The organism is Soonwooa buanensis (genome assembly GCF_900167905.1).
Lineage (GTDB): Bacteria > Bacteroidota > Bacteroidia > Flavobacteriales > Weeksellaceae > Soonwooa > Soonwooa buanensis.
In genome coordinates this window covers 1-115343 of record NZ_FUYZ01000007.1, presented here as the reverse complement: position 1 = coordinate 115343, position 115343 = coordinate 1, and the positions used below count along the sequence as shown (strand labels likewise).

Genomic DNA, 115343 nt, shown 5'->3' with positions numbered 1-115343 from the left:
AAACTTATAAGTATCGAAAAAGACAAAAAAATTATCGAGATTGAACTTGAAAACAAACGTCTTAAAGAAATAATTCTCCAAGAAAAAGACACGCTTAATCAACAATATTTATCATCTTTTGTAAAACAGTCAGAAAGCCTGAACAACTTTTTGGAAGATCTTTCTATAAGGTTAAAAAAGACAGAAACTCTTACTCAAAGCGATGTTAATCAAATTAAATTAGAGTTTGCAAATCTCACCAATCAAAGCTCGGAAATTAAGAATATTTCTAATATTTCTAAATCTAATCTTCAAGAACTTATTGTTAAATTAAAACAGCAATTTCCAGAAATAACTACAGCTGATATTAATTTGATTTCGTTATTGTATGAAGGTTTTAACTCAAAAGAAATCGCTTCGGCACTCAACATCTCCGCAAATAGTGTCAATACCAAACGTTATCGTCTTCGTAAAAAATTAAAACTTGAAAATGATGACTCTTTTGACGTCTTTTTTAAACAAACCATTTCCCAAAACTGACAATATGTCATTGTTCATAACAAATTATGTCAGCATTTCTCAATGGCACAAAGATTGAGAAATGCATAACAACAATTTAAAATTAAAAAAATAAAAATATGAGCAAAATAATCGGAATTGACTTAGGGACAACCAACTCTTGCGTTGCAGTAATGGAAGGTAAAGATCCTGTAGTTATCCCTAACGCAGAAGGGAAAAGAACAACTCCATCTATCGTAGCATTTACAGAAGATGGTGAAAGAAAAGTAGGTGATCCTGCAAAAAGACAAGCGGTAACTAACCCTACAAAAACAGTTTACTCAATCAAAAGATTTATCGGAACGCACTTCAAAGATGACGCTTCAGAAATCACAAGAGTACCTTACAAAGTAGTTGCTGGACCAAACGATACGGTTAAAGTAAAAATTGACGACAGAGAATATACACCTCAAGAAATCTCTGCTATGATTCTTCAAAAAATGAAGAAAACGGCTGAAGATTATTTAGGTCAAGAAGTTACTAGAGCGGTAATTACGGTTCCTGCATACTTTAACGATGCACAAAGACAAGCTACTAAAGAAGCTGGAGAAATCGCAGGTCTTAAAGTAGAAAGAATTATCAACGAGCCAACAGCTGCAGCGTTAGCTTACGGTCTTGATAAAGCACATAAAGATCAAAAAATCGCAGTTTATGACCTTGGTGGTGGTACTTTCGATATCTCAATCCTTGATTTAGGTGATGGTGTATTCGAAGTATTATCAACAAACGGAGATACGCACCTTGGTGGTGATGATTTTGATGATGTAATTATCAACTGGTTGGCTGACGAATTTAAAGCTGAGGAAGGTGTTGATCTTAAAGCAGATCCAATCGCATTACAAAGATTAAAAGAAGCTGCTGAAAAAGCAAAAGTAGAATTATCTTCTTCAACTCAAACAGAAATTAACTTACCATACATTACAGCAACTGCTTCTGGACCAAAACACTTAGTTAAAACTTTAACAAGAGCAAAGTTCGAGCAATTATCTGCTGATTTGGTAAGAAGATCAATGGAGCCTTGTAAAAAAGCTTTATCTGATGCTGGTTTATCAACATCTGATATCGATGAGGTTATCTTGGTAGGTGGTTCTACAAGAATCCCAATTATCCAAGAAGAAGTTGAAAAATTCTTCGGTAAAAAGCCTTCAAAAGGAGTTAACCCAGACGAAGTTGTAGCAATTGGTGCTGCAATCCAAGGTGGAGTTTTAACTGGTGATGTTAAAGACGTTCTTTTATTAGACGTTACGCCACTTTCTTTAGGTATCGAAACTATGGGTTCAGTGTTCACTAAATTAATTGACGCGAATACAACCATCCCAACTAAAAAATCTGAAGTTTTCTCTACAGCGTCTGACAATCAGCCTGCAGTAAGCATCAGAGTTGGACAAGGTGAAAGACCAATGTTCAACGATAACAAAGAAATCGGGAAATTCGATTTACAAGATATTCCACCAGCGCCAAGAGGAGTTCCTCAAATCGAAGTAACTTTCGATATCGACGCGAACGGTATCTTAAGTGTTTCGGCAAAAGATAAAGGAACTGGTAAAGAGCAATCTATCAAAATCCAAGCTTCTTCAGGTCTTTCTGATGCAGAAATCGAAAGAATGAAGCGTGAAGCTGAAGAAAATGCTTCTGCTGATGCTAAGAAAAAAGAAGAAGTTGAAGTTTACAACAAAGCAGACGGATTAATCTTCCAAACTGAAAAACAATTGAAAGAGTTTGGTGACAAACTTTCAGCTGACAAAAAAGCTGCAGTAGAAACTGCCGCAGCAGAATTGAAAGTAGCTTTCGATGCTAAAGATTTTGATGCTACAAAAGCAAAAACTGAAGCTTTAGATGCTGCATGGATGGCTGCTTCAGAAGAAATGTATGCTCAAGGTCAACAAGCAGGACCAGATGCTGGACAACAACAAGGAGGTGCTGCTAACGGCGGTGCAGACGATGTTCAGGATGCTGACTTCGAAGAAGTAAAATAAACTCAGCGAGTTAGGCAATAATTAATCCCTTCACGAAAGTGAGGGGATTATTTTTTTGATTAATATTAATAGATTAAAAATTACAAATATTTCGTCAATTCCGAATGGCTATTGGTGATGAAGGTAACGAGGTAACGGTTTCCGAGGTTTTCAAAAAAGATATACCAAGTCGTATTTGTATTTGCTTTGTAGAAAATATATTTAGATCCTAATTCTAATAAATTTTCGGGTGTGTTTTTAAATGGAAAAATGGGTAAATTGTATTCAATGAAATCATATATTCTTTGTACATATTTTTGCGCATCTTCCTCAAATCCAAAATATTCTTTTTGAAACAAGGTCAACACCAATTCTTCCAAATAGTCTATAACATTGCTTTGAAGAATAATATTTATTTCTTCCAAGGTAAAGTTTTTATGTAATCAGAAGTTCTTTTGCGAGCTTCCGCAACCGAAATCCCTCTTTCCCATTCTTTTTCGAAATCCAAAGATTTTCTTTTTCGGATTTTGTTGATTTCTTCAATCAATGCTGGATTTTCTAATGATTGAATCCATTTGATGATTTCAATTTTTTCGGCAGATAGATTCATTTTGTATGTAATATTATTAACAAAGATAAGCAATTAACTCAAAAAATGATTAAATGCCAATTATCACATTATCAATTTTTTAACATTAAAATTCAAAATATAATTTGTACTTTTGCACTCCGAAATTCAGAGTGTATATATTTCTGAATTCATTTAAAATTTAGAAAAATGAAAAGAATTGGCGAGCACAGAAAACTTCTTGGAGTAGATAAAGATGTAACTTTAAGCGAGTTAAAAACCATTTACAGAAACACGATGAAGGATTCACATCCTGATAAATTCGTCAATGATGAAGCAGGGAAATTAGAAGCCGAAGAAAAGAGTAAAACGGTTATTGAAGCCTATCATTTCTTAGTGAGCATCAACAAAGAAACTCAAGAAAAATACAAAGAAGAATACACCGAAACTATTTCTAAAAGTAATATTGAAGATTTCGATTACGAAAAATCAATCTTGAAAATTCAGCATTTGAATGGTAAAATGTACGAATACATCGGTGTTCCAAGAAATACATTTATCAAAATGGTGAACGCAGATTCGCCAAGTCGTTTTGCAAGAAGACACATCTACGGAAATTTCATTTACAGAAAATCCGGTGAAGCCATGGTTGATTAATCAGCAGCTATACTTTTTAGACATAAAAAAAGAGGCTGTCTCATTTTTGAGACAGCCTCTTTCCATTTATATTTAATTCAATTATTTATCCAAAGCTTCTTTCAGCTTAATGGCATCAGCATTAGTTGCGTCATACTCAAGAGATTTTGAGATATTCTTTTTCGCTTCCTCTTTGTTAGTTTCAAACTGAGAATAAGCTACAAAAAAGTGAGCATAAGCCAAATTTGCTTTACTAGCCTCTAATTCCTCAGGCTTAACTAGACTAATATATTTTTGATACGAAGATGTTGCATTCGGCACATCTTTCAAAGATTGATACACATAACCTTCGCTATAATATGCTGGCGCCCAATCCGGAAGCGCAGTTGTTACTTTTTTCCAAGTTTCCAACGCATTCGTCCAATCCTTCCCTTCTTGATAAGCAACGGCAAGATTCACAAGCGCATTATTATCTTTTGGATTAGCTTCCACTTGTTTTTTCAAAGCCTCAATAGCTGGATTCACTTGTTCTTGTGCCACTTGCATATCTGGCGACTTTTTCACTGAAGTCTGAGCCGTTACAAAACTTGCTGACCCGAATAATAAAATTCCTAAAACCGCATTTTTAATTATTACCTTATTCATCTTAATTCTAATTTTTAATTAATATTCGTTTTTACAAAAATTTACCAACAATATTAATTCCATGACAAACATCATATTTAGAAAACTTTAATATTTTTCTGACATATTAACTATTTTATTAAAAACTTTAATACAATTTATAATTTTAAAGAAGCATATTTCTATTTGGGCGTGCCGCTTTTCCTAGCTTAGTCCAACCAAAGCGTCGGTCTACGCGCAGTCGCTGTTAGTTGAGGCGGCGGCTTTCGCTTCGCTCAGCCGCCGCCTCAACTCACGAGCTCCAACAATGCGCTTCGCCCTCACGCGTCCATTGACAGATTTCTCAAAAAAAGAAAGACTTCATGAAATTGATATCGAATCTTAACTTCGGATTCCTATCTTTGCAATCCTAAAAAGATTATAACATGTTTTCTAAAATCGTTGTACATAAAGTTGGTAACAAAATCAATGGTGATCCGTTAATCCTTTCTCAGGAAGAGCTAGAGCTGCACGAAGATATGAAGGAGTTATTAGGAAATTATTTCCTTAACGCTTTCAAGTCCGAAGAGCAATTTCAGTTTTACAGCGACACCTATTTGGTTAACAATCCGGTATACAGTTCGGTTGCTGAGATTTTTGAAGACAAAAACAAATTTCTTTGGGAGTCCGAAAACATCGCAAAACATCTTTACGAAGCAGCCGAAAATCCACGCGTTCAAAATGGCGAAGTTTTCATCGTGTTCTTTGATTCCGAAGAAGATCCAGAAGGTGGCAAAATCGACAAAATCGGAATTTTCAAAACCGAAAAAAGAGAAGCTTTCCTTAAAATATATCCTCAAAACGAATCTTTCGAAGTTGAAAGAGATTTCGGAATCGGACTTTCAAAAATTGACAAAGCAGCATTAATTTATAATAATGACAAAGAATCGGGTTACATTTTATCCGTTGTTGATAACAACAAAAACGGTGACATGTATTATTGGTTCGAGGATTTCTTAAAAGTGAAACAACGCGACAACGACTTCTTCCACACGCAAGAGACTTTGGCGGTTTACAAAGATTATATCACGACACAACTTCCTCAAGAATTTGAAGTATCAAGAGCCGATCAAGCGGACTTTCTTAACAAGTCCATTAACTTCTTCAAAGAAAAAGAAGAATTCAAATATGATGATTTCGTTAACGAAATTTTGGTAGACGAGCACGTTATCGAAAGTTTTTCAAACTTTAAAACCGATTACGAAAACGACATGCAAGTCAGCATATCGGAAGATTTTCCGATTAATCAATCAGCGGTTAAAAAGCAACAACGCCACTTCAAATCAGTCATTAAGCTTGACAAAAACTTCCATATCTACGTTCATGGCGATCGCGACAAACTAGAAACTGGACAAGATGAAAAAGGTAAATATTACCGTCTTTACTTCGATTCCGAAAAATAATCGTAACAAATTTTAGTTTTTAAAGACATATAACAACACATAATTGTTTTTGAATTAAATATATCAAAACATAAAACACTAACTTTGTAAAGATGTTTAGAAAAAATCAACAACATAAATCGATAATCTCCAGTTTTATAGCTGGACTTTATTTGTTGTTGCTTGTCTTTTCACCCTACTTACATCAACATCATTCCGAGTTTCAACTCAACTTTTCGACTTCGAAGGACGTAAAATTTGAGAAAAATTCGTTAGAAAAATTCTCGAGTGCTAATGACTGTTTGGCTTGTCATTTTTTGACGACCAACCACAGCATCGAGCCACTCGACTTTGATTTTTCATCACTAAAAATCTTTTCGAAAAAGCAAGAGTTTGCAGTTTTGCGGTCAAGCTTTTTCAATTACAATATTACCAGCCTCTATTTGCGAGGTCCTCCCGTTTTCCAGTTATAATAGAAATAAATTCACTCCATTTGGGCTTTCCCTTTTGGATATGTTATACTGAAATTCAATTTAATGAAAACAATATTCAAACTAATGTTTCTCCTTTTGGGGACAACATTGGTAATGGCGCAATCTACGTACAAAGTGGAAGGCGTGGTGAAGGATTTTCATGACAAATCTGCATTGCGTGATGCAACTGTTGTCGTGGGAAGTCTTTCTACAAAAACGGATGCAAAAGGTAATTTTACACTTTCAAACATCAAAGCTGGGACTTACAACATTATCGTAACACACCCAAAATGTGACGCTTACAAATCCAAATTAGAACTTAACAAAAATCTACATTTGGAAATTCTGTTGGAGCATCACACCGAAGAAATTGCGACGATTACGATACATGCGCCACACAAGTCCAAAGGTGCCATTATCATCAAAACGCTTGACAAAGACGAGATTAACAGAAATTCTACAGAAAATCTTGGAAATCTTTTGACCAAAATCTCTGGCGTTGGAACTTTGAGAACCGGGAATAGCATTGCAAAACCTATTATCCATGGTATGTACGGCAGTCGTATCTCAATTATCAACAACGGTGTTAAATTGGCGGAACAAGAATGGGGCGTAGAACACGCACCTAATGTTGACATCAACAATTTTGAACACATCGATGTGATAAAAGGCGCTTCCGCTCTCAAATACGGAACAGACGCTGTTGGTGGCGTTGTCGTTTTGGAACCTGAGATTTACAAAAAGAAAGACAGCATCAGTGGATCGGCTAATCTTTCGGGGATGTCGAACGGTCGCGGACTTGGCGTTGACCTTAAAGTTTTAAAAACGTGGGAAAACGGCTGGGCAATCAAAACCAATGGCAGCTACAAAAAGCTGGGTGATTTATCTGCTCCGAATTATGATTTGATGAACACAGGAAGCGAATTTTCGTCTTTTAACTTTACGGTTCAAAAGAATGAATTCAAGCAAGGGATTTCGTTTGATTATTATGTCACGAATCAAAACTTAGGGATTTTCCGAGGTTCGCATGTTGGTAATGACAAAGATTTTTATCTAGCGATGACAGCACCAGAACCTTTGTATATGAGAGATTTTGGATATTCGATTGATAATCCAAGACAAGAAATCGAACATCATATTGCGAAAGTTTCGGGTTTTAAACGTTTTGAAAATTTAGGCAAGATTTCAGCGACTTATAGTTTCCAGTATAATCATCGAAAAGAATATGATCTTCGTCGTGGTGACTTGAATAGTATCCCAAGTTTGGATTTGGAATTAATCACCAATCAGTTCAACATTAATGATCTTTTGGAACGTGAAAAATGGTCTTTGGAAACAGGCATTGATTTGATGTATCAAAACAACTATTCGAATCCGAAAACCCAAGCCAGACGTTTGGTTCCGAATTATGATAAGTATTCGGGAGGTTTGTATTCTATTTTTAAATACAAGCTTTTATCAAACCTAAATGTTGAAGCTGGCGCGCGTTACGATGCAACCAAATACAATGTTGTAAAGTGGTATGACTACAAAGATTGGACGAATAATTATGCGCAAGATTTTTCGCAGTTTTATGTACGAACGTATCAAAATCGTGTCTTGACTAATCCCATTCTTAATTTTAAAAACTTTTCTTACAACGTTGGAATTGACTGGAAAACGAATCCAAATTTTGGAGTGAAATTTAATTACGCAAAAGTAGAAAGAACGCCAAATGTTGCAGAGCTTTTTGCTGAAGGTCTGCACCACTCTGCCGCTATTATCGAAAAAGGAAATATGCGTTTGCAGAACGAGTCTGGACATCAATTCAATTTGTTGATTGACGGAAAAGCCGATGTGTTGAAAGGTTTTGATTTTAGTATCAATCCGTATTATTTCATCACCAACAATTTCATCAATCAGATTCCGACGGGCATTCAGCAAGCGACGCAAGTTGGCCCTTTCCCAGTTTGGGAATATCGTCAAATCAATGCAAAAATGTTGGGCGTTGATGTCGATGTTAATCTTCATTTGACAGACAACCTCACCTATCGTGGTCGCGGCGCTTATCTTTATGGACAAGACACCACCAACGATGAGCCTTTGATCTTGATGATGCCAACCAACTTTAGCAACAATTTGGAATATCAACGTAAAGATTGGAAAAATTTCTACGTTAATTTAGAAAACAGAACAGTTTTAAAACAAGATCGTTTCCCGATTCACAATTCAGAAATTACATTTTATGAAAACGGTATCGAGGTCACAAAAACGGTAGATTTTAGCACGCCGCCTCCAGCTTACAGTCTTTGGAATATCCAAGCAGGATTTAATTTAACAAAGAATCTTTCGGCTGGCGTAACTGTTCAAAATTTATTTAACAAAGCTTATCGCGATTATCTCAACCGTCTTAGATATTTTTCTGACGATATGGGACGCAATATTATTATCAATTTCAGATATAATTTTTAGTATCATTATTTAAAATTTTAATTAAACTTTTTTAACAAATCCGTTGAACATTTTGAAACTATTATCAAAAAATAAAATTCTATTCTCGATGCAATTTTTCAAAAACACAATTTGAAAAACCACTCGAACTGACAAATTTTACTTCAAAATGAAAAACGACTTAAAACAAATCAAAATGAAAAACATATTATCAGTCAGAACATTAAGCACATTATTTTTATTAGCATTTATTAGTCTTAGCATCGTATCTTGTAGCCGAGACAACGACTTCGAAGCAGATGATCTTCCACAAGAAGAATTGACGAATATCGTACTACATGTTAAGAATTTAACAACCAATAATGTTCAAGATTATAATTACAGCGTTGGATCTGGCGCTGCGCCAGCAATAAAATTAGAAGACGGAAAAAGCTATGAAGTTACTGCTCAATTTATGAATGGTAGCGAAGATGTAACCAGCGAAATCGAAATGGCGAAAGATGAGCATTTCATGATTTTCAATTTTCCAAAATCAGACATCCAATTAGAGCGTCTTGACGCACCAAACAAAAAAGGCGTGCGTGTCGGTCTTAAAACAAAATGGACTGTTGTTAAAGCGGCAAAAGATTCTTCTCCAAAATTAATAATGACATTGATCCACGAGCCAGCTTCGGCAAACGAAAACCTTAACGGAACTGCTTGGGGAAGTGTAACTGGTGGCGAGACAGATGCAGAAGCAAGTTTCGGTATCACGAACTAAGATCTTAAGAATCAATTTTGTTGAAGAAAAATAAACAAAATCTTCGATAAAATTAAAATTAACATATTTTATGAGCGATTTGCTATGATTAGTCTAAGGATTAATTTTGCAAATCGCTCTTTTTTGACTATTTTTGCCAACTAAAATTTCAATTAATTAATAATGAACGTTACAGCAAAAAACCATGACGAAGTAAGTGCATTACTTACTGTAACTTTGGATAAATCAGATTACAAAGAAAAAGTAGACAAAACTTTAATTAACTACGCTAAAAATGCGCAAGTACCTGGATTCAGAAAAGGAAAAGTGCCATTAAGCATGGTTAAAAAACAATATGAAGCTGGTATCGCTTTTGAAGAAATCAATAAGCAAATCTCTGAGGCACTTAACGCTTATGTTAATGATAACAAATTGAGATTGGTAGGTCAACCAGTTCCACTTCCAGTTAACGAGTTAGACTACAATGCTGACCAAGTATCTGTAGCTTTCGAAGTTGGTTACGAGCCAGAATTGACAATCGATCTTGCAAAATACGAAGCGCCACACTACAAAGTTGAAGCGTCTGATAAAGAAATCACTACAAGTGTTGAAAACATGCAAAAGCGTTTTGCTGAGCGTGTAGAGCAAGACAAAATCGGAAAAGATTCTTACATCGCTCTAGAAGTTAAGCAAGTTGTAGAAGAAGGTGCAGAAGGTGAGCACAACCACGCGCCAAAGCACGTTACAGCTAACAAAGAAACTAAAGCAGTATACGATCTTGTTAAGTCTCTTAAAAAAGATGGATCTGTAAAAGTTTCTAAAGAAGATTTAGTAGCTAAAGAAGATCTTGCTAAAGAATTAGGCATCAACAAAGATGAAGCTGAAAACATGCACCACAACGAAGTTGAGGTAACTGTTAAAGATATCTACGGTCTAGACTTGGCAGAACTTAACCAAGAATTGTTCGATAAAGTATATGGTAAAGACGAAATTAAGTCTGAGGAAGAACTTAGAGAGCGTGTTAAAAAAGAGTTAGACGAGTATTTCCAACAAAATGCTGATGTACATTTCGTTAACAAAATTTTAGAACAAGTTTCTGAAAAAGAAGAAGTTAAACTTCCTGAAGCTTTCTTAACAAAATGGTTGTTGTTCTCTAACCAGAACATCCAATCTGAAGAGCAAGCAAAAGAAATTCTTGAAAACGAGAAAAACCAAATCAAATACCAAATCCTAGAAGGTAAGTTGATGACGCAAAACGAAATTTCTTTAGACTACAACGACGTATTGGCACAAGCTGAGCAGTTGGTAAGAAATCAGTTAGCAATCTACGGTATCCACCACTTATCTGACGAAGAAGTACAAAAATATGCGGTTGAAATGTTGAAAGACGAAAACCAAGTACGTCAAATCTCTTCAGAAGTTGGTATGGCAAAACTAAAAGACGCTATCCTAGAAAAAGCAAGCAAAAAAGAAACAGCAATCTCTCACGATGAGTTTCTTGAAGAGCTTAAGAAATAATTAAAGTTATAACTTCACAAAAATCCCGATACTTAATAAGTTTCGGGATTTTTTTATTTTGGGCGTGTCCCTCGTTTTTCCAAAGCAAAATCCGAGGCACAACTTCGGGTCGCTACGTCCGCTACAATCTTTAGCTTGACGCTCGGACGGCTCCGCTACGCTCCGCCGCCTCGCGTCAACCCAAAGGATTTCCGCTAGCATCGCTCACGTAAAGCCATGACAAAATAGATTTTAAAAAAAATTTAGAAAACTACGAAAGCTTACGGTGCGAAAACTTCTCGTTAATCTCCGAAGACAAAGATCGATTAAGTTTCAGTTGTTTATAAAGGAAAAACGAAACAAAACCAATTATTAGAAGACTAACGACAACAACAATAAGATTAAGAATTTTATAAGATTTTAGCACCTCATCCAAAGCTAACTGATTGGTCTCACGCACATCATCAATAGATTTACTGATAATCCCAAACTCGTTTTGTTGTTTTTTAGCGACAATATTTTGATACTTTTTATAGTAATTGCGGTAGAGATCTGTCTCGCGCAAAGCCAAATAATTATTCGATTTTAAAAGATAAATCCCTTGATCAAGAATAATATCTCCAATATTATTAGCTTTCTCTTCCGCTTTATCTAGATACACCAACGACTTTTTGTAATCTTTATCATAGAAGTAAAGCTCGCCCAAAGCTTTATAAGCAAAAGCCTCGAGGCTAGTCGCTTTGTTGTCACGCGCTAACTGCAAAGACTTATCAAAAGAGATTTCGGCTTTAGCATAATTTTTCATTTCGAGATAACAATAGCCAATATTATAATAGATTATACTAAGATTAGCTTCTGTAGAATAGCTTTTTTTAAGCTTATTAAAATAATCAATCCCCGTCTGGAACTTCTGCAACGCCAACTCTGGACTAGATTGTATGCGATAGATTGTCCCTCTAACGGTGTAGATAATCCCCAACATTGAATATTTTGCCATGGCAGTATCCGACAATTTTACACTCAATTTCTCGGCGTTTTCTAGATTTTCGAAACTATTGCTGTACAATTCCATCTGTTGATATTGGATGGCAACATTTATTAAGACGCTAGCTTTTGTTTTATTATCATCAATTTCATTAGACAACTCTTGGGCGCTTTTCATTGCTTTAAAAGATTGGTCTAGATCTCTTTTAGAAATATATGCCGACGACATAAGAAGATAATATTTAATCTTCTTTTTAGAATCCTTTTCGGTACTAAGAAGCTTTTTAAAAGATTCAATTGCTTTGTCTGGTTCATTATGAATCTGCGAATTGGCCTTCTCAATAAGCGCATCCTTAGATTGGGCATGCAGCAGTAACACGCCAAAAAACAATAATAAAAATTGGAATAACTTCATAATTTTAAGCTTTTAACTGCTTGATAAAAGCATTGGGTGAGACGCCTGTAACAGATTTAAAAACCGCTGCAAAAAGACTATGCGTCGAAAAACCAGCTTTCTCAGCAAGATAACTTACTTTATAGTTAAGATAACTTGGATCATTTTCGAGCAAGGATACGATATGATTGATTCTCAATTCATTAACATACGCATTGTAATTTTTTCCTTTATAACTGTTGATAATATCAGATACATATTTGGTATTGGTTTCGAGATGACTGGCTAAAGTCGCAAGCGATAAATCATTATTCAAAAACAAATCAGATTTCTCAAATTGATTCAATTTTTCTAATATTTCTTTTTGCGTTTCAATTGGTATCACCAACTGTCTTACATTTTTATTGGTTTTAGAAACAATTTCGTCATCAACTTTAGAAATATCCAAATTGTTAATTGGCTTTATTTCAATATTTTCAGAAGTTTTGTTAGAGGAAATATGACGTTGATTCAAAAATACAATTTGCTTTTTCAGACCTTTTGTTCTTTGCGTTTCAACCACGAAATAAACCACCAAAAAACCAATTAAAACCAAAGAAATACCAAGTACTAAAAACGTGTTAAATCTTACTTTCTTCTGGATTTCATCCGCGTTATTCTCTTCAAGATCTTTTGTAATTTTAATTAAATAACTAATGCCTTCTTTCTGGTTACTTGTTATTTTTTGGTTAAGATCCAAATAACGTTTGTTATAAAACTCAAATTTGTCGGTGTCATTAATTGCTAAATAATTTTTTGACAAGTCGTCATAAATTTTATTTTTTAACAGTAAATAAGGCAACTCGCCTAAGACTTCCAAAGACTTCGTTAACTCCTCAATTGCTGACTGATAATCATTTTCTAAAAAATAACAATTGGCCAAACGCTCCGAAATTAATGCTTGTAAAAATTTGATATTCTCGCCAGAATCAAGCGTATTGCGAAGCTTAGTCAGTATATTTTTAGCTTTAGTATAATCTTTATTAGCCACCAAAATATTGGTTTGATAAATCGTATTCTCTGCTTTTACGTAAGTCACCGCTTGCGAATTTTTATGTAAATACGAATTACTTTTATCCAAGAAAATTTGTGATTTTTGATAGTCTTTAAGAAATAGAAAATTAACGGCTTGCAGCTGATATATTTTTGCAATAAGAATCGGCTGTTCGATATTTTTGTTGTCTTCTATTGCCGTTTTTATCAAAGTATCTAACAATTGTTTGCTTTGGTCAAACAGCATTAAGTTATGAAACTGCTCGGCTACGATGTAGTCAAAATTAATCGGGCGTTTATTAGAAGAAATTATATTTTTTTGAGATTCTGGACTTAAAGAGAGAGTCTAATGGATTGCACAAACTCACCTTTCATCATATAAGCTTGCCCCATAATCTGCTGCAGACTGAGAAAGTTATCTGTATTCTGAACATTAAGAAGGTTGCTTTGTGTTAAGACAATACATTCGTCAGGATTTTGATACAGCTTGTTATAGCTTTGATTGTATAAAGCATCGAAATCAGTCTTACTTTGACAAACGAAAAGTTGCGTCAAACATAAAAAAATAAAAAAAAGACTTCTGTAGATTATCATTTTTAAGTAAAAAAAGACACTTTATGCATTTATATTAAAGAAAACCAAAATTATAATAAATATACAAGCACAAATACAAGCTATTGATATTCAATTAAATAAAATTCAATTATACGAGAATTCATGCATTCTGCTATACTTAGGTTTCCAAATATATCATTTTCTGATTAAAATTGTGATATCAAACTTTAAACCTATATTAAAATGAAAAAAAGAATTTTACTTCCTTTAGCAGCAATAGCATTTTTATCTACCAATAACTTTGATGCGCAAATACGTTTCACAACAACACCAGCGGTAGCTAACTGCATACCTCTAGATATTAACAACTCAGGGACATTAGTTGGCGCAATAGATACAACGATCCACTTTCTTTGGCCAAAAGATGGAAATTTCACTACTATTGGTAGCACACTAAGTGGAGATAACCATTTGAACACAAGAATTGGAGAAGACAATACAAAAGTAATAGGCTTTATGCGTAACCCCACGACCAACCTTAACGAATTTAGTATCTATGATACAATTACCCAAACATGGTCGTATCTCGGAGGTATGGGTAGCATGGATAATACAAGCTCGTCACCTTATGCTGTAACATCTGACAACACTACCATTGTTGGTCTTGGTTGGTTGCCTGGTGGAGGTGCACACGCCATCAAATGGACACAAGGCGAAGGTTTCCAAGATTTAGGAGCTGCATTCCCATCTAGTTATTCTAGAGCGGATGCTATTAGTGATGACAAAACGCTTATCGGAGGTTACCAAGATCAACCAAACGGAGCACGTACCGGAGCTTATTGGAAAGATGGTGTCCAAACAATTATCAAAGATGCTAATAATAATTTCGTTGGTTCAGTTAGAGCTATTTCTTACGATGGTAGCAAACTTGTAGGAAATCCTTTGTACGGAAAATACCCTTACATTTTGGACGTAACAACGGGTGTTGTTAAATACATCGCCAACCTACAACTTCTGGGTGACCCAATGTACAAAGGATCTGCAAATGGCATAACAAATGACGGTAAAACTGTTATCGGTTATTATAATTCTACTAGACCACTAACTAACATTAATGAAAGTTTTATCTGGAGCGAAGAGATGGGTTACAAAGACTTCACAGCATATATTAAAAGTCTAGGTATCGATGTACAAGACGAATATCTGTACGCGACAGCAATCTCACCAGACGGATTAAAAATAGGAGGTTATACAAAAACGAAAAAAGTATTTGTTGTAGATATTAGTAGTTATTTAGCAACTAATAATAGTACCAAAACTAATGTTAAAGTATATCCTAACCCAGCAACTAATGTTCTTAACATTTCTGGATTAAAAGCTGAAACAAAAATCAATATTTATAACGTAGCAGGTCAACTTGTAAAAACATCGACAAGCGCACAAATTGACATTAACAACCTTCCTAAAGGCAATTATGTCGTTAGTTATGAAGTTGATGGCAAAACAACAAGTCAAAAATTCATAAAACAATAGATTATTTAAGTTATCACTCGAAGAGCCCGAATATATATTCGGGCTTTTCTTTTTTATAAATTTAATAACAAAAAAATCCTCAGCTATACAACTGAGGATTCTTTTTTATAACATGTAATTTTTTATTCTTTAATAACTTTAATAGACTTCAATTCTCCCGAAGCATATTTAATATTAACAATGTAAATCCCTTTTTTTAATTGAGATAAATTAAGATCGTTAGTGGGTTTTGCTTCTATAAGTTTTCTACCAGAAACATCCGAAACCATAATACTAGAAACACCTTTAATATCAGAAATTTTCAAAACATCCTTAAAAGGATTTGGATATACTGACACATTAGACTTGTTGACATTATCTACCGCCATAGACCCTTTAGGAACCACTTCGATTGTATAATCTTCCGCTTGTCCAATAGCTGGTGCGGCGTTATTACAAGGACTTGTCATATTACTAAGGTCACCAGATAACGGTCCATTAACAGGCGCTTCTACAGCTTTTATTCTCATGCGAGTCTTACCCAACAATGCAGCTTCTGGCACCGCCAAAACTGAAGTTACAATTTTTGAAGCATCAACGCCATCACTTCCCAAATTAGAAAAATATGGAGTCGTCGTAAAGTAACTTTCTCCTGCATCATTAAAATTTCCATTTTGATTCCAATCTACAAAAACAGTATAGTAATGTTTTTTACCAGTTCCGGTATTAGAGTTAACGCTTATCGTAGTCTCAGCACCTTTTTCGACCTTAAAAATATGGTCTTTAAAATTCTCATGTGGCGTGTCAGCAGTCACACTAGATGTTTTCTCTACATTAGCTTTAAAATTCACAAACGTGATTGCTTGCATTGGACTAATACTAAAACTAGCAATAGGTCCACAATACGGATCTAATGTTGACATCGTTGTAAAGGACCAAGTTTCGCAATCAACAGCGTCGCCACTTGGGCTTTTTGCAATTGCTTTCCAATAATAAGTTGTATCTGGCGTCGTACCTCCCACATTAGCACCAGTTGTGTTAGAAGTACCAAGTTTTAGCAACGCATCAGGATGCAAACCAATATATAGGTCGTAACCCGTAATGGTACCAGATGGTTTCGTCCAGCGCAAAAGTACAGGGTTGTATATCGATCCTACCGACGCATTAGCTGGGCTAACCAAAGTTGCGCAATCTGGCGCCAATATTCTTGAAGCATTAGATGTATCACCAGCATTTTTTACACCGTTCTCAATTTCGGAAGTTGATACTTTCCCGTTCAATTTTCCTCCAATTTCCATGAAAGGAAATTCCGAAATAGCATTTTTTTGTTCATTTGCAGAACCAACTGACGACTGTGCTTGGATGGCCGCACTAAAACCAAATGCCAAAAAACTTGACAATAAAACTTTCTTCATATTATTTAATTATTACGATTATTAATCAATTTTAAAACTAAAATCGAAATTAAAAGAAAAGCAGTTTAACTACCAATTTTAAAAATCTAAACAATACGAAAATGCATGAATTCCGCTATACAATTAATGCAAAATTCATAAAACATATACTTGTAGTGGAGTTTAGTTATAGAATATTTGGGCGTGTCCCTCGTTTTTCCAAAGCAAAATCCGAGGCACAACTTCGGGTCGCTACGTCCGCTACAATCTTTAGCTTGACGCTCGGACGGCTCCGCTACGCTCCGCCGCCTCGCGTCAACCCAAAGGATTTCCGCTACCATCGCTCACGCAAAATTCGTGAACAATTTAATATTTGCAGATATTAGAAAAAGAAAAAAGCACCTTAAAAAAGATGCTTTTAATATTTTATAAATTCATGAACAACTTCGGATTAACTGGTGTGTTATTTTTATGAACTTCGTAGTGAAGATGTGGACCAGTAGAACGTCCAGAATTTCCTGATTTTGCAATCACCTCTCCCACTTTCACGTCTTGGTTATTAGCAACCGAAATACTAGATAAATGTCCGTACAATGTTGCCAATCCGTTACCATGCGAAATAATGACACAATTACCATAACCACCTTTCTGTCCAGCAAATAAAACCTTACCAGCTGCCGCCGCAACAACATCAGAACCGAAAGCTACAGCAACATCAATCCCTTTATGGAACTGCATTTGATCTTTCTCAGCTGGAGCATTTTGACTTGCTTTTGAATCTTCCTTTAATGTGGCAACTGTGCCAGTACTATCAGTTGCTGCAGGCTTCAATGGTTTAACAGAAGCAAACACTGTTTTGAATGGAATAGGATTTTTACGAATCCCAAAATTAGAAGAAATATAGCCGGAAGTCGGAACACCTAACGGAACTTGTTGTAATTTCTTTTCCAAATCCACTAAATATTGGCTATAACGATTGCTTTGTTTTGATAGATAAACTTCGTTTGCCAAGCTATCTTTTGCAAGATTTTCAATTCTTAAATCCGATACATTTTTAGAAGCTAAAAATGAATTAAGATTACGCACCACTTGATCAACACTCAAAAGATTTTCCTTTAGTTCGCGGTGATCAATACTATCTTTTACCGTGTTAATTTTCACTAAATTAACTTGATAATTTTTGTCATCTTTCTCAGAATAAAGTTTTCCGATTAACATGGCTTGAGCAAAAACAACAACTAATAAACATCCCAAAACGATATTAATCTTTTTATTACTTCTCAAAAATCTCTTCATATATATCTGCTTGATTATACATTAAAAATTAAGACTGCAAAAATAATCATTTTTTATAAAACGATTATTTCTTTAGTTTTATTTAACAAATTTTAAATAAATTTTAATTATTCATAAAATATTTCACAGCTTTTGCTCACAATGCTTAGTCGAAAGATTTTCATTTTAATTATATAATTGTAGCTTTGCATTAGGTTAAAATAAGTGAACAAAATGGCAAAAACAAAATCTCCTCAACTACCCAAAATAGGTGTTGTAGGAAGTGGAAGTTTCGCAACAGCAATTGTAAAAATGCTGACAGAAAACTGTAAAACCGTGCATTGGCATGTTCGTAACGAGTTCGTAAAAGGAGCAATCCAATTGCGTGGACACAACCCAACTTATCTTCCAATGGTTAGCTTTAATATGAAGCAACTAAAACTTACTACTGATATTAACGAACTGGTTGAAGCTTGCGACATTGTTGTCTTAGCAACGCCATCTATCTATCTTGCTGGTACTTTAGAAAATCTAAGTTGTAATTATCAAGACAAATTATTTTGTTCTGCGATTAAAGGTATTGTGCCAGAATACAATGATATTGTTGCAAATTACCTTCGTGACAAGTTCCAGATTGGTTATAAAAACCAAGCCGTTATTGCTGGCCCTTGTCATGCAGAAGAAGTTGCGATGGAGCGTCTTTCTTACTTAACTATTGCCGCAGCAGAGCAAAAAGACTCCGAAATTCTTTCAAAAATATTCTCTTCTTTCTACATCAAAGTGAACGAAAGTCAAGATATTCTTGGTAACGAATACAGCGCAATTTTGAAAAACATCTACGCCATCGGTGCTGGTATTGCTAGTGGATTGGGTTATGGTGATAACTTTATTGCGGTTTATGTTTCTAACGCAATCCGTGAGATGGAAACCTTCCTAGAAGCTGTATATCCAGAACCGCGCGACGTTAATGAAAGCGCTTATCTTGGAGATCTTTTGGTAACAGCTTACTCATTATTCTCGCGTAACCGAAATCTCGGAAACCTAATTGGTAAAGGCTATACTGTTAAATCTGCGATCCAATCGATGAACATGGTTGCTGAAGGTTATTACGCAACTAACGGTATCTATAGCATTTGTAAGGAGAAAAAATTAAAACTTCCGATTATCAACACGATTTTCGCAATTCTATATGAAGAGAAAAATGCTGAAAAGCAATTTGCGAAGTTGACAGATAAATTAAATTAGAATTTCATTTAAAATAAAGGGTTTTGAATGCGCTTTGCTTGTCTCTGGATGGGCAAAGCTTTTTTATTCAAGATGGTAAAATCTTTCATCTTTCAATCCAAAGTTTTTGCTCAAAATATAAATCAAAAAGTTACTACAAAAGCCTTTAAGGGTTTTGAACCCTGAAAGGCTTATTTGTGTTGAGAATCCCTAGCCCCGATGGAGGCGGCATCCTTTGGGGTTGGAGTGAGGCGGCGGAGCGCAAGCGGAGCCGTCCGAGCGACAAGCCTAAAGATATAGCCGAGAGCGGGAATTGCTCCTAAAGGCAATCGACGTAGTCAAAAAGCTTCCAAAAAAAAATATAAAGCCTTTTCGATGAAATCAATTGCTCCTAAAAAATAAAACCGCCTTTCAAAAAATTTTGAAAGGCGGTTTTTATGATTTGTACTTTTAAAAAAGTCTAAAATTCTGCACTTTTTGGCGTTCTTGGGAAAGGAATTACGTCACGGATATTGGTCATACCTGTCACGAAAAGCACCAATCTTTCTAGTCCTAAACCAAATCCTGCGTGTGGCACAGACCCGAATTTACGCGTATCTAGGTACCACCAAAGCTCGTGCTCGTCAACGTGCATTTCTTCCATTTTTTGTTTAAGAACATCTAGACGCGCTTCTCTTTCGGATCCACCGATAATTTCGCCAATCCCTGGGAACAATACGTCCATCGCAGCAACGGTTTTGTTATCTTCGTTCAGCTTCATATAGAATGCCTTGATATCTTTCGGATAATCGAACAATACAACTGGACTTTCGAAATGCTTCTCTACTAAGAAACGCTCGTGCTCCGATTGCAAATCTGCTCCCCAAGCTTCGATTGGATAAGCAAATTTTCCTTTTTTATTCTCTTTTGAATTTAACAAAATATCGATTGCTTCGGTATAAGAAACTCTTTTGAAACGCTTAGCAACAACGTTTTGAAGCTTCTCGATAAGACCTTCTTTTGCTCTTTCTTTTTCTGGTTTTGTTTTTTGCTCTTCCTCAAAACGCTTATCCAAAAATTCTAAATCGTCTTTACAATTTTCTAAACAATAGTTGATCACATATTTTAGGAAATCCTCAGCCAAGTCGATGTTGTCCTCCAAATTGTTGAAAGCAACTTCGGGCTCGATCATCCAGAACTCCGCCAAGTGACGCGTTGTGTTAGAATTTTCTGCACGGAAAGTAGGACCAAATGTATAAATACGTCCCAATCCCATCGCCGCAGTTTCGCCTTCCAACTGTCCAGAAACTGTTAAATTGGTTTTTCTACCAAAGAAATCTTGCGTGTAATCGATTTCGCCCTCTTCGTTACGCGGAATGTTGTTTAAATCAAAATTAGTCACGCCAAACATTTCGCCAGCGCCTTCTGCATCGGCACCTGTAACAATTGGCGTGTTGATGTAGAAGAATTGATTTTGATTAAAATATTGGTGAATTGCAAAACTCACTGCACTTCTAACTCTGAAAACCGCTCCAAAAAGATTGGTTCTGAATCTAAGATGTGCTTGCTCACGCAATTTTTCTAAACTATGTTTTTTAGGTTGAAGAATCGTCGACTGCAATTCTTCGGTAAAGTTATCACCAAGAATTGTAATTTTTTTCGCAATTAATTCTACTGTTTGACCAGCACCTTGACTTTCTACAACTTCACCAGTTACTTTAAGAGAGGCTGCCGTATTGATATTTTTGATAATGTTTTCATCAAAATTTTCGAAGTCTACGACCACTTGTAAATTATTGATCGTTGATCCGTCGTTAAGTGCTATAAAACGATTAGAACGGAATGCTCTAACCCAACCGTAAACTGTAATGTCGTGATGTAAAACTTTCTTGTAATCTGTTAAAAGATCTTTAATTGTTTGCTTTTTCATTATCAAAAATTAATGTCTGCAAAGTTATGAAATTTAAACAGTTTTAGCCTATTAACTATTGAAGTAAATATTCTTTTTAATGGATTTTCCATGACGAATTCGCCATGCGTGATAGCAACTTGGGATATCATGTTGCCATTTTGGAAGTATCAGAATAATTAAAATCACATCCAAATGTGAGATCAAGCCCAAAACAACGCTTGTTCTGAAAGCCCAACCAGCATACTCAAAACCTAACAAACTGGTAAAGGCAAGCAGCAGACTCAGTCCCCACATTTTGGACAGAAAAGCGTGCGTACAAGTTTCCTTACCGAATTTTGCAAAACTTATGATGTAACATAAAGCTTCCATTACAAAGATTAAGATAATCGGAACTTTGTTTTGTTTAATTAATTCTGGAAAGAGTAAATACGTGGCAACACCGATCGACAACCAAAACACCAAATCGGTCTGACTGTCCAATCGTCTTAATTTCTCTGAAGCAACACCAGCTTTTCTCGCAATAATCCCGTCAAATATATCGGAAAACAATCCTAAATACATTAAAATCAAAATCGGAATTCGTGCTTCTATTTTTAAATAAAATGCTAAAACTAATATAATTGGTGCGCACAAAAATCGAAACGCAATCAATAAGTATGGTATATTTTTCATGATTCCTGTTTTAAAAATTTATAAATGGCATTGTACGTTTTCCGTTTCGGTTCCAAAAACCTAATTGTAAACCCGAAGTTGATTTAGAAATATTAACCAAGCCAATCTGGATTCCGAAACCTGTATTCATATGATTATAAACACCAATTTGCATCCCTTTGAAATCATCAGCGGAGTTATAACCGCCAACAAAAAGCCCTCTTCCGTTGCTTGCGTGATTTCCGAAAATCGAAACACCAAATCCATTTAATTCTTCAACATCATTAGCAAAAAAACTCACGAAAGCGCCATTCATATCCATACCGTAATTGTACATCGAGATGCCAACACCATTATTGCTCACATCTCTTAGATTACCAGCCAGCGAGAGACTTAGTCCATTAATTTGTGCTTTTGTCATCGTATTTTGAGCCTTTGATGAATCGTAAAAACAAAAAATCAAAAACCCAAGCGGATTAACATCGAGATTTAATCCATTAATCGTTTGAAATTTCTTTGATTTCGGATTAAAATCACCGTCGATGCCGATGCCGACCGCAAGTCCATTGACTTCACTAATGTTAGAAGACAATGGTGTGAATGCAATTATTTTTGAAGTTCCACTTTCCGAAGTTGTTTGCTCTTGACCAAAAACTGTCAAGCTTGTAAACATTGCGATTAGTATAAAAAAATAGGTTTTCATAATTCTAATTTTTAAAATTCTATTTCAAAATTAGAGGCAGAATAGAAGATTGTCTATGCGTAAAACATTTAAGATTTTTATTAAATTTGTGAAAATCACAAAAAGATGTATCAGGAAGCTTTACTTCGAGAAATCCGAAAAAAAATCGGTGATAAATCCCTTAACGATGAACTTGCAAACATCCTTAATATTAGTTATGATGCTGCACATCGAAGAAGTTCGTTAAAGTCAAAATTCAGTTTGGAAGAAGCGGTAGAATTGGCAAGATATTATCAAATTTCTTTAGATCAATTTGTCGGAACGCCCAATCAGTTGGTTGTACAACGCACACAACCTGTCAAGTCATCGGAGGATTTGCTTAATTATTTTGATAATTCTTTAAAGATTTTATCAAGTTTTAAAAACAAAAATCAGCAAGCTAAAGTCTATTATTCGGCGAAAGACATTCCATTTTTTTATACGATTTCGGATTCCGTTTTGTCGAAATTTAAGTTTTATGTTTGGATGAATCTTCTTAATCAAGACAAGTTTTTAACCAAGTTTAAAAATTTTGATTTTAAATATTATTCTGAAAGTAACAAAGCTTTAGAAGAACTTTATGAACAACAGGAAGTTACCGAAATCTGGAACGAAAGCAGCATTTCGAGTATTCTCCAACAGATAAAGTTCTATTTTGAAATTGGAATGATCTCATCGAAAGAGGGAGAATTAATCTTGGAAGATTTAGAATTGTTATTTGAACGTTTAGAATCAAAAATCGCCGACAACAAAAATTTTGAAATCTACATCAACGAACTTGTCATCCTTAACAATAGCATATTATTCACCAACGAAGCGGAGAACGCTTACTTTGTTCCGTTTAGTATGTTTGGTTACATTATGACCAACGACAAAGTGACTTCTGACGATGCCAAAAGTTATTTTGAACACCAAATAAAAAATTCAAAATCCTTGAATAATGCTGGAAATCGCGATCGTGCGCTGTTTTTTAATAAAATGAAACGAAAAATTAATGCTTTGAAAGACGAACTTTGCTAACAAGAACTACTCATCCTTTTTGTGCTCGCCAAGGAAAACATCCATAAGACCTTCTGGCAACTGCATTTTGATAAATTTTTCGTCGCGATTAACTTCCAAAATCCAATCTTTAATAATCGGAATAACAACATCTTTGTCCGCTAATCTTAACATAAAATAATGTTGCGCTGTTTGGTCGTTAACAGACTGAATGATACCACAGGTTTTTCCGTCCTCTTCATGGATTTCGAAACCGACAATTTCGTGGTAATAGAATTGCTTGCCCGAAAGTGGCGGCAAAGTAGAAAGTGGAAGATAGACATCTTTCCCAAGAACTTGATCAGCAAGCGATTCGGTAATATTTTTAAGTAAAATATTAAGCGCGTCGGACTTGCTCCAAGATGTTTTTTCAATAAAAAAAGGAACCAATAATCCGTTGATTTCAACGAATATTGATTCCAATTTATTGTAAAGTTCAGGTTGATCGGTGTCCAATTTTAGGATCACGTGACCAGCCAATCCGTGCTTACGCGTAATTCTTCCTAATAAATAACAGTCTTCTTTACGCATAATTTGGGATTCTTAAGCTTCAGTGTTTTCTTCAGCAGCAGCTTCTCCTTCAGCAGGAGCTTCTGTAGTTTCTTCAGCAGGAGCATTAGCAGCTTCTTCAGCAGCTTTAGCATCAGCCTCAGCTTGTACAGCAGCAGCTACTCTAGCTTCGTTTACTTTAACCTCAGCTTCCAAAGCAGCTTTTTTAGCATCAGCTTTAGCAGTTGCTAAACCATCAACCTTACCTTGTACTTTAGCTTCTTTTGCATCAACCCAAGCAGCGAATCTCTTCTCAGCTTCAGCTTCGTCAAAAGCACCTTTAGCAACACCACCTTGTAAGTGTTTTTTGTACATAGCACCTTTGTAAGAAAGGATAGCTCTTGCAGTGTCAGTAGGCTGAGCACCGTTGTTTAACCACTTAACAGCAGCATCAACGTTTAATTCGATAGTTGCAGGGTTAGTAACTGGGTTGTAGATTCCGATTTTTTCGATGAATTTACCATCTCTTTTCGCTCTTGAATCTGCAATTACGATGTGGAAGAAAGGTTTCCCTTTTTTACCGTGTCTTTGTAATCTAATTTTTACTGACATATTGTTTTAATTTTTGGGATCACGTCCCGGTTAAATTTTAATAGTGTGCAAAGATAGTAATTTCTTTTTATTTGAAAATTAAATATCGAAACTATTTTAAAATTAAGTCAAACTTCCCATATAGAAAAGTCCCAAACATTTTTGGTTTTCTTCGATTTTTAAAGAATTTTCAAGATGATTAACCAACGCTGGCGAACTCCAATAACAACCAACTCTATTAGCTGTACAGGTTAAATACATATTTTGAACTGCCATCGCTGTTGCAGCAATCTCTTCCCAATCAGGAACAAGTCCACTGAACTCACAAACGATTGAGATTACAATATTGGCTTTACTAATTTTGAAACCAATATCTTGATATTTCTTTTCAAGGAAAGTTTGCGGTGGCGTTATCGTTTTATAGATAGATTGCAACTCTTCGCCAAGTTGTTGTTTGTCCTCATTTCTAAAAACTTTGAAGCGCCAAGGTTTTGTCTTTTTATGATTAGGTGCCAAAACCGAAGCATTAAGAACTTCTTCTAAAATATGCTCTGGGATTGGCGTATCGGTATAATCTTTCGGAAAAACACTGCGTCTTTCTTCGATAATATGTTTTAAAATCTTTGCATTTTCCATGCGGTAAAAATACGAATAGATTTATGGATTCAAGAATTAAGTTTTAGAAATAGAATACTGAACAGCTTTTTGCCCATCTAATAAAATATTCTTCGAAAACTGCATTCCACATTTTTCTAAAACGGAAATCGATGCCTTATTTTCTGACATCGCACGACCTATAATATTTTGAAGTTTTAAAACAGAAAATCCATAATCAAGACAAGCTTTAGCAGTTTCGGTAGCGATACCTTGATTCCAAAATTCTTCAAAAATCCTAAATCCAAGATCAACTTCATCAGTTTCGGGATGAAATTTCAGTCCGCACCAACCTACAAACTCTTGATTAGATTTAGAAATAATTGCCCATCTTCCAAAACCGTATTTTTCGTATTCTTTATAGTTTTGCAGAAAATCTCGTGCGTCATCAATATGATTAAAAGCTTTATCACCAGTATACTTCAGGACATTTGGATTAGCATTTAAAGCAAAAAAAGATTCGGCATCATTGGTATTTAATTCACGAAGAAAAAAGCGAGAAGTTTCTAGAATTGTCTTCATTTAATTAAATAATCTCTACTATTTTTTGATGGATTTTATTAAGTGTAAACTCGCTACCAACAGTCAAACCTAACATTTTTTGCGCCAAAGGACTCTCCTCCGAAATGGCATAAAATCGGTCACCGTCATAGAAAAATTCGCCCAACGATATCGAAATATAAAAACGTGCTTTATTCGTAATCACCAAAGCGCCCAGTCTCACTTTTTCGGACTCAGAATTAACAACTTTCGCCATAGATTTTTGCATATCATAAAAACCCGCTAATTGCTTTTGCAATTGATAAATCTCTTCTTGAGCTTCCTCACGAATACTGTCATACTTTGGCGTTTTCTTGATATCGCGACTTGCTTCTATGGTAAAATCTATGAAGTTTTCTAGCTTTTTAATTTTGTCAGACAAAAGTTGCATCACAAAACTCCTTAGTTCACTTTTTTCATATCCAATCTTCTGCATCAACTTAATATTTAGATAAATATAATATTTTTCAAATAATCATATTTAAAAAAGTACACTTCAAAAATTAGTGACATTTTATTTTTTAAAAGGAAATTCCACCATACCGAATAAAACTCCCTACCAACAAAAAACCAATGCCCAATAATGTCACCGAAATCACATGGAAAGCCATCAATGGAAGTGTTTTCGCAGAAAGTTTGGGTAAAACGAGGAAGTTAGCACTCAGTGCAAACAAAATGGTTACGAGAAGAAAACCCAATTTTATGGAAATCGCCGTTTCCAAAGGATTGGAAAAATGAAACCAATTATCCCACTTAATCCCGAATTGATACGACATCCAAACGCCCGTAATCACCATAACAAGCAAAGCAGGAATTCCTATTTTCTCATATTTTCGTTCAAAATTGAGGAGAATTTCGGGATCTTTTTTCTTCAAAACTTCAGGCAAAATTCCGAAGGACAAAATCAAATGTCCACCAACCCAAATGCATGCGCCTAACAAGTGAAATATTAAAAGTAAATGATGCGACATTCTTGATATTTTAATCAAATTTAGCATTCTTTTATGTTACAATTTAGGGAACTGATAATTTTCATGGCATCTTTTCCGGCTGTCACTAATCATCTTGTTAAACTTGATTAAGTTCAACCAATTTTGCTTTCTACGATGTTTTAAATTTGAAATTTGGAAATCGTAAATCTTATTATTATCCACCATCCGCAATAGGGATGGAAGCGGCATCCTTGGAGCGGAGCGAGGCGACGGTGTTGCGGCGCGACGAAGGAGCAACGTAACATAGACGACCGAGCGAAGCGTCCAAGATACAGCGGACAGCCCGACCGAGCTAGTAAAGATTCAGCATGGTGCGAGGATTGCCCGAAATAGGAAAAATAGAAATTAAGGAAGTCGTTTAGAAATTTGGTTGTAAACGAAAATAGCTAAGCTGAAACCTGCCATGTCTGCAAATAAGTCTAAAATCTCTAGCGATCGACCGAAGCCCATAACTTCTTGTAAAATTTCGGTGAGTAATGCGTAACTTAAACCTATTAGTATGTAAGTGGATTTTTTGATATTCGGAAAGGAAACCAAAATGCAAAAGCCTAAAAATCCAAAAATGCTAAAATGTAAAACCTTATCGATGCCAGGAAACATGAATGAATACTCTTTGTTTTCGATGCCTGGTCGAAGTAGCATATACGTAAGAAATGCCCAATAAATGGGCATTATATATTTTCTAAATATGTTGCGATATTTATCCAACGATTGCTTGATAATCTTCTGCTGATAATAATGTAGAAAGATCTGCTCCGTCTTTTAGTTGTAACTTGATGATCCAACCATCTCCGTATGGATCTGAGTTAAGCAATTCTGGTTCGTCTTCTAATTTTTCGTTGAACTCGATAACTGTACCATCAACTGGTAAGAAAAGGTCAGAAACAGTTTTTACAGCTTCTACGCTTCCGAATACGTCACCTGCAGCTAAGTCATCATCTACAGTGTCGACATCTACAAATACGATGTCTCCTAATTCGCTTTGTGCAAAATCTGTAATCCCGATTGTTGCTACGTTATCTTCAAATTTTACCCACTCGTGGTCTTTCGTGTACTTTAGTTCTGCTGGTGTATTCATTACGATTTATTGTTTGATACAAATTTAATTAGATTTTCGATATGCCACAACTTAATTTTAAAAATATAAGTAATCTAAATAATAGTTACCTCATCTTTAATATTCATAAAAAAACGCATTAGAAATACTAATGCGTTTTTTTATTTTAATTTATCATTAGAAGCCTCCTCCTGCTCCACCAAATGTGAATGTTGCGGTAAGACCTGCTCTAACTGTTGACAGCGGGAAGGCTGTTGAAATCTTATACTTTGTAACCATTTGGTCGTAGAAGAATTTCAGGTTAAAGTTTTGTGACATATTATAATCTGCTGATAATTTTAATGTCAATAACTTTTGTCCTCCCGTTACTTGCGAATCGTCAATTAAAATATTTGTGATTCTTGTTTTATTATCTCTTAAAGCTAAATCTGCTCTTATGTTAAGATCACTCTTGATATCTCGAGGTCTTCCTTTAAAGTTGATTTTCAGTTTTAAATCTTTAAGAATATAACCGTAACCGATAACATACTCAGTTCCCATGTCTTCTGTTAAAGTATGATTTATCAAACCTAACATATAAGCTCTGTCTCTGTTATACGATGCACGGAACTGCATGTTGTTACGCATCGTCACATCAATACCAATAAGCGGAGAGAAAGCCTCAACATATCCTACTTGTGAGAAAGTATATGGATTAATATAGTTGCCATTAACATCTCTTTCGCCAGCTGATTTTCTGTTAAAGTAATCGATATTTGATTGTACACCTGCCATCGTATAAGTCGATGAATAACTGTGTAACACATCAAACTTCGAGAACTGACTATTAACAATCGGAAGGTTCTTAAGTCCGCTATAAGTTAATTTCCAGTTTGGAAGTGGGAAGCCAGATTTTCTAACGCTACCTAATTGTTTCGGTGACTTACCTTCTACCGCCGCTTTGAAAGCAGGAATTAAAACATAAGCGTTTGAAATGTCATAACCGTCCGCATAACCTGTAGCAGTTGCTGCGCCTCCTAATTCTTGAGAAATAAGTCTTGCATTTTCTTTAATCTTATCATAAAGTGCAGCACCGTCTGTAAAGGCTGTACCAAATGTCCAAGCCGTACTCGAGTGTGTTATCATCTCTGAACCGAATGAGAAAGCAGGATCTGGATTGACATTGAAACCAGTCTGCATAAAGTTACGCGAGTAGTTTTGCAACACATTGAAATCGATTCTGAAATCATTAACTGGCATCACTTGTAGATTCGCAGTCAAGTTACGCGTCGTCATCTCTGTATAAGCATCCGTCATATAGTCTGATCTCGAAATCCAAGATCTTTCGATTGCAAGACGACGAATATCAGCCTGAGATCCTAACAAGAATCCAATAGTTGGTCCACCAAGCGTTTGTCCAACACCATAGAAGTTAGGGGCCGACAATAGACCTGGTAACACAATACCATTGTTCTCATTATAATTAACATCCAACTGCTTGATCGATGTTAATGCATAAGCAACCGCTTGGAAAGGCGACAACTTATTTTTAAACTTATAAGCTTTGAATTCTTTCTTTTTACCTTTCTTCAAGAAGTTTTGAGAATAGACATTGTTAAGTGAGTCAATCTCTTGTCTTCTCTTAGACATAGTTTCCGTTATCTTTTGGAAGTATTTAAACTTACCTAAAAACTTCGGTACATCAACTGTCGATGTCGCCAAAATCGTGTTGGTATTTTGACCAACATTACCAAGACTTTCGATAACGCCTGTTTCAGGATTTTGGAAGTTACGAAGTGCTGATGATCTTGCATTCCAGTTATATTGGAAGCTGTAACCCAATTCTGCATTAATGAAATCCAAATATGGTAAATACTCAAACGGCAAACGATAATTAAGTTGTACTCTATGATTGTATTGTACCGGACGTCCCGCTCTGAAAGGATTTCCGAAAATACTACTTGTATTCATATCGTAAACTGATAGATTATCATTCAAGGTTCTGGTTTCAGAGTTAATTTCCATCTTTAAAGATTTAGTGAAATTAAATCCTAAACTATACTGCCATCCGAAGTAGAATGTACGGTTACGAATCGTATTAGAATTATCAATATTTCCATTTATTAATGCATCAATATTTCTAAACTCTAACTCGTTATAATTTCTGTCCAACATTGTTCTGAAAGACAATCTCGTCGGCACCGGATTGAAGTTAACTTCTTTTATCCATCTCAAATATTTGTAAGACTTCGCAGTATCGCTAATCATTTTGTTAAATGGACGTAATACAAATGGTTTGAAGTTATAATTATACTCAATCGATCCTTTTAAGTATTGTCTGTAATTACGTTTTGTGTAGATGTCGCGGAAGTAATCATCGTTATAAATCGTTGTTAAAGACAAGTTTTCTACATCATAGAATTTTGGTTTTTTGTTAGGATTCATACGTTCTTTACGCATGTTAACCACACCAATACTACGTTGTTGACTGTATGTTCTAACCACTTTTTTAAGATCAGCTTCGTTAGGCGATTTTGTCAACTCCACATCATTATCAAGCGGATTATATTTAGGATCTTCGATCGTTTGTGTATACGAGTAATTAAGCGGAATCTTCATACCAACTTTTTCAGGAAGGAATTTGTCTACATTAACCGTTGTATTAATACTAAATGTCGAATTAGATGACTGCGCTCTTTCTGAAGGTTTTTGGTCAATTGCTCCAAATCCAACTGATGAATAAGCTGCATTGGCATTAACTAAAGCAAAGTCTCCTAAGTTAAAGTTAAGGGAAGCGTTACCTGCATAACCACCTTTATTTTCGATTTCGGAAAGGCGAATCTCGTTAACCCAAAGGATTAAGTCTTTTTGTTGCCCAGCCATCATTCCTCTGTTAGAACCAGCACCATTGTTATTTCTAACACCTATCAAAATATTAGTTACGTTCCCTAAACTCGGACGACCTTTGACAAAGATTTTTTTATTATCACCATCTGGTTTGTAATCTAGATATTGATAACGTACATCTGGTTTGAAATCAGGATTTTCTTTCATGTATTCGTCACGCTTCATTTTCGCATTAACAAATTCTTCAATCGCTAGATTAACTTGGTTTTCTGTTGGCCAAATATCTAATGGCGACGTTGCATTTTGCGCTGTATATTTTAATGAAGCTTCGTACTCGTAATAGTTATCCGTAGCATCTGATCCAAAACGAATGAAGAATTTAGCATCTGGATCAACACTTGTATTCATTACATTTTTAAGATCTTCCGCGTGTACAAACAATTCTAGTTTTTTGTAACGACGCATATCAAGATTTGTATTTTTGAATACACCTCTTGCTTCTCTTCCCAAATTATTAACCTTCATGTAAAGCGAAGATTCATTTTGTCTTTGTGCACCAGCGTTACCACTTAACACTTGTCTATCGATACCTGGAGGCAATACATAAGGCGGTTTTCCTAAAGCATTTTCTTCAAGATTAACACTTCCTACATCAAAGGTACTAACATTGGTAATTGTCTGCCCTTCGTTAGGATCATCATCTTTATCGTTATATGCTAATCTATTTGTATATTTTCTCCAATCTGATCTTACTAAATCAAACGTACCGAATCTTAAAGTAGAAGTTTGTTCAAAACCTTTAAGGATCATTCTGGCAAATCTCACGTTATTAAGAATTGCTGCATCAGCATTTCCTCCTAAAGATTTATCATCAAATTGAGAAACTGGAATTCTGAACAAATACCATTTAACTTTTGAGTTTTGACCGTTTTCAAACTTAACATTCACTTCTTTGATGTCAACAATTTTGTTTGTCCCATCAAGAACTAATTTATCTTTTGCTAAGTCAATTGTATATTGATTATAATCTTCACTTTGGTCTAAGTTATAGTCTCTATTAACATCTTCCGCATCTGGTAACTGCGTAGCAACTTCTAAAGTATTAGCCTGCGAGTTACCTTGTGGATTACGGAAATAACGATAACGATCAATAAGAGAAGAAGCCAATGTCCCTTGGAATTTATCCGACATATAGAATACAAAGTTATCCGATGCTGGATCCAACTCATTGGTCACTGGGTTATTAAATGACACGCCAAACTTCGAAGATTCAGCTTCGTCATTAAGACCGTCGTAACCTAAATCTTGTTGCGTTCTCTCATCACCTTCTGTCGAGAAAGCATATAGAATAGGGAATTGTGTTGGCTGATTTCCCCATTTAGAGCTTGTTGTTTGTGTAGGGTTAGAAGCAGTTGGCATTCCGTTTTCGTAAAGAAGTTTACCATCTTTAAGAACATCTTCTGATACGTTACCCAATTGTAATAATAATTTTGGATCATTTCCTAGATTATTACCATCCGCATAAGGATCCATCATCCAAAACTCAACATATTCGATATTCGAATTAACAAAGTTAGATACACCGATTGATCTCATCAAACCTCCCCAACGTTGGTTAGCTGCTTCATCTAACAGATTCACATTATAAGGACCTCTTTGCGCTGGGTAAAAACTCACGTCAAAAGTTGTCAACATGGTTTGTTCTCCAGCTACAAAATCTCTTTCGTTGTACAATTCGGACATCATAACACGACGCGAACGGTGATTTGATAACACTTGTGCATTAATACCGTTTGGTGCTTTACCACCAACGCCGTAGAATCTCGGGTCAATGTTATACCAAGATGTCAAACCTCTACCGTAACCATTTTCAGTATCATCATTCAATCCTGCATTTGCAAAAATTGGATCTGTTTTATTAAGTTCAGGTTTAGAAGCAATACTCCATAAACTCGGCTCTTTTAATGAAATTTTTGAAGTTGTTTGTTCAAAATCATCAATATAAGATTGGTCGTTAGTTCCTTTATTTTGACCTGGAATTAAATAAGCAGCTTCTGCTTTAAAGTTTAAATTAGAAGGCGCTTCTGTATTGATAAACGGAATTTTATCCGTTAATCTTGTTAGGAATGGAAGTTCGTTATTATACAAAATATTGAAACCTGCCATCGTATTATTAACCGCTTCTTGACCGAAGTTCACTTTTTGAGTTAAAGGTCTTTCTGCATAGTTAACAACGGTTGCACCAACAGTCAAATGATCATTAAAACGACGTTCTAAATTTAATCCTAAGAAACGTTTTCTTTGGGTATTAAACGTCATTTGGTTTTCCATAGAAATGTTAATGGCTTGTCCAGATTGCTTAACTTGTTCGTTAATAATCGTTACCGTACCCAACATATAATCTACAGTATAATCGACACCTTCCGTCAATTGTACACCATTAGCTGTAACACGTACTGATCCTTGCGGTACGTTAATAGCACCCATCGAGATCCCTTGACCTTGTGCGCCTTTGTAACGACCTTCAATTGTGTATCGTTGCGCTAGGTTACTTTGCTTGGCTGTTTCTTTTAATTTGGTATATAGGTCGGTATAAACATATTGTTTAGCATCAATACTATTACTATTAGGAAGACTTTCTATAAGATCCGACATTGTTTTACCAAAAGGTTGAACTTTAGTAAAAATCACTTTTCCTTGCTCAGGCTCAATCGTAAGACCTGGCACAAAGTCAAAAATACCATCACCAAAAACACCATTCTCTGCTTGGACGTCATTGTTTAGATTTAATCGATCCCAGTTAACGGTTTTCAATAAGTTGTTATCTGGCGTTGTGATACCTGGCAAATAGTTAACCTTACCTCCAGAAGAATTATCGCGGTAGTAGACATTCAATAAGAAATTCTCTTGCTGAATTTGGTTAGCATTCATCGGATAAATGTTCTTCATCATCAAATCCCACATTGGCGACGTTGTTTTCACCATGGTATTTGACTTCAACATTTTAGTTACAAGAACAGAACTTTCTTCTGAAAATTCTCCGACTTTATAAACTTGATCCGAACCTGCAATTGTATACGAGTATGAAACCGCTAAGAATTGGTTGTCATTTAATCTTTGGTTTAATGAGATATAACCTAATTGTGGATTGAATTTGTACTCACCTGGATTTAATCGTTTTGCTTTTCTATTAAAAATAAATTGCTCACCATCAATATAAGGCTCTGTACCGCCTTGCGCATTAGGTAAGTTTTGTCCATTAATAGTATTATAAGCTGTCCCAACATCACGCAAGCCTGCTCCTAAACCTGTAACCGCATTATATAATCCATTCTGCGAATTGTTTGGATAAGCACCTGCACCATCTCCCAAATCTCGGATACCTACAATACTTTTTTGATCCTGAAGATTAGCAGAACCTTGATCCAAAACCCAAACTTCGAGTCTTGTTACATTAATTCTTGTGCTAAGTGTTGGATATGTTAATAGCGTTTTGTCATAATTATCATAAAAATAATGTCCTAAAAAGTAATGTTGATTATCTTCATAATCATAAGCGTTAACTTTAAATGTGCTAATTGCTCCACCACCTTGTACAACGATATTACGAGCTTCACCTTGTTGTTGCGAAAACACAAAAGTACCAGTCGTCTTACCCAACTGGAAATCTGTCTTAAGACCGAAAAGCGATTGCGCGCCACGAATCAAACTGGTAGAAAGCGGCATACTAACGTTACCAAACTCTACTTTTTTGATGACTTTATCTTCACCACCAGTCGTTTTATCATCAAGACCTTTAGATTGCAAATCCTTCCAAGATCCTTTTGCTTGCCACATCAAGTTCATTCTGTTCTCGAATGCAAAACCACTTTGGGTATCGTAATTGGCTTTTAACTGCAAATTCTCACCAACTTTCCCCGTCAATCCCAACTGCATTCTTTGCTGAATGTTAATTGTGAAATTGTTTCGGTTTTGTGGTAAGATTAGTGGATTGTCAATTTTTTGCAAAAGAACACCCAAGTCAAAAGACGCATAACCTTGAGGAATTAACTCAATTTTGTTACTTCCGAAAATGTTTTCAAAAATTTTATTTCGGATTGTGATGCTTGGCAAAAGACCTTTCTTCTTAGCATCAGCTTGATCTTTTCGGTTTGCTAAATTGTTGTTATCCGATTTTTCTTGGAAATAAGACTTCAATTGATTTTGCAACATATAGTTACGATATTGATCAAATGTCATCACCAACGGATTACCAACCGTCGTATTTCCAATCTTTGGATACAAATAATAAATCCCTTCTTTGACATCATAGAATGCCTCGTATCGAATAGGACTTGCTAAATTGAAATGATTTTTGATATTGACACTGTCATTTGGTTTTTCTTGTGCAATAGCTTGTATGCACCCAACTAAAACCAACAACAATGCAAAAATCTTTTTAAAGTAAAACTCTCTCCTCACTATCTTCTCTTTTTACATCTGTATTATCTAAAACACAAAAAATGTTAAATGTTTTTTAAAATTTCTTTTACCAGTTCTTCCACCGAAACTTCTGGATTTTTCTTCTGAATGCGATCTGCAATCTTCTCCGACATTTTTTTAGAAATACCTAAAACCTCTAAAGCAGTTAACGCCTCATCTTTAACTTTATTATCTACGAATTGAGAAATATTTTCTGACGAAAGCCCAAATTTGGCTACCTTATCTTTAAGATCGACGATAATACGTTCGGCAGTTTTGGTACCGATGCCTTTCACTTTTTGTAAAACAACACTTTGTCCATTTTGGATTGCAGAAGCGGTCTCTTCTAAGGTCAACGATGACAAAAGGATAAGTGCCGAAATTGCACCTACACCATTAACACTAATTAAGAGATTGAACATTTCTTTTTCCAAAAGTGTGTTAAAGCCGAACAGCAAATGGGCATCTTCTCGAATAATCTGTTGTATATAAAGTTTGTGGTGTATACCAAGCTTCAACATTTGCGAAGTTTGTAAGCTAATACCAACATAATAACCAACGCCATTGACGTCTATTACGGCATAAGTCGGCGTTAACTCCTCCACTATTCCTTTTAATGAATAAATCATAATCTAATTAACAATTTGCTAATATATTAATTCGAAACGAGAATTAAAAAATCTTGTTAAAATTGATAAAAATTCTTAATAAAAAAAGCGAAACCGAAGTCCCGCTTTATCTATTTTTTGAAAATAATTAATTCTTATTTCACTTGTCTTCTTTGTGCATCCAAAACTGCAATTGTCGCCAAATTCACAATTTCGTCAACGCTAGAGCGCATTTGTAGTACATGCACTGGCTGTTTTAGTCCCATTAAAATTGGACCTACAACTTGCGCCATCTTCATCCCACGAATAATTTTATATGATAAATTCGCGCTTTCTAAGTTTGGAAATACAAAAACATTTGCTGGTTCTGTACCCAATTTTGAGAACGGATAATCGCTTAAATGATCACTATTCATAGCAAAATCTGGTTGTATCTCGCCATCAACAATCATTTTCGGGAATTTCTCATGCAGAATAGAAACCGCTTTTGCCACTTTTTTCGAAGTTTCAGAAATTGCTGCAAAATTCTCAAACGACAACATTGCAATTCTTGGTTCAATAGCAAAAGTTTTAACCGTCATTTCTGACATTTTAGCAATATTCACCAAATCTTCAGCAGTCGGATTTTGATTAATCGACGTATCAGCAAAGAAAATTGGTTTTTTCTCTGTTAAAATCATCATCATCGCAGCCACTTTGTCAACGCCTTTTTCTTTTTCAACAACTTCTAAAATTGGTTTTAAAACCGAAGAATAATTTTTAGAAAAACCAACAATCAACGCATCTGTATCGCCATGTTTCAACATCAAAGGTCCAAAATAATCTCTTTGACGCACAAAAAGTTTCGCTTTGTACTCATTCATCCCTTTACGTTGACGAAGTTTCCAAAGTGTCTCGCGATATTTAACACGATTTTCTTCCTGATCATCATCCATTGGATCAACAATCGGTACATCGATATTAATGTTATATTTTTCCATTTGTTGTTTGATGAATTTCTTCTCACCCAACAAAATTGGTTTTGCAATACCTTCTTCCAAAAGAATTTGAGCAGCTTTCAAAACATTATATTCTTCAGCATTCCCCAAAGTTACACGCATCGGATTAGACTTTGCGCGACTCTGCATCATACGGATTAGACGCTCGTCACGTCCCATACGATCTAGCAAATTATTTTCGTATTCTTCAAAATCCGTAATTGGACTTTTCGCAATACCGCTTTCCATCGCAGCTTTTGCAACTGCCATAGAAACTCGTGTTAAAAGTCGACTATCAAAAGGTTTTGGAATAAAATAATCTCTTCCAAAATGCAATTGCTTAATATTATAAGCCAACTTCACAACTTCCGGAACTTGCTCCTTCGCTAAAGCTGCTAATGCACGAACCGCCGCCAACTTCATCGCTTCGTTAATGCCTGTTGCTTGTACATCCAAAGCGCCACGGAAAATATATGGGAAGCCCAAAACGTTGTTCACCTGATTAGGAAAATCGCTTCGTCCTGTAGCCAGAATAACATCTTTTCTGGTCTCAACCGCTAAGTTGTAATCGATTTCTGGATCTGGATTTGCCAATGCAAAAACAATTGGATTGTCTGCCATGCTTAACAACATCTCTGGCGACATCACATTTCCTTTTGATAAACCAACAAAAACATCAGCACCTTTTAGTGCATCTTCTAAGGTTTCAATATCAGTTTCGGCAATGAAATCGATTTTTTCAGGCGTTAAATTTGTTCTTTTATGATTGATAACACCTTTTGAGTCACACATCAAGACATTTTCTTTAGAAAGTCCCAATGCGATATATAATTTAGTACAAGCGATTGCCGCGGCACCTGCGCCATTAACAACAACTTTAACTTCATCAATTTTTTTATCTGCAATTTCTAAAGCGTTGATTAAGGCCGCCGCAGAAATAATCGCCGTACCATGTTGGTCGTCGTGCATCAAAGGAATATTAAGCTCTTCCTTTAATCTTTGTTCGATATAGAAAGCTTCTGGCGCTTTAATATCTTCGAGGTTAATTCCACCGAAAGTTGGCGCAATTCCTTTTACAATTTCAATGAATTTATCTGGATCTTTTTCGTCAATCTCAATATCAAAAACATTGATGTCTGCAAATATTTTGAAAAGAAGACCTTTACCTTCCATAACTGGTTTTGATGCTTCCGCACCAATGTCTCCAAGCCCAAGAACTGCAGTTCCGTTAGAAATAACTGCCACCAAATTTCCTTTTGCTGTGTAGTCGTACACTGTTTGCGGATTGTTGTAAATTTCCATACAAGGCACAGCAACACCCGGCGAATATGCCAAGCTCAAATCTCTTTGAGACGAGTGTGGTTTAGATGGTACAACTTCAATTTTTCCTTTTGGTTCGGCTTTATGATAATCTAAAGCAGCTTTGTTAAAAGCATTTAAATCTTTTTGATTTTGTTTCGGCATACTAATTTTTTTAATTAATTAAAAAATTCCCTTCTACAATAATTGATAAACGCAAAACTTAGGGTAAAAGTTTTGGTAAAATATAGTCGCGGTGGTAGTTAACAAGACTTTCTATTGGTCGTTGTACAATATCACCCACCGTGAAATGAAATTCTGCTGCGGCAGCTCTCAAAATATCTTCGAAAAAATAAGCGATCGATCCGATGAAGTTGAGTTCGCTACTGCGACATTCTTTATAAGGAAGAACCTGAAATTCTAAAAAGTTTCTAAGTTCTTTATATACAAATTGTTGAAAATATGGATGCGTTTTGCGATCAACAATAAATCTTGTGAAATCGGCAAAATAGGCATTAACGCGAGGATTGTGATACATATTTTGTAACAAATCTTCGATGTTAAGCTGATAGATTTCCGCAAACTGATTGTGTAAATCTGGTGGTAATTTTTTCATAAAGAAATGACGCACGAGTTGCTTTCCAAGTGAGCTGCCGCTACCTTCGTCTCCTATTAAGAAACCCAAAGACGGCAATTCTGTCCTTAGTTTTTCTCCATCAAAATAACAAGAATTAGAACCTGTCCCCAGAATACATACAATCTCAGGATGACCTCGATAAGCTGCGTAAGCTGCTGCTACAAGATCTTCCTTTGCTGTTACGTAAGCATTTTTGAAAACTTTATTAAGTTCTCTTTGGACAATTTCTCTATTTTTTTGCACGCCACAACCAGAGCCATAAAAAAACACATGTTTGATATCGTTAGCAACAGACATCAAAGCTTTGTTATTTTCGACTTCGGGCGCAATAAGTTCTGGTGAGATAATATTGGGATTAAAACCGATGGTTTCTGTCTTAAAGACCTCTTTACCATCATGTTCTAGGATAACCCAATCGCATTTAGTAGAACCTCCATCTACAATTGCAATCATATTTTTTATAAATAAATTAGGCCTGTAAAAGTAGGAAATTATTCTGTAAATAATATATTAGGCATCATTATCTCTTGGCGTGATATTCGTCAGCCAATTATTAATCTCTTCTTCGAGATATTCGGTTTGCAATTGTATAGCATTAATAAAATCATCCGGCACCGAATTTTTCTCGTCATTTTCTATTTCCCACAGTTCGTCGGACATTAGTTCGTACTCAGAATAGATTCTTTTAAAAGTCGAATTATTCTTTTCAAGCTCCTCAATTTTTTTCAACTGAGGCTGAAATTTTCGATAACTTGGACGCTTTTTCATAATATATTTGTATTGTATTGTGTTAAAAATATCGAAGAACAACATACAAATAAGTGAAAAACAGCACACACACTTCAAATGCGTTATTCTTAGAATAAAGATACATTTTTAGAATTAATACCAAAATAAAATAACATTTTTTAATATTATTTTAAATATTTTAATGTTTTTCTAAATAATAAATCATTCAATATTTCTAGATTTCATCGTTATTTTCGTTTATTTTACCGCAATTCTATTAGGTTTAAGCTTATAAGATTTTATAAAAGCCTGATAAATACATAATTTTTGGTTCTCATAATCTTAAAAAAACTGTTTTAATATTTTAACATTAAAAGTTTAAATTTGCACCAAATGAAAGATTTACTTTTAAAACAAAAACAGGTTTTGTTTTTTATCATCGCTGGAGGTTTAAGCGCCATTGTAGAAATCGGCAGCTTCAAACTATTTAGCGTTAACATCCCCAAAATTGCAACTTGGGAATATAATCTTTACGGCATAAAATATCCTTTGAGTAACATCTTATCAACTTGTTGTGGTATTATTACTAATTATTTCTTGAGTATTTGGTTTGTTTTTGAAAGAGGAAAACACTCCAAACGTCGTGAGTTTATGTATTTTATGATTGTATCTTTTATATCAACTATATTAAGTTTAACCTTATTCCAAATATTTTTCCATTACGTCTTTACGAGTTATTTTAGCATCAAGATTTTCACTTTCTCTCCAGAAATGATTAGTAAAATTGCTGCAATTGTAACAGTTTCTGTACTTAACTACAGCATCAAAAAGAAAGTGATCTTTAATGGATAATTAAAATGACAGCAATTCTTAATATACTTTGGCGTGTTTGGATGGTAATCATCGGACTTATATTCACCATACTTTGGGGAATCCCAGTCTATATCCTTTCTTTTAGAAAAAGTCATTACAGATATTGTTATTTCTTTATCCGTATGTGGGCATATTGCATGTATTATGGCATGGGTATGAGTTATAAACGCATTAATCTTTCTAAGCAAAATCTCAACAGAAATCAACAATATGTATTTGTATCCAACCACACCTCGATTATGGATATTATGTTGATGCTGATTTTGTTACCAAATCATCCGCTTTGTTTCGTTGGTAAAAAAGAGTTGGTAAAGATTCCGATTTTCGGAACCATTTATAAAAGAATTTGTGTGATGGTTGATCGAAGCAGCGCCAGAAGTCGTGCTGATGTTTATCGTCGTTGTGCCGAAAAAATGCAAGAAGGTTGCAGTATTGTCATCTTCCCCGAAGGTGGTGTGCCAGATGACACGTCTATTATTTTGGATAATTTTAAAGATGGCGCTTTTATTTTAGCTACAAAACATAAGTTTTCTATCGCGGCTTTCACATTTGTTGGTCTCAAAGAAATGTTTCCTTTTAACAATAAAAAAGGTTATCCTGGATGCGCGAAAGCCTATTTTAATGGTATCTACGAACCCAACTTATCAATGACGGAATTAAAATCCGTTGTGTATGAGGAAATTAAAAATGTTTTAAACAAGTATTATCTTATTAATAAATAATTATATTTGTTTAACATATTTTTATTAAATGAGTCAACATAACGAACAAACCAAGTGGTCACAGTTTTTGTCCTTGGTTATTGTATTCTTCTTCTGGGGATTTGTAGCAGCGAGTAATGACATCCTGATTCCCGTTTTCAAAAAATGGTTTGTATTATCACAATTACAGTCGCAACTGGTCGCTTGGGCCTTCTACGCCGCCTATTTTGTTGGATCCGTAATATTTTTCATCATTTCCCTTAAAAGTGATATTTTACAAAAATTTGGTTACAAAAAAACACTTGCCGTTGGATTGAGCATTTCCGCAATTGGTGCATTTTTGTTTTTCCCAGCTGCAGCCACAGCCAATTTCTGGTTTTTCTTAATGGCTTTGTTTGTTGTTGGATTAGGATTTTCGGTACAGCAAATTGTTGCCAACCCTTTAGCGATTAAAATGGGAAGCGCAAGCACTGGCGCGCACCGTTTGACTTTAGCTGGCGGAATTAACTCTCTCGGAACGACAATAGGACCAATTATCGTTGGTATTGCATTGTTTGGAACTGGTAATAAAAGCGAACCTCTTCCTGCAAATCTTAGCAAAACCGAAACTTTAGTGTACGAATACAAAACTCTAAAAACTGAGTTAGAGACTAATATACTTGATCTCGGAAAAGACTCACACGTTGACAGCGCCGAAAAAACTGCGACTGAAACCAAAGTCAATAATCAAATCAGTAAATTAAATGCTGGACTTGCGACTCTAGAAGTTAACAAAAATCTATCAGACGAACTTGTTAATCAATATTCTAAACAACTTGATGACACCAAAAAAGAAGCAGCTAACACGCTTTATCCAAAAGAATTCGTAAAAGGGAAACTTAGTACGGTTAAAATGCCTTTTGTAATTTTAGGAATCGCATTTATTTTGGTAGCGATTTTCATGTTATTTTCAAAAATTGAAGATCCTGCAAAAGAAGAAGAAAAGTTAATTGACGAAGGTTCGGAGAAGTTTAGAATTACAAAATACCCTCAACTTGTTTTGGGTATGATTGCCATCTTTTTGTACGTTGGTGTGGAAGTTAGTATCATTAGTAATCTACCTGCCCTACTGCATACTCGCGAATTCGGAAGTGTTTTAGAAAACAATATTGCGCCGTTTGTCTCTCTATATTGGGGAAGTCTTATGATTGGACGTTGGAATGGCGGAATCAACGTTTTTAACACTTCAAAAGCTCTTAATTTACTTTTAAAAATCGTTGTTCCGTTCATAGCATTTGGGATTATTATTTTCGCAAATAATATGAGTGGTAAAGATGTAACTTCATTCTACATCTATCCTATTTGGATTGCAATATTTATTTTTATCAGTTTTATTGGTGGAAAAAACGCTGGAAAAACACTTATGATTTTTGGTGTTGCAGGTATTATTATGATGATATGTGGACTTTTCTATCCAGACAAAAATATTGCAAAATATTTCTTGATCTCTGGAGGACTTTTCTGTTCAATTATGTGGCCAGCAATTTTCGATTTAGCAATTGCAGGACTTGGCAAAAACACTGGTAAAGCATCATCTTTCCTTATTATGATGATTTTGGGTGGCGGTATTATCCCATTAGTACAAGGTGCAATTTGCGATATTGACAATGGTCCTTCTGGACATGGCGGTATCATGGGAATGACTTACACACATTTCTCTTACATTATCCCTGCGCTTTGCTTTTTATATCTAGCAATTTTTGGTTATATTACACCTAAAATTCTAAAGAAACAAGGCGTTGAACTTACAGAATCAAATGAAAGTAGCGGACACTAAATTGTCTCAAAAAAAGAAAATATTAATTTGGGCAGGCCTTTGGTTTGCCCAAATTTTTGTTTTTTACCTACTATCAAAATCGACAATAGCAATCGATTTTTTTGCAAAATTTTATGAATGGCAAAAAACAGCACATCAAAAAATATTTAGTAGCCTCAATTTTTCAGTTGGTGATATTTTGTATGTGGTTTTAGGATTATGGATTGCAACTATTATTTATTTCATTTTTAAAAAAGGAATAAAATCTCAGCTAGTAAAAGTTTTAATATTCTTAAATATAATCTACTTCGTTTATCAAATGTTTTGGGGAATGATGTATTTTCAAAAACCGATTATTAAAGTTAATCCAGACGATAAAATCTCAATCGAAAAACTAAAAACCTTATCTATAAAATATCTAGAATTTTGTATTAAAAACAGAGAACATCTTAATGAAGACAAAAACGGTATTTATCAAATCGAAAACCTTGATAAGATTAAATCTGAACTCATTTTAACACAAGCCAAAATACCAACAAAATTCAACACCAAAACACCAACAAATATTATTTCTATAAAGCCAAGTTTATTTGGTGAAATAATGAGCTTAACGGGCATTTTAGGCTATTACAATCCTTTTACAGCAGAAGCACAATATGATGCCAATTTGCCCGATAGCAACAAGGCTTTTACATTATCGCATGAAGCAGCGCATCAGCTGGGTTATGCTAGAGAACAGGAAGCTAGTTTTATTGGATTTCTAAATTGCATTTATTCTGAAAAACCAGAATTAGAATATTCTGCAAACCTTTTTGCCTTGAAAAACATTCTGTCAAACATTCTGGCTTCTGACCCAAAGTGGGTGGAATTTATTTTAAAAAGATATTCTAAAAAAATGAAGAGAGACAGAGCCAACGAAATCGTTTTTAGGAAAAAAAATAAAAGTGTACTAGGTGATGCTTTCGGCTGGACTAATGATCTATTTTTAAAGACAAATCGACAAGATGGAAGCGTTACATATAGTTACTTCATCTACCTTCTACTCTACTATGAGGCATAAAAAAAGAATCGTATCAGAGATACGATTCTAAAAACACAAATGATGAAAAAAAATTTATTGCCTTTGTTTAGCACTACTGCTTTTCTAAGGCGTGGTAAATGTATAACTTAATATTTAATTAAGCAAAACTTTAAACAAATATTTTTACAATTTATTAGATTGATAATCATAACGCATTATAAACGAGATATTTTAAATACAATTTATATTTCTGCGAAAATCAAAACAATAAAGTATCGAGATTATTTTAGAGTCCTTCGTTCTATAATCAAGAAAACATTACAAACAACAAAATTAGTTAAACACACATTTAAAATCAATAAATAAGCACATCCTATTACACTTTTATATAATTTGAATGCTAAAAATATCAATACACTAAAATTAAAGAAAATTAATATTGTCAAGTTTTACCATAATCAACTTAAGATTGAATCCGAAAAAGCCAGTTGAGAATAACATCTCGTCTAACTACTAAAAATTATGAAAAAATATAGAAATAAAACATAGGAACTGACGTCATCAAAACTCAAATATATTTACAACTGAAAAAAGTTCAACAATAATAAAAGTAGATAGTCAAAAAAACTCTTAATCGACAAAATAAAAAAAAGCATCCTAAAATTAGAATGCTTTTTTAAATTTGGGTGAATGATGGGTCTCGAACCCACGACCTTCGGAACCACAATCCGACGCTCTAACCAACTGAGCTACAATCACCGTTTTTGCGTGTGCAAATATAGCACAATAATTCTAACTATCAAATAAAATTATCAAAATTTTTCAAAGCAATTAATTTTTCAGATGTAAAACCCTCAGCATAAGCAACTCCCGATAAACGCCCAAGATCTTGCGCGCGGTAGGTTAAACTCTCCAAAAAGTCTTTTGTTGCGATTGGCGTCATAGGTTCGTTAGAAGTTGGATCATAAAACTGCGTTTTATAAGCCATGCAAGATGCTATTTTAATATCTAAAAATTCAGAAATATCAATAACAAATTCTGGTTGAATATGCTTCCATTGGATATAATGCAAAACCAATTTAGGTCGCCAAACCTCTTGTGGTCGATTGTCTAATTCGGTTTCGATTTTTCTAAGCCCCGAAAGAAAACAAGCATCAGAAGCCAACTTTGCGCCTTTTGCATGATCAGGATGACGGTCATCAATCGCATTAGCCAAAACAATATCTGGTTGGTATTTTCTAATCATTTTAACGATTCGCATTTGATAGTCTTTAGAATTCTCTAAAAAGCCATCTTCCATCTTCAAGTTTTCTCTCGCTGAAACTCTCAAAATCTTTGCGGCTTCAGCAGCTTCCACGGCGCGCGTTTCGTTAGTACCACGAGTTCCTAATTCACCTTGTGTCAAATCGATTATAGCTACTGTTTTTCCTTCCGAAATCAGTTTTGCTAGTGTTCCTCCACAACCCAACTCAACATCATCAGGATGCGCTCCAATTGCTAAGATGTCAACTTTCATTATCTTAATTTTTTACAAATTTATGAAAACAAAAAAATCCCGCAGTTTTCACCACGGGATTTTTTTATGATTAGTATCTTATTTACTTAAATATTTAACAAGATTAACTGCATCTTGATATGTTGGATTAAGCGCAACCGCCTTATCAGCATATTCTTTAGCTTTTGCCTTGTCTCCATCTTTATTAGCATAAGCTATTGCAAAATATGCGTAAGAAAGAGATTCTTTATTAGCTTCAACTTCAGCAGGATTTTTTGTAATCAAATCGATGTATTTTTGATATGATCCATTCGCTAAATCTGTATTACCGCTTTGTTGATAAGCATAAGCCAAAGAGTTGTAAGCTGGCGCCCAATCAGGAAGCAAACTTGTTAATTTTTGCCATGTTAACACTGCGCCATTCCAGTTTTTAGCTTCTTGGTAAGCTTGTGCTAAATAAGCCATAGATGTAGTATCTTCTGGGTTAGCAGCCACTTTTTTCTTAAGTCCTTCAATCTGTGGATTAGTTGGTCCTTGATCAGCAGAAGCAGCATTAAATCCACCTTTGATTTTAGCTAACTCTTCGTCCCACTTCATTGTTTCATCTTTTGCAGCTTTTGCAATTGCAATTTTAGACTGAACTTGAGCTTCTAATTCCGCTTTTTTAGCAGGATCTTTTTCATCTTTAGCCAAACCAGCAGCAATCAAACCTGCAAGACCTTGATCCGCAGCCTGAACTCTAGCTTTATCTACAGAGCTAACAAATTTATCAAGATTCTCTTTTGCACCTGTATAATCTCCAGAACCGTATTGTACATAAGCACGAAGTTTATATTTAATCGGATCTTCAACTTTATCAAAAATCTTATCTAAAGTCGTTTTAGCATTCGCATAATCATCATTGATGAAATATAATTTAGCAATCTCTAACTGAGTTGAAGGATCTTCATCCGCATACTGAGAATATTTAACCAAATCTTGCGTCGCTTCAGCATTACGTTGATATTTCATATTGAAACCAGCCAAAGCTTTGTATGCAGGCGCATAAGAAGGATCAACTGCAACCGCTTTATCTAGATTTTCTTTTGCTTTTTGCCATTGTTGAGCTGCCATCCATAATGTTGCAATTCTTGTATAGACAGATGCCTTACTTTTAGCAACAGGAAGTGCATTTTCATAAGCAGAAAGAGCACTACCAGCTAACTTAGGATCGTTCGTAGACTTAAGTCTATAAGCATCTCCTAACGCATAGTAATAATTAGCAGGTACACCCGCTTTTTGAGATCTTTCGATAGCTTTGTTAAGGAACTCAATTGCTAAATCAGGATTCGTAGTTTTCTCATAAATCGTTAAAGCTTCAGCAGCACGATAAAGTACTTCTGCATCTTTCTCTTTAGTATCTTTAACAATTTGACGAAGATCATTTTCTCCAGACTTATCGCCTTTCCCAATTTTAATAGAAGCTAAACCTACTTTGTTAAGAGCACTTTTAGGATCTTTTGCTAAACCTTGATCAAAATATTCTTTAGCCTTGTCAAAATTCGGCTCGAACTGAGTTAAATATGTATTCCCCAGATAAAAATAATTATTAGCTGAAGGATCTTTTGTAATTAAATCATTAAAATTTTGTCTTGCTTTTGCATATTTGTGACTGTCAACATAGATGATACCTTCTTGCACAGATTGAGCAAATGCAAACTGAGAGAAGAACCCAACAGCCGCAGTCAAAACAATTTTCTTGGAATAATTCATTATAATTTTATTTTAGTTTATTTAAATATTGAATATGGATTGAAACACAAGATTCATTCCAAATTTTATTTTAAAATCGTAAATTTTGTTAACATTTTATCGCATCTGAACTTCACGGCGATATAGATTGTAAGGTTGAAGCCCCTCTTTCTCCACAACGATCTGTCCAAGTTGTGTACATGCAAATCTAATAAAACCATTACCAAGGCCATAATACGCCTCATTGGTTAGGAAATACAAGACTCTTGTAAAAGGATATTGCATATCTTGTAGATTATCAACTGTTGGTGTATACGATTTGCCTTTATCAACAATTGGTAAGACATTGATTTTATCTCTTAGCATAATAGCTTCATCACCATAAGGACGCGAAATTGTATTAAGACTAATCACACCAATTTTGTTCGGATATTTCTCTAGTTCTTTGACAATATTCTCATTACCTTTAATAATTGAATATTTAAGCGCTGAAGCTTTTACATTAAACTGCTGAGCAATAAAATTAATATTACTCGAGTTAGCACCATCAAAAATCAAGCTTTTTTCATCAGAAGAAATTCTCTTCTTAATTTCATCGACACTTAATTCTTTAATTGTAGAATTTTCTTTAGAAACAACAAAAACTAAAGCATCAGCAGCAAATTTTGCAGGTTGCCAAGGCAAATTTATTTTTTTATCGTAAGCATCCTTTTCCGACTTTGTCAAGTTACGAGACATTACAATGACGCGTGTTTTTCTATCTAAAAGATCTAGCAAGCCAATATCTTCTTTGGTATATACTACGTTAATTTTCGTACTGGGATTGAGAGCCATGTAACGCTCTGTTAAAGCTTCTGTAACACTTTTAAAAGATTCATCTGCTTCCAATGTAATTGTGCCTTGGTTAGGTGTATCCAAAGCCTCAGTTTTGGACTTATTACATGAAATTAAAAAGAAAAAAGCGAATACTACTAAAATACTATTCTTCATAACGACTATCTCTTATTTTTTTAATAGCACGAAAAACACGGAAAATTCCATAACCAATTAAAATAGCACCTAATGGATAAGCAATATTTGGCTCAAGCTGAACTACAAAAAATTTATAAATAATAACCACGATACCTAGAACGGCATAAAAAAAACCTGTGATTACTGATAACCAATTAAACATCATAGTAACAAAGATACAAAAAAAGAGAAGCCGAAGCTTCTCTTTCTTATGTTAATAAATGCTAATTATTGAAATTGCATTGTAATTGGAATTGAGAAATATGATCTCACGCTTTCACCGTTAAGCTTAGCAGGCTTCCATTTCTTTTGTCTCTTAACAACACTAACTGCTTCAGAGTCAAAATCAGAATTTCCTGACTTTTGCATAACCTTAACATCAGAAACCGAACCATCTCTTTCCACGATGAATCTTAACTTAACTGTTAATTGTCCTTCACCTTCCATGTTAGAAGAATCAATATTCTCACCAACATATTTACGGAAACTTCCAAGACCACCAGGATACTCAGCAGACTGGTCTACTTCAGCATATACCTCGTTAGTATTAACAGGAGCTTTAACTTCAGCAGTCGTCACTTTACCAGGCCCTGGTGGCGGTGGCGGTGGCGTAAAGTCTGGTTTCTTAACACCTTCTTGATTAACAAGACCAGTAGTTGTTTCTAACTGTTTTGTAATCGGTGGTGGAGGTGTTTCTACCTTTGGCTCTCTTTTAGGTTCAGGAACAACATTTTGAATTACTTCAATTTTCTCAGGCTCCTGCTTTGGTGGAGGTGGTGGAGGTGGTTCCTCTTCTTTAGGCTGTTCTAAAACTGGCTGCTCTGGTAAAATCTCAATAAGATTTGCATCAACTTCAGTTTTATCAGCAGCGTTCATTTGCTTAATCTTCAGATATACAAATGGAGATATAACTGCAACTAGGAAGAAAATTGTACCAAAAATAAATGACTTAGTCAATAACTTAGGATACTCCGTTCTTAGATCGTATGCGCCATACTCTTTATTTCTATTCTGAAATACAATCTCATCTAATGATAGATTTTCTGGATTGTAATTTGAATTCTCTGACATTTTCTTAATATTTAAGAATTAATTGTAGCTTGGAGATTATTCTCCAACTTTCTTTTTATAAACAGCCAATTCCCAAGGTTTGATATCGGTAACCCCATATCTTTCATTCTTAGTAATAGCCATTTCGTCAAGAATATCTACAAAATTTTTGTACACTGCATCATCAGTCGGCTTAATAATCACAGTAAACATGTTCTGATCTGCCGCTCTCGCTTTTGCTTGCTCGATTACTTTTGTAATCCCTTCTCTATCATACTTTGTCTCCATCAAGGTTTGATCTGTAAGACCTGCTTGATCTTGTTGGTGATAGAAAACTCTATTATCTTTCCCAATAATAATTGAGATTGAGTTGCTCAATTTAATTTCAGTATCTGGCGGTTTCTGAGTCTCATCTTTCGGTTTTGCCGGAAGACCAAGATCCATCACGTTCGGTTTACTGAAAGTAGTGGTAAACATGAAGAAGGTAATCAATAGAAACCCTAAGTCCACCATCGGCGTCATATCGACTCTGGTATTCTGCTTTTTCGAGCGTACCTTGCCGCCTTTGGCGCCACTGTCTTTTACTTGTACTTCTGCCATTTCTATTTATTATTTCCCTTCTTGAGATGTTATTAACCAAAACTTAAGAAAATCTATATCTCTCAAGCCTTCAAATAAGTCTTTTACTTTTGGATACTTTGTTGACACGTCACCTTTAATAGCTAACTTGTAGCTAGGGTTAACTGACAAACTTTGTTGTACCCAATCAATAACTTGCTTATTAACGCTATCCAAAGGCACTCCTTCTTTAGCTTTAAAGGTTTTTAATTGATCTTCTGAAAGACCTAGATAACCTTTTAGCTGATTCATCGGAACACCGATTGTTTGCACTTTCGCAAATGCCACCTTTTCTTTATCGTTGAAAGTCATTCCGTATTTAGCACCCATTTTTTCTAATAACTGTACTCTTTCTGCACCGTTATCAACTGGAGTAAAATAGAATTTACCTTCTGGTGTTACGTTGATGGTCATAAGACTCGCATCAGGTAACAATTTTTCTGATATTGATGATGGCGGTTTGATTTGCTCCACATCTGGTTTCTTAAACTGTGTGGTCAAGATAAAGAATGTAAGTAGTAAGAACGCAACATCACACATTGCTGTCATGTCGGTTACTACTCCATGTCTTTTTGGTTTAATTTTCGCCATTTTATTATTATTTCTTTAACTAACTTCTTGAATTACAAATTGCGTGCTAGCAATTTTATCTAACTGAGTGTGTTCTTAGTTGAACTCAGCGAAAGATTGTTGGATACTCATAGAGATTTCGTCAATCTTATAAGTTAAACCATCAATTTTAGAAGTAAAGAAGTTGTAGAAAATAATCGCGATAGCTGATGTACCAATACCTAAAGCCGTGTTAATAAGTGCCTCAGAAATACCGATTGATAATGCAGCAGCATCAGGAGTACCACCTCCAGATCCTAAAGCGTGGAACGCTTTAATCATCCCGATTACCGTACCTAGAAGTGCAATAAGGGTTGCAACTGTACCTAATGTAGAAAGAATGTTCATGTTTTTCTCTAACATTGGCATCTCAAGAGTTGTAGCTTCTTCGATTGACTTGTTAAGAGCGATCATTTTTTGCTCTTTGTTAAGTGTGTTGTCTTTAGCTAAAGCTTTGTAAGTCGTAAGACCTTCTTTAACTACATTACCAACAGATCCTTTTTGTCTGTCACACTCTTCCATTGCTTCATCAATCTTGTTTTGGTTAAGTAAGCTTCTAACTTTCATTACGAAGTTATCTAAGTTACCGTTACCTGCAGCTTTCCCTAATACTAAGAAACGCTCAATCGAGAACACAACTACTGTAAGCATGAAAAGGATAAGGATGTGTACTACTGGACCTCCCATGTAGATAATACCCATAAATCCTTCTGGGTGTAATTCTTTAGATTCTACATCTGCTAAAGCTACTGATGCTCCCGTTACTTTTGGGTTAGCAGCAAAGTTAGACGGATTACCTAGTACAAATAGATAGATTGCTACTGCAACTAAGTAAAGAATTGGTAAAATTATAGCCGGATTAAGGCCTCCCTTTTTTCTAGCAACTACTTGCTCGTCTGTGTTCGAAACATTCATTTCCATATTAAACTAAATTATAATTGTTAAATTTTCTAGGTTGTAAAATAAAGGCAAATAAATTAAAAATGCAACACTTAGTATACATTTAACTTCTAATTTATATTAGCGCTTTAGATAAATAATTATTATATTGATATTTATTTCAAAAAATATTGCATCATTTTTACTTCTATACTTTTATTCGTTTTAATAAAGTCTAAAATAAGCCTGTATTTTTTTGAAATTTTAAATAGTATTTCGTTTTAAACACTCGCTTAATTTATACTAAAAAACGCCACTAAAGTACGATATTTATGATTTTCTTAGGCACAATTATCAATTTTTTTGGAGTTTGATCTCCCAAAAAGTTAAGCACGCGCTCATCTTTTAATATTATTGCTTCAATTTCGTCAGCTGTCAAAGTGGCAGAAAGTGGCAATTTGAATTTCATTTTCCCATTAAAACTAACTGGATATTCAATTTCATCTTCAACTAAATATGTTTCATTTAATTCAGGGAATTTAACATACTCCACACTTTCGTTATGACCAAGTAAACTCCATAATTCTTCACAAATATGCGGCGCATAAGGTGAAATAATGACAGCTAAAGGTTCAAGAATCGCTCTTTTGTTACATTTTAATTTTTGCAATTCGTTAACTGCAATCATAAATGATGATACCGATGTATTAAACGAGAAATTCTCAACATCGTAAACAACTTTCTTTATTAATGTATGCAACACTTTATATTCCGCTTTTGTTGGCTCCTCATCGTTCACCACGAAAGTATCACCATCGAAATACAAGTTCCAGAACTTTTTCAAGAATCCATAAACACCACTAAGTCCTTGCGTGTTCCAAGGTTTTGATTGCTCCAACGGGCCTAAAAACATTTCGTAAAGACGAAGACAATCTGCTCCGAATTCTTCACTAATATCATCAGGATTCACCACATTGAACTTCGATTTTGACATTTTCTCAACCTCGCGTTCTGTAATGTATTTGCCGTCTTCTAAGATAAATTCAGCATCAGCAAATTCTGGTCTCCATTTCTTAAATGCTTCAGTATCTAATTCGTCGCTTCCTCCTTTTAATAAAGAAACATCAACGTGGATTTTCTGTGTTTTATAATCACCTGTCAAAGCTTTAGAAACAAACTGATTAGTTCCATCAACTCTAAACACAAAAGCACTCATTCCCAAAATCATACCTTGGTTAATCAACTTTTGGAAAGGTTCATTTTGCTCAATGTAACCTCTGTCTTTTAAGAACATATTCCAAAAACGAGAATACAACAAATGTCCAGTTGCGTGCTCGCTTCCACCAATATACAAATCGACTTGTCCCCAATAATCCGACAATTCTTTTTTACAAAAAACCTCATCATCGTGCGGATCCATATATCTTAAGAAATACCAAGAACTACCTGCCCAACCTGGCATTGTTGACAATTCTAAAGGAAATACTGTCACATTATCGATTAAATCTGTAGCAACCACTTTTTGATTCGCTTCGTCCCAAGCAAAATCTTTAGCATTTCCTAAAGGTGGATCACCATCTTCTGTTGGTAAATATTTTTCAACTTCTGGCAAAGCTAATGGCAAAGCCGAAACTGGCAATGTATAAGGCAAATCGTTTTTAAAATAAACAGGAACCGGCTCGCCCCAATAACGCTGACGAGAAAAAATCGCATCACGTTGTCTATAATTAATTGTGCCTTCCCCGATATTTCGTTTTACAATTTCTTCAATGATTTTAGATTTCGCTTCTTCGTAATTTAAACCATTTAAGAAATCAGAGTTGATGCATTCTCCATCTTTTGATGAAAAAGCTTCTTCCTGAACATTTTCGCCACCTGCAACAACTTCGATAATTTCTAAACCGAATTTCTTTGCAAATCTGTGGTCACGCTCATCGTGCGCCGGAACTGCCATAACAGCACCTGTTCCGTAACCCATCAACACGTAATCCGAAATATAAATCGGCATTTTCTTTCCTGTAAAAGGATTGATAGCATAACTTCCTGTGAAAGCACCCGAAACCGACTTAACATCAGCCATACGATCGCGCTCTGTTTTCTTAGAAGTTTCAGCAATATAATTTTCAACTTCTGCTTTTTGAGCTTCTGTTGTAATATTTTCTACCAAAGGATTTTCTGGCGCCAACACCATAAATGTCGATCCAAAAATAGTATCAGGACGCGTTGTGAAAACTTCGATTTGATTTTCAGAACCATCAACCAAAAACTTAACTTTCGCACCTTGAGATTTCCCGATCCAATATTCTTGAGAATCTTTAAGCGGTTGTGGCCAATCCAAAGTCGCAAGACCTTGCAATAATCTTTCAGAATATGCAGAAATACGCATACTCCATTGCATCATTTTCTTTTGATACACAGGAAAACCACCACGCTCCGACTTACCTCCAATAACTTCATCGTTCGCTAAAACCGTTCCTAAAGCTGGACACCAGTTAACAGTCGTCTCAGCACGGAATGCCAAACGATAATTTAATAAAATATCTTGCTTATCTTCTTCCGAAGCCGCTTTCCATTCTTCTGCAGTAAAGTTTAATTCATCATTTTGATTGGCATTAAGTCCTTCTGTACCTTTTGCTTCAAAATGTTTAATCAACGTATCAATAGATTCTGCTTTGTCTGTATCCTTATTATACCAAGAATGAAACAACTGAATAAAAATCCATTGCGTCCATTTATAATAAGAAGCGTCCGATGTACGAATCTCTCGACTCCAATCGAAAGAAAAACCAATCTTTTTAAGCTGTTCCTCATAACGATTGATATTTTGCTCTGTCGTCACCGCAGGATGCTGTCCCGTTTGGATGGCATATTGCTCCGCTGGCAAACCAAAACTATCGTAACCAACAGGATGTAGAACATTGTAGCCTTGATGTCTTTTGTATCTCGCATAGATATCCGACGCAATATATCCGAGCGGATGTCCCACGTGGAGCCCTGCTCCCGATGGATAAGGGAACATATCTAATACATAAAATTTCGGCTTAGAAGTAGCGTCCGATGTTTTGTAAGTTTGGTTTTCTTCCCAATACTTCTGCCACTTCTTTTCAATCTGTTGGTGATCGTAAAACACTGTTAAAATATTATTTTGTAGTTAATAATTCTATCAACCTTGGAAAATCCAAATATTAACATCTTTAAAAACGACATTGCAAAGATATAAAATTTTAAACAATAGAAGTTTTAAAAATAATTTTTCTGGTAAAATCAAAAATTGTAGATAAGATTTTGGAAAACACTTTCATTTTGGCTTCCAAAAAGACTTCCAAAGATAAGCATTTTAACACATATTTAACTGCAAATAAAGTATTAAGAAAACTTAAAAACTTTGTTTCGGTATTTTAAAAGGCTATTTTTGCCCACATGAGAGTGTTTTTACAAATAATTTTTGTGATCGGAATTTTGTTTTCGCCATGCAGCGTGAAGGCAAGCCTTTTCCAAATGACGTCACAAAAGGAATTTAGTTTTGACAAAACCTCTCCCAACAAAAGTAATTTTTCGGATAAGTCAACTTGTGACACCCAAAATTTCAAAACCAAAACAAAAGTCAAATTTGTTCTTGACCAAGCTTTAGCAAATGATTTTTTCAATTTTAAAAACGTTGAAGATTTCATTTTTAAAACTAAAGAAAAAACAGCTTTTGTTATTCACGAGCGCGTCCAAGAGCGCCTTTTTCTACTCTATTCTCAACTCAAAATTGCAATTATTTAGATAGACTTTTAGACCAAAAATTTATTTAAAAAACAAACATTGCAATAATGAACAAAACAATTATCAATGCTTTTCCTAATGCAGGATTAGCGCTCCGCCTTGTTATTGGCTGGACATATTTTTCCGCTTTTTGGAGGCGATTAATTTTAGAAAACAAACTCGATCCCGAAGTTCCTGGCTACATCGGTGAAAAATTCAATCATTTTCTTCCGAATGCACTTTTTATAAAACCTTTAATAGAATACCTTGTAAGCAATCCCGAAATTCTACTGACGAAAATGTGGATTTTCACGATCGTTGAAGGATTTGTAGGTTTATTTTTAATGATCGGTTACAAAACCAGAATCAACAGTCTTATCGTCATGTCATTAGCTTTAGGAATTCTGCTTGGTTCTGGCTGGATTGGAACAACTTGCCTCGACGAGTGGCAAATTGGCGTTTTGGGAATTGCAGGAGGATTTACGCTTTTCCAATTAGGCGGCGGCAAAATTTCGATTGATGGACTTTCGAAGAATTTTGTTTTAAACGAAACTAAATTTAATGATAAACTAAACCTAAAATTCTACACGCCATTTTTAGTAATCAGTTTTTTAATATTTGGATTAACGCTTACACCAATCAAGTTTTCCACGGTGGTGTTTATGGCGATCTTCACAACAAATCGGTCAAGCCAAAATTGGAACTCTCGAATCTTAAACAAGATAAAAATCAAGTCAGTTTTGATGTGATGAGAATTGAAGGTGCCGATGTATACGGTTCATTTTTAATAGGAATTGATTTTTTGGATCAAAATGGAAACAACGTCAAAAGTCTAAGCATGGAAGATTTGAGCAAGTTTAACAAACAACAAATTAAAAATTATTATGTTGCGAAAATCAAACCTCATAAACACAGCTTACTTCTTCCTTTGGGAGCAAAAGCAAATTTAAGTTTTGAAATCGATCAAAACATTCACGAAATCGTCTTAACCGACATCAGCGGAATAACTTGGAATGCCAAAATGCAAGAATAAATTAAGAGCCGAAAGGCTCTTTTTGTTTTAGTATTATTAAATTTGCAAAAAACACAAAATGCCAGAAGTTTCGATTATCACGCCGAGTTACAATACTGAAAAATACATCCAGGAAACAATTAACTCGGTTTTATCACAGACTTTAACGGATTGGGAATGGATTATCACAGACGATAAATCTTCGGATAAAACCACCGAAATCATCGAACAACACAAAGATCCGCGCATCATTTTAATAAAAGCTGAGAAAAATGGCGGCGCTGGCCATGCCCGTAATTTATCTCTCGAAAAAGCTTCTGGACGTTTTATCACATTTCTTGATGCCGACGACTTTTGGGAACCAAATTTCCTCGAAGAAATGATCAACTTCATGAAAAAAGAAAAAGCCGAAATCGCCTATTCTAACTACGCGCGATGTAACGAAGATTTAATTCCTCAGATTGAAGATTTTAAGGCAGATAAAGTGGTGACGTTTAACAATCTTTTGAAGACATGTCGATTGTCACTTTTATCGTCAATGTATGATTCTGCGCGTGTTGGTAAAGAATATTTCCCAGAAGGTAGCAAGCGTGAAGATCATGTGATGTGGCTCAATCTTTTAAAGAAAATCCCTGAAGGAAAGCCACTTCCGAAAACCATGGCAAAATATAGAATGCATCAAAGTAGCGTTTCTCGAAACAAAAAAAACATCATCAAAGACCAATATTTGGTTTACAAAGATCACATGAATTATTCCACGATTAAATCTTTGTATTACACTGCTAACTGGGCGTTAAATGGCTTTATGAAATACTCGAAGTTATTTAATTAAAACTAAACAACTGTCTTTTCGGGAAAGAAACTTAAAATCTTAGCAAGAATTTTCTTCGTTGCATCTGGTTGAGATTCTACAAAGAATTTTGCATTTTCAGACATTTCTTTTAAAGTTGACACTTCATCAATTGGTGTACGATTTGCGCTTTTAATCAATTCTTCGATATAACCAGCCATCGCAAATTCGTCGGAAAAGCTTTTACCGCCATTCATTTTTATTAAAGCATCAGCTTCTGGATTCTTTTTGTATTGATCTCCAAAAAACACAGGAATCCCAAATGCAGCAGCTTCCAAAATATTATGAAGTCCCGCACTATGATAGCCGCCACCAACAACCGCTAAAGTCGCATAAGAATATAATTTTGACAACAAACCAATACTATCTATAATAAGAACATTAGTCTCTAGATCAGTCTTTTCATTAATTTCGCTATACAATAAAGCTTCAGGAAATAGCAACTTCAGATGCGGAACTCGCTTCAAATCATGCGGCGCAATAATCAATTTTGTTTTAGGAAGTTTTTTATGGAGAACTTGCGCAGCTTTTTCCTCAGCTTCCCAAGAACTTCCAAGCACAATACTTCTTCTATTAAAAACATATTCTGAAATAAAAGGAACGTGATTATCTCGATTTTTAAGTTGCTTAACACGATCAAATCGCGTATCGCCAGTTACAGAAGATTGATTTATCCCGACACTTTTAGCCAAAGCAGAACTTCCGACAGTCTGATGAAATGCCCAATCTAGACAAGTCTTCAACTGTTTTGAAAACCAACCACCATACATTTTGAAAAAAATTTGTCCTTCATAAAACAAAGCCGAAACCACAAATACTTTAGCATTTTTTGATTTTAAAACACGAAGTAAATGGTACCAATAATCATATTTAACAGTAAAGAAGATCTTAACATCCATCGCATTAACCAACTTTTGCATCGTCGATTTTCTATCAAAAGGCAGATAAATAATAAGATCTGCGATATTCTCTTTTTTAATTACATTTTCATAACCAGAAGGAGAGAAAAAACTGATAAGAATTTTAGAATCTGGAAACCCTGTTTTTAATTGTTCTAAAACAGGCAAACCTTGCTCATATTCACCTAAACTTGCTGCATGCATCCAAATGACCGACTCGCCATTTAATTGACTTTGTACAGAGTCAATTGCGGTATTTCGACCAAGCAAACCTTTTCTAGCTTTTGCATTAAACATTGCAAACAACTTAAAAACAATAATAAAAACTTCTATGAATATGGAATACAGAACTGCCATTTTTATAATAATACTTACAGTTTTCAAAAATAAACAATTTAGAAAAAGCGTCTAGAACTTCGTTAAAGAAATTATGACAATAAATTTTTAAAATAATTTTCAAAAATGATTTGCGACAACAAATAAAAGTCTTATATTTGCAATCTGAAAATCAAAAGATAATTACGAACTAAATATATTAGTGATGAGTAAAAGAACATTCCAACCATCGGAGAGAAAGAGAAGAAACAAACACGGTTTCAGAGAAAGAATGTCTACACCTAACGGTAGAAGAGTATTAGCAGCTAGAAGAGCAAAAGGCAGAAAGAGTTTAACTGTAAGTGCTGCACGCGCTAAGAGATAATTCTTGAATTATTACATACAAATCATGCTTGAGAGTAAGGTCTTTCAAGCATTTTTTGTTGTTAAAAAATGATAAAAATTAAGTCTATCCTAAAAGTTTTCCTTATTTTTGAGATAATATTCGACTGCTGTCGAAAACTTAATCCACAAGATTTTTAACTATGCCACATAGACACGAAAGCGGAGAAAACATTATCAATCTTGACAATGCTAAAATTGTACAAAAGAACTTTACGGTTCTTAACAACGTTAATCTCCATATCCAAAAAGGAAAATTCTGTTACCTTATCGGAAAAACTGGTGCCGGAAAAAGCTCTTTATTAAAAGTACTTTACGGACACCTTCCGTTACAAGGCGGAAAAGGAGAAGTTGCAGGATTTGACTTAGCAAAACTTCGTCAATCTGACATCCCTAACCTTAGAAGAAAACTAGGAATCGTCTTTCAAGATTTTCAACTTTTGACAGATAGAAATATTGAAAAAAACCTTTTGTTTGTGTTACAAGCGACAGGTTGGTCAGACAAAATAAGAATGGAAGATCGCATCAACGAAGTCCTTGCGAGTGTTGGCATGAAAACCAAAAAGCACAAAATGCCACACCAACTTTCTGGTGGCGAGCAACAACGTGTGGCAATTGCTAGAGCTTTGCTAAATCATCCAGAATTAATCCTTGCGGATGAGCCAACAGGTAATCTAGACCCTGAAACCTCGAACGACATTATGACTTTGCTAAAAAATGTGGCAACAGAAAATAATTGCGCCGTGGTGATGGCAACGCATGATTATCACATGATTCAGAATTTTCCGGGAGAAGCAATCCGTTGCGAAAATGGACAAGTTAGCGTACTTGACACCGCAGAATTGTTTGAGTAAAATATCAAATATTATAAAACTAAAAAAGCACCAAACGGTGCTTTTTTTTTATGACTTGAAAAGATGAAAATCTTTCGTAAATTCTAGATATTGGTCAGAATATTGACGAGGTGATTTTTCAACAACAAATTCTTCTGCAATACAACGATCGACCTCCGATTTAGAAAAGGATAAAATCACACGTCGCACTTCCCCACCCTCAATTCCTCTTATCGAAACTTTTCGTTTAAGATGTAAATTTTCCTTCTCGCAGAGGGCAATGAAGTCATTTTCATCTTGAGCAGGAATAATCACCGCCAAAACGCCAGATTCGGATAAAATAATATTTGATATTTTAATTAAATCTTCAAAACCCAACTCAATTTTTTGTCGAGCTAAGACATCTTTGGAAGAATCATTAGCTTCAAAATAAGGTGGATTCGAAAATACAAAATCAACTTTTTCAGCAACATCAAAACTTTTAAAATCCGCTTGTTGCGACTTTAATCGATTTGAAAAAGGCGAAGCATTAAAATTAGACTGCGCAATTTCTACTGCTTTTTCGTTAATATCTAAAGCCAAAATATGAAGTTCTGGAAATCGTTGCGCCAACATCAAAGAGATAACGCCAGTCCCCGTCCCAACTTCCAAGGCTGTTTTAGCATCTTTTGGATTCGCTAAAGCGCCCAACAACACTGCATCTGTACCAACTCTAAAAACCACCTCATCCTGAATGATATCAAATTGTTGGAATCTAAAAACCTTCATCATACATTACATATTTGTTGGCAACATAATAGTAAAAACCGTGCCTTTTCCGACTTCGGACTTTACAGAAATCTCACCACCGTAATCTTCAATCATCTTTCTGACCATTGTTAAACCAAGTCCCATTCCTGAGCTTTTGGTTGTGAAATTTGGTTCAAAAATCTTCATTAATTTTTCATTTGGGATTCCGAAACCATTATCTTCAACGCTTATTCTTAGTTTTTTATGAATGTTTTCGATATCAACATTTATCAACATTGGACGACTCGAATCTTGCGCTTGAATGGAATTAGAAATTAAATTAGTTAAAATTCTTGTCAAATAGATTTTATCCATGTTGACATTAATAACATCCTTGTTAGAGTGAATGTAAATATTGTTGGCTCCAAATACATTCGCGACACTTTTCGTCTCTTCAACAACATCAAAAATAACATCATTACGCTGTGGTAATTTTGCAAATTCGGAGAAAGCTGATGCCACTTCAGAAATAAGATCGATTTGCTCAACGATAACTTTAGACATTTTTTTAACCTTATTCTTCACTTCTGGATCTTCTGGGTCAAAACGTCTTTCGAAATTCTGAATCGTCAACTTCATAGGCGTTAATGGGTTTTTAACCTCGTGCGCTACTTGCTTTGCCATTTCGCGCCAAGCTTCTTCCGAAGCTTTATATCTGAGTTTTTCTCGTTGATCTTGGATTTCCGAAATCAATTTATTATAAGCTTTAACCAAACCGTTAAGCTCATCATTCTGATAATATCGAATCGGCCGAATATTATCATCAAACAAATTAATTGAATTAATAATACTTGAAAAACGCGTAATTTTTTTCGTTAAATTATTGGAAGTCACCCAACTAATCCAAACTCCAACCAAAAGAATAAGAATATTAATAAGAATAATTAATCCCAGATAACGGTTAAAAACTTGTAAATAAACATCTTCGTTATGATACAATGGAAAATAAACGTAACCAATATTTGATAACATATTGTTTTTAAGAACCATGTACGAAGAAGTTACATCTGCTTTTAATTTTGGATCATATTCCGTTTTGTCATACTGCAAGCCGTCTTTTCTTAGTTTATCTAAAATATCAGTCGGCATATGTTTTTGGGTTATGAGCTTCGGATCTTTATTAGACAGAAGATAATCACCTTTCAGATTATAAACAATAATATCATGCTTGTTGATATCGGCGATTTCATAAATTTTATTCCCTAAAACTTCAGGTAAATCTTTTTCGAAAACCTCGGTGTGACTGAGCGCGTAATCTAAAGACGACATCAACGCCTCGGATTTACTCTGCTTATCGACCTTACTTTGCGTCATCGCATTATCGCGAAGCACGACATAAGACAACACCGCAGAGCCGATTGTACTCAAAAGACAGACAATTAAAAATCCGACAAAAATCCTGTTACGTAGACTATAACCTTTATAATTACTTAATGACATTCTGTTTTTGCATCAATTTCGAAATATATTTCCCAATGATATCAAATTCTAAATTGACAACATCACCGACATTAATATGTTTCATATTTGTAAACTCCCAAGTATAAGGGATTATTGCCACCGAAAACTGATTCGGTTGACTATCCGCCACCGTCAAGCTAATACCGTTAACAGTAATAGATCCTTGTGGTACCGTTGTGTAATTAATCTCCTCATCATAAGAAATCGTCACATAAAAACTACCGTCCATATCTTCGATTTTCGCAACTTTTCCAGTTTTATCAACATGACCTTGCACCAAATGTCCGTCTAGTCGACCTTCAAATTTCAGACAACGCTCAAGGTTAACCTCTGTACCAACAGACCAATTTCCGAGATTTGTCTTTTCTAAAGTCTCATCAATTGCAGTTACTTTATATTGCGGTGCATTAATCTCAACAACAGTAAGACAACAGCCGTTATGCGCTAGACTTTGATCGATTTTTAACTCGTTTGCAAAATTACACTCGAGCGTGAAATCAACATTCGTTCCATTTTTTTCGACATTTTGCACTTTTCCTGTTGCCTCAACGATACCTGTAAACATTTTATTTTCTCTTTAAGGATTTTAAACTTAGAATAAATCTTCAATAATAACTACAAAGCTTAATTTCAAAAATTGTAAATTTGTAGTTTCAATTAATATTCAAAGATAATAAAATGAGTGCGAAGCATCATAAAGTAAGAGTAGGCATTTCGATAGGTGATTTCAATGGCATTGGTCCAGAAATCATTATGAAGTCTTTAAAAGATAAAGCGATTACTGATTTCTTCACGCCAATTATTTTTGGTTCTGGTAAATTATTTAGTTACCAGAAGAATTTTTTCAAGCTTCAGCATCTCAATTTCAATTACATACAAAATGTGAGAGAAGCAGCGCATGGTAAAATCAACATGTTAAATCTTTCTAAAGACAACTCGAATGTAGAATTCGGTGTTCCAACGGAAGAATCGACACGTTTTGCAATTTCGTCTTTAGAAGCTGCAACAGAAGCTTTGCTAAATAGAGAAATCGACGTTTTGGTTACGGCACCAATCAACAAAGACGAAATGCTGAAATATGGTTTCCAACATGCTGGTCACACAGGCTATTTTGAGGAAAAAGCTGGTCGTAAAGGCGTTATGTTTTTAATTACAAACGATTTGAAAGTCGCTGTATCAACACATCATATTCCTTTAAAAGATGTTGCTGAAAACATTTCTAAAGAAAAAATCGTTAAACAAGTACAACAACTTAATAAAACTTTAATTGAAGATTTCTGTATTGAGAAACCAAAAATTGCAGTTTTAGGATTAAATCCTCATGCTGGCGACGGCGGCGTGATCGGTAAAGAAGAAATCGAAATTATCCAACCAGCGATTGAAGAACTTTTTAATAGAGGTACTTTAGCTTTTGGACCTTATCCAGCAGACAGTTTCTTTCAACCTGAGAAATATAGAAAATTTGATGCGGTTTTAGCAATGTATCACGACCAAGGTTTAGCACCCTTCAAAACGATTGCTTACGAAGAAGGTGTTAATTATACTGCTGGCTTACCAATTATCAGAACGTCACCAGATCACGGGGTTGCTTATGATATTGCGGGAAAAAATCTTGCTGACGAACAAAGTTTTAGTGAAGCGATTTTTGCAGCGATTGACATTTATCGCAACAGAATGGAATATATAGAACTTCAAAAAGGTAAGTTGCGACCACGTGTTCTTAACGCTAAAGACAACATTGACGAAGATCTACCAGAAGAAGTTAATTAACAACAAAATAGATTCTTAAAACTTTGATTTAAAATTATTTTGTTATTTCAAAAAATAAAGTTATTTTTGCAAACCGAATTTTATGGACAAATTCAAAAATTATAACATTGCATTTACAGGTCTTAAGACAGGTAAGCATGAGTTTAGATTTGAAATCGATCAGGCGTTCTTTGATTTGTTCGGGATAGAACAAGAATTTACAAAACCAAGAATACAAGTGGATGTTTTGCTTGACAAACACACTACTTTTCTAGAGTTTTGGTTTGACATAAGTGGAAAAATTGAATTGGTTTGCGACATTAGCAACGAAGAATTTGATCATCCAATTAAACATGACATGAAGATTCTTGTAAAACAAGGAGAAGAATATGATGACAGTAACGAGGAAGTTATCACAATACCACATAGCGACAGCGATTTTAATATTGCACAGCTAGTTTACGAAGGTGTTATGTTAAGCGTCCCAATGAAGAAACTTTCTCCCAATCTAAAAGATGAAGATGATTATCATCAACTTTTAGAAAAATACAGTCCCAAAATAAAGGAAGAAGAGCAAGAAGACGAGATTGATCCTCGCTGGGCAGCTCTCAAAAAATTGAAAGATAATAATTAAGTATAACAATAATTCATAATAGAATTTTAAAAAAAATCACTAGTAATGGCACATCCTAAGAGAAGACAATCGTCTACAAGAAGAGATAAAAGAAGAACACATTACAAAGCTGTTGCTCCTCAATTAGCTAAAGACGCTACAACTGGAGAATTACACCTTTTCCACAGAGCGCATTGGCATGAAGGAAAACTATACTACAGAGGAAAAGTAGTATTGGAAAAAACAGTAGAAACTACTGAAGAAAACTAAGATATTTAGTATAAAATATCTTATTCACGACATAAAAAACCACTCAATTTGCTCTAAATCGAGTGGTTTTTTATTATCTTTGACTTTCTAAAATAATTTACCTATAATATGGATATTAAAGACATTCAAAATCTTATTAGATTTGTTGCTAAAGCAGGTGTATCTGAAGTAAAATATAAAAACAAGGACTTCGAAATTTTAATCAAAACGCCACTAGGTGGAGAACCAGTTAGTTATGTATCTCAACCAGTTGCTTACCAAGCACCAGTTGCGGCACCTCAAGCTGTAGCTTCTGCTCCAGCGGCAAGTTCTGCTCCAGAAGCTGCATCAGCTGACGATAGCAAATTTATCACTATTAAGTCACCAATGATTGGTACTTTCTACAGAAAACCATCACCAGACAAAGACGTATTCGTTAACGTTGGTGATAGCATTACTTCTGACAAAGTTGTTTGTGTTATCGAAGCAATGAAGTTATTCAACCAAATCGAAGCTGAAGTTAGCGGAAAAATCGTTAAGATTTTAGTTGATGACGCGACTCCAGTTGAGTACGACCAACCATTATTCTTGGTAGATCCATCGTAAATTATGAGTAATGAGTGATGAGTGATGAGTAATTTCTCTCAACATTGTTAATTCATAATTCATAATTCATAATTTATAATTTTAATAAAGATGTTCAAAAAAATATTAATTGCAAACCGTGGCGAAATCGCAATGCGAATTCTACGTACCGCAAAAGAAATGGGTATCAAAACGGTTGCAGTATATAGTACAGCAGACAAAGATAGTTTACATGTAAGATTTGCGGACGAAGCAGTATGCATCGGCCCTGCGATGAGTAAAGACTCTTACCTAAAGATTCCTAACATTATTGCAGCTGCAGAAATTACTAACGCTGACGCGATCCATCCAGGTTACGGATTCTTATCAGAGAATGCAAACTTCTCAAGAATTTGTGCTAATAACAATATCAAATTTATTGGAGCAACGCCAGAGCAGATTGAAAAAATGGGTGATAAAGCTACGGCTAAAGCAACCATGAAAGAAGCTGGAATACCTTGCGTACCTGGCTCTGATGGGCTAATCGATTCTTATGAAGATGCTGTGCGTATCGCTAAAGAAACCGGTTATCCAGTAATGATCAAAGCTACTGCTGGTGGTGGTGGTAAAGGTATGCGTGCTGTTTGGAAAGAAGAAGACCTAAAAGAACATTGGGAATCTGCTATTCAAGAAGCTGTTGCTGCTTTTGGAAACGGTGGTATGTACATGGAAAAACTTATTGAAGAACCACGTCATATCGAAATCCAAATTGCTGGTGACCAATACGGAAAAGCTTGTCACTTATCAGAAAGAGATTGCTCTATCCAAAGAAGAAATCAAAAATTAATCGAAGAAACGCCTTCTCCGTTTATGACGGATGAACTTCGTGAAAAAATGGGTGAAGCTGCTGTTAAAGCTGCTGAATTTATTGGTTACGAAGGTGTTGGTACTATCGAGTTTTTGGTAGACAAACATCGTAATTTCTACTTTATGGAGATGAATACTCGTATCCAAGTAGAACATCCAATTACAGAACAAGTTATCGACTACGATCTAATCCGTGAGCAAATCTTATTAGCAGCGGGGACTCCAATTTCGGGTATCAATTATTATCCAAAATTACATGCGATCGAATGTCGTATCAACGCGGAAGATCCTTATGCGGATTTCCGTCCTTCACCAGGAAAAATCACTGGATTAAATATTCCTGGAGGTCATGGTGTAAGAGTTGACACACACGTATATTCGGGTTATGCAATTCCGCCTAACTACGACTCTATGATTGCTAAGTTGATTACAACGGCACAAACTAGAGAAGAAGCAATTGCTAAAATGAAACGTGCTTTGGAAGAATTCTATATTGAAGGTGTAAAAACCACAATCCCCTTCCATAGACAGTTATTAGACAACGAAGACTTCTTATCTGGAAATTACACAACTAAATTTATGGAATCTTTTGTGATGGAGCGTAAATACGAATACAGCATTTAAGATTTAAAAATAAAAATGAATTGCCCAGCTTAGGTTGGGCATTTTTTTTAACTTGCAAACGCAAAATATGTATAAATATGGAAAATAATAAAGATTCAAACTACTATATAGAACTAGAAGAAAAGCACGGCGCTCACAATTACCATCCGCTTCCAGTGGTTTTAGAGAAAGGTGAAGGCGTCTATGTTTGGGATGTTGAAGGTAAAAAATACTATGATTTTCTTTCTGCTTATTCAGCGGTTAACCAAGGACATTCTCACCCGAAAATTGTAAAAGCATTGACGGATCAAGCGCAAACTTTGGCTTTAACGTCAAGAGCTTTCTACAATAACAAATTAGGAGAATACGAAAAGAAAATTACTTCGCTTTTCGGTTTCGATAAGGTTTTACCTATGAATTCTGGCGCAGAAGCTGTAGAAACTGCCGTTAAATTAGCTCGTAAATGGAGTTATGAAGTAAAAGGTATCGCAGAAAATGCTGCAAAAATCATCGTTTGCGAAAACAACTTCCACGGAAGAACAACTACGATTGTTTCTTTTTCAAATGATCCAGATGCGAACCAAAATTACGGTCCATTCACGCCAGGTTTTATTAAAATTCCTTACAATGATTTAGATGCTTTAGAGGAAACTTTAAAAGCTGACGCTCAAAATATCGCTGCATTTTTAGCGGAGCCAATTCAAGGTGAAGCTGGAGTTTATGTTCCAGATGAAGGTTTCTTGAAAGGCGCTTCTGAACTTTGTAAAAAATACAATGTTCTTTTTATAGCAGACGAAGTTCAAACGGGAATTGCAAGAACAGGTAAATTAATTGCTTGTCATCACGAAAATGTACAACCCGATATTTTGATTCTTGGAAAAGCACTTTCTGGCGGGATGTATCCAGTCTCAGCGGTTTTAGCGAATGATAATATTATGAATGTTATTAAACCTGGACAACATGGTTCTACATTTGGTGGAAATCCTTTAGCTTGTGCGGTTGCCGTTGCAGCTTTGGATGTTGTTGAAGAAGAAAAATTATCGGAACGTTCACAAGAATTGGGAGAACTTTTCCGTTCTGAAATAGAAAAATTAATTCATAAAACAGATTTAATAACCGCTGTTCGTGGAAAAGGTTTGTTAAACGCTATTTTAATTAATGACACACCAGAAAGCTCAACAGCTTGGAATCTTTGTGTAGCTTTAAAAGAAAACGGACTTCTAGCAAAACCAACCCACGGAAACATCATTCGTCTTGCACCACCTTTGGTTATTACAAAAGATGAATTATTAGATTGCGTAAATATTATCGAGAAAACAGTTCTAGAATTTAATAAATAATTATTGAAAACGTCCCTTTTAATATCCACTTATAATTGGCCAGAAGCTTTAGATGTTTGTCTGAAAAGCGTAATGGCACAGAAAATACTTCCTGATGAAATCTTGATTGCAGATGATGGATCTAAGTCAACTACAAAAGAGATTGTTGAGAAATATCAAAAAATATCAAAAGTGCCTATTGTTCATATTTGGCATGAAGACAATGGTTTCGAACTGGCTAAAATTAGGAATAAAGCCATCGCAAAAGCATCGGGAGATTATATTGTGCAGATTGACGGGGATTTGGTTCTTCATCCTTATTTTATTGCAGATCACAAGGCATTTGCGAAGAAAAATTCTTTTGTTCGCGCTAGTCGAATTTATATTAATGACGAACTTTCTTCTGAAAAACTGAGGACGCAAAACATTAAAATAAATCCTTTTGCAAAAGGGATTACCAATTTTTTTAGTTCGTTTCGAATTCCTCTTTTATGGAAAAAATTTGAAACTAATTATAAAAACACGGGCGACGAACGTTGGGAAATTCATGGTTGTAATATGGCTTTTTGGCGTGATGATGCGATTGAAGTTAATGGTTACAACGAAGATTTTAAAGGTTGGGGACCAGAAGATAAAGAATTTGTTGCAAGGCTTCTAAATGCTGGAAAAGAAAAACGTTTTCTGAAAATGGGAGGTTTGGTTTTTCACATTCATCATCCAATTAATGCAAAAGAAAATTTGAAAAAGAATGAACAAATTTTCGAAGATGCCAAGAAAAACGGCGTTAAGTTCTGCGAAAACGGAATCAATCAGTATCTTTAAATCATGAAATTCGCTTTATTAATATCAACTTACAATTGGCCTTCTGCATTGGATAAGGTTTTACAATCCGTTCAAAATCAAACGTTGAAGCCGAATGAAATTTTGATTGCGGATGACGGATCAAAAGAAGAAACCAAAACTTTAATCGAAGATTGGAAGCAAAAAAGCAAAATTCCTATTAAGCATTTTTGGCAAGAAGATGATGGTTTTCGCAAAACAATTATCATGAACAAAGCTGTTGCAGGAACGGATGCCGATTATATTGTTCAGATAGATGGTGATATTATTTTAGATAAAAACTTTATTAAAGATCATATTTCTGAGAAGCAAAAAGGTTTCTTTTTAAATGGCTCTCGGTCTTTAATTTCAGAAGAAAATACCCATAAAATTTTAGCAGAAAAAGAACTTCGCATGGATTGGGTTTCCAAAAATGTGAAAAATAAAATCAATGCGACTCGATTTCCTTTGATGGCAAACTTTTTTAGAAAAGACCATTTTAAATCCAATAATGTAAAAGGTTGTAACTTTTCATTTTGGCGTAAAGATTTCATTTCGGTTAACGGTTACAACAACGATATGTCTGGTTGGGGACATGAAGATATCGAATTGGCTGCACGTCTCAATAACCTTGGTGTAAAGCAAAGACGAATAAAAATGCGTGCAATTTGCTATCATCTTCATCATGATTATTTTGATCGTAAAAACGAACAAACGAACTTCTCAACCTACGAAAAAGTAGTTGAAGAAAAAATTGTTACTTGTAAAAATGGCTATCAACAAAGTATTTGAAAATAAAACCATTTTTTTTGGAATGCCAAAAAGATATGGTATTTACAAACTAGTTATCAAAAATCTAGAATTAATGGGTTTCAAAGTTATTGATATCAGCTTTGATGATGAACATTTTTCTTATAAAAACTTTGGTGAAAAGCTTCAAAATTTAATTCAAAAAACATTTTTAGGAAATAAAAATTATAAACAAGAACTCAAGTTTCAACATCAAAAAAATACAATCTCTAATAGAATTAATGTTGTAAACAATGTTGATTTTGCACTTCTCATTCGTCCAGATCTTTACCCAGAAAGTGTTATAAAATCGATAAAATCTAAATCTAAACTATTGGTTGGGTACCAGTGGGATGGGCTAAATGTTTTTCCAAAAGTAAAAAATTTAATTCCATTGTTCGATCGGTTTTTTGTGTTTGATCCTCAAGATGTTGGTGTTGAAAAAAGTTTAGGGATTACAAATTTTTATTTTAATCAAGATATTTTTAGTTCTAAAAAGCAGGACGAAAATTTGGATCTGTATTTTATTGGTGTTTATACCGATTCTCGAATGGATTTTATACTTGATTTTCTAAGAAAAATTAATGATTGTCATCTTAAAATTCGTTTTGAAATATTCGTTGATAATTTAGAAGAAGTCAAGAAAATACATCGCAATATTCCAAATCTACATTACATTACGGAAAAAATTAGTTTTGAAGACGCTTATCGACGTGGGCAGAGTGCGAAAACTTTTGTTGACTTTTACAATCCAAGACATAAAGGTTTGTCACTTCGAGTTTTTGAAGCTTTGGGAATGCACAAGAAACTAATTACGACGAACGCTGAAATCACAAAATATGACTTGTATAAACCAGAAAATATTTTGGTTTACGATTCTTCGATCACGTCTGAAGTGTTACGCGATTTCCTTTCCAGCTCAATCGTTAATTCTGATTCTGAACTAATTGAAAAATACTCGTTCGAAAATTGGATAAAAAATGTGTTAGATTACAAACCTCGAATAGATATAAATTTACCCCAATAGTTTCATAAATCCGCTTAAGAAAGGATACTTAACTACAGTTTTCATTTGAAATTCTGAAAGTTTATTAAATTCTTTAATTTGATATCCTTTAATTCTTGAAACACTTTGCCATTCATTTGGTGTAAGTGGATGAAAGTTTTTCCAGTTTTTGTAATTAGTTTTATCTAGAACTCGCCAGTTTTCATAAAACTGATTAACATCAAAGTCCTTCATGTGTCCCCAATTTCTAATTTTTTGGCTAATTTCTGCCTCACTTCTTGCCCAAGATTGATGGACAACTAAAGTATCGGTTTTTACTAATTCTTGCTCTAGATTAGCTCTTGCATATTGATAGGCAGGTGCATTAGTTGCTAGCCAAATTAATTCTTTAATAGGATTTACAACATACAACTCATCTCCGTTTTCTTTAAAAAGCATCACAATTTTACCAGCTACAGAAAGTTCTTTTCCTGGCATTTCTTTGGAAATCTGTTTAAGCTTATTAACGAAATTTTGGATATCAATAATATATTCATCAGAATCTATTTGAATATACCAATCGCATTTTCCCATACGTTCGGAAAGCATTCGTCTTTCTCTGGTATCGCAATCTATTGTTGAAAGTTCTGACACATAAAAGTTATCTCTATAAATGGTAATTTTCTTTTTGGAATCAAAATCTTTTATCCACTGAAAAAAAGAATCTGGAATTGTAAAGTCTTCACCATTCCACGTTTTAAAATTTTGATCTATTGCAAGGTAAATTTCACTAATGTCATCACAAGAATATATTAATGGAAGTGCAATTTTCAAATATTCATAATCATAAGAGATTAGAAATCCAGCTTTTATAATCATTGTTTATTTAATTAAATATTCAAAAATTTCTTTGATGTTTTCGTCTTGTTTTTTAATGGAAAAATAGCTTAAACCGTCTTCGCTATTTTTATGAAGATTATTCCATTTTTCTTCATTAGTGTAAATTTCTAAAATATTTTTTGCAAAGGCTTCTGGATCTGATATTTCAACAACTAAAGCATTTACGTTGGGTTTTAATTTCATACCTTCAACTCCAATTGTGGTCGAAATTACAGGAATCTGATACTCCAAAGCTTGTCCTATTTTCCCTTTCACACCTGCGCCGTATCGTAAAGGTGCGACAAAGGCTTTTGCTGTCGTAAAATAGTCATCAATTTCTTGTTGGTAGCCCAAAATTTGAAACTGCGGAGAATGTAAAGCTTTTATTTCATCTGGAACACTTCCACCAATAATGTAAACTTTGATATCTTTATTTTCTTTCCAAACGAGCGGCATTATGTCATGATGGAGATAAATAACCGAATCAATATTAGGTTTATGGTTGAAACCGCCAATAAAAACCAATCCATCACGTTCCGAGAAAGGCTTTTGAGTAATATTAGTTTTAACACTATGTATATTACTTACGATAAAAATATTATCTTTTTTGAAACCTTCATTTATTAAAATTTCTTTTTCTTGTTCGCTAATTGCAACAATTACATCGGCATTTTGAAGCGCTTTTTGCTCTAGTTCACGAACTTCTTTTTCTCTCTTTTGTCTTCTCCTTGTTTTGGTGAAAAAGTCTTTTTCTCGGTCAAATCGCAAATAGTGCAGATCTACCATATCATAGATTATTTTGGCATCAAAACCAATTTTCTGAATAACATCTAAATAATATTCATAACCTTCTGGACGGAAAATCCATATGAAATCTACTGCTTTTCTTATTTGTTTAAGCTGCTTTTCCGCACGGATAATCATTTTTTTTGGAGTTAAATAATCTCTTATAACTTCAACACCAAGTTTTTGAAACATATCTAGATAAACAAAATCCCCTTCCGAAACTCCATTTTTAATGAGTAAATAAACTTTATGATTATTGGCTATTAATATTTTTACAATTTCAGTGAAACGATTGGATCCAGAATCTTGATCAAATTTTGGCATATATTCTTCAACAATAAGAATGCTTTTATCATAACCTTTATTATCATTGATTCGGTAGTTTTCAGGCCCTTCTTTCCAATTCGTTTTTAGATAGTTAGTCCATTTTTCATAGAAGATTTTTGAGTTACGATTTAAAAGATTTTTCTTATCCAAACTTATGTTTTGATAACTAACATTTTCGAAATGTAATATTTCTGATTTCGGCTGATAATAAATTTCTAAGCCTTGCTTATGCTTTAGAGTCATGCACAAGTCATTTTCCTCATAATAAGCGGGTGCAAAAACTTCATCAAAAAGATTTAGGTTTCCTTCAGCATCTTTTCTTTTAAAAAGTAAACTGCAACCAGAAGCGTAATCTACTTTTCTTATAAAACTGAATTGAGGTGCGTCAATAGATTGCGTTGCACCGCGATTTACAATGATTTCATTTTTGAAAACCAAACAACCAGCTTCTTGTAAAGTACTATTGCTGAAAATTAATTTAGAGCCAACTGCTCCAACATTTTTTTGTTCAGAAAAAACTTCTAAAAGTACTGAAAGATAATTTTTTTGAACTTTTGTGTCATTATTTAGAAGGTAGACGAATTCTCCTTCAGCGTATTGAATTGCTTTATTTACACTTTTAAGAAAACCTAAATTTTCTTGATTGTTAATTAGTTTTACACCTTTAATTTTAGAGATTATTGCAGCGGTATCATCTGTACTGCAATCGTTAACTACAATTATTTCTTTTGGAATATGATCTTCATTTTGAAAAATCGAGTATAAACAATTTAAAGTGTAATGTATTTGATTGTAAACTGGAATAATAATACTTACTTTCGGATCGGAGCTTTCCTCAAAACTAAACGAATTATTTTCAAAAAAAGAAATTTCTTTTAAGCTAGCATCAATTGATTTAAAAGTTTTTTTAAACTTAATATCTTTTTTAAGTTTTTTAAACTGTTTTTTTATATTCCAAAACTTCATAAATTCTACCTTCTAATTTCTTATACTAAATTAAAATACTTCTTCAAAACCAAAAGTGCAATTAAATCTTCTAAATTTTGGTTGCTAAATTTCGCTCTAAATTCTTTTGCATTTTCAATAATTAATTTAGCTTCATTTGGATGATCTATATAATATTGTAGTCTTTCTTCGAGGTCCGAGTAGTTATCTGCAATTTGCACATAGTGCTCATTCGGGATCAAAGTTCCTTCCATATACCAAGTTTCCATTTTTAACTTTGGCGTTACTGCTAAGGAGTTAGAGCACATTATCCATTTAAGATTGGTTGCTACATCGTTACCTTCAAGACTCAGAACAAATTTATTTTTTAAATGTTCGTCAATCGATATTTTAGGTTTCAACCATTTTTGGTCGCCTCCACTTTTGTTAACTTGTCCAAGATCACAAAGTGGATTTTCAAAATATTGATTAAAAAAATCAATGCGATGTTGCTGATGAACCGCTGCTCTACCAATTAATTTATTGGTTTTAGAATCAAAACTTTTAGAATCATTGACCGACACAAAATGTCTCGCTTTATCGAGGTTTAAAAGAATATTATTCTCGTTATTTCCTGCAATCGGGCGACTTTTTGTAATCATTGGGATTGGCAAAATCGTGTTAACATCACCAAAGGCGTAATCAATCAAAAGATTCTCATCGAAATAGCGTGCGTATTCGTAAGTATCAAAATAGTACGACTTGGGTGTTTTAGGATGTTTTAGATCTTTAATCTGTGTCCCAGAATGTGTAACTTTTTGTTTTTCTGACAATTTATTATAGTAGTCAACGCGATATTCAGCAACCTCCAAATCTCTATTACTCAAAGTTTTACGAAGAGCATTAATTTTTTTTTCAAGATTTTGTTTTGGAAGAAACTGCGTTGAGTAGCCTTTTATATAAAATAAAATTTTATTGTGCTTTTCTACTTTTGTCATCATACAAACTTAGCTAAAATTAACATAATCTCTTCATTTTTCGTAAATTTGCACTCTAAATTTTTCAAACAATGGAAAGAGTAAGAGTCCGTTTTGCGCCAAGTCCTACAGGTGCTTTGCATTTGGGTGGTGTAAGAACTGCATTATATGATTATCTTTTCGCTAAACATAACGGAGGCGATTTTGTATTAAGAATTGAAGATACCGATACGGCGAGATACGTGGAAGGTGCTGAAGATTACATTATGAAATCTCTGGAATGGTGCGGATTAATCCCTGATGAAAGTCCAATCCATGGTGGACCTTACGGACCTTATCGCCAGTCAGAAAGACGCGATATTTACGATAAATATACAGAGCAAATTTTAAAGACAGATTACGCTTACATTGCTTTTGATACGCCAGAAGAATTGGATGCGATTCGTTCTGAATTTGAAGCGAAAGGTGAAGTTTTTGCTTACAACAATTTCACGAGAAATCGTATGAAAAATAGTTTGACACTTTCTAATGAAGAAGTGGAAAAACTAAAATCAGACGGCGTTCCGTATGTTGTGCGTTTCAAAATGCCAGTTGGTCGTCAACTGAATATGGAAGACATCATTCGTGGAAATTTCAGTGTAAATACTGATACTTTAGATGATAAAGTTTTGGTGAAAAATGACGGAATGCCAACTTACCATTTTGCCAACATTATCGACGATCACGAAATGAAAATTTCTCACGTTATTCGTGGTGAAGAATGGTTACCGTCTATGGGACTTCACGTTTTATTGTATGAAGCAATGGGTTGGGAAGCTCCGCAATTTGCACATTTATCATTGATTTTAAAGCCTGAAGGTAAAGGAAAATTGAGCAAAAGAGATGGCGCTAAATTTGGTTTCCCTGTGTTCCCGATGGATTTCAAAGATCCCGAAAGTGGTGATGTTTGGAAAGGATACAAAGAATCAGGCTATTTCCCAGATGCGTTCATCAATATGGTTGCTTTGTTGGGTTGGAGTCCTGCCAATGATAGAGAAATCTTAACAATGGATGAAATGATTTCTGAATTTGATCTTCACAAAGTTCACAAAGCAGGTGCTAGATTTAATCCTGAAAAAGCAGTTTGGTTCAATCACGAATATTTATTAAAAAAATCAGATGCTGAAGTTTTAGAATTGTTCAAAGAATTGGATGAAGTTAAAAATTCAAGTTTAAATGATGATACTTTGTTGAAAATTGTTTCTTTGATGAAGGAAAGAGCAAGTTTCATTAAAGATATTTACAACGATAGCAAATTTTTCTTCGAAGCGCCAACGTCTTACGACGAAAAAGCAAGCAAAAAAGCATGGAACGAAGAAACAGGGAAGTTAATGCAAGAATTAGCTGATCAACTTCAAACTTTAAACTTTGAACCAGAAACCTTAAAACAAGGCATTCACGATTTTGCAGAAGCAAAAAGCCTCGGAATGGGCAAAGTGATGATGCCACTTCGTTTATCATTAGTTGGAGAATTAAAAGGACCAGATGTACCAGATATTCTTTCAATTCTTGGAAAAGAAGAAAGTATTTTGAGACTTAAAAATGCTATTTCTAACATAAAATAATACATTTCGTTTTCGAAAAAATTTAGATGTTATAAAAAAACGCTATTTTTGAAGATTGAATTCTTATACAAACAATGGAATATTTAGATTTTGAACAACCGGTAAAAGACCTTATGGAGCAATATGACAAATGTGCTCTAGTAGGTGAAGAAAGCGGTGTAGATGTTAAAGAATCTTGCAAAAAGATTGAAGATAAAATTCTTGCTACCAAGAAAAAAATATACGGAAACCTAACGCCTTGGCAACGTGTGCAACTATCTCGTCACCCAGACAGACCATACACTTTGGACTATATCAAAGGGATTGCTGACGAAGATAGCTTTGTGGAGTTACACGGCGACCGCAACTTTGGTGATGATCCTGCCATGATTGGCGGACTTATCAAAATAAACGGTGAAAGTGTGATGATTATCGGGACTCAAAAAGGTAGAACAACCAAAGAAAGACAACATCGTCGTTTTGGAATGTCTAACCCTGAAGGTTACCGTAAAGCTTTGCGTCTTATGAAGTTGGCGGAGAAGTTTAACATTCCGATTGTGACATTAGTAGATACGCCGGGCGCTTATCCTGGTCTAGAAGCTGAAGAGCGTGGACAAGGTGAAGCAATTGCAAGAAATATTTTGGAAATGTGCCAAATGAAAACGCCAATTATCACCATTATTATTGGAGAAGGCGCTTCGGGAGGTGCATTAGGCATTGGTGTTGGTAACCGTGTCTATATGTTAGAAAACACTTGGTATTCTGTTATTTCGCCAGAAAACTGTTCAGCAATTCTTTGGAGAAGTTGGGAATATAAAGAAACTGCAGCCGCTACAATGAAGTTGACAGCGCCTGACATGTTAAAAGAAAAATTGATCGATGCTATTATCCCCGAACCACTTGGAGGAGCGCATTATGATCCAAAACAAACTTTTGAAAATGTTAAAGAAGTGATTCTTAAAGACATCAAAACTTTATCAAAACAATCGGGAGATCGACTAATGAAAGATCGTCAAGAGAAGTTTATCGATATGGGAGAATTCAAAGGATAAAAAAATAAAAACGCTTCAAAAATTTGAAGCGTTTTTTTATTGATTTTTAAAATTAATTTTAATTATTTATTACCAAGTGTAATAATTGTACTTGCGGTAATACTTTTATTAGAAGTATACGAAGCGCCACAAATAGAAGTTGTTAAGTTATAATTTCCTTTTTCGATAAGGATATAATTTTGATTTTTAGACGGTACATTCAGATTGTAATATTTCTTTTTCCCTGCAACTTTTACCACTAACTCACAAGAAGATCTGTTTACGATTTGTAAAACTGCTTCTTTAGAATATTTATTATCATTAAATAAGTTCGTCAAAATAGCTGCTGTTTTCTCCGCACTTTCTGATGTTTTCGACTTGCTAATATTTTTTTCAAGTTTATTAGTTGTCAGTTTAGAAACTTTAGGTTTTGCTTCTGTATCGTTACCAGAGCCCGAACTACTTACAACTGTATATCGCATACCTTGAAGTTTCTTTTTTAATTCCGGAACTTTTGGATGCTTGGGATTCGCCGTTATAAAAGATTGCACCACATTAGGGTCATTAGAATTCATCGCTGCAAATACACTTACCTGCGCATAATACATTCCTGAAACCGCAATCATAACAAGTAAAACTATTTTCTTCATGGATCACAAAATTACATTTACAATTATTTAACGTAGATTCTATCTTTTTAGTTTGTGGATATTTTAGTATATTTGCCACGCAAAAAAAATCGATTAAATATATCACTTTTTTTTAAAATTTAAAAAATCATTACAAATATGTATACACCAGTAGCAGCAGACGTAGCAAAGCTAAGAAACACAACAGGAGCAGGTATGATGGACTGCAAAAAAGCATTAGTAGAAGCAGAAGGTGACTTCGAAAAAGCTATCGAAATCTTAAGAAAAAAAGGACAAAAAGTTGCCGCTAATAGAGCTGACAGAGAGTCAACAGAAGGTGCTGTAATCGCTAGAGTTAACGAAGATAACACGTTAGGTGCTATTATCTCTCTTAACTGTGAGACTGACTTCGTTGCTAAAAACGAAGCTTTCGTAGAGTTAGCTTACGAATTGGCTGAAATGGCTATCACAGCTGCTTCTAAAGAAGAATTATTGGCTACAGATTTCCACGGTATTACTGTTGCTGATAAATTAATCGAGCAAACTGGTGTTATCGGAGAAAAAATCGAAATCGGTGCTTTCGAAAGAATCGAAGGTCCTTTCGTAGGTGCTTATATCCACGCTGGTAACAAAATCGCTGCTATCACTGCGCTTTCTGCAAACGTAGATGGCGCTGAAGAAGCTGCAAAAGCTGTATCTATGCAAGTTGCTGCGATGAATCCTATCGCACTTGACGAGACTCAAGTTTCTCAAGAAACTATCGACAAAGAATTAGAAATCGAAAGAGATATCTTAACTAAAGAAGGTAAACCTGCTAACATTATCGATAACATCCTTAAAGGTAAAATGCAGAAATTCTACAAAGACAACACTTTGGTACACCAAGCATTCATCAAAGATGGTGGTATGTCAGTAGCTGATTATGTAAAGTCAGTTAACAGTGATCTTAAAGTTGTAGGATTCGTAAGAGTTAGCCTATAATCTTAGATTAAATCTTTAAAAACATAAAAACCAGTCAATTAATTGACTGGTTTTTTTTATATCTTGCACCAAAAAAAATATTTCATGGCAAAACGGTTTGCTACATTATTACTATTTTTATTTTCTTTGTTCTGTTTTTCACAAATGGATTCAGAACATTGGTTTGCGCCAATGGCTAGCAATACACCAGCAAATGGAAAAGGTTCTCAGTTAATCTACTTATCTACTAATAGTATAATACCTGTAAATATTAAGATCTATGGAGGGAATAAATTACTCGGAACTATAACTATTAAGAAAGGAGACCCTCAATTCTTTTACGATTGGGATAAAAGCCAAATCATCGTTGAAAACAATGATGAGAAAATGAAAGTTCTAAACAAAGGTGTACATCTCGTTGGTGATGGCAATTTCTACGCAAACTTGCGGTTTTCAATTCCTGAAGAAGCAGAAATGGTTACATCCAAAGGACGTTCAGCCCTTGGAAAGACATTTTTTTTAGGTATGCAAAAGGGTAAAGTCAGATATAGTAATAATATCGCATCAATTCTCGCTACAGAAGACAATACTACTGTCACACTTTCAAATTATGAGCCAAGTTTAGTTTTCACAAACGATAAAACACCAAATACTGCGCAAAAAACTATATTATTAAATAAAGGAGAATCTTACATTTACGAAGTTGATAATATCAATGCTAATAATGCCAGCTTTGATGGGCTAATCGGCGCAAAAGTACAAAGTGACAAACCAATTAGTGTCACATGTGGAAATTTCTTAGCAGGTCTAAACCAAGGAAGAGATTATTATAATGACATTTTCATGGATCAAACCATTCCCGTTGAAAAAATCGGAACGGAGTATATCCTTATGAGTGGATATGGCAGTATTGCAGACGCATCTGTCATGGAAAAAACTTTAATCGTTGCATCGGAGGATAATACCGAAGTTTTTCTAAATGACAACAAAACAGGAACACCTGATTTCATTTTACCAAAAGCAGGTTCTTTTCAATTTGTAAAAAGTCTTAATTACAAACCTTCTGACCCTGTCAATAACGTATATTCTTTATATGTAAAAACATCAAAACCAGCCTATGTATATCAAATTTTAGCGGGAAGCCCTATTTCTGATATCAGTTCTGGCGCAATGAGCATCATCCCTCCCCTATCATGTCTATTACCCAGTAAAATTGACGAAATAGCTAGCATTAACGAAAACCTAACTATGGATAGCAATGGAAACTATGTTGACAATGATGTAAAACTAAATATCATCACACAGAAGGGCGCCAATGTTTTCTTAAACGATTCTAAAGCAAATATCAATGGTCCTTTCCCAATATCTGGAAATAATGATTGGGAAGCTTATACTTCTTATCACGTAACTGGTACAATTACCGTCTCTACTGATAATAAAAAAGCAGTTACATTTGGTATTGCGGCTGGTAATGGATCAATCGGTTATGGTGGCTATTTCGCTGGTTTCAACGTCGAGCCATACATTACTGGTGTGGGAGATTGCGATGATTTTAAATATTTAGAAGTTCAAGATAATTATGACGAATATGAATGGTACTACTCTCCAGATCAAATAAATTGGACAAAATTAGCAGAGACTAGTAATCGCTTAGATCCATTAGGCGTCTATGGCTACTATAAATGTAAAGTCATAAAGCAAGCTTGCTCGACATTTCTATTTTCAGATGTTTTTCTATATAAAAGCTGTACAGTAGTTGGACCACCACAATCTTACACACTAAGTTTTTGCGAAAGTCTGTCCCCACCAATTACCCCAAAATTTTCAAAAAAAATAGGAGCTCCTATCGACATTATTAAAACTAAAATAACCAAGGATCCTGAAGAAGGTAAAGCTTACATTGATAATCTAGGAAATATACATTTCGAAGCAGAGAATAGCACATTAGAAAAGGTTACTTTCACATATTATTTTGAGGGATATGGAAGTTTTCCAGATTCGGAAGAAGTGACAGTTACAATTAATTTAACCCAAATTAAAGTTGAGAATAAAGAGATTTTTTCTTGTGTTGACAGCTCTGGACTTGCAACTTATAATTTAAAAGATTTTGAAACAACAAGTACAGACCCTACTATAACAAAATTTGAATATTTTACAGACAAAAATCTAAGCAACGAAATTCCATCATCAGAATTAAACAATTATAAATCTTCACCCAATACAATTATTTATGTCAAAGTCTCAAATGCGGCAGGTTGCTATCGTATTGGAGAATTATCACTAAAAACCTATACACCTCCTGTGATTTCGATTCAGATTAATGGAAGATCTGCGACTATAAATGCGACAGGCGGCCTACCTCCGTATCAATATGCGATCGAAAACTCGAAAGAATTTATTGATTTCCAAGATAATAATGTATTCAACAATTTACCAATCGGACTTAACACAGTATATGTTCTATCTTCTGATAAATGTACTAAAGCAAGCCAAGACTTTATGATTACGCAACTTCTTAATGTTATTACACCAAATGCAGATGGTTACAATGATATTTTGGATTATAGTGAGATGAAATACAAAAACAACTTCTCTATTCAGATTTTTAATCGATATGGTTTGGAAGTATACAAATCTAACGGGCAAAAATACACTTGGGATGGCAAACTAAATGGCAAATCTTTACCTACAGACACCTATTGGTACATTATCCAGTGGGAAGAGCCAAAAACACAACAAACATTTCAGTTTACAAATTATTTATTATTGAAAAATAGTAATTAAAATTTATAATGTAAAAAAATCAATTAATTTACTAGAACATAAAAACCAGTCAATTAATTGACTGGTTTTTTTTATATGATAGAAACCGCTGTTGTTGATTTGACTTCGCCAATAACAAAAGCACTGTGAGAACTTCCGATATGTTTGACAACGGTCAACTTGTTAACTATAAAACTTCGATATTCTTTAATATTAGCAACGCCGATTTTTAGAATGTAATCAAAATCTCCACTCACATGGAAACAATCCATCACTTCTTGTAATTCCAAAATTTCTTTTTCAAACTCTTGCAAATACTCTTTTTTGTGCTGCGTCAATTTGATGTGACACAAAACGACAAAATCTCGATTAACCAATTCTTTATCAATTAATGCAACATATTTTTTGATAACTTTGTTCTTCTCAAGCTTCCTAATTCTTTCGTACACTGCAGTTGCAGAAAGATTAAGTTGATTAGCAACTTCTTTAGTTGTCATTTTTGAATCTTCTTGTAGAAGCATCAAAAGTTTTTTGTCAGTATCGTCGAGATTCATAAAATTTTCTATTAAGTAGATAGTTTCAAATCAAATTTACGCAATAAAATCTAACAAACAATACAAAGATTGTAATATTATCCAAATATTAATCAACAGCTTGTAATAATTAATACTTTCTGCAATATTTGTATAAAATAATCAACGTGAACACATTCGATCCAGCTAACAACATTCAAGATTTACAATACTTTGGGGAATTTGGAGGCGTTAATCCTTCCATTTCTGATAGTTCGACGTATACATTTTTATCAGCCAAAACGATGTTTGACACCTTCGAAGGCAATACAGATGGATGTTATCTATATTCTCGCCACTCCTCTCCTAGCAATTTGTACTTGGGAGAAGCTCTTGCGCAAATGGAAGCAACAGAAGCTGCTAATGTAACCGCGTCGGGAATGGGTGCGATAACGTCGGTATTAATGCAACTTTGCAAATCAAACGATCATATTGTATCGAGTAGAACAATCTACGGCGGGACTTATGCATTCATGAAGAATTTTCTTCCAGATTATAATATTAATACAAGTTTTGTTGATATTACAAAATTGGATTTGTTGGAGGCAGCCATTACTCAAAACACAAAAGTATTGTATTGCGAATCTGTTAGCAATCCGCTTTTGGAAGTTGCTGACATCGCAGCTTTATCGCAAATTGCAAAAAAACACAATCTAAAACTAGTTGTTGACAATACCTTTTCTCCGTTATGTATTTCTCCTAAAGAATTAGGCGCTGATGTGGTTATCCATAGTTTAACAAAATTCATTAACGGAAGTAGCGATACAGTTGGCGGTGTTATTTGTGGAACGCAAGATTTTATCAACGATCTTAAAAATGTCAATACTGGTGCTTGTATGCTTCTTGGTCCGACCATGGACAGTTTGCGTGCTGCCAATATTCTTAAAAACCTAAGAACACTTCATATCCGAATGAAGCAACATAGCCACAATGCACTTTATCTTGCCGAAATGTTCGAAAAAGATGGCTTGGTTGTTAAATATCCAGGTCTTAAATCTCATAAAGATCATCAGCTTTACAAATCGATGATGCGCGAAGAATATGGCTATGGCGGACTGTTGACGCTCGATGTTGGCACAACCCAAAAAGCCAACGAAGTCATGGAAATGATGCAATACGAAAACCTTGGTTATCTTGCTGTAAGTCTTGGATTTTATAAAACATTATTTTCTGCATCTGGAAGTTCGACCTCATCAGAAATACCAGAAGAGGAAAGAAAAAGCATGAGGCTGTCGGACGGACTTATCCGCTTTTCTATTGGACTGGACAACGACATCAAACGTACTTACGAAAAAATGCGCGCTTGCCTAGTTTCGACACAAATTTTACGCTAAATCATTTTCATATTTTTATTTAGAATCCCAAGTTTTTACGAGCTTGGGATTTTTATTTTGTTTTAAAATTATTTTATTAGCATTAAAGAATTTAACAATATTAAATATTGTAATTTTGTTGCCCCGAATTCTCAACAAGAAAATCGGAAAGCAAAAAATGTGTAAAAATCTACTCCATAAACTTTTATTTTTTAATCTAATAATATTTGGATATTTTTCATCAAATGCCCAAAGTATTAGTATTAATACAACTTCATATACGCCAGACCAACTCGTTAAAGATATTTTTGTGGGGAACAATCAAAGTTGTATTGCTGTTGACAATATTCGCGTATCTGGAAAAGAATTTAGCAATGGAGATAAAAGTTGGGGATATTTTAACAAAGCTACTTCTGACTTTCCTATTAAAGATGGTATTATCTTATCAACGGGAAGAGCTAGAGCTGCGGCAGGTCCCAACTCCTACATACAAAGCGAAGGAGACTCCAGTTGGTTATCAGATCCCGATCTTTTCGAAATGTTGACCAATGCAGGTTTACCTACTGATCATCTATTAAATGCAACTGTTCTAGAATTTGATTTTACATCTTATAATAAAAACAGTATTGCTTTTGATTATATGTTCTTGTCAGAAGAATATCGACCAGATAATTGTGATTATTCTGATGCTTTTGCTTTTTTAATAAAAAAAGCGGACAACTCTGAGCATTACAAAAATATAGCTGTCGTACCAGGAACAAATATCCCTGTTACTTCTAAAACAATAAACGGTGCTGAAAAATGCCCCAGCAATGTTCAATATTTTGGTTCTTTTAATGCCTACGACAAACCCTACTATCCTACGCATAATTTCAATGGAGAAACAAAAATCTTAAAAGCAATTGCAAATGTTGAAGTTGGTGTAAAATACAGCATAAAACTTGTTATTGCTGATCATGGTGATACAACGGGCAAATACGATTCAGCGGTTTTTTTAAAAGGTAGAAGTTTTGGAAATAAAGATTTAGGGCCTGACTGGACAGAAAATAATGGCAATGCACTTTGCGAAGGCACCAGTAGAACAATTGACGCAACCGAAGTTGGAGCAACCAATTATACATGGTACAAAGATGGAGTTCAGATTTTGTCAGGTAACTTCCCCACCTATCTTGTTAACTATGAAGATGCTGGACATTACGAGGTGGAAATTGAACTTAATGGCACTTGCAGTATTAAAGGGCAAATTAACATTGAAGGGCAAACGATGCCTAATTTCAAGAATACAACTTTTAAAGTTTGTGATGAAGATTTTGACAACATCTATAATGTGAATTTGGATGATGATAACACGAAACAGATTCTTGACAGCCATCCTAATTTTCAAATTAGGTATTATGAAAATGAGCCAATAAATACGAACAATCCGACCGAAGTTCCAATTAATAAAATAAGTTTTACTACGGATTCCAAAAGTGTCTGGATTTGGGTGAAACCTGGAAATTGTGATCCAGTTACGAAAGAGATAACATTCTCTAAAAATTTGAACAGCACACCGAAGCCTCATTCGGATATTCCAATTTGTGATGATAAACTTGAAGGTTCTAAAGAAATTGACCTTTTGGATTATTATAAAGACATCGCTGATAACATAGAAGGAATACCTCAATTTTATAAAACCGAAGACGACGCAAAAAAGCAAAATAATGTACTTAATAATACTAAAGTCCTTCTAACATCAACCTCACAAAACAAGTATTACATTCGCTATAACCAAATAGGATTTTGTCCTGATGTTGAAGAAATAAAATTTATTCTAAAGCAACCCGCAAAATCTGATATGCCAAAAGAAGTTACAATCTGTAAAAATACAACGACAACTTTAGATGCTGGCGAAGGTCCTAGCCCAAGCACTTTCTTTACATCGTACGAATGGAGTTTTAAAGACCCCATAACACAAACCAATGCTACCACTCAAAAAATTGAAAATATACCAGTTGGCGTATACACCGTAAAACTTGGTTACAATGCTTGCTTTTATACACAAACTGTCGAAGTCAAGGAAGCGCCAACTGCTATTATCGATGCTATCGATATTAATGGATCAACCGTGACTGTTAAAGCTATAGGTGGCACAGCGCCTTACAAATATTCATTGGATGACAACACATTTCCTGGCAACTTCCAAGATTCGCCAACATTCACAAATGTGTCGCTTGGTAACCATACGATCTACGTCAAATCAAATGATGATTGTGGGCTTGTATCTAGAGATTTTTCGGTAGTCAATATTGCCAATGTCATCAGCCCAAATGCCGATGGTAAAAACGATGTTATCAATCTTTCTGAATTATTAAATAAAACCGAAGCACATTTTAAAGTTTATAATCGAAACGGTGTTTTAGTGTTTGAAGGTAATTCTGCCAACCAATTTATTTGGGATGGTAAACAAAACGGTCGTGTTTTACCGACTGGTACCTATTGGTATGTTGCAGATTGGATAGAGCCAACCTCTGGAAAATCACAACAATTAAAAAGTTGGATTCTATTGAAAAATTATTAATAAAACTCGAATAAGTTTTAGTTAAAAAGCCTTTTATCCATAATACTTTTGCCATTTTATCGTTACATTTGTTAGCATAAGTATTATTTTAATGAAAAGGTTTTTATCGGCGTTTATACTTCTATTTTTTTTCACACAGTTTTCCGCACAATTTGATAGAGAACATTGGTTTGCGCCGATGTTCGATGATCAAGGTAACACAAGTCCGCTAACTCAGTTTTTACATTTATCAACAAATTCTGGAACAGAGTTTACGGTATATGTCTACAACAATAATAAGTTAATCTATCAAGCCAATATCAAAAAAGGTAGTCCAGCTACTATTGGCATCGATCGTCAATATATGATCACGAAAGATAATGCAGCTTTAGGAAAAGCTAACACCATGGGACTTTATGTTAGAGCTGACTTTCCTTTTTTTGCAAACTTCAGATTTGGTGTTGATGCACATGCGGAGATTTTAACCTCTAAAGGTGCAGCGGCTTTAGGTCAAGATTTTTACACTGTTGTTTCACCCAATAACTATAGTGATACTAATCTCAATTTTATGACGAGTGTTATTGCAACGCAAGACAATACAGTTGTAAAAATAGATGGATTCAAAAAACCTTTAGTTTTTAATAATGTTCCTACACAGGCTTCATACACGGTAACGCTTAACAGAGGACAATCTTATATCTTGCAAGGAAAAAGTCTTAGTAATCCTAGTAACCTAGATGCTTTTACAGGTGCACATGTAACATCGGACAAACCTATTTCGGTGACCAATGGTAACTTCAATGGGCAACAGTCAAAAATTGCATTTAGTGGAGATGGATCTGACATTCTGATGGATCAATCAGTACCAACTGATAAACTAGGCGACGAATTTATTATCGTTAAAGGTTATGGTAAAATTGGCAACGATATGGAAGGCGCTATTCTAGTCGCTACCCAGCCAAATACCGAAATCTACGTTAATAATGAAACATCACCAATTGCAACACTTGCTAATCCAGGAGACCATTTCAGAATAGACGATACGAAATACAAACCTCAAGGTAGCGATCATTACAATCTATACATCAAAGCAAAGGACAAAAAGAAAATATATGTCTACCAATTAATGGCTGGTGTAGAAAACGACACTCCTGGAGTAAAAGCCGTCTCCACTGGTGGGATGAATTTTATTCCACCGATTAGTTGCTATCTTCCAAAAGTTATTGATGAAATTTCTGATATTGACAAGATTGGTCCAAAATCTTATACTACCAAACTAAACATCATTACGCAACAAGGTGCTACGGTTATAGTAAAAAATGGCGCTACTATTATTCAAACTATTAATCCTTCAGATTTAAAACCTGTTTCTGGTGCAAATGACTGGGGCACTTATTCGATACTAAATGTTACAGGCAATATCTCAGTTGAGTCTACCAAAGCGGTAACTGCTGGTATTTCGGCAGGAGATTCTAATGTTGGTTACGGTGGATTTTTTGCAGGTTTCACTAGAATACCGTTAATTGTCAATGTTGATGAGAAAGCATGCATTCCATACGCTATTTTAGAACTTCCACAAGGCTATAGAAGCTATGAATGGTTCAATGTTGATGATCCTGCGACTGACCTAACAGATCCTGCAAGTCCTCACATTTTTAATCCAAAAAAACCTGGAACATACAAATGTCGTATAACAGAAGGTTCTTGTGATCCTGAAGAAACTTTGCCTTATAAATTTGAAAATTGCAAAAAAGAAGTCACAGACAGTATCTGTGGCGTGCAAACCTTCACCCCAAGTTTTAAATACAATACAGGCGAAGATGTTAAAAGCATTAACATTACAAAACAACCTAGTAAAGGAGAAGTAGAAGTGGCTCTTAACGGCGAAAGTTTCATCTATAAGCCAAAAGCAGATGTTACAGGTGAATCGGACGAAATAGAATACAATATTTCCAACGCTTCCGGAACAGTGACAGAAAAGGTTAAACATACAATTATTATTAACCAAATTATTGCAACAGACACGACCGTTGGAGAATGCTCGACTACAAATTCTGCTAATTTCGATTTAACAGAAACCAATTACACATCTGAGCCAAATTTCAAAAGTGTAAGATACTATATATCGCCAACTGGAGCAGAAAACCAAATTGCATTAGAAGAAATTTCAAGTCCATATCCTGCTTTAGATGGCACAATCGTCTATGCAAGAATTGAAAATACTTTAGGTTGTCATGTTGTCAGAAAAGTGACTTTAAAAATTATGTCAGAACCAGATGTTAAACCTGAAAACTACGCAAAGCAACATTGTGACGAAGAGGATAACAAACTAGATGGCAATTACCAAGCAGACCTTGAAGAGGTCACCAATAGTATTTTGGCTGATAAAGCTGGTTTTACATATAATTATTTTAGAACACAACCGGACGCAAACTTACCAACAACGAGTAACACATTACCAAAAAACACACCTTATGTTTTCACTGCTGGCAATAATAAAATTTGGGTTCGTGTAGAATCTGACTGCGATCTTGTCATCAAAGAAGTTGAATTAAAAATTGGCAACCAAATTCCAGATGCAACTGGCGGAACCGAGACCTATTAAGAAAATGTTTGTAATGATGTTAACGCTTACGATTATCTAAGTAAATTCACTAACGAAACAGGATTAAGTGGAACTTATTACAAATCCCTTTCTGATGCTCAAAATAATGTAGATGGCATAACAGTTAATAATCCAACAATGCTTAGTATTGCAGATGGCGTTAACACTTTCTACTTTAGAGTTTGGAAGGCACCAGCATTCTGTGCAAGAATCTTCAAATTAGAGTTAACGCGTCAAAGTCCTCCTAAGCCAACTTTCGCAGGTGCGCCTTACAGCATTTGTAACGATGGGACTTCGACTTATACTCTAGATGCAGGAGCAGGCTACACTTCATGGGAATGGTATAATGACAATGATCCTAGCACGATGATTATTAACAGTAGAACAATCCCTGTTAAACCTGGTAAATATTTTGTCATTGTTAAATCTACAACTGCACCTTGTCCAATAAAATCTGATATTGTGGAAGTTATCGGCGAACCAGTGCCAGACTTGGATCCAGCTAAATTAACAAGAACTTTTTGTGACCTTAATCTTGATGGCAAAGCAGATGTAACATTCTCAACAGATGTGACACCCTATATCCTTACAAACAGTTCGCATTTTGATGATATTAAATATTATACAAATGCAGCAATGACGACTTCATATCAAATTACAACTGACAATTGGTCTTTTGCAAATGAGACTGTTGATGTTTGGATAAAAGTAAAACCAAAGTATTGCGCAGAAGTTTCAGCACAAATCACCTTAAAAGTCGGCCCTAAAATTTCGTTATTAAAAGATAAAGAAACGATTCCAGAATGTGGTGATCTGGACGGAAAATACACTGTTGCTAATCTTGATAATTACAGAATTAACTTTACAACTGATCAAAGTTTAAATTTTACTTATCACAACTCAAAATCTGGTGCTCAAAATAACAACGATATTGTAACAAGTTCAGATTTAACATTTACAAATTCTAAAACTTATTATCTGCGTATTTCGTCATCAACTGGCTTATGCCCTGTTTTAGCAGAATTAACGATAAACATCAATCGTCCTGAAGCTTCAACAGAACTTAAAGACGAATCGATTTGTAGCGGTACAACGGTTGAATTAAAAGTTGGTTCGGGTTTCAGAAGTCATGTTTGGTACAAAGCGGAAGATCTTAATACACCAATTTGGGATCAGGAAACTTACAATGCTTCAATAGGAAATTATGTTGTGGTTCTTGAAGCTCAAAACGGCTGTAAATATTCTCAACCAGTTAAAGTAACTCAAGCTGAATCGGCAAAAATTACAGCTATAATTATTGATGGTACAACGGTTACAGTAAAAGCAGAAGGTGGTGTTCCTCCATACGAATATGCACTCGAAGGGCCGTCATATTACAGCCCGTTTAGTATCAAAAATGTTTTTCCGGATGTTAGCACACCTGGCCTCTATACGGTATCGGTAAAAACGTCTAGTAATTGTGCCCCAACAACGGCAAACTTTAGTATTCTCAAAATACAGAATACCATTACGCCAAATGGCGACGGTCGAAATGATTATGTTGATTATTCTGAATTAAAATCAAAAACGGATGCTAAGTTTATCATTATCGATAGATACGGCAAAAAAGTATACGATTCTGCAGAGAAAAAAGATTACATCTGGGACGGAAAGCTTAATGGTAAACCGCTACCAAATGACACTTACTGGTACATTTTGGAATGGACAGATCTTGGTGCACCTTCGCCAACTCAGCAAAAAGGTTGGATTTTACTTAAAAACAATTAAAAAATCTATCACTAAAAATTTAATTATAACAAATTAACAATTCTGGGTTAAAGTTTAATATAACTTTAACCCTTTTTACTTATCATAAACACAACAAATAGGGAAAATTCTCAATACTTTTGCTTCTCGAAATGAAACAACTTTTACTACTTTTTATCACGATATTTAGCTTTTCTCTAAAAGCTCAAACTTACAATGGAGAAATCTATTTGAGAGATCATTCCAATCTTTTTCTTAATCAGTTTTATGTAACCAATCTTAATACACAGAACACGGTTTTGGCAGATTATAACGGAAATTTTAGTATTCCTGCAAAAAGTGGCGACGTCATTAGATTCACCTCAATTATCACCGATCGAAAAGACATCACTTTAACCAACGAATTATTAGCATTAAATAAAAACTTCGTTGAGTTGAGCATCGCCTACTACGAAATACAAGAAGTTGTTGTATCGGCCTTTAAAGCCAGCGGAAATTTGAGAAAAGATGTGACAAGTCTCAAAAGTACGGACAAGTCTTACGAACTTCGAAAAGTTATTGGACTACCTGCGCCGAAGGGTGATGGCACCTCGCCTCAAGAGTCGTTGCTAGGCTTCCGCGATGGCGGATACAGCCTTAGCATAAGCAGTCTTTACGATATGTTATCTGGAGAAGCGAAAAAGAAAAAGCGCCTTTATGAATACGAAAAGATGGAAAAAAGCATAAGTGGTATCCAGAAGTATTTTGGCGACGACTATTTTACACGTTTAAAAATTCCTAAAGAATTCATCCCAAATTTCTTGCAATTCATCTATAGTTCAGACAATATTTCTTATTTGACAGAAGCTGGTAATTACGAAGCGGTGAAGCCTTATATCGAACGTTATCTTCCAGTTTATCAAAGACGTCTGCGAAATTCTCATATGGCGGATGCAAATCCTTAATTTCACCTAATTTTTAATCAATAATTAATAATTAAATCATTATTTTTGCACCCTAATTTTAAGAATGGGCAAGAATAAAATCGCAAGATTCGAAGAGAATAAAGTATTACCTAACGTCTTTCAACCAACCCGCGAGGAAGCACTTAACAATTATCCACTAAAAGGAAATTGGAGAAAGGACGTTTTTAAAAATGATAATCCTATTGTCCTAGAACTCGGCTGCGGAAAAGGTGAATACAGTGTTGGATTAGCCAAAGCTTTTCCCGAAAAAAACTTTATTGGTATTGACATAAAAGGCGCTCGTTTTTGGTTTGGGGCAAAAGAAGCTCATACATCAGGAATGAATAATGTTGCTTTTTTAAGAACCCAAATCGAATTGATTGAACACTTCTTTGCAGAAAATGAAGTTGACGAAATTTGGATTACTTTCCCAGATCCACAAATAAAATACAGACGTACAAAACATCGTCTTACCCATCCTGACTTCCTTGATCGTTATAAAAAAATCATGAAGAAAGAAGGTGTTGTTCATCTAAAAACAGATTCAGAATTTTTACATGGATATACATTAGGTTATTTGCAAGGCGCAGGACACGATATTATCACAGCTCATCACGATATCTATGGTGCACCAGAGTACGAACCAGGAACACCACTTCTAAGAGAAATACAGACTTATTACGAGCAATTATTCTCAGCAAAAGGAAAAACTATAACCTATATCAGATTTCGAATTAAGTAACCTATGAATAAAATCATCTGTGCTATAGGGCTTGCCTTATTAGCATCATGTAGTTCTGCCACCACCTCATCCTCTGGCAAGAAGTACCACATCACGCAAAGTACAGACATCAAAGAAATTGAGAATTACTTGCAAACAGCTCATAAAGACGATCAATACCGACTTTTTTTGAAGAGAAAATTGGTGGCATTAAAAAATGCAGCGTGGATGAAGAGTGGACAAGGTGTACCGATGGCTGCTAGACCAATAGTGACAGATCTTCCATCTAATCCTAAAACCAACACGCTTGATCGTGCGCTTTTTAATAAACTAATGGAAGAGGCAAAAGCGAATGAAAAGCAAAATACTGTACAAGTGCTAAATGAGCTCTTTAAAGATCCCAATCCCAACGAGAGCACATCTGTTGTTTTAATCCAAAATAAAAGCATTTGTGACATGATATTAACCCTTGACGGCCCTAAAGCATATAACCTTGCTATTCCAGCTAATTCTGACAAAAGCATCGTTGTTGAAAAAGGTGATTACAAATTGAAATCTAATGTCTGCGATGCACCATACGAATCTTCAAAAAGCATTTCTAAAGGCATTATCATTACATTAAATAGAAGCACCAACAAAAGCTAGTTTTATTTAAAAATATAAAAAACAAAAAAGGTTCAGAATAAATTCTGAACCTTTTTTTATTTCGATTAATCTGTTGATTAAGCTTCGAAGTCAGCATCTTTTTCTGCTGTAGCCTTCTCCCCTTCTTCTTTAGATTTTTCTTTCTCAGCTTTTCTTTGAGATTGTCCTTCTTTGATAGATTCTGATACTACAGAAAGTACCATATCGATAGCTTTAGAAGCATCATCGTTTCCTGGGATAACGAAGTCAACTTTTCTAGGATCAGAGTTAGTATCAACGATACCGAAAACTGGAATACCTAATTTTTTAGCTTCTGTAACAGCGATGTGTTCTCTCATAATATCTACTACGAAGATAGCAGACGGAAGACGCACCATGTCAGAGATAGAACCTAAGTTCTTCTCAAGGTTAGCTCTTTGACGATCAACTTGCAATCTTTCTTTTTTAGATAAAGTTTCGAAAGTACCATCTTTCTTCATTTTATCGATAGCGTTCATTTTCTTAACCGCTTTTCTGATAGTTACGAAGTTCGTCAACATACCACCTGGCCATCTTTCTGTGATGTAAGGCATGTTAAGTTCTGCTGCATGTTTAGCAACAACTTCTTTCGCTTGCTTTTTAGTCGCTACGAAAAGAACTTTTTTACCTGCAGAAGTTATTTTTTCTAAAGCGTTACAAGCTTCGTCCAATTTAACTGCTGTTTTATGTAAATCTACGATGTGAATACCGTTTTTCTCCATGAAAATGTATGGAGCCATATTTGGGTTCCACTTTCTAGTCATGTGACCGAAGTGTACGCCAGCCTCTAGAAGGTCTTTTACATTTGCTTTTGCCATGTTTTCTTTTTTTGTTAGTTTACTTTCCGTTTCTTAAACAATCAACAACTTCTATAGATGGGAGAAGCGTTTGGATGCTAAACGTAACGGGCAATTTTTAAAATTAGATTAATAGATTTTAGATATGAGACAGCAGACAAAAAATCTGAAATCTGACATCTCCAATCTGATGTCTGAAAAAAATTAACGTTTTGAGAATTGGAATCTCTTTCTTGCTTTTTTCTGACCTGGTTTCTTTCTTTCAACCATTCTAGAATCTCTAGTAAGAACACCGTGAGGTTTTAACATCCCTCTGAATTCTTCGTTGATTTCGCAAAGAGCTCTTGAAACGCCTAATCTGATAGCTTCAGCTTGACCTGTGATACCACCACCGAAAACATTAACTGTTACGTCATACTGACCTACAGTTTCTGTTAATAAAAATGGTTGGTTGGTTTTATATACTAAAACATCTGTACCGAAGTATTCTTTAACGTCTTTACCATTAATAGTGATGTTACCAGCACCTGGTTTTACGTATACTCTAGCTACAGAAGTTTTTCTTCTTCCGATTTTGTGTACTGTAGACATACTTATTATTTAAATTCGTTAAGGTTGATTACTTTTGGCTGTTGAGCTTCGTGCTTATGCTCAGTCCCTACATATACATGAAGGTTTTTAAGGATAGCGCTACCCAATCTGTTTTTTGGAAGCATCCCTTTAACTGCTTTTTGAACAACTTTTAGGTTGTCTTTTTTCATAAGTTCAGCAGCAGTCATAGACTTTTGTCCACCTGGATATCCTGTATGCCAGATATAAGTCTTATCATCCCACTTGTTTCCTGAAAGTTCTACTTTCTCTGCATTCAAAACGATTACGTTATCTCCACAATCTGCATGTGGTGTGTAATTCGTTTTGTGCTTACCTCTCAAAATCTTTGCAACTTTAGAAGCCATACGTCCTAATGGTTGCCCAGCAGCGTCTACTACAACCCATTCTTTATTTGCAGTAGCTTTGTTTGCCGATACGGTTTTGTAACTTAATGTATTCACAATTTATCGTTTACGATTAAACATAATTTTTCCCTATAAAAGGTGTGCAAAGGTAAGTAATATTTTTGGAATAAAAAATCCTTTTCAAAATTTCTAAAAATTATTATCTCGTTCAACGCCTTAAATAATGAATTGTCTGCATTTTTTGAAGGTTAAAATTTAATATTAGAAATACTTTAAAAACAAAATAGGATTTAAAAGAAACAAAATTTCATAAAAAACAGACAAATTCATTTACCGTTCATCATTTTTTCTAAATATCATTTGAACAGAAAAATTATATTTGCGTCTGAAAACATCATCACATTATGAGCCACGGAAAAATCAGGCATGAGAAAGATTGTCTTAATTGCGGACATTACGTAGAAGAAAGATTTTGTCCACATTGCGGTCAAGAAAATACAGAAACAAGACAACCATTTCATTTTTTATTCACCCATTTCATAGAGGATTTAACACACTATGACGGACAATTCTGGGGAACAATTAAAAATCTTCTTTTCAAACCAGGAAAGCTTACCAACACCTATTTAGAAGGCAAACGTCAAATATTCGTCCCACCAGTTAAGTTATACATTTTTGTCAGTTTCATCACATTTTTCGTATTTACGTTTTTCCCAACTATTCATTTTGATAATACCCATAATCCGTACAAAACACAAAGTGAAGCCACCGCTGCAAAGAAAGAATCACAAGCAAAACGCGAAATCTTAATGGAAGCGTTAGAAAGTCTCAAAAATAACGATGATAAGCAACTTTCCAACTCTATTGTTAATAACAAAATTGATTCTCTAAGAGCAACCTTTAATAAAAATAGTACAGATGAAGATGTTAGTTTTGACTTGAAAGACTTAATTGATGCTGATAATGGCATTGGCGAAGATGGTAGTTTTCTTGGTTACAAAACACAAGAGGATTATGACAAAGGCACAAAAAATAAAATCGCAGGTTTGACATGGCTACAAGATGCATTCGCTCACAAATATTTTGAACTAAAAGAACAAGGTGTCAAAAAAGGTGAAATCTACACCAAAATTTTACAAACCTCTTTCCACAATCTACCGAAGGCATTGTTCATCTATCTTCCGATTTTTGCATTCTTTTTATGGATTTTCCACAACAAGAAAAAATGGTGGTATTTCGATCATGGTATTTTTACACTGCATTATTTTTCGTTTTTATTACTAACAATTTTAATTGCTGGATTAGGTATAAAACTTAGCAGCGCTATGGGAACTAACGAATTTTTAGCACAGATCGTTAATTTCTTTCTAGTCCTATTAATGATCTATAGCGGTATCTATTTCTTTATCGCACATCATCGCGTTTACAAATCGCATGGCATTATTAGCATATTGATAGGATGGTTTATATTTTTACTAAATGCTTTTGCATTCTCCTTTTTAGTGGTGGCAGTTGGCCTCATTAGTTTTATTATGATGCATTAATTCAATATTTAATAAACAAAAAAGCGCTTCAAAATAAATTGAGGCGCTTTCTTTTTTTAAATATGATTAAAATTAAATCCTATTGTCGCAATGACTTGCTGTCTCGGAAACTTGCTATTAAGTAATAAGCGACAAAAACCGTCGAGAATCTGATAATAGAAGGAATCGCAATTTCAAAATTGAAAAACGCAAAACCAATCGCTACCAATAACACGACGCCTATTAACGAAAATCCCATTTTTTTAGGAAGTTCCCAGTCTGGGCGGTCAACATAATACGCCATTCCCCAACCTAATCCAAAAGCAAATGCATAATACAAATCTACTTTTGGCAAGCCTGTTCCCGATAAAAAATACTGAAATAAGAAACTCAACAATGTTCCTACTACTAAATATATAAGTGCTCGCTTCATCTAATTTCGACCTAACAAAAATTCTTCGTAAATATAAGAAGTTGGTTGGTAATATTCGTCATCTTCGATTTTTAAAAGCTCTTTTGACTCCGAAAACATCAAGCCTTTCTCGGTATATTTTCTAGTATACAACCACTTATCCTTTATCTCTTGTTCGATTTCTCCATAATAGTCTTTATATCTCAATTTGCCGTGTACTAGCAATCCTTCATTAACAGTGGCTTTAGAAATCTGTTTACCATTTTTGTATTGCGTAACTTCTCCACTAAAATTATACGACCCTTCAAAACGCTTATAACTATAGGTTAAATTTTTGTTTTCGTCATAAACATTAGTATTAAATGTTTTCAAAACAGGATCATATTTAGACTCGTAAGCTGTATTTCCCGTTTCTGGATAAGTCGCTTTAGAATACACCATAATCCCTTTTTCGTACTTGGATGTCACATTATTATCATACATTTCGCCATCGCTAGGACTTCCATCAACATAGATTAATTTTGACTTAACACTTTGGTCAGGATTATAATAAATAACTTCTTTGATCATGTCCTCATCATATACCGTTTCATCTTTTAATTTTCCTGCTTCATCAAAATTTTTAAGATTTTTGGTTTTAAAATTGTCATAAACGCTAATCGTCATAACAGCATCATTATCATAACCAAACGTATAATCTTCTCCCGAATACTCCATCAAATAGCTTAAGTCAGGATTAGTTTTATAATTAACTTTTGCGATTTGTTTTCCTTCTTTATTAAAAGTAATCTTACTGGCTTCTTTATTCTTTTTTGAATATTCTTGCGCTTTTTCGCCAGTTATATAAAAGAGTTCGTAAGATTTTATCTCGCCATTTTTATCATATTGATCAACACGGTTAATTCTGAAAGGATTGTAGGCAAACGAGACATCAATACCTTTTATTTTATAATCGGCATCCATTTTTCGACTACCAATAAGCTTACCTTTCGGACCATAAAACTTTGTTTCGGTCTCACTACCATCTTTATAAAAAGACTCGTAACCCATTGGATTTTCTTCGCTCAAGAAAACACGAGAATACACAACATCACCATTTTTAAATTCTGTCACACTATTATATTCGGTCTCGAGTTCTTTATCACTGTAGCTATAATGCTTACCAGTCATGGTGCCTTCTCCACTAAAGACAATATCTTCTATCAAGCGACCTTTGGTGTCATAACCTTTGGACATACCCGATATTTCTCCATTTTTAAATTCGGTGATGCTTTGCGGCTTTCCGTCTGGGTAATACCAAGTCACTTTCCCGTTATAGACTTCTGATCCAGGCGTTGGATCAATAGCCGTACCTTCCATTTGTAAGGTTCCGTTTTTGTAAAAATCTTTAATTAAAGTTTCTTGACCTTGTTTATAAGCTTCTCGATAATAGCTCATATTTTCTTTCTTAGTTGGCTGCCAATCTTCATCGAAGTAGGTAATCTCTTGCCCAAATACAGAAATACTGAAACTAACGGCAAAAAAAGCCGAGAGTAATAACTTTTTCATAATTTATTTTTTTGCGTGATAAAAATAATGAATAAACATCGATTCTTAAAAGAAAGCTTACAACTTTAACAATATCTTCACGCTTTTTTATGCTTTGAATAAATCAGTCGAATTCATTATATTTGAAGGTTACTAAATTGAATATGGAAAACCAAAAATACACCCCTAACAATAAGGTTAGAATTGTAACTGCGGCGGCGCTTTTCGACGGGCACGATGCAGCGATTAATATTATGCGTCGTGTGATCCAAGGTTCGGGATGCGAAGTGATCCACCTCGGACACGATAAATCTGCGGAAGAAGTGGTAAACACTGCGATTCAGGAAGACGCCAATGCCATTGCGTTGACGTCGTATCAAGGTGGTCACAACGAGTATTTCAAATACATTTATGATCTTTTGAGAGAGAAAAACTCACCACAAATCAAGATTTTTGGTGGCGGTGGCGGTGTTATTCTTCCCGAAGAAATCAAAGATTTGATGGATTATGGTGTGGACAGAATTTATTCTCCAGACGATGGTCGCGAGCTTGGTCTTCAAGGGATGATTGATGATTTGGTGAAAAGATCAGACTTCGCAACAGGTGAAAAAATTACAGCTGCTGATGTTAATGATTTGAAGTTTGAAGATTCAGCGAAGTTGGCGCAAATCATCTCTGCGGTTGAAAATTTCTCTGAGGAAAAACCAGAATTGGTCACAGCAATCAATGAAAAAGCTAAAGATTTAAATATTCCTATTGTCGGGATTACAGGAACTGGTGGTGCGGGTAAATCTTCATTAACAGACGAATTGGTGAGACGTTTCTTACGCTCGAATCCAGATAAAAAAATCGCAATTATCTCAATCGACCCATCTAAAAAGAAGACAGGTGGAGCACTTTTAGGGGACAGAATTCGTATGAATTCCATCAACGATCCGCGCGTATTTATGCGTTCGATGGCGACGCGTGAGAACAACGTTTCGGTTTCGCCTTTCGTTCATACCGCTTTGAATGTTTTAAAATTGGCTCATCCTGATGTTATTATTTTGGAAACTTCGGGTATCGGTCAATCAGGTTCTGAAGTTTCGGATATTGCTGATGTTTCAATGTACGTGATGACGCCTGAATACGGTGCTTCAACGCAATTGGAGAAAATCGACATGTTGGATTACGCCGATTTAATTGCTTTAAATAAATCCGATAAGCGTGGTGCTTTGGATGCCTTGCAAGCGGTAAGAAAGCAGTTCCAAAGAAATCATTTGCTTTGGGAAAATCAATTGGACGAAATGCCGGTTTTCGCTACAAAAGCGTCTCAGTTCAATGATCACGGAACAACAGAATTATTCAATACTTTGGTTAAAAAAGTAAACGAAAAATTTAGTTCAACAGGTCTTCAAGAGTTTTTAGAACAAGAAATTACGAGTGATACGACGATTATTCCTGGGAAAAGAGTTCGTTATCTTTCCGAAATCGTTGAGAACAACACACAATACGACCAAAAAGTTTTGAAGCAAGCAGATTTGGCTCGTAAAATGTACCATATTGATGGTGTTAAAAATTTAATTCAAAATGAAGTTTTAGATGCTGAATTCCAAAAAGCAGAAAAAGAACTTCAGCAAGAAAATATCGATTTCCTAAAAACTTGGGATGATACCAAAAAGGCTTTCCACGAGGAGTTTTATTCTTATTTCGTAAGAGGAAAAGAAATTAAAGTTGAAACGTCAACAGAATCTTTATCACATCTTAAAATCCCGAAAATTGCACTTCCAAAATACCATGATTGGGGCGATTTAATTGCATGGAAGGGTCAAGAAAATCTTCCAGGAAGTTTCCCTTACACGGCGGGAATTTATCCTTTTAAAAGAACAGGGGAAGATCCAACGAGAATGTTCGCAGGTGAAGGTGGTCCCGAAAGAACTAACAGACGTTTCCATTATGTTTCTGCGGAAATGCCTGCAAAACGTTTGTCAACGGCATTTGACTCGGTGACGCTTTATGGTCAAGATCCCGCTTTACCGCCAGATATTTATGGAAAAATTGGTAACGCTGGAGTTTCGATTGCAACTTTGGATGATGCCAAAAAATTATATTCAGGATTTGATTTAATTAATGCATTGACGTCGGTTTCAATGACGATTAATGGTCCTGCTCCAATGTTGTTGGCATTTTTCATGAATGCTGCAATCGACCAAAATGTGGAGAAATATTTGGAACAAAACGGACTTGAAGGCAAAATTGAAGAAGCTTTAAAAGCAAAATTCGATGCTAAAGGTCTGAAACGTCCAGAATACAACGGCGAATTGCCACCATCTAACAACGGGCTTGGACTGAAATTATTAGGTTTAACAGGCGACGAAGTAGTTCCTGCAGATGTTTATGCTAAAATTAAAGCCGAAACAATCGCAACAGTTCGTGGAACGGTTCAAGCCGATATTTTGAAGGAAGATCAAGCTCAAAATACTTGTATTTTCTCAACAGAATTTGCATTGCGATTGATGGGAGACGTTCAGGAATATTTCATTAAAAATAAAGTAAGAAACTTCTACTCGGTTTCAATTTCTGGTTATCACATTGCAGAAGCCGGCGCGAATCCTATTTCGCAGTTGGCATTTACGTTGGCAAATGGTTTCACGTATGTTGAATATTATTTGTCTCGTGGAATGGACATTAATGATTTTGCACCAAACCTATCATTCTTCTTTTCCAATGGTATCGATCCCGAATATTCGGTGATTGGTCGTGTGGCAAGAAGACTTTGGGCTAAAGCGATGAAGTTTAAATACGGTGCTGACGAGCGTTCTCAGATGTTGAAATATCATATCCAAACGTCGGGTCGTTCTCTTCACGCGCAAGAAATTGATTTTAACGATATCAGAACGACGCTTCAAGCTTTGTATGCGATTTATGATAACTGTAACTCGCTTCACACCAATGCGTATGACGAGGCGATTACCACGCCGACAGAAGAATCTGTAAGACGTGCGATGGCAATTCAGTTGATTATCAACAAAGAATTAGGTTTGGCGAAAAACGAAAATCCACTGCAAGGTTCATTCATTATTGAAGAGCTGACGGATTTGGTTGAAGAAGCTGTTTATGCAGAATTCGACAGAATTACAGAAAGAGGTGGCGTTCTTGGTGCGATGGAAACCATGTATCAACGTTCTAAAATCCAAGAAGAATCCATGCATTACGAATGGCTAAAACACACTGGTGAATATCCAATTATCGGTGTGAATACGTTCCTTGGGAAAGATGGTTCACCAACGGTTCGTCCTGGTGAAGTTATCCGTTCGACTGAGGAGGAAAAGCAAGCGCAAATTGAGAATTTGCACAACTTCCAAAATGCTAACGACGACAAATCTGCAGAAGCACTTAAAACACTTCAGCACGCTGCTATCAACCAGCAAAACTTATTCGAAGTGATGATGGATGCCGTGAAATTCTGTTCTCTTGGTCAAATTACCAACGCTCTTTTCGAAGTGGGTGGGAAATACAGAAGAAATATGTAGACGACAGCGTCGTCGGGCAATTATTACTACTAACTGTTGTTAATAATTACTTTAAAACAATTATAAAAACCTCATCGAAATCGGTGAGGTTTTTTTGTTATACAAGCCACTCAATTTCATCTATTTAATTTAAGTTATATTTGTAATTAACCAAAATTCGGAATATGAATATTACATTAGAAAATGCTGAAAAAATGATTTCGGCAGCGAAAGAAAAAGCGGTGGCTATCAACACGAAAATGAATATCGCAATTGTAGATGCAGGAGCAAATTTGGTTGCATTTGTGAGAATGGATGGCGCTTGGCTTGGTTCTTTGGATATCTCCATTAAAAAAGCAAAAACAGCTCGTTTCTTCGATATGAATACAGGCTCTATTGGTGAGTTATCTCAACCTGGAGGTTCTTTGTACAATATTGAACATTCAAATGGTGGTTTAATTACTTTCCCAGGTGGAATTCCGATTAAAAACAGCAATGGCGAAATTATTGGCGCGATTGGCGTAAGCGGAAGTACTGTAGAAAATGACCATGCTGTAGCTGAAGCAGGAATATCTGCTTTGTAAAATATTTTTCAAAAAGCAAAGAAAACCTCATAAGAAACAAAATCTTATGAGGTTTTTTTATTATCTATAATTATAAGAAAAACGCAAACAGACAAACAAAAAATGCTGTAATAGCGGTATAAAACAAACCGAAAATTACGAAGTAACCTAATTTTTTATGAGTGTTGCTAAAATTTCCTGGTAAATTGGTTTTCTTTTGTTGTCCCATTGATTTAAAAATCTGGAACCCCCAAATAATATAAGTAAGAACTGCCCCAATAATATGAGCGACAAGAAGCGTTTTAAACCAAGTTGTACTCGAATATTCGCTGTTTGCAACCAAACTTCCTGAACCGCCAGAAACTCTAATTAATCCTTCTAATGCCAAAACGCCAACAACGCAAGTAAAGAACAATCTTTTCTGAATTTTTGCGTGTAAGTCATAATTTCCCTTTCTAACTTGTGCAACGGCATAAAGCGTAACAAAAGGGGCAATAAAAGATAGAATTAACATTCCAAGAACGATTAAGAAACCTGCAGTCATAATTATTTTTTTTTGAAGTATTCAAATGTAGAGGTTTTATTATAGAAGCAATAATATTTGAATGGTAAAAAAAATAAGTAGTTCTATTTTTAAATAAAATTGTTGTTCATTTTAAAACAAGAAATAGAATATTTATTATAATATATAGAGTAAGGTTTAACAGAAACTTAACTTTCTTTTAAAAATAAAAATAGTTTTTCATCGTAATATTATAATACTAAAATTAATAAAAGATGAAAAAAATTATTTTACTAGCTTCAATTCTTGGAGCATTCAGCGTGACATTTGCGCAGTCAGTGGTCGGTTCTTACACACAATCGGCTTTAATTGCACCAGATCAAATACGAGATGCAGCGCAAACGGATGTCAAAATTACCCCAGACAAAACTCAGAAAAATAAAATTTGGATTTCTAATCTTATTGGTGGTTCAACATTTTATGCCATTGCAAATGCAAGTGACGAAGATAAAGCAGTATACAACGTTCCGGCACAGACTGTTGGTGGTTATGCTGTAAAATTGGGTTGCGTCATTTTTGACAAAGAAGAAAATGAAATTGCCATTGCTCTTAACAACAAGTCTCAATGTTTCGGTATTTCGCAATCGGATTATGATAATGTTTCGGTTAGTAAAAAAGGCGTAAATGCTGGCGGCGTAAAAGTTAGCAGTAACGGAGAGATTTCAGCGGGTGGCACCAAAGTCAGCAAAAAAGGTGTCGAAGTTGATGTTAAGGGAGCTCTTGCTGGTCTACAATATGTTGGAAAGAAGAATTGATTCTTTTAAATAATTTATATTAAAAAACAAAAAACCTCGCGATTGCGAGGTTTTCCCATTGATTAATGTTTCACCTAACTTAATAAATATATGAAAAAGATCTATTTCTTGATGACTTTATGGCTTTGCGATCCTTTATCCGTCGTTACATTAACATTGTAAACACCAGTTGTTAAGCTAGCAACATTTACTTTTTTGTCAGCATCTACTTTTGATTGATTAACCAATTGCCCAGATGCATTGTAGATTTTAACTGATTCTACTTTGTCCTTAGTTTCGATATTCAAAACGTCAGTTACAGGATTGGGATATAGTTTAACATCACTTTTAACTGCAATGTTTTGCGTTGCTAAATAACTATCAGGCAATTGAATGCGGAAACTTCTTAATTGCTCACTAAGATTAGATGGAAACGCCCAACCAGAAATGTATTTTCCATTTGGGGAAATCATTAAAGGAACATAGATTTTATCACCTCCCATATCGTAACCAAGCGTATTTTGTACAAAATCATTTAGGTCTTTAATACCGTCTTTTTGAGTCCAAATGAATGGATAATAAATCGCTGGTGAGTCAACATCCTTTTTCTCGATATAATAACCCATAACAATACTTGCATCGTTATTAAAAGCTGTCACCCAACCTGTTCGACCTGCTTCGTTAGTCAAAGTACCCAAATCCTTAACACCAGTAGCTTCGCTCCAAATCCACGCATTTGGAAACGCAAAATCACTTTTACCGCCAATCCATTTTCCATCTGGTGAGATAGCACGAACTTCTCCCAATTGATTATAATTATCAGTCGCACTGCCATTTGGATTGATTAACAGCATTTTATTAGTTTCATAAGTTCCATCTGCTTTTCTTTTCCAAACAGAAGATTTCCAAGGACCACCAATATCCTGATAACCAGCGACAATAGAACCATCGCCACTTATCGCATTAATCCTCGCATTTTTAGTAGGATTAGAAGATGTTAGTTCGATTGGTCCTTTATCTTCGTTCCAGACAAAACCTACTGATTTTTTGTTTCCATTAGAGTTGTAAGACAAACCGCCAACGGTTTTACCATCAGCAGAGATGTAATAACCAGAACTCATCGAGTTAGGATCTGATCCCATTCCTGTAAAACCTAATACTTTCCAAGTTTTAGTTTCGCTATCGTATCTAGACATTTGTGCTTTGAGACCAGTTCCGTTCGGATTTTCGTCGGATGCTGTCCCTGATAGATATCTTCCATCAGCAGAAAAAACAGCAACACCACCATAACCATTACCAGGAGCAATACCACCAATATTTTCGATGTCTTGCGTATCTGGATTCCAAATGTAGTAGGAACCTGGCGAGTTGTAAAGAGAAACTAAACCTTGGTTAGAAACACCAATCGCATTAGGCGAAAATTGAGTTCTGATGTATTGTGCTGAAATTTGATTAACCGATAATGCAAATAATACACTTGTAAATAGTAATTTACTTTTCATAATAATTAAAAATATTTGATGTGATAATTGTTTTGGTATTCGAAAATTTTCTTGAACAAAGATTATTATTCACAAATTAATTTCACAAAATATTGCTCGTACAATACTAATACAAGCACAAAAAACTATATTACATTTTTAATACATTATTTTACAAAACACTAAATATCAACACGTTAAATATATTACATTACAATTGCATCAAAAAATTGGTAAGATTGGTATCCTCTCCTTGGATGTTGAGTTTTTTTCGAAGTCGTGTCCTCGAAACCATAATCGAATTGACAGATTGATAGGTAATCGCAGAAATCTCTTTAGTTGATAAATTGAGCTTAAGAAAAGCGCACAATTTTTTTTCGTTAGGCGTCAAATCTGGAAACATTTTTTGAAGTTTAGAATAAAACTCAGGATTAACTTTTGTAAAATGTGTTTCAAATTCTGTCCAGACATCATTATCTTTTTTCTGGCGCATTTCCATAATCATCTCTTGGATCCGATTTTGGTTTTGCGCTGCAGCAGACTTTTTAAGTTCTATTAATTGATCGGAAATTGAATTAATGAGTTCATTCTTCTTAAGTAAAAACATCACCTTGCTAGTCATCTCCCGATCCTGATAAGCGATATCTTCTTTGAGTTTGTTACGTTCTAAAGACAAATTCTTTCGCTCCAACTCGAGCTTTTCGTTTTCAAGATTTATATTTTTAATTTTTGACTTTTGTAAGTAAATCCACAATATCAAAATCCCCAAAACCCCGATTAACAAAGCAGCAATAAGATATGCACGAAAACGTTGTTTGGTATTTTGAGCTTCTTTAAGTGCCAAATCTGATTCGAAATTTTCCTTTTGCTTGTCGAGTGCATATTTCATTTCAACTTGTGCAACATTTCTCAAACTCTGTTCATTAAAGAGACTATCTTTAATTTTCACCATTTTTGAAAAATTTAGATAAGCTTCCTTATACTTTCCTGTTTCATCATAAAGCGCCGTTAGCGACTCTAGGCTATTAACCATAGATTCGGGATTGCCAATATCTTTTCCTAATGCCAAAGCATCAGCAAAATATGTTTCGGCACGAGGATAATCTTTGCTTAGGGCGTAACATTTTCCAAGATTATTGTAACATTGGGCAATGCCACGTTTGTCATTTAAGTCTTGTCGAATTTTCAGAGCTTGTTCATAATAGTAAATCGCCAATGCATATTCTTTCTCCTCCATGTGACAGATACCAATATTGTTGTATAGCGAGCCGTTAAGCGTTTTGTCATTGTAGGTTTCGTTTATCTTTAAAGCCTTTTCGAAAAGCACAATTCCCTTTTTGAAATTCTTTTGCTTAATGTAGACACTTGCTGTATTATTAAGGATTTTCAGTTGGAGAAAACTTACATCTTTAGCAGCAATTACATTTTGTTCCTTCAAAAGTTTGTCTGCTTCCGCATAATGTTGTAGTGCTTTTTGGAAATCGCCTTGTTGCTGATCAAGATTTCCATAAAGGGAAATAAGCTCGATTTTGTTTTTATTTAATAATGGATCTTTAGGCGATTTTTGCAAAAGTTTATCATTAATAGAAGTTGCCTTCATGTAATATTCTAGTGATGCTGGATAGTTTCCCTTTGCAAGATAGATACTTCCCAATGTTTTATAAACATCAATTTTTTCAATTCCTTCTGGTAATTTGCCAATCAAAATATCAGCACGTTTACTATAATAAAGTGCGGAGTCTAAATTGGACTTTATAAAATTGTCCGATTTTTTAAGGTACTTATTGATTTCTATGACGTTAGGATCCGTTGATTCCTGCTTTCCCGTTAGCGAAAACAACAGATTGCTAAAGAAAATTAATATAACTAACAAATACCTCAACATTAACTTAGATTTTATACGGAAAGTTACAACTTATTGCGATTCGCATAAAAAAGTATTTTTGGAAATTTACATAAAAAAGGTCGCTCCCTTTCGGAAACAACCTCGAAAAAAATAACTTAAAAAATTAATTTACGATGAACTTCTTAGTGCTAAGAAAATTCTTTGTTTTTAATTTAATAATATAGACGCCATTTAGCATATCCGCAGTAGAAATTTTGTTGGTATTTTTACCACTCTTCAACAAAGCACCACTCATACTATAGACTTCGTATATCTCAGCATTTTCTGTCCAGTTAAGTGTTTTGTTAAGACGATCTATATAGATGCTAATATCTTTTTTAAGAATATTGCTTGTCGAAAGATTATTGGTAAACGGAACATCATAAAACTCAGTAGAAATAATCGTTGCTCCTGGTATTTTGTAATACACACCTAATTTATTAATTCTAGAATTGGTATGATCCCTTAAAAATCCTGTCCCATTGACATCACCTAGCGTCCCTAAACCATCTTTACTGAAAAGTACTTCGCCATCCCCTGTACCAATACTCATGGTATTATAATACTTGGTAGAATTAGGAACTTTTGCAAAATAAGCATAAGTAAATTCGCGTTTTGCATCTTCATTATACACGTAAGGACTTAATAATCCGTCTGATAAATTTACAGAAAAGCCTTGAGGATCGATACCGATGTAGATTCTATTTTCTTTTTGGAATTCACCAGTTACTGAATATTCGTTAACCAGTCCATAAGAAATATTTGAACCTTCTTCTCTCACACCATTGTTGGTAGCAAAAATATAGCTGGTCGTATTTTCTGGATTTTTGAATCTGTTAAATGTTGGTTTCAACATCTGATTATTTATGATAGACGAAAATGACACTTTTGTTGACCAATCCGCCACATCAAACATATCATAACGTTGAATAACATTACCATCTCCTACTACAAAACCTACCTGCTCTTTTTCTCCTTCTATAGACGCTAAAGCAAATTCTCCAATAACATTATCTTCATAACTTTTAAGTATGTTACCAGCTTCATCTGCTACATAGTAATTTGACCACATTTTGTCTTGTAACACGTCCTGATAAGTAATAGCGTACAAAAATTCTAATTGATCATCATTATTAAAAGTATGATTGGAAATCGAAAATTGGCTAGTTAATGGGAAAGTCGCAAAATTGGCACGAGCAAAAGTTTTTGGTTTATCTGGATATTTAGATTGAATATTTAACTTAACTTCCTTCTCGAAATTAAAGTCCAAATCTGCAATTTTCACTACTAGATGGTTATCAGGTGTTACCTCTTGAGAAGGCGTCATAAATAGCTTTTCGTATTGTGAGAGCACCAACTTTTCTTGCCCATTAACATTAATAAAAGACAATGGAGATCCCGCATAACCATTCGTGAATGACTTATCTACGAAGTATTCTTTTTTCAAATTGAATGATTGATCATACAACTTATAAAACGTTCCTGTCGTAGGGTAATCAAGATTTCTAGTTATCAATCTAATCTCTTGATTTGCCTTTCTTCGCACAAACGCCCCAATACCAGGAATCTCGCCAATCTTTTCACCATCCTCATTAAAAATGTAATTGACATTCTTTTGGTAATTCGGACCAGTTCCACCCTCGAAATAATGCACGAATACAATAAATTTCAACTTACCGTCATTTGGACCAATATCTTTACTAGCTTGTGAAAGAACCTGAACATCATTAGCTGTGCTAGGAAGATTAAAATTAATCGTCTTAGTAGTTTCAAGATCATCATTTAATAACTTGATGGTTGCATTTGCATTACTTCCAAAAGTATAGTTAAGCTCAAATGTTCTTAAGCTATTATCATCGATATTCGAAATCTGTCCCCAAGCTCTACTACTAAATAGCGGTGTCTCATTTTTGTTGGAATTATTAAGAGTTGACGGCTTTGATGATATAAGTTCCGCGAAATTATTATTGATCGTAATCTTTTCGCCAGAAGCGTTATAAGATTTTTGAATACTGTAAAAATCATCAGATTGATTGAAACGGATTTTCTCCTGTCCTTTTCCGAAAACAGACATCAAAAGTAAAGATGCCAAAATTGTAGATTTCTTCATAATATTTATTTAGTTGATAAAGTTGTTTGTCAAAACTATCTTATCCGATTTGACTATGACAAATATCATCTAACTAAAAAATAAGCAAGAATTTCGCACCCTACAAAATCAGTACATTAACTAAAAAACACATTACATTAACAGTACAAATAATCACAAATAACTAATAACTAAAAACTTACAAACTTAAAACAAATAATAACGAAATGCTAAAATTACATTATAACTGCATCAAAAAATTATTTAGATTAGTATCTTCTCCTTGTATATTTAGCTTTTTCCGAAGGCGCGATCTTGAAACTGTGATGGTATTAAGTGACTGATAAGTGATGGTCGATATATCTTTTGTCGACATATTAAGACGCAAAAAAGCGCAGAGCTTTTTCTCATTTGGCGTTAAATCGGGATACAATTTTTGAAGATTGGAATAAAAATCAGGATGAACTTTGGTAAAATATGTTTCAAACTCTGTCCAAACATCGTTGTCTTTTTTCTGCCGAACTTCTGTAATAATATCCTGAATATGTTTTTGATTAGCTTGCGATGCATTCTTTTTAAGATCAATCAACTGGTTTCCGATATTGGTTATCAATTCATTTTTTTTCAAAAGAAACATCATCTTGCTGGTGATTTCTCGATTCTGAAATGCAACTTCTTCTTTTAATTTATCTTTTTCAAGACTAATATTCTTATGCTCCAGTTCCAGTTTATCTTTGGAAAGCTCGATGTTCTTAATTTTCAATTTCTGCATATAAATCCACAAACCTGCTAAACATAACAACAACAAAAGGCCAACAGAAACGGAAATATAGATGATTGTCAATTTAATTCTTTGCGCTTCCTTTTGTTTAAGTTCAAAATCATACGCTTCTTTTTGGCGCTCGAGACGATAATTCATTTCCAATTGAGACGTATGTTTTACGGTTTCGTTGTTGTACAAACTATCTTTTAATTTTGTAAAAGCTTTATAGTTAATAAAAGCTTCAGATGTTTTGTTGGTCTTTTCATACAATGCACTTAAAGATTCCAAAGACTTTAAAACAGAATCTGTAAAACTACTTTTCTGTCCAATTTCTAATGCATTTTTGAAGTAGGATTCTGCCTTTGCATAGTTTTTATTTTTGGAATAAGCTTCTCCCAAGTTATTGTAGCTCTGTGCAATACCACGTTGATCGTTTAGACTTTTTCTAATTTGTAAAGATTGCTCGAGATAGTAAATTGCCAAAGGAAAATCGCCTAATTCTATATGAGCTATTCCCAAATTATTGAGAAGGTGAGAATCTAGATTTTTGTCTTTAACGCCTTTATTGTTAATATCTCTTGCTAATTCTATAAAGTTCAAAGATTTTCTAAAATCACTTTTTTTAGAATAAACTCCCGCTAGATTATTAAGAATTTTAAGTTTCAGCATATTACTTTGCGTTAGATTTTTTAGCTTTACTTCATCCAATAATAGCATCGCTTTATTATAATATTCGGAAGCTTTATTGAGATTATTTTGCTGCATTTCGACATTCCCGAAACGTATTAAGAAATGTATTTTGTTAGCTAGAAGTTCATCATTCTTAGGATTTTTTAGCAGCTCTGATTCTACGATTTTGGCGCCTTTTAGATAATTTTCTAACGACGCAACATAATTACTGCGATTAAGATAAATGTTGCCTAGGCTTACAAAAATATCAACTTTATTGTTGGTCGTCGAAAGTTTATCAATGATCTCATTCGCCTTTTTGCTATAATAAAGCGCCGAATCTAAATTCACGTTAATAAAATCATCTGATTTTTTAAGATACTTATTGATTTCGATGACTTTAGGATCTTTCGAGTTCTGATTTCCACTTTGCGAAAACAACAAATTGCTAAAGAAAATTAATATAACTAACAAATACCTCAACATTAATTTAGATTTAATACCGAAAGTTACAACTTATTGCGATTCGCATAAAAAAGTATTTTTGGAAATTTTTAAGATTAGAAAGCATCCAAATCCTAAGTCTGAAATCTGATAAAAACCAAATTGCTTTTCAGAATTCTATATTTTCCTTATTTTTAAAACAAAAACACATTTTGAAGAATCATTTTCCTTTTTATTTTTTGTTCGTTTTTCTAATTTGTTTTCAATCTTGCAAAAAAGCTAAAGAAGTCGAAGCTCAAAAAATTATTGATCAGAAAAGAATTGAAGACAGTATTTCGCTCGCCAAAAAAACAGCGGAAATCGCACCGCTTTTAGATTCAATAATTTTAAAAAATAAGTTTAATGCCATCGTTTCTGTAGATTGGGACAACAAAAAAATCTATGAGCGCGCCAATGGTTTTTCTAATTTTAAAACTGAAACAAAAATCGACAACCAAACTCTTTTTCCCATTGCGTCGAACAGTAAGCAGTTTGCTGGTGTTTTAATCCTACAACTTCATGAGCAACAAAAACTTAATCTCGATGATAAAGTGTCAAAATATCTACAAGATTATAAGACAAAAACTTATCAAGATATCACCGTTGCTCAATTACTACATCACACTTCTGGCGTTAATTTTATTGGAGAGCGACTTCTTTTCAAACCAGGAACAGCGATGCATTATTCTAATGATGGCTACAAAAGTCTAGGCGATATTGTCGAAAATCTTACTGGAAAATCTTATGATGATAATGTTATGGCTTTGTTCCAAAAGTTAGGAATGACACATTCTTCAACAGGAAATCTCTTTAACGGAAACAATTTTGCAAGCGCACATCTTGGAAGTTTAAAACAAAATGAAGAAGTCCCAAACATGCCAAAACGTTTGGATAAAAATAATATTTCGATTGCAGCTGGTGGGATTTTGTCAACAGTTGATGACCTTCATCTTTGGAATAGATCTTTGTATAACGGAAAAATATTGAGCGATTCGGCATTTCAAATTTTTGTAAAGCCTGCCAAAACTTTTGATCATTATATTTTAGGAAAGGTAAAATACGGTTGCGGAATTATGATTCATGACGAAAATCCAAAAACCTATCTCCACACTGGCTATGTTAAAGGCGCTCCGTCTTTGGTGATGTATTATCCAAAAACTAAAACTTCTGTTGTTATCCTTTCCAATATCGCTAACGAAAAGCTAGGTAAAAAAGCCATCTACAAAAGTCATCGCGAGATAAGAGCAAAAATAGATTCTTTACAAATGCTCTGGACAAAAGCAGAAACAAAAAGCACCGCTGGTTAACGGTGCTTGTAGTCTATTCTTTAATAACTTGTTTGGTAAATAAGAGCGAAGCATCTTTATAAACGCTTACAACATAAGTTGCTCTCGCTAGATACTTCATGTCAACTTTATAATTGTCCGACTCTTTTAATTTAAGTTTAGAAATCACACGACCAGACATATCAGTAATCACCGCTGATAATTCGCCTAGATTCTTCTGTTTAGAACCAATTTGCAAATAATCATTTGTTGGATTAGGATAAACAACGAAATCATAGATTTGACTTCCAACATTTGACACACCCAAATTACTACGATTAATCGTCCATGTAATACTCGTTAAATGCGTCGCCGAATGGTTGTCAACTCTAACATCTGTAGTATTATCAACTACGTTAAAAGTTAATTGATTATTCCCGATTTGCAACTGATTTTTATTAATAGTCAAAGTTCCAGAATTAGTACCAACGGCTGTTCCGTTTAACTTCCAACTAGCAGCCAAAGTATTTGGAATTGGTAAAATGAGATTAACATTAAAATTCATTTGTTCTTCTGCTCCTATTGTTCCTGTATTTGTCGGCGTATAAGATTCTACTGGATTTTGAGTTGCGTGGATTTTCTCTATTAAAGTCTCTTTACAAACGTTACAAAATTGCTGATTAAGATAGCGCATTTCACAACTTTGATGTGGTCGGAACCAAGTTGGACTTTCGGTATACGGATAGATCCCAACATTATTAGTACCAACCCAATTTTTCCATTTTATAGTTGCCGGATCATTATTTTTCGTTTTATTGGGAGATTCTCCACTGCCCGAGAACCAATATTCATCCGCTAACTTTCCGAAAGAATGGCCTAGCTCGTGCACCGCGACATCTGGCGCTTGGTTGTGTCTTGACAAAAAAGCAAATGCACCACCACAACCACCATATTCGGTATCATTACCAACAATTAGCGCCATATCATAATCGGGAAAATTATTAGCTAAAGTTTGTGATGTTTTATTTACATTTCCGTAAACACAACGGTGTGTCCCACCAACATCATAAGAGGTCCCTAAATAATTATTAGGATTAGAAATCGGTATAACAGGTTCTGCTACGTCTGATGCAGTCCCTGGATGTTTAACACCAGATTCCGCCGAGATTACTTTAATCGCATAAACATTGAAATAATTCTTGTAGTTGGTATAAGGCGCTTTACTAAACAGATAGTTTGCAATATTAGCAACATCTTGTGTAAAAGTCGCTTGCTGGCTGCTTGTATAACCATCGCCCATAATAACAAGGTTGATGCGTTTATCGCGTGGACCATTTTCTAAAACTGGTACAACTTCGAATGTCTGCGCGCACATAAGTCCGCCTAACATCCCAAATAATAAGGAGAGTTTTTTCATAATTTATAAGTTTTGATTGTGTATTAACCTAGTATTTTGTCCATTAATTTCATAAATATTAATTTGAGTAATCTTCACGTCGGAATCTTGATTGTATCTAATCGAAAATTCAGCTTTATCAAAATTGGCTTGCTCTTTTTCCATTCCTGTAGGTGTATAGCTTTCCATGACAGGCGCAAGCGGATCATCTAGCAAGAAGGTTTTTACAATTTTTTGATCAGCTGTTAACAAATCAATCTTAAGATAATTTGGCATTTGTTCTCTCCTATTGTCCAAAACCTCCAATTTAATAAAGCCATCTGTTATTTTTTTATCTTGTAACTTAACAATCGGCGAAGATTTGCCTTTTTCAATTTCGAAAAAGAGATACATTATTTTTGGAGAAGCAGCCTGTTCAGCAGATTTCGGCGTACTATTAATACCCGACTTTGCATTGTAGCCAACATCGCAAGCGTAAAGAAAAAATAATAAAAAAGGAGAAATCCATTTCATAGTAAAAGTTTTGATGAAGGTAAATATTTTCTATTATAAAATTAATAATTTATTGTATTTTTTATTGTGACAAATTAAAACTATAAAATCCCTATTTTTACAAAAATTTTTCTGTGAAAAAAATCTATGCTTTTTTATTGTTAAGCTGTTCATTTGTTGCTACAAAAGCGCAATATTATGGCGACTTTGACAATAACTTCCGAATCGGAATTAATGGTGGAATCGATGTACCTTCTTTGGACAACAAAACGCCTTTTATCAATTACAAACCTGGTTTTAATGTCGGCGCAAATGTTGACTATTTTTGGACTTGGTTCGGATTGGGAGCAGATTTTAATTATTTAAGTAATTCAGCAAAAAGCACCTACCCTACTGATAATTTATTTTTAAACAATGTTAAATTAAATAACATTCAGCTTTCAGAAAATTCTCTTAACCGAATGTTTGTCGGCATTGGCCCTAATTTCAAACATGATTTTTCTGATGAGCTTTCGATGATTTTCAAACTTCGTGGTGGTATTAGCACTTTGAAGAATGGCGATATCCAATTGGCAGGAATCGCTAATAATCAAAACATTGCACTCAACGAACATAATAGTTACGATGTATCAAGTGTTGCGAGTGCAAAAGCACAGTTGGAGTTTAATTATTTCTTCACTGAAAATCTTGGGTTAAATTTTGGGGCATATTATCTTCAGCATTTCCAAATTAAAGAAAACGGAACAGGTACAATTGCAGGCTATTATCCATATTCGGAAGTCAATGGACAAAATAACCTCAACACACAACAAGGCTTCCAAGGTCGTAGCACGCTGGAGCACGAGGCGCATTCTATTGGGGCTTTTGCTGGTTTGGTGTACCGTTTCGGGAATACTTACAAAAATAAAAAGTCTAAAGTTGCGACAAACACTTACAAAATGGAAGTTTTAGTGAAAGACAAATATTCTGGCGAAGTGCTTCCAAATTCGGAGGTTGTATTATTTAACAGTCAAGGTCAGCGCGCATACTACGGAACTTCTAATAAAGACGGAAAGGTAACATTTAATAATGTAAAACCTGATGATTACGAGCTTAAAGGAAAATATCGCGACATTAATTTAGTCACAAAAAAGATTGAAAAAACGACTATTTTCACATTAACACCTTTGTATTTCGAATTAGAAAATGAGGACGAAAGATTCTTTATCGAAGGAAAAGTGACCGATTGCAAAACACAAAAAGCTTTACCTTACGCCAGTGTTAGTCTTAAAAATGAAAAAACTTCTGAAGTTAAAAACCTAAAAACTTCGGCGAACGGAACTTTCAGTTTTATGGCTTCAAAAGATGAATTGTACAGCATCTATGGCAAAAAAGGAAACTACTTCTCACAAACCGAAAATCTTGATGGCAAAAAGAATGATCGAACTAAAAAAATGTTTATCAATCTTCAAGTTTGTATGGAGGAAGCGACTTGTGACAAAGCGATTAACTTGCAAAACATTAATTACGATTTTGATAAAACCGCAATTCGTGAGGATGCAAAGCCAGAACTTGACAAGCTTTATCAATTCTTAGCCGAAAACTCAACAATAAAGTTGGAGTTATCATCACATACAGACTCTCGAGGTTCTGATGATTACAACCTAAAGCTATCGCAAGGTCGCGCAGATTCGGCGGTTAATTATTTAGTATCAAAAGGACTTAGCCGAAGTCGAGTTATCGCAAAAGGTTATGGCGAAACGAAATTATTAAATGAATGTAAAAACGACGTTAACTGCTCCGAAGAGCAACATCAACACAATAGAAGAACGGAATTCAAAGTTATTTGTGCGAAATAAACAACCTGAGTTTAAGACAAGAAAACTAATGTCAGCTTGAGTGGTTTTCGAAGAAAATTGAATCGAAAACAAGTTAATTTTATTATCATTAAAAAGACTTCTCGATACAAAATATTTCAAATTTTCACTCCTTTAGATTTGTAACAAGAAAAGAGATAACTTTAAGATAAAGAGAAAAGTGTTTAAGTAAACTAATATTTACTCAGAGTTGTGGCTCATACTTCGATTTAGACTTAAACACTTCTTATCATAAACTCAGATAGAAATTCGGGTTTAAAACCCATTATAAAGGAGTTGAGCTCTAGATAAGTTTCTCTTTAAAATCTTAAAATCAAAGTTATGGAAAAAGTTTTTATTGGAGTAGATGTTAGCAAATTAACCTTGGATTTATTTGTA

The 115343-nt window shown here is 34.6% G+C and carries 98 protein-coding genes, 1 tRNA gene and 1 pseudogene (1 of these 100 running past the window's edge); 45 read left to right on the top strand and 55 right to left on the bottom strand.

All coding sequences use genetic code 11. The features are described 5' to 3' along the window. Together B5X62_RS10705 and dnaK are read left to right on the top strand one after the other, a co-directional pair. A protein-coding gene (locus B5X62_RS10705) for a LuxR C-terminal-related transcriptional regulator (protein WP_079667420.1) crosses the window boundary here: on the top strand, positions 1–519 show its end. 1161 nt of this gene lie to the left of the window's left edge; only the last 519 of its 1680 coding nucleotides appear in the window; the start codon falls outside the window, past its left edge; it ends in the stop codon at positions 517–519. Positions 520–617: 98 nt separating this feature from the next. Next, positions 618–2513 carry a molecular chaperone DnaK gene (dnaK, locus tag B5X62_RS10700; RefSeq protein ID WP_079667419.1) on the top strand — a complete coding sequence of 632 codons (1896 nt, stop codon included), beginning with the start codon at positions 618–620 and terminating at the stop codon, positions 2511–2513. Positions 2514–2593: 80 nt separating this feature from the next. Here dnaK and B5X62_RS10695 read toward each other — a convergent pair whose 3' ends face one another. After that, positions 2594–2917: a hypothetical protein gene (locus tag B5X62_RS10695; protein ID WP_079667418.1), complete on the bottom strand. Its 324-nt coding sequence runs from the start codon at positions 2915–2917 to the stop codon at positions 2594–2596. Next, entirely contained in the window at positions 2905–3102 is a 198-nt protein-coding gene (locus B5X62_RS10690; RefSeq protein WP_079667417.1) for a hypothetical protein, read from the bottom strand. The genes B5X62_RS10695 and B5X62_RS10690 overlap by 13 nt, the downstream gene beginning before the upstream one ends. A gap of 168 nt (positions 3103–3270) precedes the next feature. Here B5X62_RS10690 and B5X62_RS10685 point away from each other — a divergent pair, with 168 nt between their 5' ends. After that, the gene (locus tag B5X62_RS10685; protein ID WP_079667416.1) at positions 3271–3717 is read left to right on the top strand and encodes a KTSC domain-containing protein; all 447 of its coding nucleotides are present in this window, start codon (positions 3271–3273) and stop codon (positions 3715–3717) included. Positions 3718–3798: 81 nt separating this feature from the next. On the opposite strand, the gene B5X62_RS10680 is transcribed toward B5X62_RS10685, so the two are convergent. Further along, positions 3799–4341, bottom strand: coding sequence for a tetratricopeptide repeat protein (locus B5X62_RS10680; RefSeq protein WP_079667415.1), 543 nt, complete (start codon positions 4339–4341; stop codon positions 3799–3801). Between the two features lie 404 nt (positions 4342–4745). Here B5X62_RS10680 and B5X62_RS10675 point away from each other — a divergent pair, with 404 nt between their 5' ends. From B5X62_RS10675 to B5X62_RS10660, 4 genes are all read left to right on the top strand, one after another. Beyond that, a complete protein-coding gene (locus B5X62_RS10675) occupies positions 4746–5762 on the top strand; it encodes a nucleoid-associated protein (protein WP_079667414.1) in 1017 nt (338 codons plus the stop codon). Between the two features lie 515 nt (positions 5763–6277). Further along, positions 6278–8665, top strand: a complete 2388-nt coding sequence (locus B5X62_RS10670) for a TonB-dependent receptor (protein ID WP_079667413.1) — start codon at positions 6278–6280, stop codon at positions 8663–8665. Positions 8666–8840: 175 nt separating this feature from the next. Continuing rightward, the gene (locus tag B5X62_RS10665; protein WP_079667467.1) at positions 8841–9404 is read left to right on the top strand and encodes a hypothetical protein; all 564 of its coding nucleotides are present in this window, start codon (positions 8841–8843) and stop codon (positions 9402–9404) included. A 162-nt stretch (positions 9405–9566) separates the two neighbouring features. Continuing rightward, a complete protein-coding gene (locus B5X62_RS10660) occupies positions 9567–10901 on the top strand; it encodes a trigger factor (RefSeq protein WP_079667412.1) in 1335 nt (444 codons plus the stop codon). A gap of 250 nt (positions 10902–11151) precedes the next feature. On the opposite strand, the gene B5X62_RS10655 is transcribed toward B5X62_RS10660, so the two are convergent. The 3 genes from B5X62_RS10655 to B5X62_RS10645 form a co-directional block, all read right to left on the bottom strand. Next, complete coding sequence (locus B5X62_RS10655) at positions 11152–12279, bottom strand: tetratricopeptide repeat protein (RefSeq protein WP_079667411.1); 1128 nt, start codon at positions 12277–12279, stop codon at positions 11152–11154. Between the two features lie 4 nt (positions 12280–12283). Beyond that, on the bottom strand, positions 12284–13537 hold the full coding sequence (locus B5X62_RS10650) for a helix-turn-helix domain-containing protein (protein WP_079667410.1): 1254 nt from the start codon (positions 13535–13537) through the stop codon (positions 12284–12286). Positions 13538–13623: 86 nt separating this feature from the next. Continuing rightward, positions 13624–13884, bottom strand: a complete 261-nt coding sequence (locus B5X62_RS10645) for a hypothetical protein (protein ID WP_079667409.1) — start codon at positions 13882–13884, stop codon at positions 13624–13626. A gap of 204 nt (positions 13885–14088) precedes the next feature. Between B5X62_RS10645 and B5X62_RS10640 the strand changes: the two genes are divergently transcribed. Beyond that, positions 14089–15378: a T9SS type A sorting domain-containing protein gene (locus B5X62_RS10640; RefSeq protein ID WP_079667408.1), complete on the top strand. Its 1290-nt coding sequence runs from the start codon at positions 14089–14091 to the stop codon at positions 15376–15378. A 122-nt stretch (positions 15379–15500) separates the two neighbouring features. Here the strand turns inward: B5X62_RS10640 and B5X62_RS10635 are convergent, their stop codons facing one another. Beyond that, on the bottom strand, positions 15501–16772 hold the full coding sequence (locus tag B5X62_RS10635) for a GEVED domain-containing protein (protein WP_079667407.1): 1272 nt from the start codon (positions 16770–16772) through the stop codon (positions 15501–15503). Positions 16773–17177: 405 nt separating this feature from the next. After that, positions 17178–18047: a M23 family metallopeptidase gene (locus B5X62_RS10630; RefSeq protein WP_079667406.1), complete on the bottom strand. Its 870-nt coding sequence runs from the start codon at positions 18045–18047 to the stop codon at positions 17178–17180. 213 nt (positions 18048–18260) lie between these two features. Between B5X62_RS10630 and B5X62_RS10625 the strand changes: the two genes are divergently transcribed. Continuing rightward, positions 18261–19271 carry an NAD(P)H-dependent glycerol-3-phosphate dehydrogenase gene (locus B5X62_RS10625; RefSeq protein WP_079667405.1) on the top strand — a complete coding sequence of 337 codons (1011 nt, stop codon included), beginning with the start codon at positions 18261–18263 and terminating at the stop codon, positions 19269–19271. A gap of 439 nt (positions 19272–19710) precedes the next feature. Here B5X62_RS10625 and asnS read toward each other — a convergent pair whose 3' ends face one another. From asnS to B5X62_RS10610, 3 genes are read right to left on the bottom strand one after another with little or no spacing between them, the layout of a single operon-like run. Next, on the bottom strand, positions 19711–21159 hold the full coding sequence (gene asnS / locus B5X62_RS10620) for an asparagine--tRNA ligase (RefSeq protein WP_079667404.1): 1449 nt from the start codon (positions 21157–21159) through the stop codon (positions 19711–19713). Positions 21160–21210: 51 nt separating this feature from the next. Continuing rightward, positions 21211–21813: a CDP-alcohol phosphatidyltransferase family protein gene (locus B5X62_RS10615; RefSeq protein ID WP_079667403.1), complete on the bottom strand. Its 603-nt coding sequence runs from the start codon at positions 21811–21813 to the stop codon at positions 21211–21213. Positions 21814–21823: 10 nt separating this feature from the next. Further along, positions 21824–22495, bottom strand: a complete 672-nt coding sequence (locus tag B5X62_RS10610; RefSeq protein ID WP_079667402.1) for an LA_2272 family surface repeat-containing protein — start codon at positions 22493–22495, stop codon at positions 21824–21826. A gap of 105 nt (positions 22496–22600) precedes the next feature. Here B5X62_RS10610 and B5X62_RS10605 point away from each other — a divergent pair, with 105 nt between their 5' ends. Continuing rightward, entirely contained in the window at positions 22601–23533 is a 933-nt protein-coding gene (locus B5X62_RS10605; RefSeq protein WP_079667401.1) for a helix-turn-helix domain-containing protein, read from the top strand. 6 nt (positions 23534–23539) lie between these two features. Here the strand turns inward: B5X62_RS10605 and rimM are convergent, their stop codons facing one another. The 13 genes from rimM to B5X62_RS10540 form a co-directional block, all read right to left on the bottom strand. After that, a complete protein-coding gene (rimM, locus tag B5X62_RS10600; RefSeq protein WP_079667400.1) occupies positions 23540–24082 on the bottom strand; it encodes a ribosome maturation factor RimM in 543 nt (180 codons plus the stop codon). Positions 24083–24094: 12 nt separating this feature from the next. After that, on the bottom strand, positions 24095–24652 hold the full coding sequence (locus B5X62_RS10595) for a 30S ribosomal protein S16 (RefSeq protein ID WP_079667399.1): 558 nt from the start codon (positions 24650–24652) through the stop codon (positions 24095–24097). A gap of 102 nt (positions 24653–24754) precedes the next feature. After that, positions 24755–25267 (bottom strand): nitroreductase family protein, encoded by a 513-nt coding sequence (locus tag B5X62_RS10590; RefSeq protein WP_079667398.1) that lies wholly within the window; start codon positions 25265–25267, stop codon positions 24755–24757. A 36-nt stretch (positions 25268–25303) separates the two neighbouring features. After that, positions 25304–25807, bottom strand: coding sequence for a GNAT family N-acetyltransferase (locus B5X62_RS10585; RefSeq protein WP_079667397.1), 504 nt, complete (start codon positions 25805–25807; stop codon positions 25304–25306). A gap of 4 nt (positions 25808–25811) precedes the next feature. Continuing rightward, the gene (locus B5X62_RS10580; RefSeq protein ID WP_079667396.1) at positions 25812–26261 is read right to left on the bottom strand and encodes a hypothetical protein; all 450 of its coding nucleotides are present in this window, start codon (positions 26259–26261) and stop codon (positions 25812–25814) included. Between the two features lie 85 nt (positions 26262–26346). Beyond that, positions 26347–26796: a CopD family protein gene (locus B5X62_RS10575; protein ID WP_079667395.1), complete on the bottom strand. Its 450-nt coding sequence runs from the start codon at positions 26794–26796 to the stop codon at positions 26347–26349. Positions 26797–27162: 366 nt separating this feature from the next. After that, the gene (locus B5X62_RS10570; RefSeq protein ID WP_394333306.1) at positions 27163–27525 is read right to left on the bottom strand and encodes a VanZ family protein; all 363 of its coding nucleotides are present in this window, start codon (positions 27523–27525) and stop codon (positions 27163–27165) included. Then, positions 27518–27895 carry a glycine cleavage system protein GcvH gene (gene gcvH, locus B5X62_RS10565; RefSeq protein WP_079667393.1) on the bottom strand — a complete coding sequence of 126 codons (378 nt, stop codon included), beginning with the start codon at positions 27893–27895 and terminating at the stop codon, positions 27518–27520. The genes B5X62_RS10570 and gcvH overlap by 8 nt, the downstream gene beginning before the upstream one ends. Positions 27896–28051: 156 nt before the next feature. After that, positions 28052–35125, bottom strand: coding sequence for a T9SS outer membrane translocon Sov/SprA (sov, locus tag B5X62_RS10560; protein WP_449441360.1), 7074 nt, complete (start codon positions 35123–35125; stop codon positions 28052–28054). A gap of 80 nt (positions 35126–35205) precedes the next feature. After that, positions 35206–35790 (bottom strand): Holliday junction branch migration protein RuvA, encoded by a 585-nt coding sequence (ruvA, locus tag B5X62_RS10555; protein WP_079667391.1) that lies wholly within the window; start codon positions 35788–35790, stop codon positions 35206–35208. Between the two features lie 134 nt (positions 35791–35924). Further along, on the bottom strand, positions 35925–38210 hold the full coding sequence (locus B5X62_RS10550; RefSeq protein WP_079667390.1) for an NADP-dependent malic enzyme: 2286 nt from the start codon (positions 38208–38210) through the stop codon (positions 35925–35927). Positions 38211–38268: 58 nt separating this feature from the next. Beyond that, complete coding sequence (locus tag B5X62_RS10545) at positions 38269–39135, bottom strand: ATPase (RefSeq protein ID WP_079667389.1); 867 nt, start codon at positions 39133–39135, stop codon at positions 38269–38271. 57 nt (positions 39136–39192) lie between these two features. After that, entirely contained in the window at positions 39193–39450 is a 258-nt protein-coding gene (locus tag B5X62_RS10540; RefSeq protein WP_079667466.1) for a hypothetical protein, read from the bottom strand. 354 nt (positions 39451–39804) lie between these two features. Here B5X62_RS10540 and B5X62_RS10535 point away from each other — a divergent pair, with 354 nt between their 5' ends. From B5X62_RS10535 to B5X62_RS10515, 4 genes are read left to right on the top strand one after another with little or no spacing between them, the layout of a single operon-like run. Further along, positions 39805–40263: a GtrA family protein gene (locus tag B5X62_RS10535; protein WP_079667388.1), complete on the top strand. Its 459-nt coding sequence runs from the start codon at positions 39805–39807 to the stop codon at positions 40261–40263. Positions 40264–40268: 5 nt separating this feature from the next. After that, the gene (locus B5X62_RS10530) at positions 40269–41006 is read left to right on the top strand and encodes a lysophospholipid acyltransferase family protein (RefSeq protein ID WP_079667387.1); all 738 of its coding nucleotides are present in this window, start codon (positions 40269–40271) and stop codon (positions 41004–41006) included. 28 nt (positions 41007–41034) lie between these two features. Continuing rightward, a complete protein-coding gene (locus tag B5X62_RS15680) occupies positions 41035–42801 on the top strand; it encodes an MFS transporter (protein ID WP_245797182.1) in 1767 nt (588 codons plus the stop codon). Continuing rightward, positions 42782–43840, top strand: a complete 1059-nt coding sequence (locus B5X62_RS10515; RefSeq protein ID WP_079667386.1) for a DUF3810 domain-containing protein — start codon at positions 42782–42784, stop codon at positions 43838–43840. The genes B5X62_RS15680 and B5X62_RS10515 overlap by 20 nt, the downstream gene beginning before the upstream one ends. Positions 43841–44485: 645 nt before the next feature. On the opposite strand, the gene B5X62_RS10510 is transcribed toward B5X62_RS10515, so the two are convergent. From B5X62_RS10510 to leuS, 10 genes are all read right to left on the bottom strand, one after another. Then, positions 44486–44561: transfer RNA gene (locus B5X62_RS10510), tRNA-His, on the bottom strand. A 39-nt stretch (positions 44562–44600) separates the two neighbouring features. Then, the gene (bshB1, locus tag B5X62_RS10505; RefSeq protein ID WP_079667385.1) at positions 44601–45317 is read right to left on the bottom strand and encodes a bacillithiol biosynthesis deacetylase BshB1; all 717 of its coding nucleotides are present in this window, start codon (positions 45315–45317) and stop codon (positions 44601–44603) included. Between the two features lie 78 nt (positions 45318–45395). Then, positions 45396–47048 (bottom strand): tetratricopeptide repeat protein, encoded by a 1653-nt coding sequence (locus B5X62_RS10500; protein WP_079667384.1) that lies wholly within the window; start codon positions 47046–47048, stop codon positions 45396–45398. A gap of 96 nt (positions 47049–47144) precedes the next feature. Beyond that, complete coding sequence (locus B5X62_RS10495; protein WP_079667383.1) at positions 47145–48017, bottom strand: PstS family phosphate ABC transporter substrate-binding protein; 873 nt, start codon at positions 48015–48017, stop codon at positions 47145–47147. Further along, positions 48007–48204, bottom strand: a complete 198-nt coding sequence (locus B5X62_RS10490; protein WP_317041904.1) for a C4-dicarboxylate ABC transporter — start codon at positions 48202–48204, stop codon at positions 48007–48009. Before B5X62_RS10490 ends, B5X62_RS10495 begins: the two co-directional genes overlap by 11 nt. Positions 48205–48266: 62 nt before the next feature. Further along, positions 48267–49109, bottom strand: a complete 843-nt coding sequence (locus B5X62_RS10485; protein WP_079667381.1) for a cell envelope integrity TolA family protein — start codon at positions 49107–49109, stop codon at positions 48267–48269. A gap of 36 nt (positions 49110–49145) precedes the next feature. Continuing rightward, positions 49146–49688, bottom strand: coding sequence for an ExbD/TolR family protein (locus B5X62_RS10480; RefSeq protein ID WP_079667380.1), 543 nt, complete (start codon positions 49686–49688; stop codon positions 49146–49148). Between the two features lie 9 nt (positions 49689–49697). Next, positions 49698–50297 carry an ExbD/TolR family protein gene (locus B5X62_RS10475; RefSeq protein WP_079667379.1) on the bottom strand — a complete coding sequence of 200 codons (600 nt, stop codon included), beginning with the start codon at positions 50295–50297 and terminating at the stop codon, positions 49698–49700. 75 nt (positions 50298–50372) lie between these two features. Further along, positions 50373–51236, bottom strand: a complete 864-nt coding sequence (locus B5X62_RS10470) for a MotA/TolQ/ExbB proton channel family protein (protein ID WP_079667378.1) — start codon at positions 51234–51236, stop codon at positions 50373–50375. A 274-nt stretch (positions 51237–51510) separates the two neighbouring features. Further along, the gene (leuS, locus tag B5X62_RS10465) at positions 51511–54324 is read right to left on the bottom strand and encodes a leucine--tRNA ligase (protein WP_079667377.1); all 2814 of its coding nucleotides are present in this window, start codon (positions 54322–54324) and stop codon (positions 51511–51513) included. 368 nt (positions 54325–54692) lie between these two features. Between leuS and B5X62_RS10460 the strand changes: the two genes are divergently transcribed. The 3 genes and pseudogenes from B5X62_RS10460 (at position 54693) to B5X62_RS10450 (ending at position 56785) form a co-directional block, all read left to right on the top strand. Continuing rightward, a complete protein-coding gene (locus tag B5X62_RS10460; RefSeq protein ID WP_221405226.1) occupies positions 54693–54962 on the top strand; it encodes a hypothetical protein in 270 nt (89 codons plus the stop codon). Between the two features lie 47 nt (positions 54963–55009). Beyond that, positions 55010–55974 (top strand): annotated as a pseudogene (locus B5X62_RS10455) (TQO small subunit DoxD). A 58-nt stretch (positions 55975–56032) separates the two neighbouring features. Beyond that, positions 56033–56785: a glycosyltransferase family 2 protein gene (locus B5X62_RS10450; RefSeq protein ID WP_079667375.1), complete on the top strand. Its 753-nt coding sequence runs from the start codon at positions 56033–56035 to the stop codon at positions 56783–56785. Between the two features lie 2 nt (positions 56786–56787). Here B5X62_RS10450 and B5X62_RS10445 read toward each other — a convergent pair whose 3' ends face one another. Beyond that, positions 56788–58059, bottom strand: a complete 1272-nt coding sequence (locus B5X62_RS10445; RefSeq protein ID WP_079667374.1) for a 3-deoxy-D-manno-octulosonic acid transferase — start codon at positions 58057–58059, stop codon at positions 56788–56790. A 184-nt stretch (positions 58060–58243) separates the two neighbouring features. Here B5X62_RS10445 and rpmH point away from each other — a divergent pair, with 184 nt between their 5' ends. Together rpmH and B5X62_RS10435 are read left to right on the top strand one after the other, a co-directional pair. Further along, positions 58244–58402, top strand: a complete 159-nt coding sequence (gene rpmH / locus B5X62_RS10440) for a 50S ribosomal protein L34 (RefSeq protein ID WP_039365072.1) — start codon at positions 58244–58246, stop codon at positions 58400–58402. Between the two features lie 160 nt (positions 58403–58562). Then, complete coding sequence (locus tag B5X62_RS10435) at positions 58563–59273, top strand: cell division ATP-binding protein FtsE (RefSeq protein WP_079667373.1); 711 nt, start codon at positions 58563–58565, stop codon at positions 59271–59273. Between the two features lie 48 nt (positions 59274–59321). On the opposite strand, the gene B5X62_RS10430 is transcribed toward B5X62_RS10435, so the two are convergent. From B5X62_RS10430 to B5X62_RS10420, 3 genes are read right to left on the bottom strand one after another with little or no spacing between them, the layout of a single operon-like run. After that, complete coding sequence (locus B5X62_RS10430) at positions 59322–60023, bottom strand: tRNA1(Val) (adenine(37)-N6)-methyltransferase (RefSeq protein WP_245797181.1); 702 nt, start codon at positions 60021–60023, stop codon at positions 59322–59324. A gap of 3 nt (positions 60024–60026) precedes the next feature. After that, complete coding sequence (locus B5X62_RS10425) at positions 60027–61481, bottom strand: sensor histidine kinase (protein WP_079667371.1); 1455 nt, start codon at positions 61479–61481, stop codon at positions 60027–60029. Beyond that, positions 61468–62067, bottom strand: a complete 600-nt coding sequence (locus B5X62_RS10420; RefSeq protein ID WP_079667370.1) for a riboflavin synthase — start codon at positions 62065–62067, stop codon at positions 61468–61470. The genes B5X62_RS10425 and B5X62_RS10420 overlap by 14 nt, the downstream gene beginning before the upstream one ends. Positions 62068–62180: 113 nt before the next feature. Between B5X62_RS10420 and pdxA the strand changes: the two genes are divergently transcribed. From pdxA to B5X62_RS10375, 9 genes are all read left to right on the top strand, one after another. Then, positions 62181–63272 carry a 4-hydroxythreonine-4-phosphate dehydrogenase PdxA gene (gene pdxA, locus B5X62_RS10415; protein WP_079667369.1) on the top strand — a complete coding sequence of 364 codons (1092 nt, stop codon included), beginning with the start codon at positions 62181–62183 and terminating at the stop codon, positions 63270–63272. An 82-nt stretch (positions 63273–63354) separates the two neighbouring features. Next, positions 63355–63885, top strand: a complete 531-nt coding sequence (locus B5X62_RS10410) for a YceD family protein (RefSeq protein ID WP_079667368.1) — start codon at positions 63355–63357, stop codon at positions 63883–63885. Positions 63886–63930: 45 nt separating this feature from the next. Next, a complete protein-coding gene (gene rpmF, locus B5X62_RS10405; RefSeq protein WP_079667367.1) occupies positions 63931–64134 on the top strand; it encodes a 50S ribosomal protein L32 in 204 nt (67 codons plus the stop codon). A 108-nt stretch (positions 64135–64242) separates the two neighbouring features. Next, positions 64243–64719: an acetyl-CoA carboxylase biotin carboxyl carrier protein gene (gene accB, locus B5X62_RS10400; RefSeq protein ID WP_079667366.1), complete on the top strand. Its 477-nt coding sequence runs from the start codon at positions 64243–64245 to the stop codon at positions 64717–64719. A 90-nt stretch (positions 64720–64809) separates the two neighbouring features. Continuing rightward, on the top strand, positions 64810–66168 hold the full coding sequence (gene accC, locus B5X62_RS10395) for an acetyl-CoA carboxylase biotin carboxylase subunit (RefSeq protein ID WP_079667365.1): 1359 nt from the start codon (positions 64810–64812) through the stop codon (positions 66166–66168). 77 nt (positions 66169–66245) lie between these two features. Then, positions 66246–67487: an ornithine--oxo-acid transaminase gene (gene rocD / locus B5X62_RS10390; protein WP_079667364.1), complete on the top strand. Its 1242-nt coding sequence runs from the start codon at positions 66246–66248 to the stop codon at positions 67485–67487. Between the two features lie 3 nt (positions 67488–67490). Continuing rightward, on the top strand, positions 67491–68288 hold the full coding sequence (locus B5X62_RS10385) for a glycosyltransferase family 2 protein (RefSeq protein WP_079667363.1): 798 nt from the start codon (positions 67491–67493) through the stop codon (positions 68286–68288). Between the two features lie 3 nt (positions 68289–68291). Continuing rightward, on the top strand, positions 68292–69077 hold the full coding sequence (locus B5X62_RS10380) for a glycosyltransferase family 2 protein (protein ID WP_079667362.1): 786 nt from the start codon (positions 68292–68294) through the stop codon (positions 69075–69077). After that, entirely contained in the window at positions 69055–70101 is a 1047-nt protein-coding gene (locus B5X62_RS10375; RefSeq protein WP_144038359.1) for a CgeB family protein, read from the top strand. Before B5X62_RS10380 ends, B5X62_RS10375 begins: the two co-directional genes overlap by 23 nt. Here B5X62_RS10375 and B5X62_RS10370 read toward each other — a convergent pair. The 3 genes from B5X62_RS10370 to B5X62_RS10360 are packed head-to-tail and all read right to left on the bottom strand — an operon-like array spanning position 70090 to position 73976. Beyond that, positions 70090–70938 carry a hypothetical protein gene (locus B5X62_RS10370; protein WP_079667360.1) on the bottom strand — a complete coding sequence of 283 codons (849 nt, stop codon included), beginning with the start codon at positions 70936–70938 and terminating at the stop codon, positions 70090–70092. The two genes, B5X62_RS10375 and B5X62_RS10370, sit on opposite strands and share 12 nt — an antisense overlap. A 3-nt stretch (positions 70939–70941) precedes the next feature. Beyond that, positions 70942–73017 carry a glycosyltransferase gene (locus B5X62_RS10365; RefSeq protein WP_079667359.1) on the bottom strand — a complete coding sequence of 692 codons (2076 nt, stop codon included), beginning with the start codon at positions 73015–73017 and terminating at the stop codon, positions 70942–70944. Between the two features lie 20 nt (positions 73018–73037). Beyond that, positions 73038–73976: a glycosyltransferase family 90 protein gene (locus B5X62_RS10360; RefSeq protein ID WP_245797180.1), complete on the bottom strand. Its 939-nt coding sequence runs from the start codon at positions 73974–73976 to the stop codon at positions 73038–73040. 68 nt (positions 73977–74044) lie between these two features. Here B5X62_RS10360 and gltX point away from each other — a divergent pair, with 68 nt between their 5' ends. After that, positions 74045–75556, top strand: coding sequence for a glutamate--tRNA ligase (gene gltX, locus B5X62_RS10355; protein ID WP_079667357.1), 1512 nt, complete (start codon positions 74045–74047; stop codon positions 75554–75556). A gap of 74 nt (positions 75557–75630) precedes the next feature. Beyond that, positions 75631–76587: an acetyl-CoA carboxylase carboxyltransferase subunit alpha gene (locus B5X62_RS10350; RefSeq protein ID WP_079667356.1), complete on the top strand. Its 957-nt coding sequence runs from the start codon at positions 75631–75633 to the stop codon at positions 76585–76587. 62 nt (positions 76588–76649) lie between these two features. Here the strand turns inward: B5X62_RS10350 and B5X62_RS10345 are convergent, their stop codons facing one another. Then, positions 76650–77216: a DUF6759 domain-containing protein gene (locus B5X62_RS10345; RefSeq protein WP_079667355.1), complete on the bottom strand. Its 567-nt coding sequence runs from the start codon at positions 77214–77216 to the stop codon at positions 76650–76652. Between the two features lie 138 nt (positions 77217–77354). On the opposite strand from B5X62_RS10345, the gene tsf reads away from it, so the two are divergent. Together tsf and B5X62_RS10335 are read left to right on the top strand one after the other, a co-directional pair. After that, the gene (gene tsf, locus B5X62_RS10340) at positions 77355–78176 is read left to right on the top strand and encodes a translation elongation factor Ts (RefSeq protein WP_079667354.1); all 822 of its coding nucleotides are present in this window, start codon (positions 77355–77357) and stop codon (positions 78174–78176) included. A 144-nt stretch (positions 78177–78320) separates the two neighbouring features. Next, entirely contained in the window at positions 78321–80939 is a 2619-nt protein-coding gene (locus B5X62_RS10335; protein WP_159447649.1) for a T9SS type B sorting domain-containing protein, read from the top strand. Between the two features lie 71 nt (positions 80940–81010). On the opposite strand, the gene B5X62_RS10330 is transcribed toward B5X62_RS10335, so the two are convergent. Next, entirely contained in the window at positions 81011–81472 is a 462-nt protein-coding gene (locus B5X62_RS10330) for an Lrp/AsnC family transcriptional regulator (protein WP_079667352.1), read from the bottom strand. Positions 81473–81618: 146 nt separating this feature from the next. On the opposite strand from B5X62_RS10330, the gene B5X62_RS10325 reads away from it, so the two are divergent. The 7 genes from B5X62_RS10325 (at position 81619) to B5X62_RS10295 (ending at position 92003) form a co-directional block, all read left to right on the top strand. Then, positions 81619–82824 (top strand): aminotransferase class I/II-fold pyridoxal phosphate-dependent enzyme, encoded by a 1206-nt coding sequence (locus B5X62_RS10325; RefSeq protein WP_079667351.1) that lies wholly within the window; start codon positions 81619–81621, stop codon positions 82822–82824. Positions 82825–82981: 157 nt separating this feature from the next. Next, the gene (locus tag B5X62_RS10320; protein WP_144038358.1) at positions 82982–85363 is read left to right on the top strand and encodes a choice-of-anchor L domain-containing protein; all 2382 of its coding nucleotides are present in this window, start codon (positions 82982–82984) and stop codon (positions 85361–85363) included. 91 nt (positions 85364–85454) lie between these two features. Beyond that, entirely contained in the window at positions 85455–87947 is a 2493-nt protein-coding gene (locus tag B5X62_RS10315; protein ID WP_144038357.1) for an IgGFc-binding protein, read from the top strand. A 138-nt stretch (positions 87948–88085) separates the two neighbouring features. Next, positions 88086–89714, top strand: coding sequence for a T9SS type B sorting domain-containing protein (locus B5X62_RS10310; RefSeq protein ID WP_079667348.1), 1629 nt, complete (start codon positions 88086–88088; stop codon positions 89712–89714). A 131-nt stretch (positions 89715–89845) separates the two neighbouring features. After that, positions 89846–90637 (top strand): hypothetical protein, encoded by a 792-nt coding sequence (locus tag B5X62_RS10305; RefSeq protein ID WP_079667347.1) that lies wholly within the window; start codon positions 89846–89848, stop codon positions 90635–90637. 64 nt (positions 90638–90701) lie between these two features. Further along, complete coding sequence (gene trmB / locus B5X62_RS10300) at positions 90702–91379, top strand: tRNA (guanosine(46)-N7)-methyltransferase TrmB (protein ID WP_079667346.1); 678 nt, start codon at positions 90702–90704, stop codon at positions 91377–91379. Positions 91380–91382: 3 nt separating this feature from the next. Further along, positions 91383–92003 carry a DUF6759 domain-containing protein gene (locus B5X62_RS10295; RefSeq protein WP_144038356.1) on the top strand — a complete coding sequence of 207 codons (621 nt, stop codon included), beginning with the start codon at positions 91383–91385 and terminating at the stop codon, positions 92001–92003. Positions 92004–92080: 77 nt separating this feature from the next. Here the strand turns inward: B5X62_RS10295 and rpsB are convergent, their stop codons facing one another. The 3 genes from rpsB to rplM form a co-directional block, all read right to left on the bottom strand. Then, positions 92081–92839, bottom strand: a complete 759-nt coding sequence (rpsB, locus tag B5X62_RS10290; protein ID WP_079667344.1) for a 30S ribosomal protein S2 — start codon at positions 92837–92839, stop codon at positions 92081–92083. A 183-nt stretch (positions 92840–93022) separates the two neighbouring features. Then, complete coding sequence (rpsI, locus tag B5X62_RS10285; RefSeq protein ID WP_079667343.1) at positions 93023–93409, bottom strand: 30S ribosomal protein S9; 387 nt, start codon at positions 93407–93409, stop codon at positions 93023–93025. A gap of 5 nt (positions 93410–93414) precedes the next feature. Beyond that, positions 93415–93870 carry a 50S ribosomal protein L13 gene (gene rplM, locus B5X62_RS10280; RefSeq protein ID WP_079667342.1) on the bottom strand — a complete coding sequence of 152 codons (456 nt, stop codon included), beginning with the start codon at positions 93868–93870 and terminating at the stop codon, positions 93415–93417. A 308-nt stretch (positions 93871–94178) separates the two neighbouring features. Between rplM and B5X62_RS10275 the strand changes: the two genes are divergently transcribed. Further along, positions 94179–95318: a DUF3667 domain-containing protein gene (locus B5X62_RS10275; RefSeq protein ID WP_079667341.1), complete on the top strand. Its 1140-nt coding sequence runs from the start codon at positions 94179–94181 to the stop codon at positions 95316–95318. 79 nt (positions 95319–95397) lie between these two features. On the opposite strand, the gene B5X62_RS10270 is transcribed toward B5X62_RS10275, so the two are convergent. Continuing rightward, on the bottom strand, positions 95398–95730 hold the full coding sequence (locus B5X62_RS10270; RefSeq protein WP_079667340.1) for a hypothetical protein: 333 nt from the start codon (positions 95728–95730) through the stop codon (positions 95398–95400). Further along, positions 95731–97257 (bottom strand): toxin-antitoxin system YwqK family antitoxin, encoded by a 1527-nt coding sequence (locus B5X62_RS10265; protein WP_079667339.1) that lies wholly within the window; start codon positions 97255–97257, stop codon positions 95731–95733. 143 nt (positions 97258–97400) lie between these two features. Here B5X62_RS10265 and B5X62_RS10260 point away from each other — a divergent pair, with 143 nt between their 5' ends. Both B5X62_RS10260 and B5X62_RS10255 read left to right on the top strand, forming a co-directional pair. Beyond that, the gene (locus B5X62_RS10260; protein WP_079667338.1) at positions 97401–100748 is read left to right on the top strand and encodes a methylmalonyl-CoA mutase family protein; all 3348 of its coding nucleotides are present in this window, start codon (positions 97401–97403) and stop codon (positions 100746–100748) included. A 164-nt stretch (positions 100749–100912) separates the two neighbouring features. Further along, positions 100913–101311: a GlcG/HbpS family heme-binding protein gene (locus B5X62_RS10255; RefSeq protein ID WP_079667337.1), complete on the top strand. Its 399-nt coding sequence runs from the start codon at positions 100913–100915 to the stop codon at positions 101309–101311. Positions 101312–101381: 70 nt separating this feature from the next. Here the strand turns inward: B5X62_RS10255 and B5X62_RS10250 are convergent, their stop codons facing one another. Beyond that, entirely contained in the window at positions 101382–101834 is a 453-nt protein-coding gene (locus B5X62_RS10250) for a DUF420 domain-containing protein (RefSeq protein WP_079667336.1), read from the bottom strand. A gap of 233 nt (positions 101835–102067) precedes the next feature. On the opposite strand from B5X62_RS10250, the gene B5X62_RS10245 reads away from it, so the two are divergent. Beyond that, the gene (locus B5X62_RS10245) at positions 102068–102607 is read left to right on the top strand and encodes a hypothetical protein (RefSeq protein WP_079667335.1); all 540 of its coding nucleotides are present in this window, start codon (positions 102068–102070) and stop codon (positions 102605–102607) included. A gap of 101 nt (positions 102608–102708) precedes the next feature. Here the strand turns inward: B5X62_RS10245 and B5X62_RS10240 are convergent, their stop codons facing one another. From B5X62_RS10240 to B5X62_RS10225, 4 genes are all read right to left on the bottom strand, one after another. Next, on the bottom strand, positions 102709–104088 hold the full coding sequence (locus B5X62_RS10240; RefSeq protein WP_079667334.1) for a T9SS type A sorting domain-containing protein: 1380 nt from the start codon (positions 104086–104088) through the stop codon (positions 102709–102711). Between the two features lie 190 nt (positions 104089–104278). After that, entirely contained in the window at positions 104279–105952 is a 1674-nt protein-coding gene (locus B5X62_RS10235) for a tetratricopeptide repeat protein (protein WP_079667333.1), read from the bottom strand. Positions 105953–106076: 124 nt separating this feature from the next. Continuing rightward, positions 106077–108062 carry a T9SS type A sorting domain-containing protein gene (locus tag B5X62_RS10230; RefSeq protein WP_079667332.1) on the bottom strand — a complete coding sequence of 662 codons (1986 nt, stop codon included), beginning with the start codon at positions 108060–108062 and terminating at the stop codon, positions 106077–106079. 220 nt (positions 108063–108282) lie between these two features. Continuing rightward, a complete protein-coding gene (locus tag B5X62_RS10225; RefSeq protein WP_079667331.1) occupies positions 108283–109959 on the bottom strand; it encodes a tetratricopeptide repeat protein in 1677 nt (558 codons plus the stop codon). A gap of 170 nt (positions 109960–110129) precedes the next feature. Between B5X62_RS10225 and B5X62_RS10220 the strand changes: the two genes are divergently transcribed. Beyond that, positions 110130–111263, top strand: coding sequence for a serine hydrolase domain-containing protein (locus B5X62_RS10220; RefSeq protein ID WP_079667330.1), 1134 nt, complete (start codon positions 110130–110132; stop codon positions 111261–111263). A gap of 13 nt (positions 111264–111276) precedes the next feature. On the opposite strand, the gene B5X62_RS10215 is transcribed toward B5X62_RS10220, so the two are convergent. Further along, entirely contained in the window at positions 111277–112638 is a 1362-nt protein-coding gene (locus tag B5X62_RS10215) for a M64 family metallopeptidase (protein ID WP_079667329.1), read from the bottom strand. Positions 112639–112641: 3 nt separating this feature from the next. Next, positions 112642–113130 (bottom strand): hypothetical protein, encoded by a 489-nt coding sequence (locus tag B5X62_RS10210; protein ID WP_079667328.1) that lies wholly within the window; start codon positions 113128–113130, stop codon positions 112642–112644. Between the two features lie 113 nt (positions 113131–113243). Between B5X62_RS10210 and B5X62_RS10205 the strand changes: the two genes are divergently transcribed. Further along, positions 113244–114947, top strand: a complete 1704-nt coding sequence (locus B5X62_RS10205) for an OmpA family protein (RefSeq protein WP_079667327.1) — start codon at positions 113244–113246, stop codon at positions 114945–114947. The last annotated feature ends 396 nt before the right edge of the window (positions 114948–115343 follow it).

What these genes read in the sequence shown, in the direction of transcription:
- dnaK (WP_079667419.1), top strand. Translation starts at nt 618, where the DNA reads ATGAGCAAAATAATCGGAATTGACTTAGGGACAACCAACTCTTGCGTT.
- B5X62_RS10690 (WP_079667417.1), bottom strand. Translation starts at nt 3,102, where the DNA reads ATGAATCTATCTGCCGAAAAAATTGAAATCATCAAATGGATTCAATCA.
- B5X62_RS10685 (WP_079667416.1), top strand. Translation starts at nt 3,271, where the DNA reads ATGAAAAGAATTGGCGAGCACAGAAAACTTCTTGGAGTAGATAAAGAT.
- B5X62_RS10680 (WP_079667415.1), bottom strand. Translation starts at nt 4,341, where the DNA reads ATGAATAAGGTAATAATTAAAAATGCGGTTTTAGGAATTTTATTATTC.
- B5X62_RS10675 (WP_079667414.1), top strand. Translation starts at nt 4,746, where the DNA reads ATGTTTTCTAAAATCGTTGTACATAAAGTTGGTAACAAAATCAATGGT.
- B5X62_RS10670 (WP_079667413.1), top strand. Translation starts at nt 6,278, where the DNA reads ATGAAAACAATATTCAAACTAATGTTTCTCCTTTTGGGGACAACATTG.
- B5X62_RS10665 (WP_079667467.1), top strand. Translation starts at nt 8,841, where the DNA reads ATGAAAAACATATTATCAGTCAGAACATTAAGCACATTATTTTTATTA.
- B5X62_RS10660 (WP_079667412.1), top strand. Translation starts at nt 9,567, where the DNA reads ATGAACGTTACAGCAAAAAACCATGACGAAGTAAGTGCATTACTTACT.
- B5X62_RS10655 (WP_079667411.1), bottom strand. Translation starts at nt 12,279, where the DNA reads ATGAAGTTATTCCAATTTTTATTATTGTTTTTTGGCGTGTTACTGCTG.
- B5X62_RS10650 (WP_079667410.1), bottom strand. Translation starts at nt 13,537, where the DNA reads ATGCTGTTTGACCAAAGCAAACAATTGTTAGATACTTTGATAAAAACG.
- B5X62_RS10645 (WP_079667409.1), bottom strand. Translation starts at nt 13,884, where the DNA reads ATGATAATCTACAGAAGTCTTTTTTTTATTTTTTTATGTTTGACGCAA.
- B5X62_RS10640 (WP_079667408.1), top strand. Translation starts at nt 14,089, where the DNA reads ATGAAAAAAAGAATTTTACTTCCTTTAGCAGCAATAGCATTTTTATCT.
- B5X62_RS10635 (WP_079667407.1), bottom strand. Translation starts at nt 16,772, where the DNA reads ATGAAGAAAGTTTTATTGTCAAGTTTTTTGGCATTTGGTTTTAGTGCG.
- B5X62_RS10630 (WP_079667406.1), bottom strand. Translation starts at nt 18,047, where the DNA reads ATGAAGAGATTTTTGAGAAGTAATAAAAAGATTAATATCGTTTTGGGA.
- B5X62_RS10625 (WP_079667405.1), top strand. Translation starts at nt 18,261, where the DNA reads ATGGCAAAAACAAAATCTCCTCAACTACCCAAAATAGGTGTTGTAGGA.
- asnS (WP_079667404.1), bottom strand. Translation starts at nt 21,159, where the DNA reads ATGAAAAAGCAAACAATTAAAGATCTTTTAACAGATTACAAGAAAGTT.
- B5X62_RS10615 (WP_079667403.1), bottom strand. Translation starts at nt 21,813, where the DNA reads ATGAAAAATATACCATACTTATTGATTGCGTTTCGATTTTTGTGCGCA.
- B5X62_RS10610 (WP_079667402.1), bottom strand. Translation starts at nt 22,495, where the DNA reads ATGAAAACCTATTTTTTTATACTAATCGCAATGTTTACAAGCTTGACA.
- B5X62_RS10605 (WP_079667401.1), top strand. Translation starts at nt 22,601, where the DNA reads ATGTATCAGGAAGCTTTACTTCGAGAAATCCGAAAAAAAATCGGTGAT.
- rimM (WP_079667400.1), bottom strand. Translation starts at nt 24,082, where the DNA reads ATGCGTAAAGAAGACTGTTATTTATTAGGAAGAATTACGCGTAAGCAC.
- B5X62_RS10595 (WP_079667399.1), bottom strand. Translation starts at nt 24,652, where the DNA reads ATGTCAGTAAAAATTAGATTACAAAGACACGGTAAAAAAGGGAAACCT.
- B5X62_RS10590 (WP_079667398.1), bottom strand. Translation starts at nt 25,267, where the DNA reads ATGGAAAATGCAAAGATTTTAAAACATATTATCGAAGAAAGACGCAGT.
- B5X62_RS10585 (WP_079667397.1), bottom strand. Translation starts at nt 25,807, where the DNA reads ATGAAGACAATTCTAGAAACTTCTCGCTTTTTTCTTCGTGAATTAAAT.
- B5X62_RS10580 (WP_079667396.1), bottom strand. Translation starts at nt 26,261, where the DNA reads ATGCAGAAGATTGGATATGAAAAAAGTGAACTAAGGAGTTTTGTGATG.
- B5X62_RS10575 (WP_079667395.1), bottom strand. Translation starts at nt 26,796, where the DNA reads ATGTCGCATCATTTACTTTTAATATTTCACTTGTTAGGCGCATGCATT.
- gcvH (WP_079667393.1), bottom strand. Translation starts at nt 27,895, where the DNA reads ATGAATACACCAGCAGAACTAAAGTACACGAAAGACCACGAGTGGGTA.
- ruvA (WP_079667391.1), bottom strand. Translation starts at nt 35,790, where the DNA reads ATGATTTATTCATTAAAAGGAATAGTGGAGGAGTTAACGCCGACTTAT.
- B5X62_RS10550 (WP_079667390.1), bottom strand. Translation starts at nt 38,210, where the DNA reads ATGCCGAAACAAAATCAAAAAGATTTAAATGCTTTTAACAAAGCTGCT.
- B5X62_RS10545 (WP_079667389.1), bottom strand. Translation starts at nt 39,135, where the DNA reads ATGATTGCAATTGTAGATGGAGGTTCTACTAAATGCGATTGGGTTATC.
- B5X62_RS10540 (WP_079667466.1), bottom strand. Translation starts at nt 39,450, where the DNA reads ATGAAAAAGCGTCCAAGTTATCGAAAATTTCAGCCTCAGTTGAAAAAA.
- B5X62_RS10535 (WP_079667388.1), top strand. Translation starts at nt 39,805, where the DNA reads ATGAAAGATTTACTTTTAAAACAAAAACAGGTTTTGTTTTTTATCATC.
- B5X62_RS10530 (WP_079667387.1), top strand. Translation starts at nt 40,269, where the DNA reads ATGACAGCAATTCTTAATATACTTTGGCGTGTTTGGATGGTAATCATC.
- B5X62_RS15680 (WP_245797182.1), top strand. Translation starts at nt 41,035, where the DNA reads ATGAGTCAACATAACGAACAAACCAAGTGGTCACAGTTTTTGTCCTTG.
- B5X62_RS10515 (WP_079667386.1), top strand. Translation starts at nt 42,782, where the DNA reads ATGAAAGTAGCGGACACTAAATTGTCTCAAAAAAAGAAAATATTAATT.
- bshB1 (WP_079667385.1), bottom strand. Translation starts at nt 45,317, where the DNA reads ATGAAAGTTGACATCTTAGCAATTGGAGCGCATCCTGATGATGTTGAG.
- B5X62_RS10500 (WP_079667384.1), bottom strand. Translation starts at nt 47,048, where the DNA reads ATGAATTATTCCAAGAAAATTGTTTTGACTGCGGCTGTTGGGTTCTTC.
- B5X62_RS10495 (WP_079667383.1), bottom strand. Translation starts at nt 48,017, where the DNA reads ATGAAGAATAGTATTTTAGTAGTATTCGCTTTTTTCTTTTTAATTTCA.
- B5X62_RS10490 (WP_317041904.1), bottom strand. Translation starts at nt 48,204, where the DNA reads ATGATGTTTAATTGGTTATCAGTAATCACAGGTTTTTTTTATGCCGTT.
- B5X62_RS10485 (WP_079667381.1), bottom strand. Translation starts at nt 49,109, where the DNA reads ATGTCAGAGAATTCAAATTACAATCCAGAAAATCTATCATTAGATGAG.
- B5X62_RS10480 (WP_079667380.1), bottom strand. Translation starts at nt 49,688, where the DNA reads ATGGCAGAAGTACAAGTAAAAGACAGTGGCGCCAAAGGCGGCAAGGTA.
- B5X62_RS10475 (WP_079667379.1), bottom strand. Translation starts at nt 50,297, where the DNA reads ATGGCGAAAATTAAACCAAAAAGACATGGAGTAGTAACCGACATGACA.
- B5X62_RS10470 (WP_079667378.1), bottom strand. Translation starts at nt 51,236, where the DNA reads ATGGAAATGAATGTTTCGAACACAGACGAGCAAGTAGTTGCTAGAAAA.
- B5X62_RS10460 (WP_221405226.1), top strand. Translation starts at nt 54,693, where the DNA reads ATGACGTCACAAAAGGAATTTAGTTTTGACAAAACCTCTCCCAACAAA.
- B5X62_RS10450 (WP_079667375.1), top strand. Translation starts at nt 56,033, where the DNA reads ATGCCAGAAGTTTCGATTATCACGCCGAGTTACAATACTGAAAAATAC.
- B5X62_RS10445 (WP_079667374.1), bottom strand. Translation starts at nt 58,059, where the DNA reads ATGGCAGTTCTGTATTCCATATTCATAGAAGTTTTTATTATTGTTTTT.
- rpmH (WP_039365072.1), top strand. Translation starts at nt 58,244, where the DNA reads ATGAGTAAAAGAACATTCCAACCATCGGAGAGAAAGAGAAGAAACAAA.
- B5X62_RS10435 (WP_079667373.1), top strand. Translation starts at nt 58,563, where the DNA reads ATGCCACATAGACACGAAAGCGGAGAAAACATTATCAATCTTGACAAT.
- B5X62_RS10430 (WP_245797181.1), bottom strand. Translation starts at nt 60,023, where the DNA reads ATGATGAAGGTTTTTAGATTCCAACAATTTGATATCATTCAGGATGAG.
- B5X62_RS10425 (WP_079667371.1), bottom strand. Translation starts at nt 61,481, where the DNA reads ATGTCATTAAGTAATTATAAAGGTTATAGTCTACGTAACAGGATTTTT.
- B5X62_RS10420 (WP_079667370.1), bottom strand. Translation starts at nt 62,067, where the DNA reads ATGTTTACAGGTATCGTTGAGGCAACAGGAAAAGTGCAAAATGTCGAA.
- pdxA (WP_079667369.1), top strand. Translation starts at nt 62,181, where the DNA reads ATGAGTGCGAAGCATCATAAAGTAAGAGTAGGCATTTCGATAGGTGAT.
- B5X62_RS10410 (WP_079667368.1), top strand. Translation starts at nt 63,355, where the DNA reads ATGGACAAATTCAAAAATTATAACATTGCATTTACAGGTCTTAAGACA.
- rpmF (WP_079667367.1), top strand. Translation starts at nt 63,931, where the DNA reads ATGGCACATCCTAAGAGAAGACAATCGTCTACAAGAAGAGATAAAAGA.
- accB (WP_079667366.1), top strand. Translation starts at nt 64,243, where the DNA reads ATGGATATTAAAGACATTCAAAATCTTATTAGATTTGTTGCTAAAGCA.
- accC (WP_079667365.1), top strand. Translation starts at nt 64,810, where the DNA reads ATGTTCAAAAAAATATTAATTGCAAACCGTGGCGAAATCGCAATGCGA.
- rocD (WP_079667364.1), top strand. Translation starts at nt 66,246, where the DNA reads ATGGAAAATAATAAAGATTCAAACTACTATATAGAACTAGAAGAAAAG.
- B5X62_RS10380 (WP_079667362.1), top strand. Translation starts at nt 68,292, where the DNA reads ATGAAATTCGCTTTATTAATATCAACTTACAATTGGCCTTCTGCATTG.
- B5X62_RS10375 (WP_144038359.1), top strand. Translation starts at nt 69,055, where the DNA reads ATGGCTATCAACAAAGTATTTGAAAATAAAACCATTTTTTTTGGAATG.
- B5X62_RS10370 (WP_079667360.1), bottom strand. Translation starts at nt 70,938, where the DNA reads ATGATTATAAAAGCTGGATTTCTAATCTCTTATGATTATGAATATTTG.
- B5X62_RS10365 (WP_079667359.1), bottom strand. Translation starts at nt 73,017, where the DNA reads ATGAAGTTTTGGAATATAAAAAAACAGTTTAAAAAACTTAAAAAAGAT.
- B5X62_RS10360 (WP_245797180.1), bottom strand. Translation starts at nt 73,976, where the DNA reads ATGATGACAAAAGTAGAAAAGCACAATAAAATTTTATTTTATATAAAA.
- gltX (WP_079667357.1), top strand. Translation starts at nt 74,045, where the DNA reads ATGGAAAGAGTAAGAGTCCGTTTTGCGCCAAGTCCTACAGGTGCTTTG.
- B5X62_RS10350 (WP_079667356.1), top strand. Translation starts at nt 75,631, where the DNA reads ATGGAATATTTAGATTTTGAACAACCGGTAAAAGACCTTATGGAGCAA.
- B5X62_RS10345 (WP_079667355.1), bottom strand. Translation starts at nt 77,216, where the DNA reads ATGAAGAAAATAGTTTTACTTGTTATGATTGCGGTTTCAGGAATGTAT.
- tsf (WP_079667354.1), top strand. Translation starts at nt 77,355, where the DNA reads ATGTATACACCAGTAGCAGCAGACGTAGCAAAGCTAAGAAACACAACA.
- B5X62_RS10335 (WP_159447649.1), top strand. Translation starts at nt 78,321, where the DNA reads ATGGATTCAGAACATTGGTTTGCGCCAATGGCTAGCAATACACCAGCA.
- B5X62_RS10330 (WP_079667352.1), bottom strand. Translation starts at nt 81,472, where the DNA reads ATGAATCTCGACGATACTGACAAAAAACTTTTGATGCTTCTACAAGAA.
- B5X62_RS10320 (WP_144038358.1), top strand. Translation starts at nt 82,982, where the DNA reads ATGTGTAAAAATCTACTCCATAAACTTTTATTTTTTAATCTAATAATA.
- B5X62_RS10315 (WP_144038357.1), top strand. Translation starts at nt 85,455, where the DNA reads ATGAAAAGGTTTTTATCGGCGTTTATACTTCTATTTTTTTTCACACAG.
- B5X62_RS10310 (WP_079667348.1), top strand. Translation starts at nt 88,086, where the DNA reads ATGCTTAGTATTGCAGATGGCGTTAACACTTTCTACTTTAGAGTTTGG.
- B5X62_RS10305 (WP_079667347.1), top strand. Translation starts at nt 89,846, where the DNA reads ATGAAACAACTTTTACTACTTTTTATCACGATATTTAGCTTTTCTCTA.
- trmB (WP_079667346.1), top strand. Translation starts at nt 90,702, where the DNA reads ATGGGCAAGAATAAAATCGCAAGATTCGAAGAGAATAAAGTATTACCT.
- B5X62_RS10295 (WP_144038356.1), top strand. Translation starts at nt 91,383, where the DNA reads ATGAATAAAATCATCTGTGCTATAGGGCTTGCCTTATTAGCATCATGT.
- rpsB (WP_079667344.1), bottom strand. Translation starts at nt 92,839, where the DNA reads ATGGCAAAAGCAAATGTAAAAGACCTTCTAGAGGCTGGCGTACACTTC.
- rpsI (WP_079667343.1), bottom strand. Translation starts at nt 93,409, where the DNA reads ATGTCTACAGTACACAAAATCGGAAGAAGAAAAACTTCTGTAGCTAGA.
- B5X62_RS10275 (WP_079667341.1), top strand. Translation starts at nt 94,179, where the DNA reads ATGAGCCACGGAAAAATCAGGCATGAGAAAGATTGTCTTAATTGCGGA.
- B5X62_RS10270 (WP_079667340.1), bottom strand. Translation starts at nt 95,730, where the DNA reads ATGAAGCGAGCACTTATATATTTAGTAGTAGGAACATTGTTGAGTTTC.
- B5X62_RS10265 (WP_079667339.1), bottom strand. Translation starts at nt 97,257, where the DNA reads ATGAAAAAGTTATTACTCTCGGCTTTTTTTGCCGTTAGTTTCAGTATT.
- B5X62_RS10260 (WP_079667338.1), top strand. Translation starts at nt 97,401, where the DNA reads ATGGAAAACCAAAAATACACCCCTAACAATAAGGTTAGAATTGTAACT.
- B5X62_RS10255 (WP_079667337.1), top strand. Translation starts at nt 100,913, where the DNA reads ATGAATATTACATTAGAAAATGCTGAAAAAATGATTTCGGCAGCGAAA.
- B5X62_RS10250 (WP_079667336.1), bottom strand. Translation starts at nt 101,834, where the DNA reads ATGACTGCAGGTTTCTTAATCGTTCTTGGAATGTTAATTCTATCTTTT.
- B5X62_RS10245 (WP_079667335.1), top strand. Translation starts at nt 102,068, where the DNA reads ATGAAAAAAATTATTTTACTAGCTTCAATTCTTGGAGCATTCAGCGTG.
- B5X62_RS10240 (WP_079667334.1), bottom strand. Translation starts at nt 104,088, where the DNA reads ATGAAAAGTAAATTACTATTTACAAGTGTATTATTTGCATTATCGGTT.
- B5X62_RS10235 (WP_079667333.1), bottom strand. Translation starts at nt 105,952, where the DNA reads ATGTTGAGGTATTTGTTAGTTATATTAATTTTCTTTAGCAATCTGTTG.
- B5X62_RS10230 (WP_079667332.1), bottom strand. Translation starts at nt 108,062, where the DNA reads ATGAAGAAATCTACAATTTTGGCATCTTTACTTTTGATGTCTGTTTTC.
- B5X62_RS10225 (WP_079667331.1), bottom strand. Translation starts at nt 109,959, where the DNA reads ATGTTGAGGTATTTGTTAGTTATATTAATTTTCTTTAGCAATTTGTTG.
- B5X62_RS10215 (WP_079667329.1), bottom strand. Translation starts at nt 112,638, where the DNA reads ATGAAAAAACTCTCCTTATTATTTGGGATGTTAGGCGGACTTATGTGC.
- B5X62_RS10210 (WP_079667328.1), bottom strand. Translation starts at nt 113,130, where the DNA reads ATGAAATGGATTTCTCCTTTTTTATTATTTTTTCTTTACGCTTGCGAT.